The sequence below is a fragment of the Oryzomonas japonica genome (genome assembly GCF_008802365.1).
GTDB classification, from domain to species: Bacteria; Desulfobacterota; Desulfuromonadia; order Geobacterales; family Pseudopelobacteraceae; genus Oryzomonas; species Oryzomonas japonica.
This window is the reverse complement of the sequence record NZ_VZQZ01000001.1, coordinates 573,632-685,152: the sequence shown is the minus strand read 5'-3', so window position 1 is coordinate 685,152 and position 111,521 is coordinate 573,632. Positions and strand designations below refer to the sequence as shown.

Annotated in this window: 119 protein-coding genes, 1 tRNA gene, 1 pseudogene and 2 riboswitches (2 of these 123 running past the window's edge); of the genes and pseudogenes, 45 read left to right on the top strand and 76 right to left on the bottom strand. The window is 58.3% G+C overall.

Going from position 1 to position 111,521, the window contains the following annotated elements; genetic code table 11:
- The 11 genes from F6V25_RS03185 to F6V25_RS03135 all read left to right on the top strand — a co-directional run.
- A protein-coding gene (locus F6V25_RS03185; RefSeq protein ID WP_151127145.1) for an Mrp/NBP35 family ATP-binding protein crosses the window boundary here: on the top strand, positions 1–185 show its final stretch. Its footprint begins 742 nt before the window's first position; the window shows 185 of its 927 coding nt (coding positions 743–927); the start codon falls outside the window, past its left edge; it ends in the stop codon at positions 183–185.
- A gap of 33 nt (positions 186–218) precedes the next feature.
- A complete protein-coding gene (locus tag F6V25_RS03180; RefSeq protein WP_151127143.1) occupies positions 219–800 on the top strand; it encodes a 4Fe-4S dicluster domain-containing protein in 582 nt (193 codons plus the stop codon).
- A gap of 65 nt (positions 801–865) precedes the next feature.
- The gene (locus tag F6V25_RS03175; RefSeq protein WP_191966049.1) at positions 866–1,342 is read left to right on the top strand and encodes a heterodisulfide reductase-related iron-sulfur binding cluster; all 477 of its coding nucleotides are present in this window, start codon (positions 866–868) and stop codon (positions 1,340–1,342) included.
- 117 nt (positions 1,343–1,459) lie between these two features.
- On the top strand, positions 1,460–2,413 hold the full coding sequence (locus tag F6V25_RS03170; RefSeq protein WP_151127139.1) for an ABC transporter substrate-binding protein: 954 nt from the start codon (positions 1,460–1,462) through the stop codon (positions 2,411–2,413).
- Positions 2,414–2,445: 32 nt separating this feature from the next.
- Positions 2,446–3,219, top strand: coding sequence for an ABC transporter permease (locus F6V25_RS03165; protein ID WP_151127137.1), 774 nt, complete (start codon positions 2,446–2,448; stop codon positions 3,217–3,219).
- 3 nt (positions 3,220–3,222) lie between these two features.
- Positions 3,223–4,002, top strand: a complete 780-nt coding sequence (locus F6V25_RS03160; protein WP_151127135.1) for an ABC transporter ATP-binding protein — start codon at positions 3,223–3,225, stop codon at positions 4,000–4,002.
- Between the two features lie 210 nt (positions 4,003–4,212).
- On the top strand, positions 4,213–4,803 hold the full coding sequence (locus F6V25_RS03155; protein ID WP_151127133.1) for a TetR/AcrR family transcriptional regulator: 591 nt from the start codon (positions 4,213–4,215) through the stop codon (positions 4,801–4,803).
- A 66-nt stretch (positions 4,804–4,869) separates the two neighbouring features.
- Positions 4,870–6,129 carry a TolC family protein gene (locus F6V25_RS03150; RefSeq protein WP_151127131.1) on the top strand — a complete coding sequence of 420 codons (1,260 nt, stop codon included), beginning with the start codon at positions 4,870–4,872 and terminating at the stop codon, positions 6,127–6,129.
- Between the two features lie 24 nt (positions 6,130–6,153).
- Entirely contained in the window at positions 6,154–7,326 is a 1,173-nt protein-coding gene (locus F6V25_RS03145; protein ID WP_151127129.1) for an efflux RND transporter periplasmic adaptor subunit, read from the top strand.
- Positions 7,323–8,525, top strand: coding sequence for an ABC transporter permease (locus F6V25_RS03140; protein ID WP_151127127.1), 1,203 nt, complete (start codon positions 7,323–7,325; stop codon positions 8,523–8,525). The genes F6V25_RS03145 and F6V25_RS03140 overlap by 4 nt, the downstream gene beginning before the upstream one ends.
- A gap of 4 nt (positions 8,526–8,529) precedes the next feature.
- Positions 8,530–9,222: an ABC transporter ATP-binding protein gene (locus tag F6V25_RS03135; RefSeq protein ID WP_151127125.1), complete on the top strand. Its 693-nt coding sequence runs from the start codon at positions 8,530–8,532 to the stop codon at positions 9,220–9,222.
- Between the two features lie 104 nt (positions 9,223–9,326).
- Here F6V25_RS03135 and F6V25_RS03130 read toward each other — a convergent pair whose 3' ends face one another.
- From F6V25_RS03130 to F6V25_RS03110, 5 genes are all read right to left on the bottom strand, one after another.
- A complete protein-coding gene (locus tag F6V25_RS03130; RefSeq protein ID WP_151127123.1) occupies positions 9,327–10,106 on the bottom strand; it encodes a metallophosphoesterase family protein in 780 nt (259 codons plus the stop codon).
- Positions 10,107–10,125: 19 nt separating this feature from the next.
- Entirely contained in the window at positions 10,126–10,572 is a 447-nt protein-coding gene (locus F6V25_RS03125; RefSeq protein WP_151127121.1) for a sigma-70 RNA polymerase sigma factor region 4 domain-containing protein, read from the bottom strand.
- Between the two features lie 52 nt (positions 10,573–10,624).
- Positions 10,625–11,446 carry a metallophosphoesterase gene (locus F6V25_RS03120; protein WP_151127119.1) on the bottom strand — a complete coding sequence of 274 codons (822 nt, stop codon included), beginning with the start codon at positions 11,444–11,446 and terminating at the stop codon, positions 10,625–10,627.
- Positions 11,447–11,695: 249 nt separating this feature from the next.
- Entirely contained in the window at positions 11,696–12,499 is an 804-nt protein-coding gene (locus F6V25_RS03115) for a metallophosphoesterase family protein (RefSeq protein WP_151127117.1), read from the bottom strand.
- A gap of 164 nt (positions 12,500–12,663) precedes the next feature.
- Positions 12,664–13,044 (bottom strand): hypothetical protein, encoded by a 381-nt coding sequence (locus F6V25_RS03110; RefSeq protein ID WP_151127115.1) that lies wholly within the window; start codon positions 13,042–13,044, stop codon positions 12,664–12,666.
- Between the two features lie 133 nt (positions 13,045–13,177).
- Here F6V25_RS03110 and F6V25_RS03105 point away from each other — a divergent pair, with 133 nt between their 5' ends.
- Positions 13,178–13,516, top strand: a complete 339-nt coding sequence (locus F6V25_RS03105; protein WP_151127113.1) for a helix-turn-helix domain-containing protein — start codon at positions 13,178–13,180, stop codon at positions 13,514–13,516.
- A 338-nt stretch (positions 13,517–13,854) separates the two neighbouring features.
- Here the strand turns inward: F6V25_RS03105 and F6V25_RS03100 are convergent.
- From F6V25_RS03100 to F6V25_RS03090, 3 genes and pseudogenes are all read right to left on the bottom strand, one after another.
- Positions 13,855–14,025: pseudogene (locus tag F6V25_RS03100) on the bottom strand (stress response kinase A); the annotation flags it as partial.
- A 95-nt stretch (positions 14,026–14,120) separates the two neighbouring features.
- Positions 14,121–14,798 carry a lytic transglycosylase domain-containing protein gene (locus F6V25_RS03095; RefSeq protein ID WP_151127111.1) on the bottom strand — a complete coding sequence of 226 codons (678 nt, stop codon included), beginning with the start codon at positions 14,796–14,798 and terminating at the stop codon, positions 14,121–14,123.
- Positions 14,799–14,848: 50 nt separating this feature from the next.
- Positions 14,849–15,694 (bottom strand): HDOD domain-containing protein, encoded by an 846-nt coding sequence (locus tag F6V25_RS03090; RefSeq protein ID WP_151127109.1) that lies wholly within the window; start codon positions 15,692–15,694, stop codon positions 14,849–14,851.
- Positions 15,695–16,105: 411 nt separating this feature from the next.
- Between F6V25_RS03090 and F6V25_RS03085 the strand changes: the two genes are divergently transcribed.
- The gene (locus F6V25_RS03085) at positions 16,106–16,768 is read left to right on the top strand and encodes an FKBP-type peptidyl-prolyl cis-trans isomerase (protein WP_151127107.1); all 663 of its coding nucleotides are present in this window, start codon (positions 16,106–16,108) and stop codon (positions 16,766–16,768) included.
- A gap of 95 nt (positions 16,769–16,863) precedes the next feature.
- On the opposite strand, the gene F6V25_RS03080 is transcribed toward F6V25_RS03085, so the two are convergent.
- The gene (locus F6V25_RS03080; RefSeq protein WP_151127105.1) at positions 16,864–17,100 is read right to left on the bottom strand and encodes a hypothetical protein; all 237 of its coding nucleotides are present in this window, start codon (positions 17,098–17,100) and stop codon (positions 16,864–16,866) included.
- A 211-nt stretch (positions 17,101–17,311) separates the two neighbouring features.
- Here F6V25_RS03080 and F6V25_RS03075 point away from each other — a divergent pair, with 211 nt between their 5' ends.
- Positions 17,312–18,100, top strand: a complete 789-nt coding sequence (locus F6V25_RS03075; RefSeq protein WP_151127103.1) for an SDR family NAD(P)-dependent oxidoreductase — start codon at positions 17,312–17,314, stop codon at positions 18,098–18,100.
- 100 nt (positions 18,101–18,200) lie between these two features.
- Here the strand turns inward: F6V25_RS03075 and F6V25_RS03070 are convergent, their stop codons facing one another.
- The 4 genes from F6V25_RS03070 to F6V25_RS03055 form a co-directional block, all read right to left on the bottom strand.
- Positions 18,201–18,482 carry a PilZ domain-containing protein gene (locus F6V25_RS03070; protein ID WP_151127101.1) on the bottom strand — a complete coding sequence of 94 codons (282 nt, stop codon included), beginning with the start codon at positions 18,480–18,482 and terminating at the stop codon, positions 18,201–18,203.
- A gap of 143 nt (positions 18,483–18,625) precedes the next feature.
- Positions 18,626–19,420 (bottom strand): ABC transporter ATP-binding protein, encoded by a 795-nt coding sequence (locus F6V25_RS03065; RefSeq protein ID WP_151127099.1) that lies wholly within the window; start codon positions 19,418–19,420, stop codon positions 18,626–18,628.
- Positions 19,417–20,325, bottom strand: a complete 909-nt coding sequence (locus tag F6V25_RS03060; RefSeq protein ID WP_151127097.1) for an ABC transporter permease — start codon at positions 20,323–20,325, stop codon at positions 19,417–19,419. Before F6V25_RS03060 ends, F6V25_RS03065 begins: the two co-directional genes overlap by 4 nt.
- A 71-nt stretch (positions 20,326–20,396) precedes the next feature.
- Positions 20,397–21,392 carry an ABC transporter substrate-binding protein gene (locus F6V25_RS03055; protein ID WP_151127095.1) on the bottom strand — a complete coding sequence of 332 codons (996 nt, stop codon included), beginning with the start codon at positions 21,390–21,392 and terminating at the stop codon, positions 20,397–20,399.
- Positions 21,393–21,725: 333 nt separating this feature from the next.
- Between F6V25_RS03055 and F6V25_RS03050 the strand changes: the two genes are divergently transcribed.
- From F6V25_RS03050 to F6V25_RS03040, 3 genes are all read left to right on the top strand, one after another.
- Positions 21,726–22,208, top strand: a complete 483-nt coding sequence (locus tag F6V25_RS03050; RefSeq protein WP_151127092.1) for a YchJ family protein — start codon at positions 21,726–21,728, stop codon at positions 22,206–22,208.
- A gap of 161 nt (positions 22,209–22,369) precedes the next feature.
- The gene (locus tag F6V25_RS03045; protein ID WP_151127090.1) at positions 22,370–22,858 is read left to right on the top strand and encodes a PaaI family thioesterase; all 489 of its coding nucleotides are present in this window, start codon (positions 22,370–22,372) and stop codon (positions 22,856–22,858) included.
- Between the two features lie 138 nt (positions 22,859–22,996).
- A riboswitch (cyclic di-GMP riboswitch) is annotated at positions 22,997–23,073 on the top strand.
- 90 nt (positions 23,074–23,163) lie between these two features.
- Positions 23,164–23,445, top strand: coding sequence for a hypothetical protein (locus F6V25_RS03040; protein ID WP_151127083.1), 282 nt, complete (start codon positions 23,164–23,166; stop codon positions 23,443–23,445).
- 88 nt (positions 23,446–23,533) lie between these two features.
- Here F6V25_RS03040 and F6V25_RS03035 read toward each other — a convergent pair whose 3' ends face one another.
- The 3 genes from F6V25_RS03035 to F6V25_RS03025 form a co-directional block, all read right to left on the bottom strand.
- The gene (locus F6V25_RS03035) at positions 23,534–24,766 is read right to left on the bottom strand and encodes a bifunctional alpha/beta hydrolase/OsmC family protein (RefSeq protein WP_151127081.1); all 1,233 of its coding nucleotides are present in this window, start codon (positions 24,764–24,766) and stop codon (positions 23,534–23,536) included.
- Positions 24,767–24,794: 28 nt separating this feature from the next.
- Complete coding sequence (locus F6V25_RS03030; protein WP_151127079.1) at positions 24,795–25,901, bottom strand: ADP-ribosylglycohydrolase family protein; 1,107 nt, start codon at positions 25,899–25,901, stop codon at positions 24,795–24,797.
- Between the two features lie 217 nt (positions 25,902–26,118).
- Positions 26,119–26,307, bottom strand: a complete 189-nt coding sequence (locus F6V25_RS03025; protein WP_338045578.1) for a DUF3553 domain-containing protein — start codon at positions 26,305–26,307, stop codon at positions 26,119–26,121.
- Positions 26,308–26,777: 470 nt separating this feature from the next.
- Here F6V25_RS03025 and F6V25_RS03020 point away from each other — a divergent pair, with 470 nt between their 5' ends.
- Both F6V25_RS03020 and F6V25_RS16920 read left to right on the top strand, forming a co-directional pair.
- The gene (locus F6V25_RS03020; RefSeq protein WP_149306815.1) at positions 26,778–26,978 is read left to right on the top strand and encodes a cold-shock protein; all 201 of its coding nucleotides are present in this window, start codon (positions 26,778–26,780) and stop codon (positions 26,976–26,978) included.
- A gap of 83 nt (positions 26,979–27,061) precedes the next feature.
- A complete protein-coding gene (locus F6V25_RS16920; protein ID WP_191966048.1) occupies positions 27,062–27,217 on the top strand; it encodes a hypothetical protein in 156 nt (51 codons plus the stop codon).
- A 345-nt stretch (positions 27,218–27,562) separates the two neighbouring features.
- On the opposite strand, the gene F6V25_RS03015 is transcribed toward F6V25_RS16920, so the two are convergent.
- Together F6V25_RS03015 and F6V25_RS03010 are read right to left on the bottom strand one after the other, a co-directional pair.
- Positions 27,563–27,856 (bottom strand): putative quinol monooxygenase, encoded by a 294-nt coding sequence (locus tag F6V25_RS03015; protein WP_151127077.1) that lies wholly within the window; start codon positions 27,854–27,856, stop codon positions 27,563–27,565.
- 63 nt (positions 27,857–27,919) lie between these two features.
- Positions 27,920–28,555, bottom strand: a complete 636-nt coding sequence (locus F6V25_RS03010) for a flavodoxin family protein (protein ID WP_151127075.1) — start codon at positions 28,553–28,555, stop codon at positions 27,920–27,922.
- 155 nt (positions 28,556–28,710) lie between these two features.
- Between F6V25_RS03010 and F6V25_RS03005 the strand changes: the two genes are divergently transcribed.
- Complete coding sequence (locus F6V25_RS03005; RefSeq protein WP_151127073.1) at positions 28,711–29,058, top strand: winged helix-turn-helix transcriptional regulator; 348 nt, start codon at positions 28,711–28,713, stop codon at positions 29,056–29,058.
- Between the two features lie 26 nt (positions 29,059–29,084).
- On the opposite strand, the gene F6V25_RS03000 is transcribed toward F6V25_RS03005, so the two are convergent.
- The 5 genes from F6V25_RS03000 to F6V25_RS02980 form a co-directional block, all read right to left on the bottom strand.
- Entirely contained in the window at positions 29,085–30,215 is a 1,131-nt protein-coding gene (locus tag F6V25_RS03000; protein WP_151127071.1) for a M20 family metallopeptidase, read from the bottom strand.
- Positions 30,212–30,724: a GNAT family N-acetyltransferase gene (locus tag F6V25_RS02995; protein WP_151127069.1), complete on the bottom strand. Its 513-nt coding sequence runs from the start codon at positions 30,722–30,724 to the stop codon at positions 30,212–30,214. The genes F6V25_RS03000 and F6V25_RS02995 overlap by 4 nt, the downstream gene beginning before the upstream one ends.
- Before the next feature lie 98 nt (positions 30,725–30,822).
- Positions 30,823–31,305 carry a GreA/GreB family elongation factor gene (locus tag F6V25_RS02990; protein ID WP_151127067.1) on the bottom strand — a complete coding sequence of 161 codons (483 nt, stop codon included), beginning with the start codon at positions 31,303–31,305 and terminating at the stop codon, positions 30,823–30,825.
- 110 nt (positions 31,306–31,415) lie between these two features.
- Positions 31,416–31,889: a YehS family protein gene (locus tag F6V25_RS02985; RefSeq protein WP_151127065.1), complete on the bottom strand. Its 474-nt coding sequence runs from the start codon at positions 31,887–31,889 to the stop codon at positions 31,416–31,418.
- Positions 31,890–31,968: 79 nt separating this feature from the next.
- Positions 31,969–32,511 (bottom strand): YaeQ family protein, encoded by a 543-nt coding sequence (locus F6V25_RS02980; RefSeq protein ID WP_151127063.1) that lies wholly within the window; start codon positions 32,509–32,511, stop codon positions 31,969–31,971.
- 316 nt (positions 32,512–32,827) lie between these two features.
- On the opposite strand from F6V25_RS02980, the gene F6V25_RS02975 reads away from it, so the two are divergent.
- Positions 32,828–33,298: a VOC family protein gene (locus F6V25_RS02975; protein ID WP_151127061.1), complete on the top strand. Its 471-nt coding sequence runs from the start codon at positions 32,828–32,830 to the stop codon at positions 33,296–33,298.
- A 34-nt stretch (positions 33,299–33,332) separates the two neighbouring features.
- A complete protein-coding gene (locus tag F6V25_RS02970; protein ID WP_151127059.1) occupies positions 33,333–33,737 on the top strand; it encodes a DoxX family protein in 405 nt (134 codons plus the stop codon).
- Positions 33,738–33,749: 12 nt separating this feature from the next.
- Here F6V25_RS02970 and F6V25_RS02965 read toward each other — a convergent pair whose 3' ends face one another.
- From F6V25_RS02965 to F6V25_RS02950, 4 genes are all read right to left on the bottom strand, one after another.
- The gene (locus tag F6V25_RS02965) at positions 33,750–34,244 is read right to left on the bottom strand and encodes a tRNA-uridine aminocarboxypropyltransferase (protein ID WP_151127057.1); all 495 of its coding nucleotides are present in this window, start codon (positions 34,242–34,244) and stop codon (positions 33,750–33,752) included.
- A 63-nt stretch (positions 34,245–34,307) separates the two neighbouring features.
- Complete coding sequence (locus tag F6V25_RS02960; protein ID WP_151127055.1) at positions 34,308–35,321, bottom strand: aldo/keto reductase; 1,014 nt, start codon at positions 35,319–35,321, stop codon at positions 34,308–34,310.
- 25 nt (positions 35,322–35,346) lie between these two features.
- On the bottom strand, positions 35,347–36,210 hold the full coding sequence (locus F6V25_RS02955; protein ID WP_151127053.1) for an NAD(P)-dependent oxidoreductase: 864 nt from the start codon (positions 36,208–36,210) through the stop codon (positions 35,347–35,349).
- A gap of 132 nt (positions 36,211–36,342) precedes the next feature.
- Positions 36,343–38,343, bottom strand: a complete 2,001-nt coding sequence (locus F6V25_RS02950; RefSeq protein ID WP_151127051.1) for a transglycosylase domain-containing protein — start codon at positions 38,341–38,343, stop codon at positions 36,343–36,345.
- A 441-nt stretch (positions 38,344–38,784) separates the two neighbouring features.
- Positions 38,785–38,861: riboswitch (cyclic di-GMP riboswitch) on the top strand.
- Between the two features lie 325 nt (positions 38,862–39,186).
- Between F6V25_RS02950 and F6V25_RS02945 the strand changes: the two genes are divergently transcribed.
- Positions 39,187–40,029 carry a PA4780 family RIO1-like protein kinase gene (locus F6V25_RS02945; protein WP_151127049.1) on the top strand — a complete coding sequence of 281 codons (843 nt, stop codon included), beginning with the start codon at positions 39,187–39,189 and terminating at the stop codon, positions 40,027–40,029.
- An 86-nt stretch (positions 40,030–40,115) separates the two neighbouring features.
- Here F6V25_RS02945 and F6V25_RS02940 read toward each other — a convergent pair whose 3' ends face one another.
- The 6 genes from F6V25_RS02940 to rsgA form a co-directional block, all read right to left on the bottom strand.
- Positions 40,116–41,456 (bottom strand): serine hydrolase domain-containing protein, encoded by a 1,341-nt coding sequence (locus tag F6V25_RS02940; RefSeq protein WP_246166934.1) that lies wholly within the window; start codon positions 41,454–41,456, stop codon positions 40,116–40,118.
- A gap of 567 nt (positions 41,457–42,023) precedes the next feature.
- Complete coding sequence (gene dbpA, locus F6V25_RS02935; protein WP_151127045.1) at positions 42,024–43,415, bottom strand: ATP-dependent RNA helicase DbpA; 1,392 nt, start codon at positions 43,413–43,415, stop codon at positions 42,024–42,026.
- 102 nt (positions 43,416–43,517) lie between these two features.
- Positions 43,518–44,420 (bottom strand): pseudouridine synthase, encoded by a 903-nt coding sequence (locus F6V25_RS02930; RefSeq protein ID WP_151127043.1) that lies wholly within the window; start codon positions 44,418–44,420, stop codon positions 43,518–43,520.
- A gap of 98 nt (positions 44,421–44,518) precedes the next feature.
- Entirely contained in the window at positions 44,519–44,698 is a 180-nt protein-coding gene (locus tag F6V25_RS02925; RefSeq protein ID WP_151127041.1) for a hypothetical protein, read from the bottom strand.
- Between the two features lie 170 nt (positions 44,699–44,868).
- On the bottom strand, positions 44,869–45,084 hold the full coding sequence (locus F6V25_RS02920) for a hypothetical protein (RefSeq protein ID WP_151127039.1): 216 nt from the start codon (positions 45,082–45,084) through the stop codon (positions 44,869–44,871).
- Positions 45,085–45,270: 186 nt separating this feature from the next.
- Positions 45,271–46,227: a ribosome small subunit-dependent GTPase A gene (rsgA, locus tag F6V25_RS02915; RefSeq protein ID WP_151127037.1), complete on the bottom strand. Its 957-nt coding sequence runs from the start codon at positions 46,225–46,227 to the stop codon at positions 45,271–45,273.
- Between the two features lie 246 nt (positions 46,228–46,473).
- Between rsgA and F6V25_RS02910 the strand changes: the two genes are divergently transcribed.
- Positions 46,474–47,322, top strand: coding sequence for a mechanosensitive ion channel family protein (locus tag F6V25_RS02910; protein WP_151127035.1), 849 nt, complete (start codon positions 46,474–46,476; stop codon positions 47,320–47,322).
- A 25-nt stretch (positions 47,323–47,347) separates the two neighbouring features.
- On the opposite strand, the gene F6V25_RS02905 is transcribed toward F6V25_RS02910, so the two are convergent.
- From F6V25_RS02905 to lysA, 10 genes are all read right to left on the bottom strand, one after another.
- On the bottom strand, positions 47,348–47,869 hold the full coding sequence (locus tag F6V25_RS02905; RefSeq protein WP_151127033.1) for a GNAT family N-acetyltransferase: 522 nt from the start codon (positions 47,867–47,869) through the stop codon (positions 47,348–47,350).
- A 36-nt stretch (positions 47,870–47,905) separates the two neighbouring features.
- Positions 47,906–49,174 carry a DUF445 domain-containing protein gene (locus tag F6V25_RS02900; protein ID WP_338045581.1) on the bottom strand — a complete coding sequence of 423 codons (1,269 nt, stop codon included), beginning with the start codon at positions 49,172–49,174 and terminating at the stop codon, positions 47,906–47,908.
- A gap of 186 nt (positions 49,175–49,360) precedes the next feature.
- Complete coding sequence (locus F6V25_RS02895; RefSeq protein ID WP_151127030.1) at positions 49,361–51,322, bottom strand: hypothetical protein; 1,962 nt, start codon at positions 51,320–51,322, stop codon at positions 49,361–49,363.
- A 1-nt stretch (position 51,323) separates the two neighbouring features.
- Positions 51,324–53,216, bottom strand: a complete 1,893-nt coding sequence (locus tag F6V25_RS02890) for an AAA family ATPase (RefSeq protein ID WP_151127028.1) — start codon at positions 53,214–53,216, stop codon at positions 51,324–51,326.
- Between the two features lie 178 nt (positions 53,217–53,394).
- The gene (locus F6V25_RS02880) at positions 53,395–53,721 is read right to left on the bottom strand and encodes a nucleotidyltransferase domain-containing protein (protein ID WP_151127026.1); all 327 of its coding nucleotides are present in this window, start codon (positions 53,719–53,721) and stop codon (positions 53,395–53,397) included.
- Between the two features lie 65 nt (positions 53,722–53,786).
- Positions 53,787–55,019, bottom strand: a complete 1,233-nt coding sequence (locus F6V25_RS02875) for an LL-diaminopimelate aminotransferase (RefSeq protein ID WP_151127024.1) — start codon at positions 55,017–55,019, stop codon at positions 53,787–53,789.
- Between the two features lie 273 nt (positions 55,020–55,292).
- Complete coding sequence (locus tag F6V25_RS02870; protein ID WP_151127022.1) at positions 55,293–56,885, bottom strand: sensor domain-containing diguanylate cyclase; 1,593 nt, start codon at positions 56,883–56,885, stop codon at positions 55,293–55,295.
- Between the two features lie 52 nt (positions 56,886–56,937).
- Entirely contained in the window at positions 56,938–57,741 is an 804-nt protein-coding gene (gene dapB, locus F6V25_RS02865) for a 4-hydroxy-tetrahydrodipicolinate reductase (RefSeq protein WP_151127020.1), read from the bottom strand.
- Between the two features lie 154 nt (positions 57,742–57,895).
- On the bottom strand, positions 57,896–58,768 hold the full coding sequence (gene dapA, locus F6V25_RS02860) for a 4-hydroxy-tetrahydrodipicolinate synthase (RefSeq protein ID WP_151127018.1): 873 nt from the start codon (positions 58,766–58,768) through the stop codon (positions 57,896–57,898).
- Positions 58,769–58,955: 187 nt separating this feature from the next.
- The gene (lysA, locus tag F6V25_RS02855) at positions 58,956–60,209 is read right to left on the bottom strand and encodes a diaminopimelate decarboxylase (protein ID WP_151127016.1); all 1,254 of its coding nucleotides are present in this window, start codon (positions 60,207–60,209) and stop codon (positions 58,956–58,958) included.
- 214 nt (positions 60,210–60,423) lie between these two features.
- Here lysA and F6V25_RS02850 point away from each other — a divergent pair, with 214 nt between their 5' ends.
- Both F6V25_RS02850 and tpx read left to right on the top strand, forming a co-directional pair.
- Positions 60,424–61,002 carry an NUDIX hydrolase gene (locus F6V25_RS02850; RefSeq protein WP_149306852.1) on the top strand — a complete coding sequence of 193 codons (579 nt, stop codon included), beginning with the start codon at positions 60,424–60,426 and terminating at the stop codon, positions 61,000–61,002.
- Positions 61,003–61,081: 79 nt separating this feature from the next.
- Positions 61,082–61,597 carry a thiol peroxidase gene (gene tpx, locus F6V25_RS02845; RefSeq protein WP_151127014.1) on the top strand — a complete coding sequence of 172 codons (516 nt, stop codon included), beginning with the start codon at positions 61,082–61,084 and terminating at the stop codon, positions 61,595–61,597.
- 43 nt (positions 61,598–61,640) lie between these two features.
- Here the strand turns inward: tpx and F6V25_RS02840 are convergent, their stop codons facing one another.
- The 5 genes from F6V25_RS02840 to F6V25_RS02820 form a co-directional block, all read right to left on the bottom strand.
- A complete protein-coding gene (locus tag F6V25_RS02840) occupies positions 61,641–61,796 on the bottom strand; it encodes an NAD(P)H-dependent oxidoreductase (RefSeq protein WP_151127012.1) in 156 nt (51 codons plus the stop codon).
- 20 nt (positions 61,797–61,816) lie between these two features.
- Positions 61,817–62,095 carry a hypothetical protein gene (locus F6V25_RS02835; RefSeq protein ID WP_151127010.1) on the bottom strand — a complete coding sequence of 93 codons (279 nt, stop codon included), beginning with the start codon at positions 62,093–62,095 and terminating at the stop codon, positions 61,817–61,819.
- Positions 62,096–62,120: 25 nt separating this feature from the next.
- On the bottom strand, positions 62,121–64,508 hold the full coding sequence (locus tag F6V25_RS02830; RefSeq protein WP_151127008.1) for a heavy metal translocating P-type ATPase: 2,388 nt from the start codon (positions 64,506–64,508) through the stop codon (positions 62,121–62,123).
- 76 nt (positions 64,509–64,584) lie between these two features.
- Positions 64,585–65,646, bottom strand: coding sequence for an AI-2E family transporter (locus tag F6V25_RS02825; RefSeq protein ID WP_151127006.1), 1,062 nt, complete (start codon positions 65,644–65,646; stop codon positions 64,585–64,587).
- A gap of 11 nt (positions 65,647–65,657) precedes the next feature.
- Positions 65,658–66,113, bottom strand: a complete 456-nt coding sequence (locus F6V25_RS02820) for a UPF0158 family protein (protein WP_149306857.1) — start codon at positions 66,111–66,113, stop codon at positions 65,658–65,660.
- 58 nt (positions 66,114–66,171) lie between these two features.
- Between F6V25_RS02820 and F6V25_RS02815 the strand changes: the two genes are divergently transcribed.
- The gene (locus tag F6V25_RS02815) at positions 66,172–66,894 is read left to right on the top strand and encodes a UDP-2,3-diacylglucosamine diphosphatase (protein ID WP_151127004.1); all 723 of its coding nucleotides are present in this window, start codon (positions 66,172–66,174) and stop codon (positions 66,892–66,894) included.
- A gap of 125 nt (positions 66,895–67,019) precedes the next feature.
- Here the strand turns inward: F6V25_RS02815 and F6V25_RS02810 are convergent, their stop codons facing one another.
- Entirely contained in the window at positions 67,020–68,408 is a 1,389-nt protein-coding gene (locus F6V25_RS02810) for a penicillin-binding transpeptidase domain-containing protein (protein WP_151127002.1), read from the bottom strand.
- A gap of 101 nt (positions 68,409–68,509) precedes the next feature.
- Positions 68,510–69,538 carry an LOG family protein gene (locus tag F6V25_RS02805; RefSeq protein WP_151127000.1) on the bottom strand — a complete coding sequence of 343 codons (1,029 nt, stop codon included), beginning with the start codon at positions 69,536–69,538 and terminating at the stop codon, positions 68,510–68,512.
- A 216-nt stretch (positions 69,539–69,754) separates the two neighbouring features.
- Between F6V25_RS02805 and F6V25_RS02800 the strand changes: the two genes are divergently transcribed.
- The 3 genes from F6V25_RS02800 to F6V25_RS02790 all read left to right on the top strand — a co-directional run bounded on the left by F6V25_RS02800 (position 69,755) and on the right by F6V25_RS02790 (position 72,568).
- Positions 69,755–71,341 carry a peptidylprolyl isomerase gene (locus F6V25_RS02800; protein WP_151126998.1) on the top strand — a complete coding sequence of 529 codons (1,587 nt, stop codon included), beginning with the start codon at positions 69,755–69,757 and terminating at the stop codon, positions 71,339–71,341.
- A 10-nt stretch (positions 71,342–71,351) separates the two neighbouring features.
- Positions 71,352–72,242: a phosphoribosylaminoimidazolesuccinocarboxamide synthase gene (locus tag F6V25_RS02795; RefSeq protein ID WP_151126996.1), complete on the top strand. Its 891-nt coding sequence runs from the start codon at positions 71,352–71,354 to the stop codon at positions 72,240–72,242.
- 146 nt (positions 72,243–72,388) lie between these two features.
- A complete protein-coding gene (locus tag F6V25_RS02790) occupies positions 72,389–72,568 on the top strand; it encodes an SAP domain-containing protein (protein WP_151126994.1) in 180 nt (59 codons plus the stop codon).
- Between the two features lie 59 nt (positions 72,569–72,627).
- Here the strand turns inward: F6V25_RS02790 and F6V25_RS02785 are convergent, their stop codons facing one another.
- The 6 genes from F6V25_RS02785 to F6V25_RS02760 form a co-directional block, all read right to left on the bottom strand.
- Entirely contained in the window at positions 72,628–73,038 is a 411-nt protein-coding gene (locus F6V25_RS02785) for a bacteriohemerythrin (RefSeq protein WP_151126992.1), read from the bottom strand.
- Positions 73,039–73,088: 50 nt separating this feature from the next.
- Positions 73,089–75,506: a Lon protease family protein gene (locus F6V25_RS02780; protein WP_151126990.1), complete on the bottom strand. Its 2,418-nt coding sequence runs from the start codon at positions 75,504–75,506 to the stop codon at positions 73,089–73,091.
- Between the two features lie 54 nt (positions 75,507–75,560).
- Positions 75,561–76,844 carry a dihydrolipoamide acetyltransferase family protein gene (locus tag F6V25_RS02775; RefSeq protein ID WP_151126988.1) on the bottom strand — a complete coding sequence of 428 codons (1,284 nt, stop codon included), beginning with the start codon at positions 76,842–76,844 and terminating at the stop codon, positions 75,561–75,563.
- A 46-nt stretch (positions 76,845–76,890) separates the two neighbouring features.
- Positions 76,891–77,877, bottom strand: a complete 987-nt coding sequence (locus F6V25_RS02770) for a pyruvate dehydrogenase complex E1 component subunit beta (protein ID WP_151126987.1) — start codon at positions 77,875–77,877, stop codon at positions 76,891–76,893.
- Between the two features lie 322 nt (positions 77,878–78,199).
- Positions 78,200–79,177, bottom strand: a complete 978-nt coding sequence (pdhA, locus tag F6V25_RS02765) for a pyruvate dehydrogenase (acetyl-transferring) E1 component subunit alpha (RefSeq protein WP_151126985.1) — start codon at positions 79,175–79,177, stop codon at positions 78,200–78,202.
- 17 nt (positions 79,178–79,194) lie between these two features.
- Positions 79,195–79,992, bottom strand: coding sequence for an HD domain-containing protein (locus tag F6V25_RS02760; protein ID WP_151126983.1), 798 nt, complete (start codon positions 79,990–79,992; stop codon positions 79,195–79,197).
- Positions 79,993–80,088: 96 nt separating this feature from the next.
- Between F6V25_RS02760 and ligA the strand changes: the two genes are divergently transcribed.
- The 5 genes from ligA (at position 80,089) to F6V25_RS02735 (ending at position 85,012) form a co-directional block, all read left to right on the top strand.
- Entirely contained in the window at positions 80,089–82,128 is a 2,040-nt protein-coding gene (ligA, locus tag F6V25_RS02755; protein ID WP_191966053.1) for an NAD-dependent DNA ligase LigA, read from the top strand.
- Positions 82,129–82,339: 211 nt separating this feature from the next.
- Entirely contained in the window at positions 82,340–83,242 is a 903-nt protein-coding gene (locus F6V25_RS02750) for an HDOD domain-containing protein (RefSeq protein WP_191966047.1), read from the top strand.
- A gap of 10 nt (positions 83,243–83,252) precedes the next feature.
- Positions 83,253–83,789 carry a metalloprotease family protein gene (locus F6V25_RS02745; protein ID WP_151126977.1) on the top strand — a complete coding sequence of 179 codons (537 nt, stop codon included), beginning with the start codon at positions 83,253–83,255 and terminating at the stop codon, positions 83,787–83,789.
- Positions 83,790–83,831: 42 nt separating this feature from the next.
- Positions 83,832–84,548 (top strand): DUF1847 domain-containing protein, encoded by a 717-nt coding sequence (locus tag F6V25_RS02740; protein WP_151126975.1) that lies wholly within the window; start codon positions 83,832–83,834, stop codon positions 84,546–84,548.
- An 83-nt stretch (positions 84,549–84,631) separates the two neighbouring features.
- A complete protein-coding gene (locus F6V25_RS02735) occupies positions 84,632–85,012 on the top strand; it encodes a molybdenum cofactor biosynthesis protein MoaE (RefSeq protein WP_151126973.1) in 381 nt (126 codons plus the stop codon).
- A 57-nt stretch (positions 85,013–85,069) separates the two neighbouring features.
- Here F6V25_RS02735 and F6V25_RS02730 read toward each other — a convergent pair whose 3' ends face one another.
- The 6 genes from F6V25_RS02730 to F6V25_RS02705 form a co-directional block, all read right to left on the bottom strand.
- Positions 85,070–85,960, bottom strand: a complete 891-nt coding sequence (locus F6V25_RS02730; protein WP_151126971.1) for a DUF6599 family protein — start codon at positions 85,958–85,960, stop codon at positions 85,070–85,072.
- Positions 85,957–87,135 carry an aldo/keto reductase gene (locus F6V25_RS02725; RefSeq protein ID WP_151126969.1) on the bottom strand — a complete coding sequence of 393 codons (1,179 nt, stop codon included), beginning with the start codon at positions 87,133–87,135 and terminating at the stop codon, positions 85,957–85,959. The genes F6V25_RS02730 and F6V25_RS02725 overlap by 4 nt, the downstream gene beginning before the upstream one ends.
- A gap of 164 nt (positions 87,136–87,299) precedes the next feature.
- Positions 87,300–87,566, bottom strand: coding sequence for a hypothetical protein (locus F6V25_RS02720; protein WP_151126967.1), 267 nt, complete (start codon positions 87,564–87,566; stop codon positions 87,300–87,302).
- Positions 87,567–87,598: 32 nt separating this feature from the next.
- Entirely contained in the window at positions 87,599–88,198 is a 600-nt protein-coding gene (locus F6V25_RS02715) for a transglutaminase-like domain-containing protein (protein WP_151126965.1), read from the bottom strand.
- 92 nt (positions 88,199–88,290) lie between these two features.
- Complete coding sequence (locus tag F6V25_RS02710) at positions 88,291–89,073, bottom strand: enoyl-CoA hydratase/isomerase family protein (RefSeq protein ID WP_151126963.1); 783 nt, start codon at positions 89,071–89,073, stop codon at positions 88,291–88,293.
- Between the two features lie 222 nt (positions 89,074–89,295).
- Positions 89,296–89,505: a hypothetical protein gene (locus F6V25_RS02705; RefSeq protein ID WP_151126961.1), complete on the bottom strand. Its 210-nt coding sequence runs from the start codon at positions 89,503–89,505 to the stop codon at positions 89,296–89,298.
- A 180-nt stretch (positions 89,506–89,685) separates the two neighbouring features.
- On the opposite strand from F6V25_RS02705, the gene F6V25_RS02700 reads away from it, so the two are divergent.
- Entirely contained in the window at positions 89,686–90,132 is a 447-nt protein-coding gene (locus F6V25_RS02700) for an Hsp20/alpha crystallin family protein (RefSeq protein WP_151126959.1), read from the top strand.
- An 83-nt stretch (positions 90,133–90,215) separates the two neighbouring features.
- Here the strand turns inward: F6V25_RS02700 and F6V25_RS17210 are convergent, their stop codons facing one another.
- On the bottom strand, positions 90,216–90,542 hold the full coding sequence (locus F6V25_RS17210; RefSeq protein ID WP_151126957.1) for a TatA/E family twin arginine-targeting protein translocase: 327 nt from the start codon (positions 90,540–90,542) through the stop codon (positions 90,216–90,218).
- A gap of 203 nt (positions 90,543–90,745) precedes the next feature.
- Here F6V25_RS17210 and dusB point away from each other — a divergent pair, with 203 nt between their 5' ends.
- From dusB to F6V25_RS02665, 6 genes are all read left to right on the top strand, one after another.
- Positions 90,746–91,735, top strand: coding sequence for a tRNA dihydrouridine synthase DusB (gene dusB / locus F6V25_RS02690; RefSeq protein WP_151126955.1), 990 nt, complete (start codon positions 90,746–90,748; stop codon positions 91,733–91,735).
- Positions 91,722–92,831 (top strand): two-component system sensor histidine kinase NtrB, encoded by a 1,110-nt coding sequence (locus F6V25_RS02685; protein WP_151126953.1) that lies wholly within the window; start codon positions 91,722–91,724, stop codon positions 92,829–92,831. The genes dusB and F6V25_RS02685 overlap by 14 nt, the downstream gene beginning before the upstream one ends.
- Positions 92,832–92,961: 130 nt before the next feature.
- Positions 92,962–94,404, top strand: coding sequence for a sigma-54-dependent transcriptional regulator (locus F6V25_RS02680; RefSeq protein WP_151126951.1), 1,443 nt, complete (start codon positions 92,962–92,964; stop codon positions 94,402–94,404).
- 158 nt (positions 94,405–94,562) lie between these two features.
- Positions 94,563–95,129, top strand: a complete 567-nt coding sequence (locus F6V25_RS02675) for a hydrolase (RefSeq protein WP_151126949.1) — start codon at positions 94,563–94,565, stop codon at positions 95,127–95,129.
- Between the two features lie 332 nt (positions 95,130–95,461).
- Positions 95,462–98,734 carry an efflux RND transporter permease subunit gene (locus F6V25_RS02670; RefSeq protein WP_151126947.1) on the top strand — a complete coding sequence of 1,091 codons (3,273 nt, stop codon included), beginning with the start codon at positions 95,462–95,464 and terminating at the stop codon, positions 98,732–98,734.
- The gene (locus tag F6V25_RS02665) at positions 98,727–99,848 is read left to right on the top strand and encodes an efflux RND transporter periplasmic adaptor subunit (protein WP_191966046.1); all 1,122 of its coding nucleotides are present in this window, start codon (positions 98,727–98,729) and stop codon (positions 99,846–99,848) included. The genes F6V25_RS02670 and F6V25_RS02665 overlap by 8 nt, the downstream gene beginning before the upstream one ends.
- 42 nt (positions 99,849–99,890) lie before the next feature.
- Here the strand turns inward: F6V25_RS02665 and F6V25_RS02660 are convergent, their stop codons facing one another.
- From F6V25_RS02660 to F6V25_RS02645, 4 genes are read right to left on the bottom strand one after another with little or no spacing between them, the layout of a single operon-like run.
- Complete coding sequence (locus F6V25_RS02660; protein WP_151126944.1) at positions 99,891–100,220, bottom strand: DMT family transporter; 330 nt, start codon at positions 100,218–100,220, stop codon at positions 99,891–99,893.
- A gap of 48 nt (positions 100,221–100,268) precedes the next feature.
- On the bottom strand, positions 100,269–101,039 hold the full coding sequence (locus tag F6V25_RS02655; protein ID WP_191966045.1) for a CDP-diacylglycerol diphosphatase: 771 nt from the start codon (positions 101,037–101,039) through the stop codon (positions 100,269–100,271).
- A complete protein-coding gene (locus F6V25_RS02650) occupies positions 101,036–101,617 on the bottom strand; it encodes a DJ-1/PfpI family protein (protein WP_151126940.1) in 582 nt (193 codons plus the stop codon). The genes F6V25_RS02655 and F6V25_RS02650 overlap by 4 nt, the downstream gene beginning before the upstream one ends.
- A gap of 48 nt (positions 101,618–101,665) precedes the next feature.
- Positions 101,666–102,907 carry an MFS transporter gene (locus F6V25_RS02645; protein ID WP_151126938.1) on the bottom strand — a complete coding sequence of 414 codons (1,242 nt, stop codon included), beginning with the start codon at positions 102,905–102,907 and terminating at the stop codon, positions 101,666–101,668.
- Between the two features lie 108 nt (positions 102,908–103,015).
- On the opposite strand from F6V25_RS02645, the gene F6V25_RS02640 reads away from it, so the two are divergent.
- Positions 103,016–103,933, top strand: a complete 918-nt coding sequence (locus tag F6V25_RS02640; protein ID WP_151126936.1) for a LysR family transcriptional regulator — start codon at positions 103,016–103,018, stop codon at positions 103,931–103,933.
- Here F6V25_RS02640 and F6V25_RS02635 read toward each other — a convergent pair.
- From F6V25_RS02635 to F6V25_RS02610, 6 genes are all read right to left on the bottom strand, one after another.
- Entirely contained in the window at positions 103,930–104,583 is a 654-nt protein-coding gene (locus F6V25_RS02635) for an HAD family hydrolase (RefSeq protein WP_151126934.1), read from the bottom strand. The genes F6V25_RS02640 and F6V25_RS02635 overlap by 4 nt on opposite strands.
- On the bottom strand, positions 104,584–104,886 hold the full coding sequence (locus F6V25_RS02630) for an HNH endonuclease (RefSeq protein WP_149306897.1): 303 nt from the start codon (positions 104,884–104,886) through the stop codon (positions 104,584–104,586).
- Positions 104,887–105,059: 173 nt separating this feature from the next.
- A complete protein-coding gene (locus F6V25_RS02625) occupies positions 105,060–107,441 on the bottom strand; it encodes an endonuclease MutS2 (RefSeq protein WP_151126932.1) in 2,382 nt (793 codons plus the stop codon).
- A complete protein-coding gene (locus tag F6V25_RS02620) occupies positions 107,438–107,794 on the bottom strand; it encodes a peptide chain release factor family protein (RefSeq protein ID WP_151126930.1) in 357 nt (118 codons plus the stop codon). Before F6V25_RS02620 ends, F6V25_RS02625 begins: the two co-directional genes overlap by 4 nt.
- 2 nt (positions 107,795–107,796) lie before the next feature.
- Positions 107,797–109,026 (bottom strand): EAL and HDOD domain-containing protein, encoded by a 1,230-nt coding sequence (locus F6V25_RS02615; RefSeq protein WP_151126928.1) that lies wholly within the window; start codon positions 109,024–109,026, stop codon positions 107,797–107,799.
- Positions 109,005–109,538 carry an NUDIX hydrolase gene (locus tag F6V25_RS02610; protein ID WP_151126926.1) on the bottom strand — a complete coding sequence of 178 codons (534 nt, stop codon included), beginning with the start codon at positions 109,536–109,538 and terminating at the stop codon, positions 109,005–109,007. Before F6V25_RS02610 ends, F6V25_RS02615 begins: the two co-directional genes overlap by 22 nt.
- Before the next feature lie 148 nt (positions 109,539–109,686).
- On the opposite strand from F6V25_RS02610, the gene F6V25_RS02605 reads away from it, so the two are divergent.
- Entirely contained in the window at positions 109,687–110,340 is a 654-nt protein-coding gene (locus F6V25_RS02605; RefSeq protein WP_151126924.1) for a lysophospholipid acyltransferase family protein, read from the top strand.
- Positions 110,324–110,794: a ribonuclease HI gene (gene rnhA / locus F6V25_RS02600; RefSeq protein WP_151126922.1), complete on the top strand. Its 471-nt coding sequence runs from the start codon at positions 110,324–110,326 to the stop codon at positions 110,792–110,794. The genes F6V25_RS02605 and rnhA overlap by 17 nt, the downstream gene beginning before the upstream one ends.
- Positions 110,795–110,824: 30 nt before the next feature.
- Here rnhA and F6V25_RS02595 read toward each other — a convergent pair whose 3' ends face one another.
- The 3 genes from F6V25_RS02595 to F6V25_RS02585 all read right to left on the bottom strand — a co-directional run.
- Positions 110,825–111,259 carry a DUF2155 domain-containing protein gene (locus F6V25_RS02595; RefSeq protein ID WP_246166933.1) on the bottom strand — a complete coding sequence of 145 codons (435 nt, stop codon included), beginning with the start codon at positions 111,257–111,259 and terminating at the stop codon, positions 110,825–110,827.
- A gap of 91 nt (positions 111,260–111,350) precedes the next feature.
- Positions 111,351–111,443, bottom strand: a tRNA-Ser gene (locus F6V25_RS02590).
- A 73-nt stretch (positions 111,444–111,516) separates the two neighbouring features.
- On the bottom strand, positions 111,517–111,521 hold the 3' portion of the coding sequence (locus F6V25_RS02585; RefSeq protein WP_149306903.1) for a hypothetical protein. It continues 337 nt past the right edge of the window; the window shows 5 of its 342 coding nt (coding positions 338–342); its start codon lies off the right edge, out of view; its stop codon occupies positions 111,517–111,519.

Below are 111,521 nucleotides of genomic sequence, written 5' to 3'. Positions count from 1 at the left end.
ACGAAGAGCGTCCCTACCTGAGTTCATTTCCCAAAACCGAGACTGCTGCCAGATTCGGAGAAATTGTCGAGCGCCTGAAATCGAGTTACCTGGAGTTGCAGAACACTTCGGAAACAGACTCCTGTTGCGACGGCAGCAAAGCACAGGAATGTGCCGGACCTGGGAGTTGTTGCTCAGGTCATTAGTTTGAACAGACAAAAGACACGACCACTATACACATGTCTTTGCAAGGGCCCCCTATGGACAACGCCAAGTTAGTAAACATAACGGACAACTGTACAGAGTGCGGCTTGTGCGCGGATAGCTGCCGGCTTCTGACCGAATCGGAGGAGTCTCCTGCGGCAATGGTCAAACGCGGGGTGACCTTGAGCGAAGCTCTTAGTTGCTCCTTCTGCGGCGCCTGTGAGGCGGTCTGTCCGCAGGGGGTGAGCCCCATGGCGATGTTTGCCGCCAAGCGAAGAGAGGCGGTTGACAGCGGCGAGTTTGCCGTGGAGGAATTCCGCTACCTCTATCCGGACCGGGAAAACAACGTCATGAGCATGTACCGTAAACAGTGCGGCATTGACTACCGTGACCTGGAAGCAAGCGGTGAAGCCACGACCTGTTTCTTTCCGGGATGCACCTTGATGACCTATTCTCCCGGGCTGACGCGGGAAGTGTTCAAGCGTCTGAAAGACGGTGGCGTTTGCCAGGCTATCTGGACGGATTGCTGCGGTAAATTGCTGGAACAGTTGGGATTGCAGCAACGGCTGGAAAACGCGCAGGAACGCCTGAAAAAATTGTGCGTGAACATAAGATAGAACGGCTGATAGTGGCCTGTCCGGGGTGTTACTATGACTTGGGAAAAATACTCCGAGGCAGTGGCGTGATCATCCAGACTGTCTATGAAGTTTTGGATTTCGGCAACGGAAAACGAAATGACGGTAGGCGCTGCGCAGTCCATGACTCCTGCCCGGATCGTGTTGCCGGGCTATTCGGCAGTCAAGTGCGTACGTTGCTGGAACAGTCCGGCTTTACTACCGTTGAAATGCTTCACTCAAAGGCGAATACTATCTGCTGCGGCAGCGGCGGGCAATTATCCCATTTCCGCCCTGATTTGGTTGATGAGTTGGTAGAACAGCGACACGCCGAATTTCAGCAGACGGACGCTGACATCTTAGCGGGGTACTGCATGAGTTGCGTTCTGAAATACGACGCCATGCTCCCGAGCATCCCGGTTACCCATGCTTTAAATCTACTCCTTGAATTGGAGCCCGATTATAGTGGGGTCAAGGAACGGGCACGGAGGATGTTTGAAAGACCTGATGGTGAGAAGTTGTGGGAGGAAGTCATGGCTGACTGAAAACCAGCCAGCCTCAGCTGTTGTTCGAAAAGGGCATTCGATACGTGAAAAAGTAAGTAACGGTACCGTTATCAAGCCGTTGTTGCATGAAATGATTGAATATTCATGAGGACCATAATGAGAATTCTGAAAGCCAGCTCATTCCTGGCAGCCGTCTGTTTGTTTGCCGGGACGGCTTTTTCTTGGGCAGAAACGGTTCGAGTCGGGACCTGGAAAACGCAACAGACCATCCAGCCGTTCGTCTATAAGCAGTTCCTCGCTCAGGGGCAACCTGTTGAGGTACGCTCCTTCACTAATCCAGGCGATATGAAGAACGCTTTACTTGCGGGTAGCCTCGATGTTACCGGGACCACCATTGTCCAGGCGATTATCTCGGCATCCAAGGGCGAACCGGTGGTGATTGTCGCTTCCATGGCCAGCAAGTGTTCGGCCCTCGTTGTGCGTAAAGAGTCCCGGATTACCAAAGCGTCGGATCTAAAGGGGAAGAAAATCGGCTATGTCCCCGGGACCATGCACCAGGTTCTCTTGTTGGAAGTTCTTGCCAAAGCTGGGCTCACTCCAAAGGATGTCAAACTCATTCGAGTTGATTTTTTTGACATGCTTACAGCCCTCTCCCGCAAACAAATCGATGCTTTCCTTAGTGGTGAACCTTACCCGACAATAGCGCAACTAAATGGAGTGGGGCGGGTTCTTTCTTATCCCTATTTTGGCGATTCAGTCGGTACGATTAATTCCGCCATGCTGACAACTAGGGATGAAATCAGCAGACATCCGGGAAGGATTCAGGAAGTGGTGACAGCACACGTGAAAGCAACAGCGTTCCTGAAAAAGAATAATGATGCCTGGATACGGGAAGCGGCCCAATTCGGTTTCGACCCCAAAATTCTTAAGGCGGCAGCCAATAACATCGATCTTTCGTGGGATATTGACAAAAACTATATCAGGCACACAAAGAGCCTTGCCGAAAGAATGAAAGCTCTTGGCATGATCGAACGCATGCCAAACATCGAGAGTCTTTTCGACACCAGATTCGTCGCCGCTGCAAAAAAAACGCTTAAAGCCACAAAATGAGGACGCGACTCACAGACCATATTGCTTGCCGCATGGCAATTCTTCCGCTGTTGATCCTGGCGGTATGGCAGATACTAACAGCGGCGCAGTTTTTACCGGCTTATCTGCTGCCCCCGCCTCTTGATGTGCTGAAATCATTATATGATTTCATTTTTGGTTCTGGTGCTGCAGGACAATATTCCGGGACGTTTATGGAACACTCGGCAGCATCTATTGTACGCGTAGGGATTGGTTTTTCATTGGCGGCACTTATCGGCGTTCCCGCCGGCATCATCTCTGGGCGTTCAAATCAAGTTGCCACATTGATCGACCCCTTTATACAGTTGATCCGCTCGGTACCCGGTATCTCTTGGCTCCCACTTGCGATAGTTTGGTTCGGAATCGGTACCGTCACTACTATCTTTCTCATCGTTATCGCCGCTTTTTTCCCCGTCTACGTCAGTTCCTTTCATGGCGCCCGCACTATTCCGCTTCGTTGGGTTCAAGCCGCTCGCATGCTTGGCGCAAGCCGTAGCTACGTTCTTTTTCGTGTCATCGTGCCAGGCGCCATGCCTTCCATTGAAGCTGGACTGCGTCTCGCAATGGGGATCTCTTGGGCGTATGTGGTGTTGGGTGAATTGACCGGCGTCAACGAGGGCTTGGGGGCGATGATCATGGATGCCCGGTTGCTGGGAGATGTCCGGCTGATCATTGTGGGAATTATCTGTATTGCGGTGCTGGGCAGGATATGCGATTTACTGTTGCTTGCGATGCTGCGTTTTGTCCCCGCCACAGCTTGGCCCGTCAATAATAAGCGAATGGCATAACGAATGAAAATAGATCCCTACATAGATTTCCAATCGGTTACCAAGTCATTCCAAGGCAGTAATAATCGCGACGACGGTGCAGCCAGCCTGCAGGCTATCGAAAAATTCTCTATTCAGGTTTCACGTGGTGAATTCGTCGTGATTCTCGGCCCGAGCGGATGTGGAAAAAGTACGATCCTGAATCTCCTGGCCGGATTTGACCGCCCCTCTTCGGGAAAGGTGCTGTGTTCTGGACAACAGATTTCCGGCCCATCACATGAACGGGGAGTAGTCTTCCAGGAGGACACCCTGTTCCCTTGGCTTACGGTGCGGCAAAATATTCTTTTTGGGCCCCGTTGCCGGAATTCGCAACAGCTTCCCAATATGGATGAAACACTTGGGCTTATTGGCCTTCAAGGTTTTGAAAATTCCTTTCCGCGGGAACTTTCCGGTGGTATGAAACAGCGGGTTGCTCTTGCCAGAGTTTTGGTAAATGAACCAGAGGTTCTGCTAATGGACGAGCCGTTTGGCGCTCTGGATGCACAAACGCGCGAAGAAGTGCAGGATCTGCTGGCGACCGTGCATGCACGGCTCAAGCCGACCATCGTATTTATAACCCATGATGTGGAAGAAGCCGTCTATCTGGCTGACAGGGTTTTGGTCTTATCCGAACGTCCAGGGCGCTTAATCGCCGACATTCCGATACAGCTTGATCGACCGCGAAGTCAATCAGATCGGGAAGCCATGATATTTACCCAGCTTAAGGCTGGCCTGAGGCGGCTTCTGAGAAATAATGACAAATAGTAGCAGGGGGGGACTGCTGAGATGGTGCAGCCTTATGAACCCAATCAACTTACCCGCAATCGGAATTATCGCCCAAACAAAGGTGCCGGTTGTTTTTGCCCTTGGAAAGACGGGGTAGTGGTCCCAACCATGGCTACAGATCAGAAGAATTGTCTTGACCATGCGCTGACTTGTACTTAATATGTGAATATATGCTCACATGAGGAACCAATGTTAGAAAAAAAGAGCACGCGTATTCGCAAGGAGGAAATCGTTCGGGCCACCCTAGAGGTTATCGGCAAGGGAGGGGTGCGGGCGCTGACCATTGCCGCCATCGCTGACTCGGCCGGGATGAGTGAGGCAAATATTTACCGCCATTTTGGCGGCAAGGACGAAATTTTTTTCGCCTTGGCGGATTTTATCGGGACATCAGTCATGGGGAAGGCTGCCACAATTGCTGCCGGGAGCAAGAAGCCGCTGGAAAAGCTCGAGATCATTTTTTTCTCCCACATTTCTATTGTAGCCACGTATCCGGGGATACCGCGCTTTATGTTCTCCGAGGACACCCATCTTGGCAACCCTGACTTGGCAAAGAAGCTCGCGATGCGTATCGGGAACTATGTTGAGACCCTTTCGGGGGTCATTGCCGCGGGGATTGATGAAGGCGAATTGAAGCAGGGACTTTCCCCAAGGGAAACGGCCCTGACGTTTCTCGGCATGATCCAGTTCACTGCGCTGCGTTGGACTATCAACGGCACATCATTTGACATCAGGGGTGAGGCGCAGAAGCTCTGGGGTAATTTTTTGCATCTGGCGCGGTGATTTTTTTGCCCTTTATGTGAGTAAATAGTCACATAGTATATTACTTGTTGCATGTAGGTGCCGATCATGAATTTTCTTATCCGTAGTCTGTTCGTACTCATGCTTTCTGCCCAGTCGCTTTACGCCGCCACGCCACTGACACTTGAAGAGGCGCTGGCCACGGCTTTGAAAAGCCACCCCCTGCTGGTCGAAGCCAAGGAAAATCTCCAAGGCGCCGAAGCCAGAAGCGGACAAGCGCTGGCCAATTATTACCCGCAGATCAGTATTGCCGCCGACTGGACCAAAGGACGAACCTTCCTGACTCCCACGGAAAGCATAAAGGCTACGGAAGCCCACACCGATGCGCTGTATCTCAAGCAGACCATCTACGATTTCGGCCGCACCTCGGGGGCGGTCGAGGCGGCTCGGTACAATCGCGACGCACTGGACAAAACGCTCACCCTGACCAGGCAGGATCTGGCGTTGCGCGTCAGGAACGCCTTCTACCTGCTGCTGGCCGCGGAAAAACAGGTCGTTGCCGTCGGGGAAACTGTGCAGGCGCGGACGGCAGTCTATCAACAGTCGCAGGAATTCTTCAACCAGGGGATCAGGGCAAAGGTCGACGTTGCCAGGGCCGAAGCCAATCTTTACTCCGCAAGGACCGCTTTGATCCGCGCGGAGAACAACCGGGAGATCGCGCGGGTTGAGCTTGCCAACGCCATGGGGATACCTGCCTTGGGAGAACGTCCCTTGGCCGAACCTGCTCCTGCTTCGCTCGCCGAACCGGAACGGGGGCTGGCTCTGCAAGAAGCCGTGCGCAACCGAGCCGAACTGCACCAATTGACGGCCCTGAGATCTGCCGCGTCCGCCAATCTCAAGACCGCCAAGAGCAGTTATCTGCCGATCCTCTCCGGGACGGCCAGCATTGGTTATGCCGACCGCGACTTCCCACCGGCCGGCAATGTCTGGGGGGTGGGGCTTAATCTGACCATACCGCTTTTCTCCGGCTTCATGTCGGTCGAACAGGTGCGGGAAGCTAACGCAAACATCAATGCCATAGAGGCCAGAAACAACAATCTCAAACTGCAAATCACCAAAGAGGTTGAATCTGCCTGGCTCAGCGTGAGAGAGGCATCAGCCCGCATGGCCTCGACGGAGAAGGAAGTCGAGGCGACCAAAGAGAATCAGACCCTGGCAGAAGGCCGCTATCATGAAGGTGTCGGCACCATTATCGAAGTCACCGACGCTCAATCCCTGGCACTTGATGCGCAGACAGCCCAGATCCAGGCTATGTATGATTACTTCACCGCGATGGCGCAGCTTGACCGGGCAATGGGCAAAGAGTGAGAAGAAGCCGTTGAGGAGTGACGAATGGAACTGCTGAAAACCATCTCAAGAAGAAAAAAATATCTTATCTGGCTCGTGGTCCTGATAGCCATTGGCGTCGTGCTCAGGATGACGGTCCTTGCCCCACAGCCGGTCAAGATCGTAAAGGCCGAGAAGCGGGACCTCACCGCCCAAGTCTATGGCAACGGCACGGTCGAGGCCAAGGTGGTGGTTGGTGTCTCCAGCAAGATCACCGGCAGGATCGTTGAACTCTATGCCGACCAGGGTGATCGGGTGAAACGGGGTCAACTCCTTGCCAGGCTGGAGAACGACGATTTTCTCCACCAGGAACGGCAGTCTGCAGCTGGACTTAACAAGTCAGCCGCTAACCTGAACGTGGAACTGGCCACTCTCCAAAAGGCCAAAGCGAACCTGGTCCTGGCTGAAAAAAACGCCCAGCGGTTCAAGGTGCTGGCGGAGAAAAACCTTGTTGCCAAGCTGGAGGCCGAACAGTATGACACCGCCAGCCAAGTTGCCAGGGAAGAGGTTGCCAGGTGTCAGGCGGCACTCGGCGCGGCTCGGATGGAACAGCGGGCCAACCGTGCCAACCTTGGCTTTGCCAAGAGCAAGGTCGTCGAAACCCTCATCTACGCCCCCCAGGGTGGGGTTATTATCACCCGAGATCTGGAAAAGGGTGCCACGGTCACACCGGGGCTGTCGGTCTTTACCCTTGCCGATCCCGCAACCATATGGGTCAAGGCCAACGTGGACGAATCGCAACTCAAAGGGGTTGCCGTTGGCAAGAAAGCCCTTATCACCCTGCGCTCCTCGGCCAATGAACCGTTCCTCGGCCAGGTCGCCCGTCTGGGGCACCAGAGCGACCGGGTTACCGAAGAACTGGAGGTGGACGTAGCCTTCACCCCACCACTCAAAAACTTCCGCTTGGGAGAACAGTCCGACGTTTACATCGTCACCGGAATGAAGAAGGATGTCCTGGCCCTCCCTTCCTCAGCTCTTGCCTCCAGGGACAAGAAACGCGGCGTCTGGGTGGTTGCCAACGGGAAGCTCGCATTCAGGGAAGTGACTATTGGCATAGAGGATCGGCGCAATTTCACCGAAATCGTAACGGGGCTCGATGGCAGCGAACGTATTGCCGTTGCGCCACCCTCTGAGATGGCAAAATTCAAGAGCGGCATGAAGGTCCGCGTGAAGAAATGAATCTCGCCATTCGGGACATACGCTATCACCGGGGCAGGTTCATTCTGACTTCCATCGGCCTGGGGCTTCTCCTCGGAGTGGTCATGAGCATGGGCGGCATCTACCGGGGGCTTTTTGCCGACGCCCTTGCCGTTCTTGAATTCACCAAAGCCGATATCTGGGTGGTGCAGCAGGACACCAACGGACCGTTTGCCGAGAACTCCCGTATCCCGGAGGACATCAAGTACCGTATCAAGGCGGTGCCGGGCGTGGCGGAAGCCTCCCCGCTCTCCTTCCAGACCATCCAGATCGAGCGCCTGGGCAAACCATTCCGCTTCTTCCTGATCGGCTACGACCTGAACGGTTTCGGCGGCCCGCCACTGATCGTTGCCGGACGGAACATCCGACAGAAACGCTATGAGATGGTGGTTGCCAAGGCGATGAAGATGGAGATCGGCGAGAAGATACACTTGGGGCTCCACGACTACACGGTCGTAGGGATCACCGGCAAGGTGGTTTCGTCCGGCGGCGACCCGGCGGCGTATGTGAGTCTTGCAGACGCCCAGGATATCCAGTTCAAAAAGGACAACGACGCCATCAGGAACGACCGGGAGCGGATCGGAGCGAACCTGGCAGGAGTCCAATCCCTTTCCCCGGCGCAGGCAAAATTTCTGAAGCAGAACATAGCCGGTATCACGGAATCGACACATACCGTGAACACTGTCGTTGCCCGGCTGGCGCCGGGAGCGGACATCAAGGCCGTGCAGGAACGCATCAGGCGCTGGAACCATTTTCGGCCAATTTCGGTGGAAGAACAGACCAAAATCCTGACCAAGGGGATGATCGAGAAGGCCAGGATGCAGTTGGGGCTGTTCCGTATCATCCTGCTCGTCATCTCGGCGGTCATCATCTCGCTGATTATCTATACCTCGACCCTCGACAAGATCAAGGTCATCGCCACCCTCAAGCTGATCGGCTCCCAGAACCGGGTGATAATCGGCATGATCCTCCAGCAGTCGCTCCTGATGGGGGCCATCGCATATGGCATCGGCTATGCCTTGATCCTCTTGACCTATGAAAATTTTCCCCGCCGGATTGTCCTGGAGTCATTCGACCTGCAAGCCCTCTTTGTCATCGTCATGGCAATCTGTATGATATCGAGTTTTGTCGGCATTCGGAAGGCGCTCAAGGTAGAGCCGGCGGAAGCATTGGGTGGTTAAGCACATGTACGCTATTGAAGTGGACAAATTGACGAAGATCTACGGCAAAGGCGAGACGGCGGTAACCGCCATCGCAGATGCCACATTTCAGGTCAGCCCAGGGGAACTGGTCGCCATTCTCGGTCCTTCCGGCTCTGGGAAAACTACCCTGCTGACCTCTATCGGCTTGATCAATGAGCCGACCCATGGCAAGGTGGTCATTGACGGTGCGACCGTCGCTGATGAGGGGTGGCTGCCGGGCATTGACCTGAAACGGCTGCGTCGGGAAAAACTGGGTTTCATCTTCCAGGCCCACAACCTGATCCCCTTTCTCACTGCCGTGGAAAACGTTATGATAGCCTTGGAGATCAACCACCTTCCGAAGACTGAAGCCAAAAAACGTGCTGCCGAACTCCTCGACTCGCTCAATCTCGGGCACCGGCTTGGCAACTATCCCACAGCCCTTTCCGGTGGCGAGGCGCAACGGGTCGCCATAGCCCGGGCTTTGGCCAACAGGCCCAAGGTGATTCTGGCCGACGAGCCGACTGCTGCTCTGGATACCGAGAATGGGAAAAATGTCATGACCCTATTGAAAAAACTGGCAGTGGAAAATCACTCTGCCATTTTGGTCGTTACCCATGATCATCGCATGGTGGAGGGGTTCGATCGCATTTTCCATGTCAATGACGGTCGGATTACCGGAGAAAAAAGCAACTAAGATTTAGGAATGCAGCGTATAATTAGTAAAATACCCCCCGCCTTAGAGTTTTTCCCGTTGGGTGAAGTAACTTCCTCTTCAAATTAGTTAGTTGTTCAATAAAATTAGGTGCTACAGATAACATACCCAAACGGCTGCACTTGGTTATAATGGCATACAAAGTTATCCACTCGTTTCTCAAAGTGAAAGTGTCCGAAATGCCAGGAGCCGAACTCCAGCCGCTCATATATCTCCTGTAGGATTATTCCAGTCGGATCTGACGGCAGCGAACCATGCAAAAAATGAGCAAGTCTACTCTGTGGGCAGGTGTGGCTGATCACGTAGTCCACCTTCCAGCCGATGCGATCCAGGTTTCGGCAGGCGTTCTCGAAGTCCTCCCGGCTGGGAATCTCTTCCGGCCACCAGTCTATGCCCTCGGTCCTGCCCGGGTTCCATTCCTTGCCGCTCCCCCAGGCGCCCATAGAGTTCGGGGGATAGATCCACCCAGGCTCCTTATCGTGGCTCATGGCCCCGCCGAAGGCGAGTAAGGTTGCACCTTCGATGGTGTACACCTCGCCCCGCTTCAGATAATAGACGTGGTCCCTGATCCGGTAGGCTTTGCCGCCGAAGATATCCACCAAGGGGAATTCGCCGCCGAAGAGGCGGGCGAAGTTCTCGTGGTTGCCGTCCACGGCCAGCCAGAGAAAGCGTTGGCGTAGTTGGGACTCAAGGAAGAAATCTTCTCGGCGATGGTGTTTTTCGTTGGTGTGATAGTCATGATACCAGACGCCACCCAGGTCCCCCAGGGAGATGACTATGTCGCCCCGGTTCCCTTCCTTGAAGCGGGAAGACGAGATGTGCCAAGCGGTCTCGCCGCCGTGAAGGTCACCAGTTATCCAGATCATTTGTCAACCTCTCAGGAGCTTACAAAAACCATTGCGAGAGGGCATCCATGGCCCTTTGTAGCCGCTCCTTTTCCTCCTTGGTAATCTCTTGGGCGTCTGGATCATCGGCCACGTCCTCAAGAGACTCGGTGGCCTGATTTGAAAGTTGGTCTGGGTCCACAACATGACTATTCGTAATTTTATTCCGCAGGCACCAGTAATACCACGTGTGCAATCCATCAGGGCTACCATCCCCCTGGCATCCATCAAGTCTGTAAACTCGGCCGCTTCGCGTCACCCCAATCATCTTTTCAGCATCGAATTCCATAATAGCGGATGACACTCTTCCCTCGCGGCCATAAACGTTATAGCCCACAAAATGACGGGTTTTCTGAGGCCACAGTGCTGATGAAACCTCAAAAATCGTCCAATCGGTAAGTGTAACTTCGGGGTCGGCACTAATAGGTTTTACTCGCCAGATTAGCATTCCTAGACTCCTCTCATGTTGTGGCTGCGAATTAAGCCAAGCCATCGCAGTGCTATTTCACTCCCAATCTCGCAAATTCCTCGCTCTCAGTGTTGAAAACCCACCAACCGTCCTCAATATGTATGTTGATGTGATTAACCTTCCTCATTGGCCCCTCGGTCTTCGTATGGCCGAAGATCTGCTTTATTCTCGAGTCAGGAGGGCGCTGTGGTTCCCATTGGGGGTCATACCAAAATATTCCGCCGTAGGTATCAGAACCGCCCCTAGTCCAGTCGGTGAAGAACAACGGCCCCACTCCATACAACCCAACTGGGCGCTCACTGAAGCGTCTCCGAGGTATGGCAAACTCCTTCGCGAATTCAGCATTCAGCCACGAAGAGATCGCCACGGGGTCACTGGTCTCCCAAGGGCAATCGGGCATATCTGCGGCAAGAGCGGTAGACGCTCCGGCATGGGTGCAGAGCCAGCCATCGGCGGCGTACGCGGCCGTGATTTGTTTTTTCTCGCGGGCGATATGATAGCGGGACTCAAAAATGTCTCGGCAATAGAGCGCTCCGTTTTCGTTGTACACTCGAGTGAGGTAATCATTGCCGTCTGTCCAGCGCGGGATTTCCGGGGCATTGATGAAGCCATGCCGCGTAAAACATCCCCAGGGACGCTCAGGCGTGTACGCCAGGTCGTGGTTCCCCCACAATAGAACCGCATCGGAGTTGATCAACAACTCCAGGCATGCCAGTTCATCTTCAAACGTGACCTTTGGATCCCGAGAATCGACAAAATCTCCAAGCGCTACGTGCTCCACATTCCGCTTGTAGTCCAGGAAAGCCCGGGCCATGGCGAGGTCCCCATGTATGTCTCCGATTATGATGGCCATCACGGCATCCCCATGACATGCAGAAATAGCGTTAACGCACCAACTGACCGTGCAAAGGCAAACCAGTACACAGCTGATTTCACCAACTCTTCCGGGTCATGTTTTTTCCGCACGGCCGCTGCCAGACAGAAAATCACCACACCGATCCCGGCAGAAATACCAGCAGTCCAGTATAAAGACTGTCCTCAGATAGGGTCCCAGCATGAGAATCGGGATACTGATTGTAAAACCTCGACCAGGCATAACCCCTCAATCAAAACACAGGATGCGCTCAATCCGCGGCTGACCATACTCTGCCCCGGCGGTGTGCACTTTTAGGTTTGGCAGTATTTCGGCGTACCCAGGGCTATGAGTATGGCCGCAGTAAACTACGAAATCAACAGCAGGGAAGTTTTGCGCGTACTCCCGCAGCACCTCTCCCGTGGCCTTGCAACCGAAGTGCGGGAGGAAATTGGCGTCCGAAAGATTTCCCTCGTGCCAGCACGCCTCGGCGAATGGGGGCACATGCAGGGCAACAATGACACTTTTATACTGCCGAACTCCGACGGCTTCCCGAAGTTGTTCCTTTAAATACGCAGCCGCCTCGTCCCCCAGTTTGTGCTGAACTTCCAACCGGAGTTCCTTCGATGGCTGCCGCAATTCCTCTATCTGGTAATAATCATTAAGCATCACATCAGAATCGTTTGGATTTCCAAGGCGACCATCAGCCAGTCCTTCGTGGCCAATCAGGCAGATATCGGGAGTGAGTTCGACCACGCCGGAACGCGACAGCCAAAAGAGGTTCTCTCTCGCTTTTACGCCCCCACCCACCTCAAAATTTACCTGATGAATCGAGGACCCGTAGTAGTCGTGGTTCCCAAGGATGAAATAAATCGGCATCTTGAGACCATCCGCCAAGTAATCCAGGTATTGGTAGAGGTGCTTTGAGGACGCTAGATCACCTGTTATCATTACTGCGTCGACGCCGGACAAGCGGATAGCGTTGCAAAGTTCCTCGACAGCACTTCTACCGACAAAATTCAAATGCACGTCTGTAAGCCAGGCTAATTTCATTGGCTAACCATCTTTCGCAAAAGCGTTACTGAACTCAAGATTTGAAATGTTGATACGACGAAAAGTGGTAAGGAATGGACAAGGGAAGACAAATACCAAGGAGAAGGGGAAATAAGTAAGAACGGCCTCTGATGAGAAAATCCATTTATCATCTCTCGATGCCCCTATGAAGTTTTCCAGCACTCAACGGTTCTATTTGTAAAGATATTAGCAAGCGTGGCGGGATTATAATTTATTTCAGTCCGGCGGCAGACAATCTCCAAGCCAATCTCAATTCGATATTCGGCCATTCTGATATACAGCTCATCAAATGTCATTGACAAGCTTTCCTGAGCATGTTTTTCAAACAGAATACTTAAAACTGCTGCAAGAGAACACGCAGGGCTTTCCTCTTCAGCATCATCATCACTCCCATAATCAAGGGCGCTCAACTCTCCATCAAGGTACTCAATCCAGCCATCGGGAAGATTGGCTGGAAGGCACGCATCAGCCCCCATGTCTAACACTTCTCTTTTAAAGGCTTTGAGAGCTGAATTTCTATCCATAAACCTTCTCGCGATAATTAGCTGATCGGCCAAATATCTTCATACAGATTTATTCAAAAGAATATAATTAGTCAATATAATTTAGCCTATCGACTGTGTTGCAATACAAATATTTTGCTTATGTTGCAACACCATGGATCAAAAAGAATTTCAGATGGTGGTGGGTCGTCAAGTCCGACTGCATCGGAAGTCGCAAGGTCTCTCGCAAGAAAGGCTTGCAGAACTCGCTGACGTTCACCACACATATATCAGCAATATCGAGCGAGGCAAGGTGACGGCATCCGCCTATAGCTTCTACAAAATTGCCCAGGCGCTTGGGATAAAGTTCGTTGATTTGTTTGGTTTGCTTGATAGTGCAGAAGATCTTGATTTTGAAATTGAGTTAGTAGAGATCATGGGAAAAATACGACAGATGGATGATGTGCAGCGTGGCCTCTACCTGGCAGCCATAAAAGGTATGCTCCCAAAGTAAAGAAAGCCCTGAGCGCCATTAAACTACGCTGACATTCTCATTGAGCCCTTCTCGCCTAACAACACCTCTCTTCTCAAATGAGAATAGCTACACAAAACCCGCACGTCATATACACTAAAATGTTAGAAAATGCACGATTGAGGTAAAAATAGTTACATTTAATTACATCAATGATTTTGTCGACGGGTGGACAAAAAGTGGGCTTATTTTTTGTCAAAAACTGAATCACTTCTAGTTTTGTCATTTTATTACATAGAGGATCTGTATGGAGACTTAGAGTTCAATAATATCAGCTAAATTGAAATTTTTCTGCGCCCTACCCTGACGATATATGATGAGTAAAGTTTAGCGATCAGGGGGTGCCCCTCCTCGATGCCGACCTGGTAAACGCGGTTCTCGTAACTATTCAGGGCAAGGGTGCGGCAATCGCAGCGAAACCCCTGGCTCTCAACAGCATCCATGATGAAGCCGGGGATAAGGGTCTGGAAAGGATGGGGGCATTCAGGCATCGTGAGTGGTTCTCCATGGCGATTCGGATTGCAGGAAAGGGATCGGAATCACCATACCATCAATCACGGCTACAACCAAGGGGAAGCACGCAACACTAGTTGGCTGCGGGAGAAGGTGGGAGCTTCGGCAGGTCATTGCCGGAGATCGGCTGCGGCGCTACCGCCTCCCGGGAAGGAAGGGGTGGCGGTTTGCGCAGGGTCTGGCGGGATACGCGCACATAGGGGACGAACTTGACGACCTTTTTCTCCCCTCTGCCCTGCTGTGCGGATTCGACCAGACCGTTTATCTGGTCCAGCATAACCGCTTTCATCTTGTTGTCCACCGGTTGGGACTCTTTATGATGTTCCAGTTGCTTTAAATGGCTGAATACCTTCTTGGCATAAACTTCGCTTTTTTCCGGCGTCTGGCTGTTGTAGCAACCGATGGCCTTCCAGTTATAGCCGTACTTGTTTATGCAGCTGGCCAGTATCCATGCGCCTGTCTTCGTATTGTAGCAGGCATCCCCGAGATAGTTCCATCGCGCCTCGCCGAGTACCGGTTTCCAGATGGTGTTGATCTGCATCAACCCGATGTCAAAGGTGCCGTTACTGTTTTTGTTGATCGTTTCAGGCACGAAATTCGACTCAACCTTGGCAATGGCCCTCAGGACCAGGGGGTTGATGCCATACATCTCTCCGGCCTCATCGAAGCAGAACGGGTAGGCTTCCCGCCATGTAACGCAGACAACAACAAGCGCCAGAAGGCACGCCGTTTTCAGATTTTTCGTCGTCATGGCACCATACTCCGAAAGAACGGGAAATCGCTGATGCATCTACCGGCGCATCATGCCGGAGCAGGCAGGAAAGAAACACTGCGGGACGCTTCCAGCACCCTCCCAAGCTCTGTGAACTGCTGTTCGCCCATGCCGAGCCGGGCCGCCTCGGGGAATTCCACAAGCGGCCGGTCCGGTCCGACGCTCAGGCTTAAGCCGCAGGTTCTGGTAGCCGCGTTCACAAGCCGGACAATAACAAGAACCATATCATCGGGATCAAAATGCTCGCCGGAATGTTTATCAACGGCAGCACGGTAGACGGCGGGCATGCTCCAATGCTCCATCAGGCGGGTCCCCTGTTCCACATGCAATTCGCCGAAAATTTCCAACAACAGCTCCCGTTCCAGCGCGGCTAGGGCAACCCCTGTGTTGGTTATCCGCTCCAGGGCCTTGATCAGATACAACTTGCCCACATCGTGGAGCAAACCCGCCAGATAGGCCTGCTCCGCCAAACCGCGGTGGCCGGTGTTCATGGCCACCCAGCGGCAGCCGACGGCGCAGCCGTGGGAGTGGAGCCACAACTCCTGCATGATGGCATTGACCGTACCGTTGTGCGAGGCATGGAGCGCCGCCTGGGAGGCCGCCATGGCCAGGTTGGAAACGTGATGCGCCCCCAGCCGGATAAGGGCATCCTTGATCGTTTCCACCTTGACCCGCCCACTGTAACTGGACGAATTCGCCATATTCAGGATCTGGCCGGCAAGGGCCTGGTCGTCGTTGGCGGTGCTCGCCAATTCATCGATGGTGAAATTGCAATCGGAGAGCAGATGGATCAGTTTGAGGGCTATGGGATGGAAGACCGGCAGATCAATAGGTTGTATCGACAGAAGCCGCCGGATCGTCAGCGAAATAGGCATTCATCAATCCTTGGGAGCAGACCGGCCAAAGCCGGCCATGCGTATCATGCAATTTCCGCAACCGCTACATCACATATGATTCCGTGTGCCGACCGGCAGCGCCCGGCTCCTTATGGGCAGCCTTATCGGCAGACATCCGCAGACCCGCTTCCTGAAAGAGGTTATCGATTCCGGTGGCGCGGTTGTGGCGCCGCCGAGGGGGAGGTACGCCTTCGCTCCGCATGCGCAGCTGGGAATCATATAGTCGACAGCCGAAAAAAGCAAGAAAGGTGAACACCCCTGCCATGGTTACATTCCATGGGAATTACGGTTTTGCCCAAGAGCACGCCGGAGTGCATCTATTTGTTGTCTCAGCCATCAATTCTGCTAGAATACAATCTTTTCAAATCCATGAGCGTCGAAAGGAAAACCATGCGCAGATTATTCTTGGCCATGCTTGTCACCCTGATTGCCATCCCGGCTTTTGCTGCCGAAGCTCCGCAAACTGAAGATCAAAAGACCCTGTATGCCATTGGCCTCATCGTCGCCCGCCAATTGTCCGTATTCAATCTCACCCCGGCAGAACTCGATCTGGTGAAGCAAGGGCTGGTGGACGGTACAACGGGGGCAAAACCTCTCGTGGATGTGGATGCCTATCAGAAGAAGACCCAGGAACTGGCCACCGCACGCCGCAACGCCCGGGGAGAGAAGCAGGCCGCCGCAGCTCAGGAGTTCCTCGCCAAGGCGGCCAAGGAAAAGGGAGCCGTCACGACCAAGACCGGCATAGTCTACCAGCCCTTGCGGGAAGGTAATGGCGCTTCCCCGGCGGCCAGCGACAAGGTCAAGGTGCATTATCGCGGTACGCTGATCGACGGGACGGAGTTCGACAGTTCCTACAAACGCGGCGAGCCCGCCGAGTTCCCCCTCAGCGGGGTGATCGCCTGCTGGACCGAAGGGGTGCAGATGATGAAAACGGGCGGCAAGGCCAAACTGGTCTGCCCGGCGGCAACCGCCTACGGTGAACGGGGCGCCGGCCCCATTCCGGCCAACGCAGCGTTGGTCTTCGAGATAGAACTGCTCGGCGTGACGAAGTAAGCCGCCTTCAACCGAAAACGGATGCGGACGGCCGTGTTCCGCACGCAGTCCGCATCCGTCGTTTGTCCTGCCTTTTTATGGGGTTTTGAGGAGGATCATGGGTTTTCTTCCCCCTCATGATCGTCGTTGATAAAATCCGCAAAGTCGATCGCATCCCTCACCTTGGCCAGGAGCCTCTTCGGCCACCTGTCAATCGGGATTCTGGTCAGTATCTTGGCCTCCTCAAACGTCAAATCCACATCACCGGGCAGCTTGTCGGCAAGTTCCGCCGCCCAGCGTGTCTCCTCCGCTGTCAATGCTGCTACCAGCAGTGCCTTATCGGCCTTTGTCATAGGGTCCTCTCGGGGTGTTATTCTGATTTCACCGCAAGCCTACAAGGAAATTTCCGGGGATACAACCCCTATTTCCCGACGCCTTTCCGTATCCGAAAAATGTACCCCAGGAGCCGATTGATTTTTCCATCATCGTGATAAACTTCTTTCAAAGGCCATCCGGTCTCTCAACTCACATTGCACGACAACCACATCAGTAAAAGGAGATATCATGGACTTGCAACTTAACGGTAAAAAGGCGCTCGTCTCCGGCTCGACCAAGGGGATCGGCCTCGCCATAGCCACGGCACTGGCGCGGGAAGGAGCCCGCGTGGTCATCAACGGGCGTGACGACGACTCCCTGGCGGCGGCACAGGAACGGATCAAAAGCGCCCTGCCGAATGCGTCGGTGGAAGGTTTTAACGGTGACCTCTCCCAAGCCGGAGAGGTTGACAGGCTGCGCCAGCGGGTGCCCTCGTTGGATATCCTGGTGAACAACCTGGGAATCTACGAACCAAAGCCTTTCGAGGAGATTTCCGACGAAGAGTGGCGGCGCTTTTTCGAGGTCAACGTATTGAGCGGTATCCGTCTCGCCAGGGCGTATCTCCCGGGCATGAAGGAACAGAATTGGGGACGCATCCTCTTCATCAGCAGCGAGAGCGGCATCCAAATCCCCGCCGAGATGATCCATTACGGAATGACCAAGACCGCACAGCTGGCGGTTTCGCGCGGTCTTGCCGAGACATGTGCCGGCACGCGGGTTACGGTCAATGCGATCCTGCCGGGCCCGACCCACACGGCAGGCGTGGATGGTTTCGTAGCAAAACTGAGCGGCGGGAAATCCTTTGCCGATTTCGAAAAGGAGTTTTTCCAAACCGTGCGCCCGGCCTCGCTCCTCAAGCGCTTCGCTACCCCGGAAGAGGTTGCCAATCTGGCCGTCTACGTGTGCAGCACCCTCTCGTCCGCCACCAATGGCGCGGCCCTGCGGGTTGATGGCGGCGTGGTTCGGGCATGCTTCTAAGAGTCTGCTAGCCGATGAAGCGGGCCCCGAAAGTGGAGCAGATACAAAAAGGCCGGCACCCCACCCGGGGTGCCGGCCTTTCGCTTTTGCAGCATGCCGATCATGCCCCCCCTCCCCTTTCCAGAAAGTGGAGGCCGACCCTGGGGAAATTCAAACGGGCAACCGTACTGTTATATTCGCCGGGGGACATGACCGGATCTCCGCACAACACCAGGCTACAGCGGTCCCCCTCATGCAGCCGCCCCAGCAGGGAGCGGCTCATCTTGATCAGGGCGCCGGAGAACGAGAGATTTTCGAGGATACATCCGTACGTTGCCCCATCGTGGTACAGAGAGCATTTTGTGAAGCACCCCACCCTATGGCTGTTCCTCTTTTCCCCCATGATATCCGCCCCCTCTTGCTACATAGCCAGTGGGAATACCAAGCATACTTAACTGTTTTTAATGCTACCGCGTAATTTCAGGAGCGCAACCGTTGGAGGAAAAAGAATTGTGGCCGCAGCTAAAAAACCGTTGGCCTGTTCATTCACGGGGAGAGAAGCGCCTTATCGTCCCCAAAGGAGGCATGGCGGATCTCGTGGAACTTCTCGATCAGCTTCTCCACCGTCAGCTCCCGTTTCGCATCACCCTCCACATCGAAGATAATCTCTCCCTTGTCCATCATCAGCAAACGGTTACCGAACTCGATGGCATGGCTCATGTTGTGGGTGATCATCATCGAGGTGAGATTGTATTCCCTGATGAACTTGTTGGTCAATTCCAGGACGATCTCGGCATTTTTGGGATCGAGCGCCGCGGTATGTTCATCCAGCAGGATAAGTTCCGGCTTGGAGAGGACCATCATCAGCAGGGTCAGGGCCTGCCGCTGCCCGCCGGAAAACATGGCGAGATTTTCCTTCATCCGGTCCTCCAGCCCCATCTCCAACTGGACCAGTTCCGCCCGGAAGAACTCTCTCATCTTGTTGTTCAGGCTCCGCTTCAGCCACTTGAACCCCTTCCGGTAGGTGATCATCATGTTATCCTCCAGACTCATGTTGGAGGCCGTGCCGAGAAGCGGGTTCTGGAATATCCTGCCGATGTACCGGGCACGCCGGTACTCCGGCTCCCGCGTGATATCCCTGTCGTTTGCCAGGATGGTGCCCTGGCTCGGGATGATGGTGCCGGCTACGAGGTTGAAGAGCGTGGACTTCCCGGCGCCGTTACTGCCGATAACGGTGATGAAGTCACCCTCCTTGACCTTCAGGTTGATAGTGCTGATGGCCAGGTTTTCGTTCACCGTGCCGGGATTAAAGAGCATGGACACATTCTTGAGCTCGATCATTTTTCCACCACCGCCTTGATGGCAACCTTCTTCAGTTTTTTGGCCTGGGTCAGGATCAGCAGTATGATGATCAGGATGCCCTTGATCAGATTCAGGTCATTGGGCGTCATATGGATGACATAGCCGTAATACCTGCCCAGATACAGCACCGCGTGGAAAAGTATCGAACCCAGGATTGCACAGAGGGTCAGAACGCCGATGCGGTTGCTCTTCATGACCAGAAACTCGCCGATCATGACCGAAGCCAAACCCGAGACAATGATCCCCTGCCCCAAGCCCACATCGGCAAACCCGAGGTACTGGGCCGCAAAGGCGCCGGATAGGGCCACCAGGCCGTTGGACAGCCCCACGCCGATGGTTTTCAGGGTTTTGGGATCCACCCCCTGGGAGATGACCATCTGCTCATTGTTGCCCATGGCACCCAGGGTCATGCCCAGGTCGGTGCGGAAGAACAGGTCGATCAGTATCTTGATCACGATGGCGACCACGATGAAAAACAGGAGCAGGATGTACTCATCCGGGATAATGCCCGAAAAGCGCTCGGAAACCTTTGTCAGAATGGTTTCATGCTCCAGGACCGGCACATTGGCCCGGTTGCCCAGGATGCGGATATTAACGGAGTACAGCATGGTCATGGTCAGGATGCCGGCCAGGAGGTTGGGCACCCGGAGGTGGTTGTGGATCAGCGCCGTGACCATGCCCGCCAGCATCCCGCCGATAAATGCGACCAGCAGCGCCAACCAGAGGTTCACGTCGAGCAGGATGCACTGCACCATCAGGGCCGCTCCCAGGGGGAACGAGCCGTCCACCGTCAAGTCGGGGAAATCCAGGACCCTGAAGGTGATGAATACCCCCAGGACCATAATTCCGTAAATCAGGCCTTCTACCAGAATACCTTCGATCATAGCAATGCCGTGTACCCTTCGCGATAAAATAACGCCGGGCGGCCTCGGCCGCCCGGCGGGTAAAACAAATTCTACTTTTTGGTCAGCTTGCCGTTTTCCACGACCCTATTGGCGCTCTTGACGATATCCTTCGGCACGGTCAGACCGAGTTTCCTGGCCACATCAAGATTGACCAGGAGGTCGACATCCGAGGTCTTGGTCATAAAACGCGTCGGCATCTGCTCCGGCTTCTTGCCCTTGAGGATCTCGACGATCATCTTGCCGGTGGCGCGCCCAACCTTGTAATAGTCGAACCCCCAGGCGGCCAGGACGGCATATTTTTCAGCCGAACTCGGGTCAGCCGACATGATCGGCACTTTGTTCTTCACGGCCACGTCGGCGACGGCACTCATGGCCGATACGACCGTGTTGTCGGTGCTGATGTACAGCGCATCCACCCTGCGGATGATCGCCTGGGTAGCCTCTTTTACCTCGGACGACTTGGACACCGTCGTCTCCACGTATTCGATCCCCAACTCCTTGCAGGCCTGCTTTACGACACCGGCCAGCACCACGGCATTTTCCTCGGAACTGGTGTAGATATGGCCAAGACGTTTGATCTTCTTGATCTTGAGCAGCAGTTGAATCTGCTGTTTCACCGGGGTCATATCCGAAACGCCGGTAACCATCTTGCCACCCTTTTTCAGAGAGGCCACCAGGCCGGCCTTCACCGGGTCGGTTACCGCCGAGAAGACAACCGGGGTCCCCTTCAGGGTATTCACCAGCGACTGGGCCGTGGGCGTGGCGATCCCCACCGCCAGGGTCACCTTTTCCGACTTGAACTTGTTGGAGATGGACGACGCGGTGCCGATATCGCCATTGGCATTCTGTTGGTCGTATTCCGCGGCGATCTTCGAAGCGGCAAGCTCGTCCTTGATACCTTTTTCAACGGCATCGAGGGCGGGATGGGCCACGATCTTGGATATCCCGATGAGGACCTTTTTCGGCGGGTTTGCCGCAAAGAGCGGAGCCGCCACCACAAGAGAGACCGCAAGGAACACCAGCAACGCACCTAGTTTCTTTTCCACCGAACACCTCCTGATCTGGATAGTCGAACCGAAACGTATCACGACACACGACAACAGCTATTCCACAATAATCGGGTGGCGAGAATATCACTCCCAAATATCAGTCGTCAACGTGATACTGGTCTTTTCAGGCTCTTTTTTGCCAAGTTAGGTCCACGGTATCGCGCTGAATCGGCAAAAGGCGCTACCATCATGGTTTACAAGGCGCAGGCCCCGGAAACCTGATGCCGGCAATGGCGCAAAGGTGGCTACTGCAGTTACCATTTGACAAATGGGCCGATTTTATGGCACCGAAGGAGGTCAACGAATTACAATCATCAAGGAGAACCAGACATGAACAGCTGTCCTTGCGGAAGCGGCGTTGCCTATTCCGATTGTTGCGAACCGATCATCAACGGAGTGCGTCCTGCCGAAACGGCGGAACAACTCATGAGAGCCCGCTATTCGGCCTATGTCGGCGTGCAGATGGATTTCATCTTCGAGAGTACCCATCCCGACCATCGCCAGGGCTACGACCATGCCGGAACCAAGGAATGGGCACAGAATTCCGAATGGCTGGGGCTTGACATCATCGCCACCGATAAGGGGGGCCAGGAGGACAGCATCGGCCAGGTGGAATTCGTGGCACGATTCAAGGACAAGGGCGTTGCCCGCGAACATCACGAGTGCGGCCAGTTCAAGCGTAAAAGCGGAAAGTGGTACTTCACCGAGGGGGCCATGGTGAAGCCGAAGCCGATCACCGTCGTCAAGATCGGCCGCAACGACCCCTGCCCCTGCGGCAGCGGCCTCAAATACAAAAAATGTTGCGGGAAGTGATATTTTTCCCAACAGCCCCAACACCTGAAGGCGGCCCGATCGGCCGCTTTTTTTACCGCCGGCACCGCCCCAAAGCCCTTTATTGCCCCGCCGGAGTCTGTTAGTATGCCGCATCATCCTGCCGCTACCGCCTGGCGGCGCTCTTTTGGAGGAAAACATCCGTGACAAAAACTACTGCAAAAAAAGTTTGTACAACCCTTTGCCCACCCGTGGACCTGAGCGGTGAAGCCGGCTGGACCGATTTCGATGCCCCTGCGCTGGTGGGGGAATCCCTGCGTTTCGTCTCCGGCGAACCGGACGGCAACCGCTTCCGGGTGCGCTATTACCGTGACGGAGAACAGCAATTGAAGGCCCGCATCTGGTTCGGCCCCGAGACCGAAGGCCCTCCGGGACATGCCCACGGCGGTTCCATGGCCGCGGTGTTCGACGAGGTACTGGGGCTGGCCGCCTGGGCGGCAGGGTATTCGATCGTGGTCGGCAACCTGAACGTTAGTTTCCGCAATCTGCTGCCACTGCAACAGGTCGTCACGCTCGAAAGCCGGGTCATCTCCGCCCAAGGGCGCAAGGTAATGGTGCATGGCCGCATCTACAGCGGAGAAACGGTCTATGCCGAAGGGGAGTGCCTCTGCATCACCATCGTGAAAAAATGATCCGGCACCCCAACCGCACCGGTCTCGTCGCCCGGTAGCGAACCACCAGCGACTGTCCATGGGCCGTGACACCCCGAGGATTGACGCAGGAAGATTTGTCCTCTATAATAACGCCCGTTTCAACATCAGGCAGCAGATACGCGACAAGACTAAACCACCCGCGAGGGTGGGGCGGAAAGCCCATAGGGTCTCACCGAGACAGCCGGGATGCCGAACTATCACCATATTCGGCGTCCCGGCTTTTTTCGTGCCAGGATTCTGGAGACACACATAAGATCCAATCAGGAAAGGGGAAGGAAACAAACATGAACAGGTATCGGATGAAAGCAATTATCGGAACAGTGGTCGCAGCGATGGGTATTGCAGGCATGGCCGGTGCGGCCGGTGCGGCCGACGTGGCAGTCGGCGTCGATGTCAACAGCCCCAACGTGCGGGTGCGGGTCGGCACGCCGCCTCCCCCGCCGCCCCAAACAATCGTAGTGGAAAGGGAGCGCGTGATCACCCACGAGAGGGGAGAACGACACGACCGGGGCAAGCACAAAGGGCACTACAAAAAATATCGCAAAGACAAGCACCACAGGGATTAGCGGACAATAAAAGGGCCAGACTACCAGGAAAACGGCAGTCTGGCCCTTTTGTAGCAACGGCTGGCTGCGAATCCTCGCGGCCGGCCCCTCACACCGGCCGCAGGGTGGTTACGATCCGTACCCCGGCTGTCAAGGTGCGGTGCACCGGGCACCGCCCGGCGATCTCCAGCAAGCGCTGCCGCTGCGCCTCGTCCAGCCCCCCACGCAGTTCCACCTCCCGCTCGAACGTATCCATCCGGCGTTCCTTCTCGTCACAATCACGGCAATCTTCGGCGTGGACCTTGCGGTGCGAGAGCCGCACCACAACCTCTTCCAGCGGCCATCCCTTGCTGCGGGCATACACCTGAAGCGTCATCCCGGTACAGGCGCCGAGGGCGACCAGCAGGTAATCGTACGGGGAGGGGCCCTCGTTGCCACCGCCATCCTCCACCGGCTCGTCGGCCACCAGGGGAAAACCGTTGGCAAACAGCTCGGTGCGAAATCCCTCCGCCCCGGTGCGGGCCGTCACCCGTTTGTCGATCACCTCCGGTGGGATGCGGGAGGGAACCGGAGGCTCGGCTTCCCCCAGGTAGCGGCCGGCCCAGGCGGCGATGACCCCGCCGGCGTAGCGGGAGTCCCGGCTATCGGACAGCAGGTGGTCGGCCGAATCGAGGGAGACGAAGCTCTTGGGATGGGGGGCTGCCCGATAGATGTCGGTGGCGTTGTCGATTCCCACCACTTGGTCCCGGGGAGAGTGCATCACCAGTAACGCCGCATTGAGCCGGCGCAACGTATCCTCCGGCCGATGGGCATCCAGGTCGTCCAGCAGGCTCTTGCGGATGGTGAACGTACGGCCGGCGATGGTGACGGTTCCCTGCCCGGTTTCCTTGATCCGGTCCGCCGCCTCTCCCAGCAGGTCCCTTACCTGGACGGGACGAAACGGTGCGGCGATGGCGACCACAGCCGCGGTGCTGGGAATCTCCGCTGCCGCCGCCAGCACGGCCGCCCCTCCAAGGGAATGACCGATGAGCAGGCGGGGAGCTTCATACTCCTGTTCCAGGAAACGGGCGGCCGCCACCAGATCGCTCACCTCGGAGGAGAAGGTTGTGGCGGCGAACTCCCCCTCGCTCTCCCCCAGGCCGGTGAAGTCGAAACGCAACACGGCGATGTGCCGGCTGCTCAGGGCGCGAGCGATATGCACCGCCGCCGAGAGATCCTTGGAGCAGGTGAAGCAGTGGGCAAACAGGGCGTAGGCCAGGGGCCGTTCGTCCTCGGGGAGCTCCAGCCGGGCGGCGAGCAGCTCCCCCCGGCTATTGGGAAAGGCAATCCTCTTGGTGTTCATCACTATCACCTCATGTTTTCCTGTGGTGTTACGGTTTACCAACACCCGCAGCCAGATCGGCGGCCAACCGGCAGAGGGTGGCGGAGTCATCGAGACCGTCCAGGAAGCGCTGCGGTATCCGGGAAAGGCCGACCTGGGCACCCACCAGGGCCCCGGTCAGGATGGCCCGAGCCTGATTCTGCCCTCCCCCGTTGACGGCATGCAGCAGGGCGGATTCGAAATCGTCGTGGAAACGGGCAGCCAGATAGTAGGCCGCGGGCAATTGGTGGTAGATCGCACAGGGCATGCCGTAGACGATGGACACCTTCCAGGCGGGTTCGATACGGATATCCGGGTCCACGGCCGCGCTCGCCATAGAGGACGGGGTCAGCAGGGCGTCAGGGGAGGCGAACCTCCCGGCCCGGGGCGGGTCGGGATCGCCGGGCCGGGGCGGGTCGGGATCGCCGGGCCGGGGAGGTTGCAGATTGTCGCCGGTAACGGCGTGGAAGGGGAGTGCCCCGCCATGCACCAGCCTCATCAACCTGCCCGACAGCCGGGCGTCCAGGGGGTACCCCTGCACCAGCTGCCCCAGCACCGCACCGTAGGCCACGGTCATGGACACCACCGTATCGTCCGACTGGGTCAGGACGGCATTGCCGGTGATGGCGCCGGCCAGCCGGGCGGGGTCCAGGGCATAGCGAACCCCCAGGGCCAGGGTGCGTTCGATGGCTTCCGTTGTGTCGGCGTGCCCGCCGGTCTCGCCCCAGGGCAGTTTCTGCTCCACGCGCCGCCGCCACAATTCGCGGATCGACTGGCTGGTGTAGCCCCCCGGACCACTGATGGGGGTGCCATCCAGGAGCGGCAGCAACTCCTCATCCATACGGCGGCAGAAATCGGCCTCGTCGTACCCACCCCGTTCCACCAGCGATGTGACCAGCAGCCTGAGGATGAAACCCGCCTGGGAGAGTTGGCCCGCCTTGCACCCGGCGTGGTAGCGGCCGGGCCGGGGGTCGGTATAGCCGTTGATCCATTCGCCGTAGTCGCGGCGCAGTTCGGCAAGGTCGTAATACCAGTGCGGCCCCAGCCCCAGTGCATCGCCAATAAAGGCGCCCATGATGGCGCCCGCCCCACGGTCCTGAATGTTTGCGTCTGACATGGTGACCTCCTGCGGATGCGCCTCAGCGCCCCGACTGCGAGCCTTCCTGGGTTGCATCACATCGTTTATCTGATTATATCCTGTTATTTTGAAGTGCCAAGGCTTGTTTCCGGAAGCGGAAATGTGGTACGGCGGAGTATGTTCGCACTATGAAACGGCAACGGGCACCTTATCGATGATAAGGTGCCCGTTGCCGTTGTAGGTTTTTCTGGTGGCTTTACAGTTTCTTTTTGGCTGCCTTGGGCACCCTGGCGACCCGGGCAGCCTTCATCACGACAGGTACTTCGGGTGGGGGTAAAAAGGAGCCCGGAGCGGCCGGTTGCAGGGTGGTAAAGTGGGATACGGCGATTTTTCTGTTTTTGCCATCGCTGAACTGGATCATCGCCGAGGAGGATGTGATTTCCATAACCTTGCCGGCGCCCCATTCAAGCGCGCCTGTGTGGCTTACAATGTTGCCGACTTTGATTACCATAGTGTCATATCACTTTCTTTTTAGAAATGAGTGGAATTACCATTTCCGGCCCGCCCCCATCACGACTATCGTCCATTCAAATAAAATTATATTGGTATAGTTTACGTCACAAACCGTATATTAGCAATGATTATTTGCAATATTTAGTAGTAATTGTATGCTGCAAATTCAGTATAATTATGGCTAAACACTGTATGTAACTCAATCCATACATAATATTCACAACATGACATTATGATTGTATTTATTTTTTCAAGGCACTCATTCCAATAGTTATATTATCCCCCCCATCCCATGTCCTGATTATTTAGCTTGACTTGCGCCATTCAAAGCTGATAGGGTTACACTACGTCCGGAATATTTCCAGACGAAATTTAAAAGCAGTATCAGGAGAAAGTAAGAAAATGGTAAACGGAACAGTAAAATGGTTTAATGACAGCAAGGGGTTTGGTTTTATTGAGCAGGAAAATGGCGAAGATGTTTTTTGTCATTTTTCCGCAATCGAAGGCAACGGTTTCAAATCCCTTGCTGAAGGCGATAGCGTAACGTTTGAAATCACCAAGGGTCCGAAAGGGCTTCAGGCCGCGAACGTAAACAGAGCCTGAGAAACGCCGTAATTGGCCTCAAAAGCCCCGGGGGATACTCGGGGCTTTTTTTATTGAAAATCAATTAGTTCGGGAGTGATACAATGGCCAAGCCTAATTTTCAGTTTCAGAAAAAACAGAAGGAACTGGAGCGGAAGAAAAAGAACGAGGAAAAGCTGCAACGCAAGCTGGCGGCAAAGAACAGCGTCCCAACCGACGAAAACGGCGAAGAAGCCCCTGTCGAGGAAGAAACAGCTTAAATCCGAACGCAAGGATCGATGCCGGGCGGTGCAAGCCATCAGCGGTCGAGCCATTGCCGAAGAATTCAACACAGACCCGCACCTTTGCTGCCGATTCGGTCAGACGCAGCGGATAGCCGCTGCTATGTGCCCCCCCTCCCATAATCTACACGCCAGCGAAACACAACATATCTATCACCTCGCGGTACGAATAGTCCCCCTGACCACACTCCCCTGTGCCGTTTCAGGTCAAAGCGTTTATAAACACAAAAGGCGACCGATTGGCCGCCTTTTGTGTTCTTGTGTTCTTGTGTTCTGCCCCCAATTATCGGCAGAGGAGCAGGTCCCCTAACCGACGACGTACCATCACGCCTCAATCATGGTCAACTTGTTCACGGACCGTTCCCGGATCATGCCCTCTATGGCGCCGAAGCTGTTCCGGTAATGGACCGTCTCCTTATGTTTCCCCAGGCAGGCATCGCTCTCCCACGTCTCGTAGAAGAAGAACAGCGCCGGGTCGTCATTATCCTGGTGCAGCCGGTATTCGACGCACCCCTCTTCGTTTCTGGTCGGTGCAAGCAGCTTGAGGAGCTCGGTCTTGACGGTATCGGCCGCCTCTCTCTTTGCCAACAGCCTGGCAACAACGGTTACTCTCGACATATGGGGTCCTTTCTCTTCTCGTTTTTCATGCAATCACAGGAAAGTCTTTGCCTGTTTCAAAATTCACCGGATAAAATTCATAAATGTTTTGGCTTCCGCCTCAGGCTCCGCAACAACTCCCTTGCCGTGTTCCACCAATTTCATCAGCCATGCCATGTTTTTGCCCAACATGCGCATGATCTGCAACCCCTCTTCATCCTGCGCCACCTCTCCCGGCAGGCGGCCGTGGATAACGTTCCAGTAATTGGAGCTGGGCACCAGCATCTCGGCATAGTGCAGAAAATTGTTCAGTTGATCGAATGTGGGCACGCCGCCGGAGCGCCGCACCGCGACCACTGCTGCGCCGACCTTGTGCCGCAGCATCCCGTCATTGGAGCCGGCGACATAAAAGGCCCGGTCCAGAAACGACTTCATGGTGCCCCCGATGGCGGCGTAATGGACGGGAGTCCCCAGGATGATCCCATCCGCCTGCTTCATCTTCTGGAGGGCGTTATTGACCTCGTCGCCAGGCAAGACGCAGCGCTCGTTCCTATTCTTGGCACACTGGCCGCAGGCGATGCACCCTTGAATCACCTTGTTGCCAATGTGGACGATCTCGGTTTCTATGCCTTCTTTTTCAAGCTCGGCGGCAACCATCCTGATGGCATGATAGGTGTTGCCTTCTTTCTTGGGACTGCCGTTAATGGCGACTACTTTCATCGATCCGTCCTCCTGTTTTCGCGTTGGGTTTTACATTCGCGCTTCAATTTTTCAAACATGTGCGCTATATTCTGCCATAGGTATTCATTCGTCAATAACGGACTATTTAGGTACGTAGTACCTTTTTTGTAACATAAGAGATTTTAGGAGCCCTCATGCAAGAAAACCGGGAGAAAGAGGATCGGATGGTGTATCGGGAAAAGGAATACAAATGCGGCATAGATGCCACGTTGGCCGTGGTCGGCGGTAAATGGAAGGCCTCCATACTCTGGCACCTGTCGCAACGGACCATGCGCTTCTCCGATTTGCAGCGGCAATTCTCCGGGACCACGAGAAAGATGCTCACCCAGCAGTTGCGGGAGTTGGAGACCGACGGCCTGGTGCACCGGGAGGTATACCCCCAGGTGCCGCCCAAGGTGGAGTACTCCCTCACGGCAAAGGGCACGACCATTATCCCCATCCTCGATCAGATGTGCGCCTGGGCCAAAGAATACCTGCAGTGACCATGCATCTGCCGGCAGGTTTCGGATCAGCCCATACCCAGACCTAGGGCGGCATAGATGCGGGCGGCCTCCGCCACCTCGTCGAAGAGGACTTGTTCATCGGGCGTATGGGCGTTTTCCAGGAAGCCGGGCCCCAGGATGATGGGGCAGGTACCGGCCGCATGGAACAGGTTGCCGTCCGAGTGGGAGCGGAAAGCGCTCAAGTCGGGGGTGCGCCCCAAACGGGCATATATTTCCTCGACCAACCGGACCGGCCGGCTGTCGTTGCCCAAGTCGTAGCCGGGCGAGGAAAAGTCGAAGCTCAACTCCATATTTAGCTCCGGGATGAAGCGGCCCGCATCGGTGGCGATGCTGCGGATCGACTCCTGCAGGACGGCCGGGTCCATATCGGGCGGCAGGTGCAGATCGATCCACGCCTCGCAGCGGTCCGGGACGACAAAACCGGCCCGGGACGAACTCAACTCACGGATCGAGTAGACGATCTCCCCCCGCTCCCGGTCGAAGAGCGGAGCCTTGCCCAGGTGCAGCAACAGGCGCAGCATGGACTCCACCGCGTTGTTCCCCAGTTCGGGCAGCGATGAATGGCTCCGCAGGCCGCGGGTGACGAACCCCGCTTCCAGGTAGCCGTAATGGGCAAAGCAGGCCGCAAGCCCGGTCGGCTCGCCGATCACCACCCAGGGCGGACGGCGCTGTTCCAGAAAGACGGCGCTGCCGTCACCATTCTCTTCCTCCCCCACCACCAGCAGCAAGCCCAGGGACGGCCGCTCCTCCGGTTTCAGGGCGTCGGCCAGGGCCAGCCACGCCTCCACCATCGCGGCGCACCCCCCTTTCATATCGGCACTCCCCAGACCGCGGATGAGGTTTCCCTCTTCATGCGCCTCGAATTCCTCCAGATCCCAGGCCGGGACCGTATCCACATGCCCGACCAGATAGAGTTCCGGTTCGCCGCTCCCCATGGTGACCCGCAGGTTATACCGCTCATGCTCCACCTCCTGGCGTTCCACGCGGAATCCGGAACGGGAGAGGATTTCCTCCAGATAAAGCTGGATATCCTCTTCCTTGCCGGAGGGGGAGTAGATATTAAGCATATCGAGCAGAGTCCTGCGCAGCCGCACCGGATCAATGGCCCTCCAGACCTCATCCAGGCGGGCGATCATGATTTTTTTACCGATTTTTTCCTGCTCTTGCGCGTCAGGTTGAGGGACATGTAGACGTGTTCCTGGATATCTCCGAAGCCCTGTTTCTTGAAGAAATCGATGGCTGCCAGGTTATCCGCCGAGGTATCGATAATGATCATCCGCACCCCCTGCTCCACCATGCGGCGCCTGATCTCATGGAACAGGCGGCTCCCCACGCTCCCCTTCTGGATGTCCCGCCGGACCCCAAGCCAGACCAGGTAACCGTACTTCCAAGGGGAGTTATGCTTCTTGACCGTGGTCCCCAGGGCAAAACCGGCGATGCGGCCTCCCATTTCGGCCACCAGGCAGAGTTCGTTGTCCAGGTTGAAGTGTGTGGTAATTTCGAATTCGTCCCAGGTGCGGTAGAGGCTCTGGGAGTATTCGACGGTGAATACCTCCTCGCCGATATGGAATACCTCGGGGAAATCGTCGATCTCCATCTCGCGGATACGGGGGGTATCCTCGCTGGTTATAGATGCTTCAGTCATGGCGTCACCTCGTGCATTTTTTTAGTATACCAGAAAATCCCGATCCGGCAGTTCCGGCGGACACTACCGGGCGGGACCGCACGCTGGCACGGGCCGCATCAACAGACTTCAACAACGGTGAAGGACTGGGCCGCGGCAGCCTCTCCCACCTGCACCTCATCGCCGGTTTTCAGCCCCACCAGGGAGCGCCCCAGGGGGGACCGGGGGGTGATGACCACGATCTCCCCGTCACGATCCGCCACCTTCATGCCTCCGGCCTGGGGGCCGAGGAAAAGGCGCCGCACATCCCCCTGCGCACTTTCCAGGGTAACCAGGGCCGTCAGCCGGATCGGCGTATCGTCGTCGAAACCATGCAGCGTCAGGGTCCGGTAGCTTTCCAGGGCGATCCTGATCTCCTGGGCACGGTTGGCCTGCCCCTGGGCGATGTAGGACGCCTCCAGGGCGGTGGTATCGTACTTGTTGTCGGGAAGGCACTCCACGTGGGTGGCCGCCTCATGGGCCGCCCGCGCGGCGGTGGAGAGCACCGCAAGATCGGCGGAGAGTCGCGCGATTATCTCCTGAATCATCTGTTCCTTCGTCATAGGGCCATAACTCTCCTCTGGTTTCGATAAAAACAGGCACAAAAAAAAAGAGGGCGGCCGCATTCCATGAAGCGGACCGTCCCCTCAAAATTTCGGGCAAACGCCGCTTCCTACTCTGTGTTCCCCCCGCCAAGCGTCAATCCCCGAATGAAGTTGCGGAGAAACTGGTCGCCGCAGACCTTGTAGTTTCTATGCCCTTTTGCCCGAAACATGGCGGACAATTCGGACTTCGAGAGCTGGACCCCGGCCTTTGCCAGGACCGCGAGCATCCCCTCCTCGTTCAACTCCAACGCGATCCTGAGCTTGCGCAGGATGAGGTTATTGTTCAACGCCGTATCCGGCGCCTTGGGCAAACCGGGTTTCGACTCCTGCGCGCCTCGCCGGGAGACGATCAGGCCGTCCAGAAAGGCCCCCATCACCGCGTCGTCGCAGGCCGCAAAGCCGGTTTCTTCTTCCTTTTTCAGCAGTTTCAACACATCTATGGGCTTGATGTCATGCCCACCCACCGCACACAATTCGGCGATGGTTTCGCCATTCAATTTCAGGGCGTAGCGCAGGCTGCGGAGAAGATCGTTATTGGTCATGGTGTTCCCTTCGTGACTGTAATCGTGGGTGTGGCTACCGCATGTGAGGAGGGAACACGGTTGGTCCCGCCCGCAGGGCTCAGCGGCTGCCCATCTTTACCAGGAGAGGGCTTTCCAGCGTTTCTTCGCCGCAGGTCAGATAGAGCGTGCCTTCGGTGATGGTGACCGACCAGGTGATAGAGCGTTCCAACTGCGATGCCAACTTGGTAATGATTGCAGGAGCGATACTGATGACGATGAGGTTGGCGACCTTCTCCAACTTGGGCAACTGCTGTTGATTCCACGTGTCGAGTTGCCTGCCGTAGGCCAGCAGGGCGACCCGTTCCGAGTGGCGGCTCGCCTTGATGATGCGGTCCGGCTCCGGCAGGCCGACCTCGACCCAGAGACTGACCCTGTCGTCGGCCCGTTTCACCCAAAGGTCCGGTTCGTCGGTGGCGCTGATCCCCTTGGTGAACGTCAACTCCGGTTCGTGGAAGATCGCGTAGGCCAGCAACCGGGCCACAAGCCGCTCCGCGGTTTCAGAGGGATGCTGAGCGACCGTCGCCTGCAAGGTTTCATAGACGCCATGGTCGACATCCGAGAGCTGGAGGAACGCTTTATAAACTTTGGACGGCAGTGCCATGTCGGGGGATATCCTTATTTTTTCCCGGTCAAGGGATTTGTGCGCTATGCGAAGTCTGGAGTATGGGTTATGAACCCCAAAATTACAACCGTCATCATGCGGTCGTGAGCGTCAGGATACCAAGTTGATCGGCAATGTTCCAGGGGCAAAGCCGGTTGTGGTCCGTTTTTCTTGCTTGCCCCGGCTGGTTGACACGCCATAAAGCGGCGTATTGCCTTTTTCCGTCAAGAGACTAAAATAGTCTTATAAACGGCCAACACTCCATGGTGGAGAAATCCCCCTGTTCGAGTTACGCCACAGAAGGGAGGAAAATATCATGAGCATCACGACAAAACCGATCCCGGACGGCTATCACACGGCTACCCCCTATCTGATTATCACCGATGCCGCCAAGGCCATAGAATTCTATAAAGAAGCATTCGGCGCCACGGAGTGCATGCGCCTGCCAACCCCGGACGGCAAATTAATGCATGCCGAAATCATGATTGGCGATTCGCCGATCATGCTGTGCGATGAATGTCCCGAGTGGAATGCCCTCAGCCCACAGACCATCGGGGGCACCGCCACATCCATCGTACTCTATGTGACAGATGTGGACGCCGTCGTGAACCGTGCGGTTGCGGCCGGCGCCACGCTGCTGATGCCGGTTGCGGACCAGTTCTGGGGGGACCGCATGGGCACGGTCGCCGATCCGTTCGGGCACAAATGGTCCGTTGCCACGCATACGGAAGACGTGACGCCGGAAGAGATCGGCGCGCGTGCCAAGGCCCTCTTTGCCGCGAAATGAACCGACACGGTCACAAGCCACGGGAGGTGGTACCATGAAACCATTCATGTCGACCTACAATTCCCAGGGGTATGCCCTGATGCGGATCGTCGTCGGATTTCTCTTTCTCTGGCACGGCGTCCAGAAGCTGTTCGGCATCCCGATCCCAATGCCGCCAGGGGTTCCCGCATTCATCACCTACGTTGCCGGCCCGATCGAGCTGATTGGGGGTATTCTGGTCATGATTGGGCTCTTCACCCGCTGGGCGGCCTTCGTCACCAGCGGCCAGATGGCCGTGGCATACTGGATGGCGCACGGGACAAAGGCGCTGCTGCCGATTCAGAACAACGGCGAACTGGCGGTGATCTATTGCTTTGTGTTCCTGTTCATCGCCACCCAAGGGGGCGGAATCTGGAGCGTCGATGCCTTCAGAGGCGGGGAGGGGCGGCCGCGGAAGTGACGTTTCTCCGCCTCAGTGCCCCGGCACCGCCCCCCGCATGACGCCGGGGGGCCTGATGAATGCCAGGAAACGTTCCCGCAGGCGCTCCGCCTCCTCGGTCCTCCCCGTGCTGCGCAGAATCTCCATCACGCACTCTGCGGTACAGAGGCAGGCCTCTTTCTGGTTCTTCCTGAGGTTGTAGAGGGACTTCCCGGTCGGTTTGAGACAGACCCGGCGGAGCTTCAGGAGATAGGGGCTACGCTGGTGGATTTTGCGGGCCTCGTGCCAGGTGCCGTCGATAAGGACGAAGTGGTCGATACCGGTTAAATCGTCGTCATTCTCGTCCGGTGCGCCGGGATAGACCAGTGCCACACCACCCGCCTCGATCTCCTCCACGAGTCCGGCGGGCGGGTTCAGCCGGTCCCAGCGGACCTGCTCGGCCGCGTCTCCCAGGACCTCCAGCACCAATTTGCCGGTATTGGAGGGTTTCTCGAACTCCTTGAAATGGGTCAGGAGGGTGAATTTCATCTCGTGCCCCCATGAAGAGGGATCATGGAGGCACGTGTGGATGCACCGAGGCGGTTCTTCGTCTTAAGGTACATCCTGCCTCCGTGGAGGCGGGGCCATGAATTCAGGGCCGACCGGGTCCGGTATGATATCGTGGATCGCCGTATCGATATCCATGAGATCCTGAGGGGTCAAGGACCACCCGAAGACCTGGCCGACCGGGTCCAGTTGACCGGGATGTCGGGCTCCCCAGAGGGCAATCGCCCCCTGATCCAGTACCCAACGCAGCGCCAGTTCCAGAACCCGACGGCCATGCCGTTTTGCTGCCAGTGCGTCCAAGGCCGAGACGGCCTTGAGGTAGTGGGAAAAGCGGGGGGCTCGGAATTTGGGATCGTGCAGGCGCAGGTCGTCCCCTTGGAACTGCGTCCCCTCATTCATCTTTCCCGAAAGCAGCCCGCGGCAGATGGCACCATAGGCCAGGACGGCAAGCCCACGTTTTTTCGCGTACGGCAGCACGTCCTGTTCGATCTGGCGCTCGAACAGGTTATAAGGGGGCTGGACCGTATGCAACGGCGCCACCTTCCTGAATGCGTCCATCTGCTCCGGCGTATAGTTGCTGCCCCCCACCGCCCGGATTTTTCCCGCTTTCAGGAGGTCGGCCATGACCTGAGCGGTCTCCTCCATGGGGGTGAGGGGGTCGGGCCAGTGGACCTGATAGAGGTCAATGTACTCCGCCTGCAGCCTGCGCAGTGAATCATCCACCTCTTTAAGGATTCTCCGGCGGGTCGAGTTTCTCGCCACCCACCCCTTGTCGTCCCATTCAAGGCCCACCTTGGTTGCAATAACCACACGATCCCGTTCCCGGTATCCCTTGACGGCCTTGCCGACGATCTCCTCTGATCGGCCGAACCCGTACACCGGCGCGGTATCGATGAAGGTAACCCCCCTGTCGAGAGCCGACCGGATGGTACGGATCGACTCAGCCTCCTCGGAGCCGCCCCACATCCCCCCCCCGATGGCCCACGTGCCCAGACAGACCTTGCTCACGGTAATGCCGCTATCGCCCAGTTGGGCGTACTCGATGGTATCGCTGTTCATGACCTCCCCCCTGTTCCTGATCGCCCTACTGCTTGATGACTTGGAAGACCGCGGCAAGATCCTCGTCGGCGTGACCTGCCATACGGGCCCGTTTGAAGGTCTCGTTAACCGCGGCGATGCAGTGGAGCGGCTGCCCCAGCTCATCCCCCAGGGCGACGGCGAGGCGCAGATCCTTCTGCATGTGTTTGAGCGGAAAACTGGTGGGGTATTCACCCTGCAACAACATCGGCCCCTTGCCCCTGAAGAGCGGGTTGGCGAGCGCACCGGCATCGAGGGCTTCCAGAATCTCGGCACCGTCGAGCCCCCCCTTCTGGCCAAGGGCCACCCCCTCGCAGAGGGCCGCCATCATCCCGCCCATGATCGCGTTTACCACCAGCTTCATGCGCGCCCCCTGGCCGACGGTCCCCAGGTACATACGTTTTTTCCCCATCGTGTCCAGGGCCGGGGCGGCCTCGTCGTACAGCGCCCGGGCGCCCGCGGCCAGGATGATCAGGGTCCCGTCTTCGGCCGGTTTCTTCGTGCCGGAAACCGGGGCCTCGAGGAAACGCCCACCCCGTTCGGCCACCGCCTCGGCGATGGTGCGGGCGGTCACATCGTCCACGGTGGACATGTCGATGTAGCCGCGCCCGCCGCCGATCCCTTCCAACACCCCCTCCGGGCCGAAACAGACCTCCGAGGCGGCGGCGGGATCGGCGAGCATGGCAAAGGTGATGTCGCAGGCAGCGGCCACCTCCCGGGGGCTCCCTCCCTGGCGCGCGCCCAGGGCCACCAGGGGGGCGCATTTGGCCGGGTTGCGATTCCAGACCACGACCTGGAAACCGGCCCGCACCAAGTTGGCCGCCATGGGGTTACCCATGATACCGAGACCGAGAAAACCATACTGAGTCATATTCCTTCTCCTTTTTACCGCGGTGATGAATGTGCGGGAATCTTGCGGTGCGCCGAGGCCACAGGCTCCGTGCCGGTTGCTCCGCGCATCCCCGCGTTACCCACCCGCCTCGGGTAAAGCATGTGGGATGAATTATAACATACCATCCTTTGCCGCCGGCGATGGCGGTGGCGGTGGCGTGACCGGTGGAGGTACGGCCTCACCTCCACCATGCTTGGGGCAGTATTGGGTGGGCTCGGTCCCGGCGATATAGAATTCGTCGCGCTTCTTCGGGCACTCCGCCGTTGCCAGATAGCCCGTGGTGGGGTCTATGGTAACGGAAACCACTGCATCCGGCTTGGGAAAATCCACGGCAGGCTTCGCTGCCACGGCCCGGCGCATGAACCGCTCCCAGATGGGGGCCGCGACAGCGCCGCCGGTAAAGCCCTTCCCACCCGGCCGGGGCTTGTCATAACCGACCCAGACGCCGGTTATCACCTGGGGGGTATAGCCGACGAACCAGGCATCCCGGTAGTCGTCGGTGGTCCCGGTCTTCCCGGCGGCCGGGTGTTGTTGGCTGAACCTCCTGAGCGACTTTGCGGTGCCATAAGTCATGACGTCCTTCAGCATCTGGGTGGTGACAAAAGCGGTGGCAGGCGCCAGGACCGGAGTGACTATCGGAGGATTTTCCGTCCAGGCACGGCGCCTGTGGTCATAGATCCTGATAATGGTTCGCCCTTCGGAACGCATCCCCCCGCTAGCCAGAGGCGTGTACGCCTGGACCAGGTCGTTCAGAGTGACTTCATCCGTTCCCAGGGCCAGGGAGAGACCGTTCTGCGCCCGTAACGGCAGCCCCATCTTTCCGGCGAAATCGGTAAAATACGGGACCCCGATGGCCTCAAGCACCTTTATCGTGATGACATTGTTGGAATATGCCAGGGCACGCCTCAGGGAAAGATCACCATACCGCTCCCTCCCATAGTTCTGCGGTTTCCAGACTTGATTATTGCCCCGGTCGTAGGCCACCGGCGTGTCGTTCCAGATGCTGCCGGCGGTAATCCCCTTTTCCAGGGCTGCGGCATAGATCAGCGGCTTGATGGACGACCCTGGCTGGCGCTTGGCGGAAAAGGCGCGGTTATAGGACCCCTTGGTAACGCCCACGCCCCCCACAGCGGCCAGCACATCGCCCGTGGTGGGATCAAGGCACACCAGAGCCCCCTGCATGTGGGGAGAAATACGTTTTACCCCCTCGGCCAGCGCCAACTCCGCCTGTTTCTGCAGGTTCAGATCCAGAGCCGCGGTCACCTCCAGCCCCCCCTGCTCAATGATCTCCGCACCGTACCGTTCGATCAGCTTGGCCCGGACATGGGCCACATACTGTAAGGCCTGTCCGGAGCGCATGAAGGTGACCCGCTGGGTCCTCAGCCGTTGTTGCTGCCGGGGGCTGATGATGCTCAACTCCACCATCCGTTTGAGAACAACGTCCCGCCGCCGCGTGACGTTGGCCGCTTTCCCCAGCGGATTGTAACGCCCCGGGTTCTTCGGCACACCGGCCAAGAGGGCGCACTCGGCATCGGTCAATTCCTCCGGGTTTTTGTCGAAATAGATGCGGGCAGCCTGGACAATTCCCCAGGCCCCGTTCCCGTAATAGATCTCGTTGAAATACATCTCCAGAATCTGTTTTTTGGTATATTTCTTTTCAAAATCAATGGCCATGCGGGCTTCATCGAGCTTGCGCTCGATGGTCTTTGCACCGGAGAGGTATTTATTCTTGATCAACTGTTGGGTGATGGTCGAGCCCCCCTCGACCATCTTTCCCTTGACCACGTCCTTCACCAGGGCCCGGGCGATGCCGCGGATATCGATCCCCCCATGTTCATAAAAGCGGGCGTCTTCAACGGCCACCACCGCCTTTTGCAAAAAGGAAGGGATGCGGTCGATGGAGGCCCAGTACCGCTTCTCCGGCAGGAGTCGGCCGACATACCTCCCCTGGTTGTCAAAGATCTTGATGGACGTATAGTCGGGTAGCAGCGGGGGATAGTCGGCAAAATTGCCCTGGGCAGACGCCGGGGCGACCGGGGTCAGGACCAGGGAAAGTGCCAGGAGTACGGGATACAGCAGCCATTTACCACAAGTGTATCTGAGGATATTCAAGGTATTCAGTCCTAATGCGTAATCGCAAGACAATCCATCGATTTTTATTCTGCCGTTGCCCTCACCAAGCCTGCCCGGTATTCCTACATATTTCGGTGGACGTCAAGGGAAAACTGACACTCGCGCCCCCCAGTATGTCATTCTGCCCGCCCCTCTGAACCTTCCGCCCCGGAAGCGCAACCGGGCAGGAGTATCGTACCCCGCATCGGCGAGGGACCGCCCAAGGCCGGCGCGTATGAAATGCCCTGGTGTTTCCTGTTCTGGGAATAGCACAAAAGGGAGGGCACTGCAATGGGCGCATTTTGATGTCATCACAAGCCCTTCCTGTCACGCGGGGTGCGCGGCCCGGAGGGGTCTGGCGCGCGGGCCGAAGCCCCCCCGCCTTGACAGGCGTCTGCCCATAGGGTAAGGTTATGCCACTTCAGACAGGACAGATTCAGATAGCGATACTACTAAACCATCCGCGAGGATGGGACGGAAAGCCCACAGGGTCTCCCTGAGACAGCCGGGTCGCCGAACTATCAGTATGACGATAGCTGCGGCGACCCGGCTTTTTTATTGCCGGCCCCGGCTGTCGCTGGTCGTCATCGACCGATACTACCGGAAAGCCAAACATATATGGCGGGCGGCCCCTGGAAATACTCTATCCTTTAGGCGGGATTTAGGCTATAATTACAACTTGACCTACTTCCTGAAAATATCTTCTCAGGTGTCCTTCGATCCGACCGCCTCTCTTCCCTCCTCGGGAACAGCCCGCCCCCCCGTCATGCGAACCGCCCCAGCCGAAACGAACAGGAAATACGGAAAACGCTTCCGTGCGTCCAGGATAGGATATAATGCCCCATGAGAATGCCGAAGAAGTTTGAGTTACTGGTCCATAACGGCCTCGTCGATGAGGTGGTCTCCCAGCTTATGAGCGGCAAGGAGGCCGAGGTCTATATTGTCCGGTCCATGGGAGAGTTGCGCTGCGCCAAGGTGTACAAGGATGCCGAGCACCGGAGCTTCAGTTCCCAGGCCCGCTATCAGGAGGGGCGCAAGGTGAGGAACAGCCGGCAGGCACGCGCCATGGGAAAAAGTACGAAGTTTGGCCGAAAGGAGCAGGAGGGTGCCTGGCAGAACGCCGAGGTGAACGCCCTGCAACGCCTTGCCGACGCCGGGGTGCGCGTACCGAAGATTTTCAGCTACGCCGGGGGAATACTGCTGATGGAGCTGGTGACCGACCACGACGGCAACACCGCGTCGCGGCTGAACGATGTCAGGCTGACGGCGGAACAGGCCCGAAAATATCATAGCACGATGATCGCGCAGATCGTTCTCATGCTCTGCGCCGGCGTCGTTCACGGCGACCTGTCCGAGTACAACGTACTGGTCGGTAACGGCGAGTTGGTCATCATCGACCTCCCCCAGGCCATCGACGCCGCGGGGAACAACAATGCCGCCGACATGCTCAAACGGGATGTCGCCAACATGACCGCCTACTTCAGCCGATTTGCTCCAGAACTGCTGGCCACCGACTACGGCAGGGAGATCTGGAAGCTTTACGCCAGGGGCGAGCTCAGACCGGATGCCGTCCTGACCGGACGCTTTGAGCAGAGCAGCACCCCAGCCGACGTGCATGGCGTCATGCGGGATGTGGAATCGGCGCGGCGCTGGCATGAACTTAACAGCTCGCGCACCGCTGAATAGACAAAGGGCGGCCGATTGGCCGCCCTTTGTCTATTCAGGTATCAACCGATCTCCCTATGAAGCGTGGAAATCGGCCCTTCGGTGATTCACGCCCGGCGGGTCCGGCCATAGGATTTGTGACGATGATTCTTGCCGCCCTTTTTGGCGTACTGACGATACGCCTTGGTGTGTTTGGAGGATACCGCCGCTACCAGTCTGATGCGGTGTGAAACGACCGGAGCCTTCCGGGCCGCCACATTCTGGTGCAGGTCCGAGGAGATTCGTGCAAGCTCCGCCGGGGCTACCGTCGGTCCCCGCTCATCGCCCGACGTGCGGAACTCCGCCGCGGCAACGGTGGAGATATCGCTGCGCAGTTTGTTGAACAGTCTGATGTGCCGGTAATCCAGGCGGTTTGTCAGGAAAACCACGAACAGATCCTGTTTCGGGTCGATCCAGATGGAAGAACCGCTGTAACCGGTATGGCCGAAGGAGGCATCTGAAAACAATTTCCCCTTTGGCGCCGAAAAGGGAGAATTCATGTCCCAGCCCAAGCCGCGCACCACCGTGCCGTTGCGGCAGGAAAACGGGGTGGTCATCTGCTTCACCGCCTGTTCGGACAGGATGCGCTTGCCGTCAAGCGCCCCCCCGGCCAGCATCAGGCGGGCAAACCGGGCGAGATCCTGGGCGGAGCTGAACAGGCCGGCATGGCCCGCAACACTGCCGAGGCGCCGCGCATTTCGGTCCTGCACGGTGCCACCGTCACCGCCCAGCGTGGGGGCGATCCGGTTCGCGAGATTCGGTGTGGGCAAAAACATGGTCTCGGGGACGGCAAGCGGCGTGTAGATCTCTTCGCGGCAGAAGGCGTCCAATGTCCTGCCTGAAACCCGGTGGACGAGCTCCCCCAGCAGAATGAAATTGATATCGGCATAATGGAAACTGCTGCCCGGCCGGGGCCGGTTTTTCTCCGCCGCCGCCCTGATGACGGCTGTTTTCATGGCCTCATCCGTGCTCATATCGAAATCCGCGAGTCCCGAAGTATGGGTCAGCAGATGGATGATTGCGACGTTTTCAAGTTCAGAGCCCTTGAATTCGGGAAACCAGAGGGTCAGGGGGTCCAGCAGGGAGATGCGCCCCTCATCCAGCAGTTTCATCACCGCCGGCGCGGTTGCGATTACCTTGGTCAGGGAGGCAAGATCGAAGATGGTCTGCCCGTCGAGCAACGGCGCATCAGGGCGGGCGTTCAGCCGTCCGCGGGCGGTACTGGAGAGGATACCATTGTGGTTGCCGATCACCACGACGCCGCCGGCGATGAGGTTACTGGAAATGGCCCGTTCCATGAGAAGATCGATGGTGGCGATACGGCCGTAATCCAGGATCTCATCCGATGCGAACAGGGGCGATGCAGAAAAAAACAGGCAGCATGAAATGAGGCAACAAAAAAGACGCACGGTAGACCTTTGCAGGGTGCAGGCTGTTGATCGCAGGGTCCGGACAATTATCCGGGCTGTGTGCGGCACTCCAGTGATTACCATAACATGGGAACAGATGCAAATGTTGTGATGTCCATCACGCGAATCGCGGCAATCCGCAAGGGGGCGCACTCGACATTTCACACCGCAGCCTTCTGCAAAAACCATTTGTGTTCCATGCTGGTGAAGGGCGGGAGCGCTTCCAGGGTTCGGCATCTCCCCCAGAAGCACCAAAGGCGGCCGATTGGCCGCCTTTGGTGCTTCTGCTTTCCATCCCTGGGAGTCTCCCCCCACTCCTATTTGTTCTTCTCAGCCTTTTTGATCTTCTTTTCAGCCTTCTTTTCCTTCGGGGTTTTAGCCGGTTCTTTTTTCGTTTCCTTCTTACTGTCCACACCTTTGCTCATGGCTGTTTCTCCTTATCGCGTATGGTTATGGCGCCTCTCCGACAGAGCGGTTAGGCACACTATACCACTCATTGAAGGCAGAGGCATTTTTTTATTACCGTCATAGAGCCAATCGGCTCACCCCACGGCCCTGCGGTGGATTTCAGAAAGGGAGGCACAATTTTCGGGCCTTGAAGAAGCGCCCCTTGATCCTGTTGCCCCCCAGGCAGGCAACGGCCCGATCGACGCTGTGCCGCATGATCGCCACATAGGTGTGTAAGTCCAGGACATCGATCCTGCCGACCTCGCTCCCGGCAATCCCCCCCTCGCCGGTCAGGGCACCCAGGACATCGCCGGGGCGCAACTTGTTCTTGCGGCCACCGTCGATGCAGAGCGTCACCATGGGGGGTCCCGGCGGCCTGCCCGACGCCTGGGCCAGGGCGGCAAGGTCGCCACGGGTAATCGCGCTGCCCAGCGTCTCTTCGATGGCGGCGACCAGCCGGCTTTCCCGGGGGGTGGCCAGGCTTATTGCCAGCCCCTGTTCTCCGGCGCGACCGGTGCGGCCGATACGGTGGGTATGGATCTCCGGGTTGCGGGACAGTTCGTAATTGATCACCGCCGGCAACTCCTTGATATCCAGCCCGCGGGCGGCCACATCGGTAGCCACCAGCACCGAGGCGCTCCGGTTGGCAAAACAGATCAGCACCTGATCCCGCTCCCGCTGTTCCAAGTCGCCGTGGATAGCCAGGGCCGCAAAGCCTCGGCTGATCAGGACATCGGCCAGTTCCTGGCACTCCACCTTGGTATTGCAGAAGATCAGGGCCGACTCCGGCCGGTAATGGCCGAGAATGCGCGCCACCGCCTCGGTCCGCTGCTCGTGGTCCACCTCGTAGAAGACCTGTTCGATAGCCCCCTCGTCATGGGCCTCGTCCACACTGACCTCCACCGGCTCGTGCTGGATCGCCCCGCTCATGGCGGCAATGGACTCCGGGTAGGTGGCGGAAAAGAGCAGGGTCTGCCGCTTGGGCGGGGCGGCGGCGATCAGGGCGCTGATGTCCTCCTGAAACCCCATGTCGAGCATGCGGTCCGCCTCATCCAGCACCAGGGTATGCAGGGCGGAGAGATCGAGACTGCCCCGGCGCAGATGGTCCAGCAGACGGCCGGGGGTGCCGACCACCACGTGGGCTCCATGTTCCAGGGAGGTGAGTTGGGGACCGAAGGGAACGCCGCCGCACACCGTGAGGATCTTGATGTTGTCGGTAAAACGGGCGATGCGCCGCAGCTCTTTGCCGACTTGGTCGGCAAGTTCGCGGGTCGGGCAGAGCACCAACGCCTGCACCCGGAAGGATGCAGCGTCCAGACGGGTCAACAGCCCGATGCCGAAGGCCGCGGTCTTGCCGCTGCCGGTCTTGGCCTTGGCGATCACGTCCTTGCCGGCCAGGATGAGCGGCAGGCTATGGGCCTGAACCGGCGTCATCTCGGCATAGCCGAGGGAGACCAGGTTCTTGAGCAGAGGGGCTTTCAGGTGGAGGGATGAAAATGCTGTGGGGTTCATGGCGCTACGCTCCCGTTCCGCGTCCACAAAAAAACCACAGGTGGATTGTCCCTGTGGTTCAGACGCGCTCTAACTATACCATGGTACCGCTTCCTGAGCAAATCATTCGCCAGGCACGCCGGGCTGCCACAACAGCGTACGTTCGGAGACGAACTCCCGGTCCCGGCCGCTAAGGGGGTCCGTGAAGCGCAGCCTTTGGGCGACAAGCTGGAGCGGGGTTGCGAAGTTATCCTCGCGCTCGGCCTGCAACCCGGGGTAGTACCGGTCGTTCAGTATCCCGAAGCCGAGACCGCTCATATGGAGCCGCAATTGGTGAGTCTTGCCGGTGTGGGGGTGCAGGACAAAACGGGCTAGCGCTCCCCTGACCTCCACCAGATGGATGATGGATCGGGCATTGGCAACGCCGGGTACGGTCTTCATCCTGAACCACGGCTCTCCCCGCTCGATTCTGTTCGCCACATCCCACGATCCCGGTTCCTGAAGCGGTCGGCACGCCGCGACGGCCTGATAGGTCTTTTCAACACGGCCATTCATGAAGAGCTGACCGTAGAGCCCCCTGCTCCCACGATTGACGGAAAAGAGCACCAAACCGGCTGTTTCCCGGTCTATGCGGTGCAACGGCGCCAACTCCTCGATCCCGGTGCTGGTGCGCAGGCGGTTCAACAGGCATTCATCGACATACCGTCCGCCGGGGGTTACGGGAAGGAAATGGGGTTTGCAGGCGACCAGGATCTGGTCGTCCTGAAACAGGATCTTTTCGCTAAAGGGGATGGACGGTTCGGCGCCGACCTCGCGAAAGTAGAAGATGCGCCGCAAGGGGGCGTATTCCGTGTCCAGGGTTATGCACTGTCCCCCCTCGTCAAGGACCTTGCCCTCCCTAATCCTCTCTTCCCAAATTTCCCGGGGGATAGAGGGAAATCTCCCACTCAGGAAAGAGAGGATGGAGGGGTACGGCCTCTCGGCCTTCGGCATGGTCACGACGGAAGGGTGTTTCGAAATCCCCATAAGGTTTCCTCGATCACCACGGGACGGTGTGCAGGGGTTTCAGGTCAGCATATTGCAGGTTCCGCGGAGGGCGCCATCAGAAGCGGCACAGGCGTCTGCTATTTCCTGTTGGAAAATTCGAGGCGATCCAGATGGTTGCAGATGTAACTTCCCCCCATGCGGAGGGAATGCTCGCAGAATTCGGGGTCGGGCCGTTTCACCTTGCACTCGAAAAAGTCCTTGCTGATCATCCGGGTGCGGCAAACTTTCACGGGATTCCACAGTTTGAATATACTCATAGTTTCACCTTCAGTCGGTATTTTTTTAAGCTTGTTTGATCATCTTTGCCGGGGGTGCGCTCTTCACCCGTGGCATGCGCCTGGTCGGCCCGTGCCACCGAAAGAAACGGAAGGCGGCCGATGGGCCGCCTCTGTCGTCGGGTCTGCTCTGTTGTGAGGTGCACGAGCGGCTAACGGGGCGGTTCCTCCAACAGCGGCAGGAGGAATCTTTCGAACGTGGCCTTTTGCTTGGCGGTCAGCAGGTCGATATCCCCTTCGTTATCGAGCAGAAAGGTGCCGACGCCCATGACGGTCTTTACCAGATAGCCGGTGCCGGCAACACTTTTTTCGATTTCATCCCCCCGCTTGCTCAGCAGGTTTTTCATCACGTCCAGGTCCACTTTCATCCGTTGCACTCCAGCAGGATTAATATGCGCGTCTCCAGTCAGACGATGTCCCGCGCGGAATCTATATTGTCAGTATGCACTATCGCACGCAGAACTTCCACCATCAATCGCCATGCAGCACGTATTCACCACGTGGCATCTTCGGAATCCTTCCGCACCGTTTTCCCAATGAGAGGCTATAATGCGTCAGTTTTTCCAGCCTTTGCTGCGGGCCTCGCTCTGATCAGCCTCGACCTCGCCCAGCAGTTTCAAATAGACGGCGTAACGGTCGGCCGGGATGTGCCCCGACTCCACCAGCCTGATGATAGCACAACCCGGTTCGGTCCTGTGCCGGCAGTTGCGGAAGCGACAACTCACCTCGCCATGTTCTTCAAAGCCGGGGAAGTGGATGGCCAGCTCCTCCGCCAGGATATCCACCAGGCCGAAATCTCTGAAACCGGGGGTATCGACCAGTTCGCCACCTCCGGACAGGGGGTGCAGGGTGGAGACGGTGGTGGTGTGCCGTCCCAGGCCATTGTGGTCGCTGACCTTCCCCACCTTGAGATTGATCTCCGGGCAGAGGGCATTCAACAGCGAACTTTTGCCGACGCCGCTTGAACCGACAAACACCCCCCGATGCCCCTGATTCAGAAACGCCTGCAAAGGCGCCAGACCGGTCCGATCCATGGCGCTGATGGCAAACACCGGAAGCGAATCGGCATAGATTCGGTGCAGGTCGGCGAGCAGGGCGGCGGTGTCGTCCAGATCACACTTGTTGACCACCACGAAGGGTTGCAACTGAGCTACCCGGGCTGCAACAATGGCCCGGTCGATGAAGCCCGGCGACGAGTTGAGCGCCACCACGATCCCGAGTACATCCAGGTTTGCCGCCACCAGGTGGATACCGCCGCCGCCATCGCGCCGGCGCAACTCCGTCCGGCGGGGCAACCGCCGCAACATCTCGCCTGCGACCTCCACATCGTCGCCGACCACATGGCCGGAACTCCGCTTGACCCGTACCATACGGCGCTTACCGGTGGTGAAGACGACCTCGACCTCAACGCCGTGGTGGGCCGTTATCAACCCGCAGCATGCCGGGTCAGTGCATGCGACCCCCGACGGAGGGGATTTCAGACGGTGTGATGAAGATGTTCCATGATTCATGGTGTGACGCTCTCATTCCGCGTACATAAAAAAAACCACGGGGAGGTGTCCCAGTGGTTCAGACGCTGAATCATTATAGCATAGTATGGCTCGCGGAACAATTTATTCGCCGCGCCGGCATTCTCTGCCCGGCCCGGAAGACCTCAGATGCTACCGGTGGTGATTGGGGACGTCGCGGGAAATTGCCGCTGCCGATTATCATGGGGCATCCTTGCGCACCGCCCCATCCCATGATACCCTTTTTACATGGCAGACAGCGCACTGGTAAAAAAGGCAGCCGCGGCAACCTCACCGGAACTGACCGAAAAGGTAATCTTCTATTTTGTCGATCACGGGATGCAGATCCTCACCGCCATCGTCCTCATGGGCATCGGTGTGTTTATCGCCCGCTGGGTCGGCAACCTCATCCATCGCTGGCTGAAGTCAAGGGCGTATGACGAGCCGGTGAGCAATCTCATCGTCAAGGTCGTGAAGCTCCTGATCATAGCACTCATAGGGATCATGTCCCTTGGCCAGATGGGGGTGCAGATCACGCCGCTCATAGCCGGGATCGGCGTGGCCGGGGTCGGCGTCAGCCTGGCCATGCAGGGGCTCCTCGGGAACCTGGTGGCCGGACTGACGATCATCTTTTCGAAACCATTCACCATCGGCGATTATATTGAACTCCTCGGGGTCTACGGCCAGGTAACCGACATAGCCCTGTTCTCCACCACACTGCTGCATACGGACAACTCCCTCGTCATCGTCCCCAACCGGAAGATCGTGGGGGAGATCCTCCACAACTACGGCACGATCCGCCAGCTCGATCTGACGGCGGCCGTAGGGTACGGTGCGGACATTGCCCTGGCGCTCTCACAGGTGAACACCATCCTGCAGCAAAATATCTGTGTCTTACGGGAGCCTGCGCCCGTTGTCGGCATAGCCGCCCTCAATGAATCGTCCATCGCCCTGGCTATCAAGCCGTGGGTGAAGGTTGAAGATTTTGTTCCCACCCAGGCAGCGATCTACCAAGCCGTAATAGAAACATTCCGGGATAAGAAGATCGAGTCCCCGGTTCCCCGCCGCGATGTTCGCCTCCTGAATCCCCTCCCCTGATCCCCGGGAGCCTATCTCCCGCTATTTACCTTGCCCGGCGCTTCTTTCCCTGGGGACGGGGCGGTGTGGCAGCCGGCTTGAACTCAGGTTCGTACCCCACCACAAAGCTGTCGGCGGTACTGTTCCGCATGCCCAGGAAATGGGCGTTGTCGGTATCGAACGGACAGATGGGCATGCTGCACGGCTCGAAGCCGAACCGGCTGTAATAGCCAGGTTCGCCCAGGACAAACAGGGGCTGGCTTTTGATCGCCTCCTGGCGCAGGGCAAACCGGAGCAGTTCCGAACCCACCCCCTGCCTTTGAAAATCGGGGGCCACGGCCATGGGTGCCAAGTGCAGGCCGCAGACCTCATTGCCGTGATAGGCGTTGGAAAAGGCGATGTAGGCGATAACCTTGTTGGTATGGATGCAGACCCACTCGTGCAGGGTCCTACCATTTCCGTGGAGTTTTTCTACCAGTCCGGCTTCATAGTCGCTGCCGGGAAAGGCGCGGTGCAACAGGGCATAGACCTTGGGCCGGGTTTCCAGCGTCACTGTTTGTATCTTCATAGTGCCCCCGTGGTAATGGCTGAAATAGGGAGAGTTCTACCCGAGCAGCAGGGAGACGGCATGCAGCAGCAGGCCGATCATGCCGCCCACCAGGGTGCCGTTCATCCTGATAAACTGCAGGTCGGAACCGATGCTCAATTCGATTTCGTTGGTATAGTCATCGATTTCCCATTGTTGCATGGTGCCGGAGATATGCCCGGCGACCGCGGTCCGCAGCCTGTCGCCGTGGTGCAGCAGCAACCGTTCCAGGTATGCGTTCAACGACTCCTGCAACTCCCGATTGTAGGACAGGGTCGTGCCGATGCCCGCAACCGCCGCCCCGATCTTCTCCTGCACCTTGGACTCGGGCTGCTGCAGGTCGTTGCTCAGCCAACTCTTCAGATCGTTGCCGAGGCTCTGGGCGTAATCGGCTATGGCCTGGTTATGGACGACCTCACCCTTGATCGTTTCAACCTTGGCGCGCAGTGCCGGGTCGGATTTCAGCCGGGCGATGAATTCGGTCACGGTGGTATCGAACCGGTACCGGACCTCATGGCACGGATCGGCATTAACCTCCTGGATAAAGGCGTTGATCCGGTGTGCAACCTTTTCCCCCACCCCTTTGGCGAACTGGTCCCGATTGGGGATGAAGGCGCTCAAGAGCGGATATTCTTTCGTACACAGGGTATCGATGGCGTTGGCCAACCCGGCCTGCGCCTCGGCGGTCGCCAGCCACGCTGCACAGCGGCGCAACAGGTCATCGAGCACGATCTGATGGCGGTTGTCCTTTCTAAGGGCATCGAGCATTGCCCCGGCGGACGTGGAGAGGTCGAAGCTTTCCAGCCGGTTGCCCAGGGCGGCCCGCAACAACCGCTGCACCCGCTCGTCATGGATAAAATCCAGGGAGTCGGCGAGCACGCGGGTCACTACTTTGGCCAGACCGGCGGCATTATCCTTGGACATCAGGTACACGGCAAGATGCTCGGCCGGGTTGTACTCCCGCAGCCGGGCGATCAGGGTGCCGGTGGCCAGGAACTTGTCGCGGATAAACTCTGCCAGGTTCCCGGCAATGACGTCCTTTTTGTTCTTGATAATGGCCGTATGGGGTATGGGCACCCCCAGGGGGTGGCGGAACAGCGCCACCACGGCAAACCAGTCCGCCAATGCGCCGACCATGGCCGCCTCGGCAAAGGCGGCGGCCCACTCCCAGGCCCCCTGCCCCTTGTGCAGGCGGGCCACCACAAACAGCAGGGCCGCGCCGATCATCAATCCCGTGGCTATTGTCTTGTTTCTGATCAGTAGTCGTTTTCTGTTATCCACACACATCTCCAGGTTTATTTCTGCGTTCATGCGCTGACAAACAAAAGCCGCTTCATCGGGTGAAAGCGGCTTTCAATTGCGCGGGCTATTTTATGGCATAGCGGTGGTGTTTTTGTCAATGCTTGGTCTTAAAGACAGCCGAAATGGCACCTTTTGAATTTAGTATGGATACCCCCGCAATTCTCTCTAAAATTACCAATTAGAGATTGCCGGTGTAAGTACATTAATTATGGATTTTACTAGACTGGTTTGTGGCCCATTCATTGCTAAGTACTGCCAAGCTACAAGATATTTTGCGGCCAAATAATCTTCTTTTCCACCGCCGTATGATTCACAAGCTTTTATAGCATGGTCCCTTGCTGCGACAACCCCTCGTATTACTATTTTATTAATTTTAATAGATATCATTTTATAGTATTTTCTTTCTATATCCTCTTTATTTAATAAATTTATGGAAATATCTTGTTGAAAATCTACACAATTTGATTCTAATTCAGCCATTTTAAAGTAATTGCAATATAATGACAGCTCTAGCCTTGTGAGGTCTATTGCCGGATGACCTGGTCCACTGCCAGCATAATCTATGAGGTGCATATCAAGATCATTTTTTACTAAAATGTTTCGCAAGTGAATATCACCATGGATAGATGCATGCATTGCATATTGTGCAAATCTAATTTCCGCAAGGTTACGGGCACTAATCGCATCTGAGGGAAGTCCCCAGTCAATGCCAAGCATTTCGATATTTGTAAGATGTGTTATCGAAGGATTTCCAACACTGGAAAGTCCCGAATGAGCAGGCCGCCTAATGTTAAGTTCTGATATAGACTTAGCAAGCTTTTCTATAGCATCACAAAAATTATCAATTTTTCTTTCATACTCCGCTTCAGTGCTTTTATTAAAAAGCTGCGTATGCCAGATATCTTCTAGGCAATGTTGGAGCATCGGAGCTGGTAATTCTTTTGAAGCAAAATCTGAAACCAAGTCAAACAAAATAACTGCTGAATTTTTATGAAAATACAACTTCGGATTTAACTGATTATCCCATGGTTTTATAATCTCTAAAAATCTTTTCATTTCATTTAATACTGCAGATTTATCACTAATTTTTGCAACTATGTATTTACCATCTCTATTAATACGTATTAAGGCGATACGGGCAGGTGAATATCCGCCTTGCAGGAATCTTGTTTCTAACGATATTACGTTTATACTCGCTTCATATCTTATTTGCTGTAAGTGATCTGTTGCTGCTGAAATTAGTGTGAGAATCTCTTCATCATTAATTTCGGCGGGAATGAACCGTGTGCTGTCTTCTGCTCGAAGCAAATCTCTTACACGCGAAAGCTCGGATAGCTCTTGTTCTCGTAATACCCCATTTGGCTGATAGGAAATATCTCTTATTTCAACATATAATTTACATCTTGATTTCTTAAAAACACTATTTATTTCCTCATGACTAATCTTAAGGCCAGTATCATCTATACGAACCCATATAAATGTCGAGTATCCAGATATAGTTTCAAAAAACAATATCTGTTCTTGTGACGACATGTCGTGTATAAATGATGAATCTATTATAACGGCACAAATATCTGAATTATTGTTAATATCAACATAAAACGTATCTACATCATTAAATATAATAGGTGAAAACTTATTTTCATTTAACAATTTTTTATTTGCATCTTGGTTTTGCATTTTTGAAAGCAATATAACAGTTGCACCTTTATCATATTTATCAATTCTATTTTCAACTACTCTTACTGATATGCTGCTTTGAGGTGAAGTTAAAGCTGTAGGTATTTGTATTGATTCAAAAGATAATTTTTTTATTGGCTTAATTAAATTATGCTTTTGGGTCGGCGACAAATGTTTAGCTATTGCATTGGTGAGATGAGGTGGTAATTGATTAGCGAGAAGTGAAAGTGAATCTATTGCATCGTCATCAATATTTAATAATTTCAGTACAGCCTCTAGACGCTCTGACTGCTCTTTTATAGATAAAGCTGTGGTATTTGATAGCGTCATTGAGATTGTCATTACCAAATCCGATCCATCCTTACCTCGAACGATATTTCGTGGAAGATCCGATAATGATGTTAGGTATTCACTAATTTCTTTACTTGATATTTTTTCTAAAAAAGATTTCATCTTAATTCTCATTCAAAATATCATGATACCTTGATTCTCTTTCCTTAAATGCCTCTGCTCCTCCTTCTAGCAAATTTAAAATATCATACTTTCTTTCTTCGACTGATCCAAATTTTGGAACATCAGCTCTACTAGGGTCACTCATACTCATTACAACAACTCTGTCAGCATCGCCCAATACTGGTATATTAGCGTTATGCGTAACAAAAATAAGCTGGCGCTTATGCTTGAGCTCTTTTACAGATTTCACCAATGATGAATATATAAAGCTATTGTCCAAATCATCTTCAGGCTGATCAATAAGTAATGGATATGGTAAGGGCCTTAAAATTAGAGGTAAAAGAGCTGTCGCTTTTTGTCCCTTTGATAATGTCTCAACAGGTTTTGGTATTCCTTCTTGAAACATTGTAATTTCTAATTTAGCACCAGGCTCGTGAGTTTCTAATGAGTACAAGTCTGGATGGTCGGCAAGATGAGCGACAACTCGGTTCATTTGTCCTAGGTCTCGGTTGAGTACATTTGACAATATTTGACTATTTCCGCTTTCAATTATATCTATGAGCATTGATGGAGAAAACGCTTTAATTATAATTGCGGCCACTTCTTCTTGTGTTCTGATACGTGAGCCTGTCAACATATCGCATAATCTACTATAATAACTAGTTGTCCCACTCTCAATATCCAATGTTAAATAAACAGTATCACCAAATTCTTTATTTATAATGTCTATTTCATTTATTCTTAATTCGTATATTGTATTATCTATATTATTAAGCTTTGCTCTAATTTCTTGTCTTTTATTTATGTTGCTTCGCTCACTGGCTTGTAATAGATCTTGTTCCTTTTCCAGCTTAGCCATGTGCTCCAATTGTTTTTTTAATAATTGCTGCCGTTTAAGCGATTCATTAACTTCTTGTTGCTCTTGCCTTAATTTATAAAAATCGTCATTTTTTTCTTCAAACACTTGTTTCATGTCAGCTATATGTTTATCAACATCATATGATCGTAGAGCTTTACCTGATTTTATTATCTTAGACAGCTCAGTTAAAATGCTCGTTGCAAACACCAAAGATTCAGGTGACTCCTCTATGTTTTCATTTATTTTATTTGCAAAATAATTCAATTGGCTCTCAAGAGGATTTAGACTATCAATAGTTGTCATGATATTATTTTTTATTGAGTTCAACTCAACTAATGATTCAATAATTGATATTCTTTTTTCATATAACAGTCTGTGTTTTTCTAACTCAGGAGATAAAGTCGGACATGTTTGTGTTGCAATTTTAAGTTCTTCTTTAAGCGCCGCTGCCGGCTGAAGTTGTTGTTTTATTGATGTAATTTCATTTTTTATGTTTCTTAATTGCGTGCCAACATCAAACAACTGGTTTGCAAGCTCAATCCGATCCTGCTTGAGCTTATTTATTTTTATAAAATTAGGCCTATCAATTAGTGATATACGTAGTGACTCGTCGCTATCTTCAGCTATACGTTGCAAATCACCTTGCGAAAAAATTTCTATTTTATGTAACATATCAAAATTAGAATGTTCTCTAACACCATCTTGATAAATTCTAGTATCGGAACCTATTTCTCTCTCAAGATACAATGATGTAACATCTTCAGCATTGTTCTCAAATATTTCACATCTTAAACTTCCAGCACCTAATGTTGTTTGCAGCAAACCAAAACTTGGCTCTCCTTTTGCGTCACTTTTACCAAGGAGGTTATCAATTTTATTTGTATTTGAATTGAATACATAGCGAATGCTTTCTATTAAGGTAGATTTGCATGTTCCTCTAGCACCAATTATGCAATTCAACCCTTTGTCCAGTTCCACAGTGCAATTTTCAAGAAACCCTGCCGTTGCAGAAATGGATTTGATATGTATATTCATATAGGACCTTTCGATTACACCTTATTCAAATTTCAAGATTGAACAAACCTGGGATAGTTCACTCGTTTTTTCAGCAACTTGCTAGGCATGAAAACAAGCTGCATCATAGTTGGGTGCCGTACGAGCACGCAACTCGCGTCCGGCAGTTGCCAGATCCCCCTCCGCCTTCTGAATCCACTCAGTGGTGAGGGGCTGCATAGAGTTCTTTTCCCGTGGTCATAATCTCGCGCAGGAAGAAATCGTTCAAGGCTAGTCTCTCCTTGATCTGGCGGGAAGAACGGACCATAATCTCAACAGGCAGCATCGGCTTCAAGCGCGTGATGATGTCGGCAGCAATCCGCACACCCGAAACATCCCCAGGCATGACCACCAGCAGGTCTACATCCGATTCCTCCCTGGCGCGGCCGGTTGCATACGAGCCGAACAGGATCACCTTTTCAGGTAAAAACTCACGCGCCACATCGGCCGCAAATTTTTGTATGTCCGCAAACGCTACTATACCCATTTTGATTCCCCTGATAGTGTCATACCATAAAAAAATGGGCGCTGCAATCAGCGCCCATTTCGAAGTTATTTCAGGTTTTTCTTGATCCTCTCCACCGCCTCGATCACATTCTCCCGATTCCCGAACGCCGACAACCGGAAGAACCCTTCCCCGCTGGGGCCGAAACCGGAGCCGGGCGTCCCGACCACGTTGGCCTCGTGCAGGAGCTTGTCGAAGAAGTCCCAACTGGTCATGCCGGCCGGCACCTTGAGCCAGATGTAGGGGGCGTTGACCCCGCCGTAGACCGTGAGCCCCGCTTCCGCCAGCCCTTCGCGGATGATGCGGGCGTTCTCCATATAGTAGTTGATGGTCTCCCGGATCTGGGGCCATCCCTCGTCGCTGTAGACCGCCGCCGCGGCCCGCTGCACCGGGTAGGAGGCGCCGTTGAACTTGGTGGTGGTACGACGCAGCCAGAGTTTGTTGAAACTGTACCGCTCACCGGAGGGAGTAGTGCCCATGACCTCTTCCGGCACCACCACCAGGCCGCAGCGCACGCCGGTGAACCCGGCGGTCTTGGAGAAGGAGCGGAACTCGATGGCGCATTTCTTGGCCCCTTCGATCTCGTAGATGGAATGGGGGATGGCGGGATCGGTGATAAAGGCCTCGTAGGCGGCGTCGTAGAAGATCACCGCGTCGTTGGCCAGGGCGTAATCGACCCACTTCTTCAGCTCGGCCCTGGACGCCACCACGCCGGTCGGGTTGTTGGGAAAGCAGAGGTAGATGATGTCCACCTTCCGGTCCGGCAGGGCCGGGATGAAGCCGTTGGCCTCGTTGCACGGCAGGTAGACGATGTTCTTGTAGTACCCCTTGTCGTCGGCCTCGCCGGTGCGGCCGATCATGACGTTGGTGTCGTTGTACACCGGGTAGACCGGGTCGCCGATGGCCACCACGTTGTCCAGGGCAAAGATATCCAGGATGTTGGCGCAGTCGCACTTGGAGCCGTCGGAGATGAACATCTCATCCGTCTTGAGGCTGACCCCCAACGGCTTGTAGGATTTTTCGATGATGGCGTTGATCAGCCAATCGTACCCCTGTTCCGGGCCGTAGCCGGCAAATTTGTCGATAGTCGCCAGGTCGTCCACGGCGTCGTGGAAGGCCTTGATCACGGCCGGGGCCAGGGGGCGGGTAACGTCGCCGATGCCCAGACGGATGATCCTGGCGCTCGGGTTGGCCTCGCCAAAGGCGCGCACGCGGCGGCCGATCTCCGGGAACAGGTAGCCTGCTTTGAGTTTCAGGTAGTTGTCGTTGATTTTTGCCATTGGTGCTTCAATCCTCCTTGAAGATAGGGTTATAACGTAATGGTAAGCTACTAACTGACTGTTGAAAACGGAGGTTGTTCAAAAATAGTCAGATCGTCGCACCCGCAGAAGGCCCTGAGGAGGCGTAGCAGCGCTACGCCGCACGAAAGGGCGTTCGAGGATGACGGCGTATAATTATGCGTGAGCATAATTATCGGTGACGGAGCGATAGCGTAGTCATCCCGTTTAGCGGGACGCCGATAGGCGCTAAGATGACTGTTTTTCAACAACCTCCTAAAGTTCCGATTCCTTTTCCACCAGCTTGCGGCTCACCTTATCCAGGTACATCTGCTGGTCGGCCAGTTGCAGGGCCTCATCCAGCTTGGCCGGGTTCTCCACCGTGGCGCGCCCCAGGGAGATGGTCAAGGTGAGGCCGTTTGCCTGGGCGGCATACTTGTCGGCCACGCTTCGGACCCGTTTCAGGGCGATTTCCGCATGGACGGCATCCACGCCCGGCAGCAGGATGGCAAATTCGTCGCCGCCGATGCGGGCAACCACGTCTTCGGCCCGGAACGATTCCAGCAGGATCATGGCGACGGTAGTGATCAGCACGTCTCCGGCCGAATGGCCGTGACTGTCGTTAAAAACCTTGAGGTCGTCGATGTCCGCCATCACCACGGAGATCGGTGCGATGCGGCCGGCGGAGAGGCGGTCCATCTGGTCGTCGAAATAGGCGCGGTTGTAGAGCCCCGAAAGTGCGTCGTGGGTACTGATGTAGAACAGTTCCTCGTTCTTCTTGTCCTGGTCCTCGACCATGGCGTTGAAGGTCCGCACGACAAACCCAACCTCGTCTTTACTCTCGAGCTTGAACAGCCGGTCCGCGCCGCTCTTTGATGAGATCTGCCCGACGTGCTCGGCAAAGCGCACCAGGGCGCTGGTGTAGCTGCCCATGATCAGCCTGATGATCAGGATGATCAGCAAAGCGCTGACCACCACCGCCACGGCAAAATATCTCTCCAGCCGGTAGACCGATTGGTAGGCTTCGTTCAGCGGATACTCCCCCCCCACGACCCAGTCGGTGGCTTGGAGACGTTTGAAGGACGACAGGACGTGCACACCGCGGGAGGTGGTGTTTTCCGCCACCCCCTCAAAGCCGTCCAGCGCCTTGTCCAGCAGTTTGTTGGCGCCCGGTGCGATCTTGGTGGATATGATCCTCGACCTGTCCGGGTGCATGATGATGGTCCGGTCGCCGGACACCAGGAAGAGATATCCGTTCTTGGCGATGCGGGTATGGGACAGGTCCCCTAAGAAGTTGTCCTGCAGCAGGTTTATGCCGCCCCCTAGGATGGCGATCACGGCGCCGTTCTTATCCCGCACCGGGGCGGTGATGTTGAGCGCCGGGGTCCCGGGGGAGTGGGTCGAGATGAAGGGGGTGGAGATAGTCGGTTTTCCCGTGGCAATGGTCTGCCGGTAGAACTGCCGGAAAGAGATGTCCTTGCCCCGCCGATCGGGGAGAAAAGGCGATTCTGCAATGATCCGCCCATCCTTCGAGAACAGGTAGATGCCGTTGTCGAAGAGGCTCTTGACGCTGTGCAGACTGTTGAGAAACCGTTGCGCCGCATCCGGGTCGGCGACCATGCCGGGTGTGACGTCACGGGACGCCTCGACAACCGTCTTTTGGGCGGACGTCAGTTTTTGGTCGATGCCCTGAGCCACGACGGTCAGCAGGGTCATCTGCTGGTTGGAGATCGTTTCCTTGAGTTCCTGTTTGAAATAGTACAGGGAGGCGACCGCCATAAGCGACGAGAACAGGATGACGAAGGTGCAAACCGCCACGGTCATCCTCACGGTGATGCTGTGCCGCCTGAACGGAACCCCGGCATTCATTGGTCAAAATCTCCCCGTTTTTAATGGCGTGGCCGCAGAGTTCTGCTTGGGGCTACCGCAGCCCCAGGACATCCTGCATATCGTACAGGCCCGGTTTCTGGGATACGACCCACTTGGCGGCGCGGACTGAACCGCGGGAAAACATGTCGCGGGTCATGGCCCGGTGGGACAGTTCGATGCGCTCGCCCATGCCGATGAAGTAGACCGTGTGCTCGCCGATGATGTCGCCGCCGCGGATGGTCTGCATGCCGATCTCTTCCCTGGTGCGCTCGCCGGTGATCCCCTCGCGATGGAAGTTGGCCACCTTGTTGTAATCGCGTCCCAGAGCCTCGGCCACCACCTCGCCCATGCGCACGGCCGTGCCGGAAGGGGCGTCCTTTTTCAGGCGGTGGTGCGCCTCGACGATCTCCACGTCGAAATCGTCTCCCAAGGTTGCGGCGATGTCCTTGAGGATCTTGAAGCAGACATTGACCCCCACCGACATGTTGGGCGCCAGCACCACCGGGGTGGTCTTGGCCAGTTCCGCAGCCAGGGCGCGCTCCTCGGGGGTAAAGCCGGTGGAGCCGATCACAATGGCCTTCTTTTGCAGGCCGCAGGCCTCCAGGTTCTTGAGGGAGACCTTGGGCGCGGTAAAGTCGATCAGCACGTCGCAGGCGGCGATCACGCCGTTCAGGTCATCGGAAACCGCGACTCCCAGCTCGCCGCAACCGGCGATCAGGCCCACATCCTGCCCCACTAGAGGGTGACCCGGGCGCTCCAGCGCGCCGGAGAACCGGACCCCTTCGGTTTCGACAATGGAATTGATGATGCGCTGTCCCATACGTCCGGCAGCGCCGCAAACGGCGATGTTGATCATGGTAGATTCCTTACATCTGCCACAGAGACACTGAGACACAGAGGTTGACAGAGAACGGCAAAAGCAGGAAGCAGAGAGGGGTGAACCTGAATCCCGGATTTATGCTTTTGTTTCTCTCCTGCCTTTCTCTGCGTCTCTGTGGCAGGTTATGAAGTTAAATCAAGTTGTACTCTTTCATGATGGCAGCCAGCTTGGCCTTGTTGGCCTCGCCCATGGGGCAGAGCGGCAGGCGCATCTCGTCGCTGCACTTGCCCATCAGACCCAGGGCGGTCTTCACCGGGATCGGGTTGCTCTCCAGGAACATGGCGTTGTTGATCTTGAGCAGCTTCAGGTGCAGTCGGCGGGCCTCATCCATGTTGCCGGCCTCGAAGGCGTCCACCAGGGCCGCCACCTCCGCGGGCATGATGTTGGCGGTCACCGAGATGATCCCCTTGCCGCCGCAGGCCATCAACGGGAAGGTGATGAAGTCGTCGCCGGAGAGCACATCGATCTGGTCGCCGCACAGGGCCAGGATCTCGGACGCCTGTTGCAGGGAGCCGGTGGCTTCCTTGATGGCCACGATGTTCCTGTGGGGGGCCAGGCGGCCCACGGTCTCGGGCAGCAGGTTCACGCCGGTGCGGCCGGGCACGTTGTAGAGGACCAGCGGGAGTTCGACGGCATCGGCAACGGCCGTGTAGTGGCGATAGAGCCCTTCCTGGGTCGGCTTATTGTAGTAGGGGGTGACCAGCAGGGCGCCGTCGGCGCCGAGCTTCTTGGCATGGGCCGTCATCTCGATCGCTTCGCGGGTCGAATTGGAGCCGGTGCCGGCGATGACCGGGACCCGCTTGTTGACCTGCTGCACGACGATCTCGATCACCCGGTCGTGTTCTTCGTAATCCAGGGTGGACGACTCACCGGTAGTGCCGCAGGGCACGATGGCATCGGTGCCGCCCGCAATTTGGAATTCCACCAGTTCACGCAATTTTTCTTCGTCAACCGCACCGTTTTTGAATGGCGTCACGATGGCGACAATGCTGCCTCTAAACATACCCTTTTCCTCCTTGCGGGTGGAATATTGTTATTTCAACTACCAGGCTGTTGAAAAACTCAGGTTGTTCAAAAATAGTCAGATCGTCGCACCCGCTAGACAAGCCCTTTTGTGCGGCGTAGCAGCGCTACGCCGCACAAAAGGGCTTTCGAGGACGGCGGCGAGATGACTGTTTTTCAACAACCTCCTACAGGAACGTGGCGACCTTCTCGCCCTTGACCAAGTCTTCGATCGTCTCGCGCTCGCGGATAATCTCGAATGCGCCCCCCTTGACCATCACCTCGGCCACCCGGGGACGGCTGTTGTAGGAACTGCTCATGGCAAAACCGTAGGCGCCGGCCGACATGAAGGCCATCAGGTCGCCCTGCTTGAACATCGGCACCTCCCGGTCCTTGACCAGGAAGTCTCCCGACTCGCAGATCGGCCCGACGATGTCGGCGGTGATCAGGCCGTCCTGATCCTTTTTCAGCGCCTGCACGCTATGGAAGGAGCCGTACAGGGCCGGGCGCGCCAAGTCGTTCATGCCGGCGTCGATCATGATGAAGTTTTTCTCGCCCCGCGCCTTGGTGTAGAGGCAGCGGGCAACCAGGATACCGGCATTACCGACGATATTGCGGCCCGGCTCGAACACCAGGTGCAGGCCCAGATCCTTCGTGGCAGCGATAATCTCCTTGCCGTAATCGGCCGGCAGGGGCGGTTCCTCGTTGTTGTACTGGATACCCAGGCCGCCGCCGCAGTCGAAGTACTGCAGGTTGATGCCCATCTCCTTCAGCTTGCCGATCATGACCTTCAGCTTCTCGATGGAATCAACGAAGGGGTTGACCTTGGTCAACTGGGAGCCGATGTGCATATCGATGCCGATCACCTCGATGCCCGGCAGACCGGCGGCGCGTTTATACTCCTCCATGGCCCGGTCGATGGTGATGCCGAATTTGGCGTTTTTCAGGCCGGTGGTGATGTAGGGATGGGTGCCGGGGTCCACGTCCGGGTTGACCCGGATGGCGATGCCGGCCTTTTTCCCCAGGCGGGAGGCGATCTCGCTGATCCTGGTCAACTCCTGCTCCGATTCCACGTTGAACATCAGGATGCCGGTATTCAGGGCGTATTCGATCTCCTCGTCCTTCTTGCCCACACCGGAGTATACCACCTTTTTCGGATCGACGCCGGCCTTGAGCGCCCGGTACAGTTCGCCGCCGGAGACGATATCCACCCCGCCGCCGAGGTTGATGAAGGTTTTGAGCACCGACTGGGTGGAGTTGGCCTTGACCGAGTAGCAGACGGTGTGGGGCACCGAGGCGAAAGCACCGTCAAAGGCCTTGAAGTGCCGTTCCAAGGTGGCGTGAGAATAGACGTAGACCGGCGAGCCGACCTTGGCGACGATATCCGCGAGCCGCACGTCTTCCGCATAGAGTTCGTTGGCTTTGTACTGAAAGTGGTTCATTGCATGCCTCCCTGTATGAACTATATAATGATTTCGTAAATATTCAGACAATAATTTGAGGGAAAAGTGGATATTTATAACATGGGGGACATGAAAAGTCAAAAAGTATGGGATTACTTTGGTCCCCTATTCCGGCCCACGGGAAAATGGCTTTGACTTCCCTCCCCATTGGCGTTTACAGTTCCGTAAAACAGAACGCGTGGCAGGTTCCTGTATGACCCTCACCTTTGATACCATCTGCGCAACCATTTCCCGGTTGCAGCACGACGAGGCGCCCGACGACGGGCGCAGCCCCGCAGCAGTGGCCATGGTTCTGGTCGAACAGTCCGCCGGTCTCCATCTGCTGTTCCTGGAGCGGGCAACCGACGAACGCGACCCCTGGTCCGGCAACCTGGCATTTCCCGGGGGACGGGTCGAGCCGGGGGAGACACTGCGCCAGGCCGCCGAACGGGAAACCCGCGAAGAGGCGGCCATCGAGTTGGCTGCTGCCCGTCATTTGGGCAGACTGGGCGATATCGTCGGCGCGCACCTGCCGGTCAGGATCGCCTGTTTCGCCTACGGTTTCAGCGGCGCCCTTCCGGCAGTCACCATCAACCACGAATCGCGGGACGCATTTTGGGTCAATCTGGCCGACCTTGCCGACCAGCGGCGACACATCACCACTCAGGTCCATTTTCGCGGCCGACCGGTGGAGACCCCGGCCATTCGCCTGCCGCAGCCGGACAAGCCGGTGCTATGGGGCATTACCTATCGGCTGGTGATGCAGTTTCTAAAGATGCACGGCTTGTTTTGACGGGGGAGGATTGCATTTTTCCGGTTACGGAGTAAAATTGTCCAAAAAGATAGGCAGCTAATTTCAGGAGGACACGTCCATGAGCGAACGCAAAGGCATCATCACCTTCAAGGGGAACCCCATGACCCTGGTCGGTCCGGAGGTTAAGGTCGGCGACAAGGCGCCCGATTTTACCGTGGTGGATAACGGCCTGGCGGCAACCACCCTGGCGACCTACGCCGGCAAGATAAAGATCATCAGCGCCGTGCCGTCCCTGGACACGCCGGTGTGCGACACGGAAACCCGCCGCTTCAATCAGGAGGCCGCCGGCCTGCCGGGCAACGTGGTGGTGCTGACCGTCAGCCAGGACCTCCCCTTTGCCCAGAAACGCTGGTGCGGCGCAGCGGGCATTGACCGGGTGGTCACCCTGTCCGACTACCGCAACCGCTCCTTCGGCAAGAACTACGGCGTCCTGATCGAAGAGCTGGTATTGCTTGCCCGGGCGGTCTTCGTGGTGGATGCCAACGATATCGTCCGCTACGTCCAGATCGTTCCCGAGGTGACCAGCGAGCCGGACTACGCCGCCGCGATCGCTGCGGCCAAGGCGCTCTTGTAGGCTGTTTCAGGTTCTGGCGGGGCGATTCGTGAATCGCCCCGCATCACACCCCGATCTTCTTCATCAGCCACGCCATGTTTACCCCCAGGTCGCGCATCGTCTCGATCCCCCCACGGTTCAATTCCGTGAAGGCATGCTTGATGAGCAGCGAGGCATTATTCCCTTTGCGGGGGCTGCCGTTGAATACGGCGACCTTCAAGAATGAATCTCCACCGGGGCTCAGAAAAGCGCTTTCTTCCCTGCTTCCGTACAATACCACCACACCTCTTCCGGGTCATGGTCGGCAGGACGGGTAAGCTGCTTGAACGCTCTCGTCTCTGTTTCGTAAAGATAGGCTTTCACCAGCCCCCGCCCACAGTGTGCCAGCAGCACCCCGAACACCTCCCGGTCGGTGGCCTGGCTGCCAAGAGCGGAAGAGACCTCGCCGACGATGGCAGGCGCCCGCTCATAGTCGAGGCACACCCATTCGAGGACGATCTCTTCCAGTTTGGTCAACACCGCTCCACCTCCGGGGCCGGCCCCCTCACAGGCTCCGCTCCACCCGTTTCAACAGGATGGAATTGAGCACCACCGAGACCGAGGAAAAGGCCATGGCCAGGCCGGCGTACTCCGGCTTGAGGGTTATGCCGTAGCGGGAGAGCAGGCCTGCCGCCACCGGGATGCCGAGGATGTTGTAGAATAGCGCCCAGAACAGGTTCTGCTTGACCTTGGCCAGGGTGGCCCGACCGATGGCGATGGCCCGCACCACGTCCGTCAGGTCGTTGCGCATCAGAACGATATCGCCGGTTTCCTTGGCCACGTCCGTGCCACCGCCGATGGCGATGCCGATATCCGCCCGGGCCAGGGCCGGAGCGTCGTTAATGCCGTCCCCCACCATACCGGTGATCATGCCGCGTTGCTGGTATTCCCTGACCACCTCCTGCTTGCGGTCCGGCAATACCTCGGCCTCGAAGCTGTCCACACCGGCCTGCCCGGCCACAATCGCGGCCACATCGGCGTGGTCGCCGGTAATCATGCAGGTCTGGATGCCCATGCGTTTGAATTCAGCCACCGCCTTGGCGGAACCGGGTTTCAGCGTGTCGGCGAAGGCGGCTACCCCCACCAGGGTCGTGCCGGCGGCCACGTATATCAGCGATTTGCCCGTCCCGGCCAGTTCCTTGGCCTTGTCGGCCAACCCCTTGAGACTGATCCCCTCTTCCTCCATCAGCCGTTCATTGCCCACCGCCAGGCGGAACCCTTCATGGGTGCAGGTGATGCCGAAACCTCCCCGCTCCTCGAAGTCCGTTGCCGCCCCCGGCTTGATGCCCGCCTCCTCGGCCGCCCGCACCGCAGCCTGGGCCAGCGGGTGGGTCGAGTGGATCTCGGCCGTTATCAGGCACTCCAAAAGACGCGCCGGATCAACCCCCGCCACGGCCGCCAGGTCGGTCATGGTCGGCGTTCCGATGGTCAGCGTTCCGGTTTTGTCCAGCAGCAGCACCTGCATGCGGGAGATGGCCTCCAGGGCCGAGCCCTTCTTGATGAGGATGCCCCGGGCCAGGGCCACGCCGCTCCCCACCATGATGGCGGTCGGCGTGGCAAGCCCCATGGCGCAGGGGCAGGCGATCACCACCACGGCGATGGCAAAACGGAAGGCCGCCAGGAAACCGGCGTGGAGGGTATAGAACCAGATGGAAAATGTCGCAAGAGAGAGGATGAGCACCACCGGCACAAACCAGCCGGAAACGGCGTCGGCGAACCGCTGGATGGGAGCCTTGTCCCCCTGGGCCTCCCGGACCATGCGGACGATCTGGGAGAGGAGGGTGGCCTCACCGACCCGGGTGGCCCGGACCCGCAGGACGCCGTTTCTATTGATGGTGGCCCCAGTCACCGTGTCGCCGACCTTCTTTTCCACCGGCAGGGATTCTCCGGTCACCATGGACTCGTCCACGGCGCCGTTCCCCTCGATGACCTCGCCGTCCACCGGGATCGCCTGGCCTGGCCGCACCAGTACCACGTCGCCCACACGGATCAGGGATGCCGGCACCTCCCGCTCCCCCTCCTCCGTAACCAGGCGGGCCTTATCGGCCTGGAGGTGGAGCAGCTTCTTCAGCGCCTCGCCGGCCTTGCCCCGTGCCCGGGCCTCCAGGTACTTGCCCAGGCGGATGAAGGCAATAAGCATGGCCGAGGTTTCGAAGAACACCTCCCGATGGGGCCCCAACAGGCCGGCATAAGCCAGGAGCGAGTAGAAATAGGCTGCCGAGGTCCCCAGGGCCACCAGTACATCCATGTTGGCGCTGCGATTTTTCAAGGCGCTCCAGGCGCCGCGGTAAAAGGTCAGGCCGGCCGAGAACTGGACCGCCGTGGCCAGAAGCAGGTTGAGCTGCATCACGGCCCGGTTGGCATGGACGCCCATGGTAAGCATGATCGGCAGCGAGGCGGCCAGGGAGAAGAGGAACCAGTTGCGTTGCAGGCGGAGCGCATCGTCGGCCGAGGCCTCGGCGCCATGCAGCTCAACCGGGGTGTAGCCGGCCTCGTGAACCATGGCAAAGATATCCGCCATGCCGACTTGATGCGGATCGAAACGCACAAACCCGGTTTCAGCGGCCAGGTTGACGATGGCGGCGCTGACGGCCGGGTTTTCCAGCAACTTCTTTTCCAGCCGGTTGACGCAGGAGGCGCAGTGCAGGCCCTGGACACCGAAGGTCAACTCATCGGCCGGTTCGGGGCGGATCGCGCCGTACCCGAGCTTCTCGACGCGGCCGGCGATCTCCTCCAGCGAAACAACAGCTTCATCGAAGCCGACGACCAACTCTTCCATGGCAAAGTTGACGGTTGCCGTGGAGACGCCGGGCTGTTTTCCGATCTCCTTCTCGATCCGGGCGGCGCAATTGGCACAGGACATGCCGGTGATTTTCATGCTGATCGTAGTCATAGGCCGACTTTCCAGAGGTCCGGTTCCCCATCCTTGATCAGGGCGAATGGGTGGGGGCAGGAACGTCTCGTAAGAATTAATCCCTGAAATCGCCGTTATGCAGGTGCCCCCACGTTATCTTTATGGCGGCGGCGATGGGCAGGGCCAGCAGGATACCCCAGAAACCGAGCAGTTCGCCCAGGGCCATGACCATGATAATGGTCACCAGCGGATTAAGGTTCATGGAACCTCTGAACACCAGCGGCTTGATCACGTACCCTTCCAGGAAGTAGATAACCCCGAAGGCGGCGGCGGTCTGGGCCAGGCTGGCCATGGTCTGGTATTTGAACCAGGCGAAGAACAGTGCCGGCAATGCGGCGATAAACACCCCGATAAAGGGGAGCACCGAAGCGGCCCCGGCAAAGATGCCGCTGATGATGGGGTGCGGGATATCCAGTATGAAAAGCGCCGTCAGGGACAGGAACGCCACGATGATGGAAACAATGGCCTGCCCCCGCAGATATCCGCCGATGCTGGTATTGACCTCGCGGCCGATATTGAGGAACATCTCGCGGCGCTGTTCCGGGACCCAGGAGGAGGCGGTGTCGATGATGGTCTGTTTGTAGTAGAGCATGAAAAAAACCAGGATCGGGGAGAGAACGATATTGAAGAGGTTGAAGAATATCCGGGTGCCGAAAACGTAGACCCAGGCGCCGGCCTTCTCAGCCGCCGTATCCGCATTTGCCGAGACTTTGTCCAGAATCCACTGGATCTCTTCGGAGCCGTAGCGGTCGGGAAGCCGTGACTTCCATTCCAGGGCGTCCAGCTTGATCCTCTGGATATAGGTGGGCAGTTCAGCGAGGATGCCGTTCCAGCTGATGGTGAGCTTGGGGAGCATGAAGGCAAAGAAGAAAACGATCAGGATACCGAGGGCGACGTAGAGCAGCCCCAGGGCGAAAAGCCGTTTCATGCCGCGCCGTTCTGCCTGTACGAGCACCGGGTCGAGGAGATAGGCGATTATCCAGGAGAGCAGAAAACAGGAGATGGTGTGCTGAAGGGCGTATCCGGCGGCGGCCAGCAGGCAGAGCAGCATAATGATGGCGATCAGCCGCCCATAATCGCTTCGGCGAACACTCTGGTGTTCGGTATGGTGTTCCATGGCCGCCTTCCTTACATACGCGATGAAAGCAGCGTCTCCGAATCAACCGTGAACAGATTGTTTTCGTCGAGCCAGGTTTTGACCCTGCTGGCAAGGAAATCGTCTTTCATTGCCCCGAGCCGTTCCTCCTCTTCGGGGAAGAAGGAGAGGATTTCCTTGATGTTGCCATAGGGTTTTCTACCGGCCAGGGAGCCGTTGAGTATGCTGCGCAGGCTCGGATCCTGGATGGCTCCGATGAAGCCGGACATGAGCTGTCGTTCGACGCCGTAATCGAAGCGGGGAATCTCCAGAAAGCGATCCCGGCCGGTATCCATCTGCTGCCAGACGTCCTCGTCCTCCAACGTGGTCGGAATGAAGAAAACCTCGCCGGTATAGCGGTCGAGAAAGTATACCCGGTCGCTCTGCCCGCTGGTGAAGGCGTCCATTAGTTCATCCCAGACAATTTCCACATTATGTATAATAGCCATGACGCCCGTTCCTCTTATCCTGTTGACATATCATGCAAGTGACAGCACAATCCCCGGCATGCGAACCATCTTCCTGGCCGATGCCCACCTGAAAGCGCCGACGGACCCGAATTACCGTTTGCTGCTCCGTTTTCTCGATTCCCTGAAGGGGAACACGGAAACCCTTTTCATCATGGGCGACCTGTTTGACTTCTGGGTTGGCTTCCCCTCCCACCCATTCCGCCAGTACGACGCCGTGCTGGAGGCCCTTCTGGACCTGACCCGCAACGGTTGCCGCATCGTATACTTCGAAGGCAACCACGACTTCCACCTGGGCACGATCTTCAGCAAGCACCTGAAGACCGAAATCCACTCTGGCCCGGCCACCGTGATGGTGCAGGGGAAGCGGCTCCTGCTCTGCCATGGCGACCAGATCAACCGGGAAGACCGAGGCTACCGCCTGCTACGTTTCTTGTTGCACAATCGCCTGGTTGCCTCCGCCGTCCGGCATTTTCCGCCATCCCTGGCGCTGAAGGTCAAGGAACGTCTGCAACGCACCAGTCAATCCGGCTACCAAGCTAAACGGAAGCGCTGGAACTACCGGGAGATCATCCTCACCTTCGCCCGCTCAGCGCAACAACAGGGGTACGACGGACTTGTTACCGGCCATTTTCATCTGGCGTTTCGTCAGGAACTGGCCTCCCCGTCCTTTACCGTCCTCTCCCTGGGGGACTGGATGGAACAGTTCACCTACGGCGAGATGCGGAACGGGGAGCTGCACCTGTGTACCTACCGACCGTAAATCAAGCCAAGAGCCTGGAGCCTCTTTCCTGAAAAAACTCAGGCTGTTCAAAAACAGTCAGATCGTCGCCCCCGCACAAAGGGGATTTCGAGGAGGCGGCGAGATGGCTGTTTTTCAGCAGCCAGTCAGTGCCTGAAAAACTCCTCCAGTGCCTGTTCCCCCACCTGGGCAGACTTGATCTTCCACCGGTCCTGGTTAATGACCAGCGCCACCAGGGCTATGCGCGGTTCATGGGCCGGTGCGTACGCAGCAAACCAGGAATAATGCCCCTTGGGTGAGATCCCGTCGATGGAACCGGTCTTGGCGGCGATATCGATCCCCGCCAGCATCGGCCGGCCCTGGCGATCATGGAAGGCGCGCCGGGAGGTGCCACGGGTAACGGTATTGGAGAGCATCTGGGTGAGGGACGCCGCCGTTTCGGGCGACACGAGCCGACGGAGCTCCCGGGGCTTATGCCCATCCTTTTCCGTCCCCGCGGCGCTGACGACCTTGTCGGTCAGGGTCGGGACCATCATCCGTCCCTGATTGGCGATGGCCCCCATGATCACCGCCGCGTGCAGGGGCGATATCTTGACCTCGTGGTCGAGGCCTGCGCCCATCAACATCAAGGCATGGCCCGGCTGGGGGTCGCTGGTCTTGCTTGCCTTGACCGGGACGCCCGGGAAAAGCGCCTGGTTGAAGCCGAATTTATGTACGTACTCCATGACCGACGCCTTGCCGACGATATTGTTGGCGACCCGGCCGTAGACCGGGTTGATGGACTTGCCCATGGCATAGCCCACATCCATGCGGTTGTTGTTGCCCCTGGGGCTGATGTCCCAGTAACGGGGGTTCTCCGAATAGGGGGCGCCCCGAAACTCGACCACCGTTTGGGGGGTGATCTTCTTGTTTTCCAGGGCGGCGGAAGCGATGATGATCTTGAACAGCGACGCCATGGGATAGAGATCGAAGAACGCGGATTGCGCCCACTGGGGATCGACGGCAGAATAGGACGTCATGGCCAGGATTCGACCGGTTGACGGTTCGATGGCCACAAATACCCCGAACGGCACCTGCTTTTGGGCCATGAAATCGTGAACCCGCTTCTGCAAATCGTCCTTAATGGTGTAGTGCAGGGTGTCGCCACCCGCGCTGCGGGCCGTGAGCTGTCCATCGTTCACGACCGCCGTGTCGAACAGGCGCACGGCAGACTCAAAACTGCCGCTGGCCGGGGGCTTGGCCGCTTCGGCCGCTTTGATGTCGGGAGTGGAGTGGGAATGGAGCCAGAGCGTCACCGTCCGCACCACGTGGGGTGACTTCTGGTACACAAGGGCGCAAATCGGCGTCAGCGCCAGCACAATGGCCAGAAACAGGAGGATATGCTTCAGCTGTTCGCGACGCTTGCCTACCGGGATGGGTAGCCGCAAGACCGTGCGTTCGCCAGAATCCTTGATTTTCCTGTTGCTGCGATAGAAGCCGAAAAAACGGAAGGCGGAAAAGTGTTTTTTTCTGGATAGATGTTTAAGGTCCTGCATGGCGTTCCGGGAATAGAGAGTCCGAGTAAGATAATGAGACTATACCGCCAATCGGCGACCTTTGTCAACGAATGCCGGGCGCGTCCATGAGAGCGTTTGCCTCAGAAGGTGTTTATCCGGTGAATAAAGGCCAACAGCAGGCCGTAGTGGTGGTGGTTGAACTTCATGGTTATACGCGGCAGGGCGATCAGGTCGGGCTGATCGGCCTCTTCGGGCATTGCCCCGCAGCAGACGATATGTTCGCCGTCCTGGAGCAATTCGGGGAACTCTTCCTCGAGGGTGCGGATCTGTTCCGGGGCCAGCACCTTGTTCAACCGGATGACAAGGCGGTGGTCGATGAAACGCATGGAGTGATAGATGCGGTAAAAGGTTTCGATGGCCTCTGCCGCTTCCTGTTCGTCCTTGGTGATGGTGAACAGGGAAAAATCCTCCCCGGAAATAAAGCCTTTCACCAGCAGGCTCCGTTTGACAAAGGCGAAGAACTGCTCCCAGTAGCCCCCCTCGTCGTCCACCAGGATGAGCGGTTTGGGCGAGGTCTTGCCGGTTTGGATCAGGGTGAATACCTCCATGGCCTCGTCCAGGGTGCCGAAACCGCCGGGGAAAACGGCGATGGCGTCGGCCTCCTTGACGAAGGCCACCTTGCGGTTGAAGAAGTATTTATAGGTGATCAGACGCGGGTTGCGGTACATGACCGGGTTTGGCTGCTGTTCGAAGGGGAGCCGGATATTGACGGCGAAAGAATTCTCGCTGCCCGCCCCCTCGTTGCCGGCCTGCATGATACCGGGGCCGCCCCCGGTGATGATCATGTAGCCGTTATCCGCCAGGATGCGGCTGAAGCGAACGCATTTCCGGTACATCTCCTCATCCCGCCCGGTGCGGGCCGAACCGAAGATGGTGACCTTCTTGCGGCCGCGATACGGACCAAAAACCCGGGCCGTGAACCGCATCTCGCGCAACGTGCGGTTGATCAGCTTGAGATCAGCCGGATAATCGACCTCCTGCCCGATCTTGAGGGTCGACAGGATCATCTCGCGGGTGATCTCAGCGTGGTGAATGCCGCCGGCCACCTCGACCAGCCGGTTGATCAACTGATCGATTTCGGCGTTGGGCCGTGAAAAACTGAGTTCCATTACCACATCCCTGTGCTGGATTCGGAATTTGATCGTTCACCCTACCACAGGTCAGGGCGCAAATCAAACACCGCAAATAAGGCTCATCCGCCCGACCGCCAGGCCAAACAAGCATCTTGCATTCGGGTGGGACGTATAGTAGTATTTGTTTTCTTTTTCTTCCGCCACTAGGGCACTTATCCACGAAAACCAATCTATTCAAGGAGTATTTCGGCCATGCTGGACTTCATCCGCAAGAAGAAGGAATCCTTCATCATCAAGATCGTGTTCGTCGTCATCGTGCTTTCCTTTATCGGTACCATGTTCCTGGTATGGGGCAAGGGGAGCGAGGGTGTCAGCGGGCGCGGGGGGTACGCGGCCAAGGTCAACGGCACCAAAATCCCCCTGGAAGAATACCAGAACGCCTATCAGCGCATCCGCACCATCTACCAGCAGATCTACGGCCAATCCATCACCCCCGACATGGAAAAGGCCCTGGGGCTGAAAAAGGTGGCCCTGGACAGCCTGATCGACAACTTTTTGATCGCCAAGGAAGCCAAGTCCATGGGGATCAAGGTATCCAAGGAAGAGGTGGCCAACTCCATTGAAGCCCTGCCGACCTTCCAGAAAGACGGAAAGTTCAATTTTGAGCTGTATCAGCAGCTGTTGCGGAGCAACCGCCTGACCCCCAAGGACTTCGAGGAGGGACAGAAGCAGGACCTACTGCTTTCCAAGACCCGCCAGGCCATCAAAGACAAGGCCACGGTCAGTGACGACGAGGCCTTGACCCAATACAAAAAGGAAAACGACAAGATCGAACTGGAGTACGTGTCCTATGCGCCGAATGAGGTGATCTCTGAGGTGAAGCCGACCGATGCGGAACTCAACGACTATCTGCAGAGAAACCAGAGCGAGTTCAAGACACCTGAAAAAACGGCTCTTTCCTACATCCTGCTCGATCCGGCCGCCCAGGCCGCAAAGCTGACGGTCTCCGAAGAGGAGATTCAGACCTTCTACCAGAAGAACATCGACCGCTGGCAGGGCAAAGACGGTATCCTGCCCCTCAAAGAGGTAAAGGAGAAGGTCAAGGCCGACGCCCTCCGGCAGAAGGCCACCAAGCAGGCCTTTGAACTGGCGGCCGATACCCTTTACAAACATGCCAAGTCGAACGATTTGAAACAGATCGCCGGGCAACTGAACCTCAAGGTACAGGAAACGCCGCTGTTCGACGCCAATGCCCCGGCGGCCGCCCTGGCCGGTGAGACGGCCGTTATCAAAAAGGCCTTTGAACTCAAGGCGGGCGAATTGGGCGGCCCGGTCGAAACCCCCAAGGGTATCTACATCATCAAGGCCAAGGAACGCAAGGCCTCGGTCGTCCCGCCGCTCAGCGAGATCAGGGCGACTTTGGAAGTAAAGGTCAAGGCCGCCAAGGCGGTGGAACTGGCCAAGAAAAAGGCTGCCGACGCGGCCCGGCAGCTTGCCGCCAAAGGGACGCTCAAGACCCAGACCACCGGCACGTTCGGCTTCTCGGACAAAGGCAACATCCCCGTGATCGGCAACGCCCCCGACCTGATGGAGGCGGCCTTCAAGCTGACCGCGGCAGCGCCGGTGACCAAGGAACCTTTCAAGGTGGGCAACCGTTGGTATGCGGCACGCCTCAAGCAACGCATCGAAGCCCCGAAAGCGGACTTCGACAAGACCAAGCAGCAGCTCAAACTGAAGATGCTGCCCAAGAAACAGGAAGAAGCGCTGGCCGCCTGGGTAAAGGGCCTCAGAAACAAGGCCAAGATCGAGATCAACCAGACGCTTATTGCTGAAAAATAGGAGAGAGATCATGTCACAACCAGTTTTACAGACCAATTTTCCCGGCCTGAATCTCATCGCCCGGGGCAAGGTGCGCGACATCTATGACCTGGGGGACACCCTGTTGTTGGTCACATCGGACCGTATCTCGGCCTTTGACGTAATCATGAACGAACCGATCCCGGACAAGGGTTTCGTGCTGACCCAGATATCCGCCTTCTGGTTCCGCCAGATGGAGGACATCGTCAAGAACCACATCATCTCCACCGATGTGGCCGATTACCCGGCGGCGTGCCGGCCCTATGCCGATGTTCTCGCGGGGCGTTCCATGCTGGTGAAAAAGGCCAAACCGTTGCCTGCGGAGTGTATCGTGCGCGGTTATGTTTCCGGTTCCGGCTGGAAAGCCTATAAGGATACCGGCTCTATCTGCGGCATCAAGCTTCCGGCCGGGCTCAAGGAATCGGACCAGTTGCCTGAACCGATCTTCACCCCTTCCACCAAGGCAGAACTGGGCACCCATGACGAAAACATCTCCTTCGAAAAGATGGCTGAAATCTGCGGCCGAGAACTGGCAGAACAGGCTCGCGACTATACCATCAGTATCTATACCCGGGCTCGTGACTTGGCCGCCCAGAAGGGCATCATCATTGCCGACACCAAATTCGAATTCGGCGTGTATGAGGGCGAACTGATCATCATCGACGAGTGCATGACCCCGGACTCCAGTCGTTTCTGGCCCAAGGATCTCTATAAGCCGGGCGGCCAGCAGCCCAGCTTTGACAAACAATTCCTGCGGGACTATCTGGAAACCCTCGATTGGGGCAAAACAGCCCCTGCCCCGCCCCTGCCGGCGGAGATCATCGAAAAGACCGCCGAAAAATACCGCGAGGCGCTCTTCCGCATCGCCGGCATCCGCGCATAACCAGCGCTTTCAAACCATGCAAAAAGGGCGGGCCATTGGCCCGCCCTTTTTGTTTACGATTTTTTTACGCAACCGTTGTGGAGATTTTACCAAGCTGCGTTATTATCTTACGAGATGTCATCACCAAGATGATGGGAGAACACGGCATGAAGCTTGATCAAATCAAGGAACGGGCGAAACAGCTCAACATCAAGACAGGCAAGATGAAAAAGGCTGAGTTGGTACGCGCCATTCAGCTGGCCGAGGGGAACGAACAGTGCTTCGATTCCGGCAAAGCCGTCACGTGCGGCCAGGACAACTGCCTCTGGCGGGAGGATTGCGACTGACAACGGGGAACGGGCACGGAGCCATCCCTACCGCCCTGTGAGCAATCGCCCCGTCCGCATTATTGCGCCCGGTTGGCCCGCAGGTACTTACCCAACTCCGCATCAACCTTGGAGATGTGGTTGATCAGCCATTTAAGCAGCATGTTGTTGGTTTCCGTCACATGATGGACGGCCACCCCTTCTGACTTTATCTCGTCCTTGACCGCCTTTACCCGGGCGATGAATCCGTCATGCTCTTTTTTATGGGCGGCATAGGCGGGATAATTGCTGCTTCTCTGGATGCCCTCTTCGTCGCTGAAGTGGCTGATCACATAGTCATCGAGAAACCCCAAAAGCCTCCGCAATTCATCCATCCCCTTGCCCGCCTCGCAGGCCTTGAGCAGGCTGTCGAAACGTGCAAGCAACTCCTTATGCTGATTGTCGATCTCCGGTACGCCGATTGCCAGCGACTCTCTCCACGCGATTCCCATACCCAATACCCCTCTTTGACCGTCTTAAATCGCAGGTCAGTCAACCCGACTCATTTTCTTGGTTTTCTTTTACCCTTTTCTTCCTGTTTTTGCAACAGCTCCGCCATGCGCCGCAGACGGGCATCCACCAGATGGTACAGCGTCCCTTTGGGAAAGGCGCCGTTCTTGGCCCGCGCTCCGGCGGGCATGCCGGTCAGGATCTCGATCCCCTGTTCGATGGTCTCCACGCTCCAGATGTGGAATTGGCCCGCTGCAACGGCGGCCACCACGTCATCATGCAACATCAGGTTCCGTTCATTGGCCTTGGGGATCAGGACCCCCTGCCGCCCGGTCAGCCCTTTGGACTTGCAGACCGCAAAGAAGCCCTCGATCTTGTAGTTGGCCCCGCCGATGGGCTGGATGACACCCCGCTGGTTGACGCTGCCGGTCACCGCTATTCCCTGCTTGATGGGCACATCGGACAAGGCGGACAGCAGGGCGTACAACTCGGTGGAGGAGGCGCTGTCCCCCTCGACGCCGTCGTAGGACTGTTCGAAACAGATGGAAGCGGAGAGGGACAAGGGATACTTGGCGGCAAAGGTTCCTCCCAGATACCCGGTCAGGATCAGGACCCCCTTGTCGTGGATCGGGCCGGAGAGCTTGACCTCCCGCTCCACGTTGACCATGCCGGCCTGCCCGGTGTAGACCCGGGCGGTGATGCGCGAGGGACGGCCAAAGGTGTGGTCGCCGAGGGACATCACCGACAGGCCATTGATCTGGCCGGCCACCTCCCCGTCTGTATCCACCATGATGGTGCCGTCGTCGTACAGCTCCTGCAGGCGTTCTTCGATGCGGTTCACCCGGTAGAGCTTTTCATCGGCGGCGCGCTGCACATCGGCGCTGTTCACGATGGCATGGCCGTCTTTCTGAGCCCAGAAAGCAGCCTCACGGATAAAATCGGCGATTTCCATGAACTGGGAGGAGAGTTTTTCCTGGTCTTCTACCATGCGGGCGGTGTACTCCAGCAGGCGGGCGACGCCGCTCCGGTCGAAATGCAGCAGTTTTTCGCACCGGCAGTGGGTGGCCACGAACAGGGCATAATCCCGCATGATCTCCGGCGTGCGGGCGACCCGGCTGTCGAACTCGGCCTTGACCTTGAAGAATTTGCGGTAATCCGGGTCCAGGTGGAACAGCAGGTAGTAGATCCAAGGGGTACCGACCAGGATGATCTTGGTCTGGAGCGGCACCGGCTCCGGTTTCAGGGATACCATGGTCATGAAGCGGTACTGTTCCAGCACGTCCTCGATCCTGATCTCGCCGGTCCGGATGCAGCGTTTGAGCGAGTCCCACACAAAGGGGTTGATCAGCACCTCACGGGCGTCGATCACCAGATAGCCGCCATTGGCCCGGTGGAGCGCCCCGGACCTGATCATGGTGAAATCGGTCACCGCCACCCCGCCGTACTGCATGACGTGCTCGATACGGCCAAAGAGATTGTTGTAGGTGGGATTCGACTCGAAGATAACCGGCGCGCCCTTGGCCTCCCGATTGTCCACCAGCACGTTGACCTCGTAGCGTTCAAAGGTCGGCTCCTGGTGCGGCATCTTCAACCCCGGGATCTGGGACTGGGGCGTCTGGGGCTTGAAATCCTCAAGATTATTGAGAATATCCTCCTGTACCGCCTCAAGATAGGCCAACACCTTGGGAAACTCGCCATACTTCTGGCGCAGCGGGTCGAGACGATGCCCCAGGCACGACATGCCCAATTCGCGGTCGGCCTGGGAGAGCGCGTCCTTGGTCGCCTTTTCGCTTTCCCGTACCTGACGCAGCACCTCGTTCAACCGTTCCGTCAGTTCCTTGCCGTCCTTTTCCAGCTTTTCGCGCTTTTTCTGGGGCAGCCCCTCATACTCCTCCTGGGTGTAGTTGCGCCCCTCCTTCTGGGGGACGACCACCAGCCCGGAGACCGTTCGCTGCAGGGTGAAACCGCGCTTCCCGCACTCCTTTTCAAGCACCTGAAACAGTTCGCTATTGGTGGCCTGATAGGTTTCCAGAATCTCGGTGCGACGGTTCTCGTACTCCCTGCTTTCCAATGCCTTGGGGATATCCTCCTTGAAGGCCTCGATCAACTCCTTCATGTCCGCGGCCAGTTCGCTGCCCATGCCGGCCGGCAGCGACAGGGATACCGCCGCATCGTGGTCCTTGAAATTATGGACATACAGCCAGTCGCAGGGTTGGGGCTCGCTTGCGGTCCGTTTCCTGAGGATGTTGCGAATGGTCGAGGCCCTGCCGGTGCCGGTCTCGCCTGAGATGTAGAGATTGAAGCCGGTGCCCTGCATACCGAGCCCAAACTCGATCGAGCGCAGGGCTCGCTCCTGGCCGATGGCGTCTTCCAGGTCGGGAAGATCTTCGGTGGTCTCGAAATCGAAGGTATGGGGGTCGCACGTCCAACGGAGCTTTTCAGCAGGTATGAGCAGTTTGGTGGATGACATGGGGGTCTCCTGCACAAGGGAAATGGGAATCATGCTCCATAGCCGGCGGTTATGTCACGGCGAACCATGGGCGGCCAGCAACAAAACCGGGTGTTCCAGAACATGGCGCAATTCGGCCAGGAACCTGGCGGCATAGGCGCCGTCCACCACGCGGTGGTCGCTCGACAGGGTGACCCGCATGGTGGGGGCCACACAAAGCTGACCGTTTCTGACCACGGCCCGCTCGGTCACTGCGCCCACCGCCAGGATGGCGACCTGCCCCGGCACGATCAGGGCATCGAATTCGTCCACACCGTACATGCCCAGATTGGAGAGGGAAAAGCCGCCACCCGACATCTCTTCGGAGGTGAGCCGTCCGCTTCTGGCCTTGTCCGCCAGGCGGGCGGCCTCGCGCTCGATCTCCGCAGCCCCCAGGCGCGAGCAATCCCTGACTACCGGCATCAAAAGGCCATCGGGCAACGCCACGGCAAAGCTGATGTTGACCGGCCCGTCGGCACTACCGGCCGAGAGCCGCGGAAAACCTTGCAGGGCAACGCCGCAGGCCTTGAGCAGCAGGGCATGGTAGCCGACCTGACCGTCGCTCCCCTTCAGCTCGCTCACCACCTCGCGGCAGGCCTCCATCCCCACCTCCACCGTAGCGGTGAAATAGGGAATCTCCCGCCAGGAGCGGCTGACCGTGGCGGCGATGGCCTGGCGCATGGCGCTCGAAGCCGGCAGGCCGGCAGGCGAGGCGGCCTCCGGCGGGCCGGGGGGAACAGAAGCCGAATCAGTGGCCGGAATAGGGGCTGCCTGCGGTTTAGGGGCTTGTGCCAGTTGTGCCGCCGGTGCCGCCAGATCTTCCTGAAGGATTCTTCCCTCGGGGCCACTGCCGTGCACCAGGGAGAGATCGAGGCCCATCTCCCGCGCCATGCGGCGCACCAGGGGCGACGCCTTGTCGTGATCGTCCTTGTCGTGGCCCGTCGGCGCGGGGGAGGCCGGCGCCGCGGGCTGCGGCGGGAGTGCGGTATCCTGGGGCGGTGGGACCGGCTGATTCGCGGGGGCAGGTGCAACAACTGCCGCGGCCGTCGGGGAAGGCGCTTCCGTCTCGGCCGCCAGTTCACCCAGTTCGCCGATCAACCCGAGCACCGTGCCGACCGGGACATTTTCGCCCTCGTTAGCCATGGTTTTGAGCAGGACACCCGAGGCAAACGCCTCCAGTTCCATGACCGCCTTGTCGGTTTCCACCTCGGCGATCACCTCACCGCGCTCGACCCGCTCGCCCACCTTCTTGCGCCAACCGATAAAACTCCCCTCGGTCATGGTATCCGACAGTTTGGGCATGGTGATTTCAGTTGCCATAGTGCATTGTCCCCTTGTTTCCCAGTTGAGTGGGAGAGTGCTACCTTCAATAATGGCCGTTCACGACGTCCTTCACGGCCTGGACGATGGTTTCCGCCTGGGGGATGCAGAGTTTCTCGATCTTGCGCGAGTAGGGCATGGGTACGTCCAGTCCCGAAACGCGCCTGACCGGCGCCTGCAGGAGATCGAAACAGTTCTCGAAGATCCGGCTGGCGATCTCGGCCCCCAGGCCGCAGGTGCGCCAGCACTCCTCCACCACCACCGCCCGGCCGGTCTTTTTCACCGAGGCCATGATGGTATCGTCGTCCAGAGGCGCCAGGCTGCGCAGGTCCACCACCTCGCAGGAAATCCCTTCCTTGGCCAACTCCTCGGCCGCCTGCAGGGCCAGCACGGTCATGCGGGCATAGGCCACGATGGTGACCTGTTCCCCCGGCCGCTTGACGGCGGCCTTGCCGATGGGGACCAGAAACTCGGAATCTTCCGGCACCTCCCCCTTGCTGTTGTAGAGCAACTCGTGTTCCAGGAAGATGACCGGGTTGTTGTCCCGGATAGCGCTCTTCAGAAGCCCCTTGGCATCGGCCGGCGTGGCGGGATAGAGCACCCGCATCCCGGGGCAGTGCATGAAAAAGGTCTCCAGGCTCTGGGAATGCTGGGCGCCCAGTTGGCTCCCCCCTCCGCCCGGCATGCGGATCGTCATGGGCACCGTTGCCTGACCGCCGAACATGTAATGGATCTTGGCCATGTGGTTGACGATTTGATCCATGGCCAGGAGGGCGAAGTTGACCGTCATCAGCTCGGCCACCGGGCGCAAGCCCCCCATGGCGGCCCCCACGGCCACACCGATGATGGTATTCTCCGAGATGGGCGTATCTTTGACCCGCTCCTCGCCGAATTCGGACAAAAGCCCGCGGGTCACCTTGAAGGAACCCTCGTAGAGCGCCACATCCTCGCCCAGGACCACCACGGACGGGTCGCGGCGCATCTCTTCCTTGAGAGCCAGGTTGATTGCATCACGATAGGTCATTTCCGCCATAAAAACCTCCAAAAGCTATACATCTGCCACAGAGACACGGAGACACAGAGGTACACAGAGAAAAGGTTAGTGACTGCGGCATCCCTTGAAATTACATCCTGATTTAGGACCTTGTTTAGGCCGCGCACAACCAAAATAGAGTTCATGAGTTTTCCGGGATCTTCTTGCAACGACCACCTCAAAACCACAGTTAGGACAGGGACCTGTAGCTTCTGGCCAAAAGTCGGGACGTTCCATCGGATCTTTTTTCATCGTTTTCCCTGTTTTTCTCTGTGAACCTCTGTGTCTCCGTGTCTCTGTGGCGGACGTCTAAGTTTAAAAATCAGACATAAATGTCGCTGTAAACCTCGCTATCCTCCGGCCAGGGCGACTCTTCGGCAAAGGTGACCGCTTCCTCCACCTTTGCCTTGCAGCGCGCCTCGACGGCGTCCAGGGTCTGGCGGGTGGCGATCCCCTCCTCCAGCAAGCGCTTGGCAAAGCTGGGCAGGGGATCGCGGGATTTCCATAGTTCATGTTCGGCCGCCGAACGGTATTTCCCCGGATCGGACATGGAATGCCCCCGGAAACGGTAGGTGGTCGCCTCGATGAAGTAAGGCCGACCGGTTTCCCGCACCTTCTCGGCGGCGTACTTCACCGCCTTGTAGACCGCTATCACGTCCATGCCGTCGACCTTTTCGGAGGGGATGTCATAGCCGCAGGTGCGGCGGTGGATGGAGGCCAGGGCCGAGGAGCGGTGCACCTCGGTGCCGATCCCGTAGAAGTTGTTCTCGCAGATGAAGAGTACCGGCAACTCCCACAACTGGGCCCAGTTGAGGGATTCGTGGAAGGTCCCCTGGTTGACCGCGCCGTCGCCGAAGAAGCAGGCGGTGATGCGGTCCTCGTTCCGGTACTTGGCGCTGAAGGCCAGCCCGACCGAGATGGGGAACTGGCCGCCGACGATGGCATAGCCTCCCATGAAATTCAGGGAGGGATCGAAGAGGTGCATGGAGCCCCCCTTCCCCTTGCAGAGGCCGGTGGCCTTGCCGAACAGTTCGGCCATGACCCGCTTCGGGTCGGCGCCCCGTACGATGGCCTGGGCGTGCTCACGGTAGGCCGAGAGGATATAGTCCTCTTTGTGCAGGCCGGCCGTCGCCCCGACCGCCACGGCCTCCTGGCCGCTGTACAGGTGCAGGAAACCGGTGATATTGCCCTTGGTATACTGTTCGGCGCAATGTTCCTCGAATTCCCGCGAAAGAAACATCTGCTCGTAGAGCCTCAGCAACTCCTGATCCGGCAAAACCATGCGTAGTTTGGTTTCCATCATCGCCTCCGCGTTGGTCACTGGGTTTGAAAATTTTCCACCCGCCGGGCGGCCTCCTGCCCAATATATTCGATGGCTGCCCCGATATCCAGTTTACCATTGATGGTGCCTGCCAGGCGAGTGATATAGTCGCGCTCCAGCAGCAGGCGATAGGACGAGGCAAAACCAAGGTCCAGTGCCCAGGAAATCTGCAAGAGTTTGAAGTCGTTGAGGACCCGGCACAGGTCCAGTCTGACGACCTGGTGGGCCAGAAAGGCGTCCCGGCAGGCGGGCGTGCACCCCGGCAGATCGGGTAAATCCAGGGTGGCGGCGGAGGCCCGCCGCTCTTCCGGCAGCGTGAAGAGTTCGAGAAATACGCGCCAGATATCCAGCTTGTCCGCATCCCGGATCAGTCGCATGAACAGCCGGGTCGGCGAACTGACCCGTTGGGGCAGTTCCAGGAGGTTGTGAAAACGCACCGCCTCCTCGATCAGCAGGCGCTCGGCGGGATCAAGGCCGTCCAGCAGGTGGTGTTCCCGCAGGACCTCCACCGAGAGCCGGGCATGGTTGTCGGACTGGCTGTCGCGAAAGGTGCGCCAGCGCCGGTACTGGGGAAAACGGCCCACGTCGTGCAGCAGGGCGATGGCCCCTGCAATGCGGGCCTCGTTTGCCGAAAGCCTTTCGCCAGTCGCCAGGATGTCGCTGACCGCACATACCTTGCGGGTGTGTTCGATCTTGAGCTGAATATTTACAAGCCCTTCCGGGTCGGTATCGAGAAAGGTGCGGGTATAGTCGTCGAACCATCGACTGATGCCCGCAAGCTGTTGTTGTTCCATGAATCGTCCGGTTCTTGCCTGCGGCGTTGAAATTGCTGAAATAATACTGTAATCTGCGGTGAAGTCAAATACCATCTCCCGGAGCCGCCCATGCAAATGCCCTTGTTGCCTGACATACACGATCCTCAGGAGAGTGCTCGGGCCAGGGCCGAGGAACTTCGCCGCCTGCTCGAACACCATAACCGGATGTACTATGTGCTGGACGCACCAGAGGTCACCGACGCCGACTACGACGCCCTGTTCCGTGAACTCCAGGCCATTGAGGAGCAGCACCCCGGCTTGGTGACGCCCGAATCACCTACCCAGCGGGTCGGGGGTTCGGCGCTGGACAAATTCGCCCCCCTGCCCCACCGCCTCCCCATGCTGTCGCTGGAAAACGCCACCAATGAAGAAGAGATCAGGGAGTTTGACCAGCGGGTCAAGAAGATCCTGGCGCTGCCGGCCGAGGCGGAGGTGGGCTACGTCTGCGAGCCGAAGATGGACGGCTTGGCCGTGGAACTGGTGTATGAGAACGGCGTACTGGCGGTTGCCTCCACCCGGGGCGACGGCCTGACCGGTGAGGACGTGACCGCGAATATCCGCACGATCCGCTCACTCCCCCTGCGGCTCTCCGGCAAAGCCGCCCCGCACCTGCTGGAGGTACGGGGCGAGGTATATCTCTCCCTGGAGGCCTTTCAGCACATCAACCGGGAAAAAGAGGAAAACGGCGAGCCACCCTTTGCCAACCCGCGCAACGCGGCTGCCGGTTCACTGCGCCAGTTGGACCCGCGCATCACGGCGCGGCGGCCGCTCTCCGTATTCTGTTATGCCCCCGGCGTCGGTGAAGGGACGTCATTTGATTCGCAGCAGGAGTTCTTTGCCTTCATCGGTGCCAAGGGGCTGCCGGTCAACCCGCTGGTGCGGCAGGTAACCGGGATCGAGGCGGCGGTGGCATATTACCGCGAGATGCAGGAGCGCCGAGAGTCGCTCCCCTACGAGATCGACGGCACGGTCATCAAGGTGGACTCCTATGCCCTCCAGCGGGAGTTGGGGGAGAAGAGCCGTTCGCCCCGCTGGGCCATTGCCTGCAAATTCCCCCCGCGTCAGGCGGAAACCGTGGTGGAGGACATCGTCCCGTCGGTCGGCCGCACCGGGGTCATCACGCCCGTGGCGCACCTGCGGCCGGTGGTGGTCTCCGGGGTCACGGTGGCCCGCGCCACACTGCACAATTGGGACGAGATCGCCGCCAAGGACATCCGCATCGGCGACGCCGTGCTGGTGGAACGGGCCGGCGACGTCATACCGGCAGTGGTAAGGGTGCTGACGGAAAAGCGCACCGGCCGGGAGCTGCCGCTGCCGCCGCCCCAGACCTGTCCGGAATGCGGCTCGGAGGTGGTCCGCATCGCCGACGAGGTGGCGGTGCGCTGCATGGGGCTCTCCTGCCCGCCCCAGATCCGCGAGTCGATCATCCACTTTGCCTCGCGCAACGCCATGGACATCGAAGGGTTGGGGGAGAAGTTCATCGAACAACTGCTCTCCCTGGGGCTGGTGCACAACGTGGCCGACATCTACCGCCTGACCCGTGACGATTTCATGCGGTTCGAACGCATGGGGGACAAACTGGCCGGCAACCTTTTGGCAGCCATCGATAACAGCAAACAGCGGGAACTAGGCAGGTTCATCTTCGCCCTCGGCATCCGCCACGTGGGCGAACGCACGGCCAAGACCCTGGCCCAGTCCTACGGCAGCCTGGAAAATCTGGAGCAGGCGACCATCGAGGAACTGACCGGCATTCGCGACATCGGCGCCACCGTTGCCCAAAGTATCCGCACCTTCTTCGACAACCGGGACAACGTGGCCGTCGTCCGGCGCCTCCAGGAAGCGGGCGTGGCCCCGACCGCCGAAGAGAAACGGGTCGGTGGCAGACTCAGCGGCAAAAGTTTCGTATTCACCGGCGGACTTGCCCGGTTTACCCGCGATCAGGCCCGCAGGATCGTTGAAGACGAGGGGGGGCATGTGGTCGGTTCCGTCTCCCGGAAGACCGACTACGTCGTCGCCGGAGAAGAGCCGGGCAGCAAGCTCGACAAGGCCAGGGAACTGGGCGTTGCCGTGCTCTCGGAGGCCCAGTTTTCCGAGCTTGTGCAGAAGACGGACTGATGTTCTGAATCCGTGATGCTGGAATGCCGCAGCGTCCGGAAGAGCCGGGGCCCGCACGCCGCCGTGCCGTAACAGCCCACTCACCAGGCTGGTCCTCCGCCTGATTGTCGCAAACTTTGCAAACGCAAAGGCAGAGGTCTTCCGGACCGGCGGCATGGAGGCGTCACGGATTCAGGGCATCCCACAACCGGCAGACCGAAAGGAACGACTCTTGGACAAAGCAGCAATGATGATCAAGGCCCGCAAGCTGTTCAAGGATGTGAGCGACCTGCCGACTATCCCGGTGATCGTCTCACGGGTCATCAGGCTCCTGGACGATCACGAGTCCAACCCGGACGAGGTCGCGGACCTGATCCTTTCCGACCAGGTCCTGGCGGCGAGGGTCATCCGGGTGGTGAACTCGCCGCTCTACATGCCGGGGAGCAAGATCACCTCGGTGAAACGCGCCCTGCTCTACCTCGGTTTCAGGAGCGTGCGCGAGATGATTCTGACCAGTTATTTCGTGGACGGCTTCAAGGCGCCGGAGCAGCCCTTCGACATGAACATCTTCTGGATGCATTCCTTCAGCGTCGGCTCCATGTCCCGCCGCATTGCCGCCATGGTGGGGTACAACGACACCGAGTTGGCCTATATGGTCGGCATCATTCACGACATCGGCAAGGTTTTTTTCGGCCATTACCTCAGGGAAGAATACGGCGAGATGCTCGCCCACATCAACTACACCCGCTCCACGACCTACGACGCCGAGCTGGAGTATTTCGGCACCACCCATAGCGAGGTAGGACTCTGCCTGGCACAGCGCTGGAACTTCCCGCCGGTGTACAGTGATGTCATTTCCCACCACCACACCTCCGAACTGGCCATAGAGGACCCGCTGCTGACCGCCATCGTCGCGCTGGCCGACTTCTTCTGCCTGGCCTACACCATCTCGGACAGCGTGGCCCAGGCCACCAAACCGGACCGATCCGAAGAATACGCCTGGAACCTGCTCAAGCAGCATTCGCGCCATCCCCTTCCCGATAACCTGGGAGACTTTTTCTTCATGTTGTCCGATGAGTACGTGGAGGTCTTCCGCGAGGTGAACCAACTCTTCAACACCATGACCACGGCGTGAAGCACCCCCTATGACCGCCCGCCTGATCGTCTCCCTGCTTACCTTTCCGGGTGTGATGGTCCACGAGTTCGCCCATGCTTGGGCCTGCCGCAGACTCGGAATCCGTGTCGTCAAGGTCTGCTACCTGCGCCTGGGCAACCCCTTGGGGTACGTGCTCCACGAACAGCCTGCATACGCTTTTCAGCATATCATGGTGGCGGTCGCTCCGTTCTTCGTCTCCACCGTGGCCGCCCTGGCGGTCAGCCTGCTGACATCCCTCCTCGTCACGAGCCCGGCGGCGGCTGAATTCAAGGACCTTGCCGTGATTGCCGGGGCCTGGCTCAGCTTTTCCATGGCCCTGCACGCCTTTCCCAGCAGCGGTGACGGGGATGCGCTCTGGCAGGATGTTACCAGCAACCACGTAGGCTTCCGGGGAAAACTGCTGCTCATACCGGCGGTGGGACTGATCCGCCTGTGCCAGGCCGGAGCCGCCATCTGGCTTGACGCCCTGTTCGCCATGGGCGTGGTGGCACTGCCGCCGCTCATGCTGGTGGCACTCATGGGATGACCCGCTGCCGAAACCATACAGTATTGATTCGGGAGGTTTATCATGTCAGACGAAACACCGGTCTCATGTTCCAAGTGCAGTGCCGTATGGCAAAAGTGCGGTACCACCAACTGCTGGAGCGGCGACCCGGCAACTGCGCCGCCCAAACCGGGCAACTGCCCGTCCGGCACCTATGACGATGTGGTGAAGGAGGCGTTCGAGGAATACCGGGGGGACAGCGAGGAGGCCCGCATCGCCCTGGTGGCGGCGCGTGTGGAAGGGCTCTGCTACCAGCGGTCGGAGGGCAGCGATGCGATCATGCCGCGCTGGACCCGCGTGGAGGACACCATCGCCTTTGCCAAACTGATGGGATACACGAAGATCGGCATTGCCACCTGCATCGGCCTCCTGGACGAAGCCGACCGCCTCGTGGCCATCCTGAAGGCCCAGGGGCTTGAACCGCTGAGCGTCTGCTGCAAGGCGGGGAGCATCGACAAGCGGGAACTGGGGCTGGAGGAAGGGGACAAGGTCAGACCCGGCACCTTTGAGCCGGCCTGCAACCCCATTGCCCAGGCCGAGATCTGCAACCGGCTCAAGACCGACATGAACATCATCCTCGGCCTGTGCGTCGGCCATGACATGCTCTTCAACAAGCGTTCGGAGGCACCGGTCACAACCCTGGTGGTCAAGGACCGGGTCACCGGCCACAACCCCATCGCCGTGTTGTACGGGCAGAATTTTTATTACAAACGGCTCCAAAATCAAAAGATGGAGCTATGAGCCGTCAGTGCTGCCATCAGGAACTACGTTAAAAGACACGGACGATCCACCATCCGTATGACATCACAAACATGGAGACACGAATGGTTAGAATCACACCCGACCCTATTGATCCTGCACAGATTTACGACCTGATAACAACGAAGAAGGCCGGGTCGGTCGTTATCCATTATGCCGTGGTAAAACCCATGGCGGGTGTTGGCGGGACCACAAGCTACATCGACTATGCCACAAACGGTGATACCGAGACGGAACTGCGCGACATGGCCGGCAAACTGGCCGCGGAATTCGCCCTGGAAGATATCCTCCTGATCCGACGCACCGGCCGGCTCCGCGTCGGCGACATTATCTCGCTTGCCGCCGTCAGTTCCCCCAACAGCGGCGATGCCTTCGAAGCCTGCAAACAGGCCATAGGCCGGCTGAAGAAGATGAAGACCATCGTCAAAGCCGAGGTTTGCGGCTAAAACCGGGCTGTAGCGGCGGGGGTGCACAATCCCGCCTTACCCGGCAACGTCACGTCATCACCGGCAGATACGCTCCAGCAGGGCGCGGACGCCATCCTTCGCGCCGAACTTGAGGGCGCCGGCGAGGCAGCCCCCCTTCCGCAGAATCACGACCGGTCCGTAGAGGGGATCGACACCCTCCACAAGCGCCGCATCATTTCCCCCCGATTCAATCTTCCCCTGGGCCAACAGGGAACGGTAACGGCCGAATGCGGCGGATGCGGATTCGGCCGTTTGCCCCAGGAGCAGGAATATCTGCAGGTTCGTCCCCCCAACCACGGCATCGGCCATGATCCCCCTGTTCAGAAAATCATACCCCAAGAGGCTCTGGGGCAGGTAGCGCTCGGTTCCCTTGACCACCTCGGACCGTTCCAGGGCCGAAAGCTCGGGCGGCCTGCTTTGCGTACCCGGCAGCCGCGCCGCCACCGTCCTCCCGCATTCGGCCAGGACGGTCGTGGCGGCATCACTGGTGCCGGTCATCTGGATGTGGATGAAGAAACGCCCTTGGTAGCTGAAGAGCTGCGAGGGGGAGAGATTGGACTCGGCGCCCACGGCAATGGTGCTCCCCTCCTTCTGGCGGTAGTTGGCATACATGCCGAAGGCGTCCAGCAGCGACCCCATGCGGTAGATCTCCACGTCGATGCCAGCTTCGGGGGTTTTCTTCGCGGCATAGCGGGCGGCGGCCATGCGCTCGAAGCCGTAGGGGAAGTACAGTTCGGCCTCGCCGTCGATCCGGTCGGACAGGGTATCCCGGTTGTAGAAGAGCGGCTTACCCTCCATCTGCCACCCGGCACCGCAGGAGACCGGCGGCAGGAGCTCCTCCATATCGCCCGCCGCCCACGCGCCGGGTAGGAGGCCGAGAAGCAGGAACAGGGCCGGGAGCAGCCACGCCAGACGCTTGGCGCTCATGCCAACACCGTCCGGGCGCGTTCCATCTTGGCGGCGATATCCAGCCCGTTGACGCACTGGGCGCTGCACCCTTCGCAGTCGCTACAGGCCGCCGCCGTCGCCTGTCGTGGCAGTTCGGCGTAGGTGGCGCGGGCCAGGGAGAGATCCCGGTACCCCCCCTCGGCGTACATAAGGGCCCGGTTGACGGTGGAGATCTCCACACCCCGGGGGCATCCCGCCTCGCACGAACCGCAGAAGCCGCAGTAGAAGGGGGCGATGGCCTCGGCGTAGCGGTCGAGGCGCCGTACGTCGGCATAGGTAAAGGACATGCCCATGACGGCCATATCCTCCTTGAGTTGCGTCAGGTTCTTCATGCCCGGTATGGCCGCGGTCACTTTGGGATTTTGGAGCACCCACTTGAGGGCGGCCTGGTGGGCGCTGATCCTGCCCAGGCCCGTAGTGTCATACCCCCCCGCTTGGGTTTTCATGGCGATGATGCCGATGCCGGCCGAGGCGGCCCGGTCGATGGCGACCGAGACCTCCCTGCCCGACGTGAAGTTGTACTTGACGAGGCAGGTGTCGAAGAACCGGTCCGGGTCGTCCACCAGGGCGTTCAGCACCTCGGCCTCGTTCTTGTGGGTGGTCACCCCGCAGAAGCGCACCTTCCCCTGTTTTTTCAGCTGCGCCAGCGCCTCCCGCGTCTCGGCGTTGAAAATCCGCTGTCTGCCGGTGACGTTGTGGAGTTGGATCACGTCGATGTGGTCGGTCCCCAACGCCTTCAGGCTGGCCTCCACGTCACGGATGATCTCGGCCCTTGTGTGGGACTCCGGCTGGGTCTTGGTGGCGATGAAGAGCTTGTCCCGCACCCCTTTTACCGCCTTGGCGACGATCTCCTCATTCTTGCCCCCCATGTACTTGCGGGCCGTGTCGATGTAGTTCACCCCCCGGTCGATGGCGACCCGGATCACCTCCGGCTCGGGGGTCAGCATGGCCCCGAAGCTGACCACGGTGATCTTCAGGCCGGTACGACCCAAGGTGCGATAGACCGGTTTCGGAAAGGCGGAGTGTTCCGGTCCGGCCATCTGCTGCAGGGCCTCCGCAAACGCGGGCGGGGCGATCAGGGCGGTTGCGGCACCCGCCATGCCGGCCTTGATGAAGGTCCTGCGGTTCATCCCCTTCGGTTTAGTGGGTTCCATGGCGTGGGCTCCTTTCGTTCAACAGCGACTCTGTCTGACCGCAGCCAGATCCTGCTACCGCCGGGAAGTGATCTCTTCCGCATGCCGTGCTTCACTAAAGTACAACGTTTATCGGCAATTTCAAGATGTTAAAAAAGTCTACTTGACGCACGTTCTCCCATCAATCAGGCAATCCGCACCCCGTTTTTCCTCACATACGCAATGAATGACCGCACAAACTCGGGGGACATGTCCTCAAGATTTCCGCTGATGCGTCCCCGGTCCGCAAAGGATACGGAAAACGGGGTTCTTTCGGCGCCTTCGATGGCCCACAGGCTGATGACCCCTTCGGGGTCGCGTATGATCCGGTACGAACCGCGTTGCCGATACAGACGGACCAGCAGCATCAGCGCATTTTTGCCCTGGTTATAGAGGTTCACATCCCTGTCCATTGTGCATCCACGTTCTTATGTCGTTCTTTCAATTACAGGGATTGGGGCAGATCGTCCCACAATTCGCTTTTGGTCTTGTACATTTTCAGCCGGTTGACCACGCTCTCCACCGGTGCCGCAAAGATCGCTTCGTAGATGAACTCGTCGGCCTCCGGGTCCATGGCAAAGGCGAGTTGCTCGTTCCCGGTGCTGAATTGGGCGTTGATCCCCTTGGCATTGCCCCGCGCATCGACCCGAATCCACTTTTGGAGGGTCGCCAGGTAGATGCCGTTAAAGCCGTGCAGAACCGGCTCGTTATCCACAGGCGGGTCCAGCCGCAAGACCTGGTAGCAGAAACCGGCCGGGATACCTACCGCCCGGAGCAGGGCGGCCAGGAGATGGCTTTTGGCAAAGCAGATCCCGGTACCGTGATGGAGCACCTCGCTGGCCGTGCAGGTCACAATGTCCAGTCCGGCGTCAGCGGAATGGGGGATGGTGTCCCTGACCCATTCGAACAGACAGCGGGCCTTGGCAACCTCATCCGGTAATGTTTGCGTAAGTTCCAGGGCCTTCTGCCGGACAGCCGGAGTTTGCCAATCAATAATGGTATCGGAAACCAGATAGTCGTTCAGATCATCCGACTCAGGGTACATAGAGTCCTCGTTTAATAGTTGTATTTGTGGGCGGCGGGACGAGAATGAGGTCATGTGCGCTTAGCGTTCCCGCCGGACGGATGAAACCGCTGCTATTTCCCCTTAAACGCCGCCTGGCGTTTCTCCACAAACGCCCCCATGCCTTCCCGCTGATCCTCGGTGGCGAAGAGCACGCCGAACAGGGCCGCCTCGTAGCGGAAACCGTCCTCCTTGCCCATGTTCAGGCCATTGGCGATGGCATCCTTGGCGCTGCTTACCCCCAACGGGGCCACCTGGGCAATGGCCTGGGCTGTTTCCCGGGCCTTGGCCAAAAGTTCCTCCGGCGGAAAGACCTCGTTGACGATCCCCCAGGCGCACGCCTTGTCGGCGTCCAGCATCCTGCCGGTAAAGACCATCTCGTTGGCCCGGTTGGGACCGATCAGGCGAGCCAGGTTCTGGGTGCCGCCAAAGCCGGGCATGATCCCCAGGGTTACCTCGGGGAAACCGAGCCGGGGCGTGGTGGCGGCATAGATGAAATCGCAGGCCAGGGCCAACTCCAGCCCGCCCCCCAGGGCATAGCCGTTGACCGCCGCGATGACCGGCTTTTTCATCCTGTTCATAAGCAGCATCACCTGCTGCCCCTTCCGGGCAAAGGCATGCGCCTCAAGGGCGTTCATCGCGGACATCTCCTTGATGTCGGCCCCGGCCACGAAGGCCCGCTCTCCGGCGCCGGTCAGCACCACCGCCCTGACGTCGGCATCAAGGTCCAAGCCATACAGGGCGCATTCCAGCTCTCCCAACACCTCGCTTGTGAGGGAGTTGAGGCTCCTGGGGCGGTTGACGGTCAGGGTGGCCACGTTGTCAACGGTCTCGATCAGCAGATTCTTGAATTCCATAAGCTCTCTCCCGGCGCAGGTCTCCAGCCATTAGAACGTATATGGTGATTTGTGTCGTCATGGGAATGGATGCCGGAAACGGCCAGGGTTGCTACCAGCAGGAACCGCGTTTCACGGTATTCAGTGGCGGGAGCGTTCGGCCGGTTTATCCTGCGCTTTTCAACGCGGTGTGCTTCCGGCCGCTTTCTTGGATGAGTATCAGGCATCGAGCGACGACCGTACTCAGAAGTGTTTTTTACTGAAATCCCGGTAGGACTGGCCCTTTTGGGACGGTGCAGGGGAAGCGGGGGTGGTGTGGTCCCAAATGAACTTGGAAAGCCCGCGCTCGATGGGGGCAAGGAACAGGGCCAGGAGGAACATCATCAAAAACGCCAGAAAAAAGGCTATAAGCATGGTCAGTGCTATGAAGATCGCTTCTACAATCAGTGGCATGGTTCGTCTCCTGCGGCCTGTCGGCCCACTCTGGCTGCCAATCCGTCTTTACTATACACTATCGTAAAAAAATAATACACCCAGTTTAATGAGTTTCGCCTCCCCTTGACTTTGAGAAATTCGACATTATGTTTGTGATAGAAAGGGTTCGCCATTTAAAGAACAAAGGAGGATACGGATATGGCACTTGTCAAATACAATCCGCTCAGGGAGTTGCGCACCATGCAGGAGCAGATGAATCGGCTGTTGAACGTCTCCTGGAACCATGATATTTCCGGTGAGGAGACCCGCGAGGGGATCTGGCAGCCGGCCGTGGACATCTACGAGACGGAAGACGCCATCGTCATCAAGGCCGAGGTGCCTGATGTGGACCAGAGGGACATCGATGTACGCATCGAGGATAATACCCTGACCCTCAGGGGGGAACGCAAACACGAAGACTCGGTCAAGAAGGAAAACTATCACCGCATCGAGCGCTATTTCGGCTCATTCCAACGCAGCTTCAGCCTGCCGGCGACCATTGATCAGGAACATGTGCAGGCCACCTGCGAGAAAGGCATCCTGAACATCGTCCTCCCGAAAAAAGAGGAAACCAAGCCGAAACAGATCAATATCGAGGTCAAATAAGCGCCCTACCGGGCGCACTATAAAAAAAGAGCCGGGGTGCGACCCGGCTCTTTTCGTTTTTGAAGCGTGCGCCATCCGTGGAATCAGGCGTGGGGGGCATCCTTCTTTTCCCCGGCATCATGCTGCTCAGCCGGCGCCGCTGCGGCCACAGGCCCATGCTCTGCCGACGCTGCCGTAGCCACATGCTCGGGCTCGGCGGGCGGCGTCACGGCCTCCTGTTGCGGCTCCAGCTTCTCCTCGCTCTTGCGGGCCTCTTCCTGGATGTTGCGCTGGAAGTCCTCGGAGGCTCTCTTGAACTCCGCCAAACCTTTGCCCAGGGACTTGGCGAGTTCCGGCAATTTGTGCGGTCCGATAACGATCAGGGCGATGACCATGATAATGATAAGTTCCGGCATCCCGATTCCAAACATATTCAACTCCTTGATTGCGCTGGCCTGTCACCCAATGCGTGCGTTATAGTTAGAGTAATATTAAAACCGTAAACAACCATCTTGGCAACAACTATTTTCTGAATTTTCCCTTTGCCATTTTAAATGGCTGTGATACTATGCCCAAAATTTAGGCATCACTCAACTATTTATTCTCCTTCCGCTAGCCATTACCCGTGTGCATCATGCTGAAACCATTGAAAATCGGTAGACTATCCCTGGCGCACAACGTTGTGCTTGCCCCCTTGGCCGGAATCACCAACCTGCCGTTCCGTCTCCTCTGCCGTCGCAATGGTGCCGCTCTTGCCTTCACCGAGATGGTAAGCGTCAACGGTTTGGTCCGCGAAGGCATAAAAACCCTGGCCCTGTTGAAGAGTTGCCCGGAAGACCGGCCGCTGGGCATCCAACTCTTCGGGGATTCGCCCGAGAGCCTGGCGGAAGCCGCCCGCATGGTAGCAGAATACGGGGAACTGCTCGATATCAACATGGGGTGCCCGGTTCGCAAGGTGGTCGGTACCGGCGCAGGCAGCGCCCTCTTGCGCGATCCGGCCGGCATTGCCGCCATCGTCAAGGCCGTGCGGGCTGCCACCGCCCTGCCCCTGACGATCAAGATCCGTTCCGGCTGGCATTGCGGGGACGATACTTATCTTGAAATCGGCAGGATCGCCGAGGCCGAGGGGTGCGACGCCGTTACCCTGCACCCCCGCAGCCGCTCCCAGATGTTCTCGGGACATGCCGACTGGAGCCAGATCGCCCGACTCAAGGAGTGCCTGACCATCCCGGTCATCGGTAGCGGGGATATCTTCAGCGCCGACGATTGCCGGGCCATGATGGCCGAAACCGGGTGCGACGGGGTGATGATCGCCCGGGGCTCCCTCGGCAATCCGTGGATATTTCGGCAGGTTTTGGAACTGGAAGAACGGGGGACCGTGACGCCGGCCGACGCAGCCGAGCGGGCCGGCGCCATACGCCAGCACCTGGAGCTGTTCGTGCAGGAGAGCGGCGAGGCTGTGGCCGCCCGTGAAATGAAAAAGCACATCGGTTGGTATGCGCGCGGCTTTGCCGGCGCCGCCGACATTCGGCGCGAAGCCAACTCCGTCCGCACCGTCGATGATCTGTTCACCCTGATCGAAAGGATAACCGGCACACCGGATGACCACCATGCCCACCCCTGACAACATCGCCGAACAAGGCAGCTATCCGGGCGATTACTACGCCACCGTGCTCGACAGCGTCGGCGACGGCGTGATCGTCGTGGACCGAAACGGCGTGATCACCCTGTGCAACCCGGCCGCCGAGGAAATCACCGGATTTTCCCGGCGCCAGGCCATGGGCGCCAGCTTTGACAAGCTCTTTGCCCTGGAAAAGACCCTGGTGGAGATGGTCCAGAAAGCGACCCAGACCGGCATTACCATCTCGGACCATGAGAACGTGGTGGTCCGCTCCACCGGCAAGGTCAAGCCGGTTGCCGCCACCTGTTACCCGCTCATGCTGGGGACCGGCGAAAACATCGGCACCATCCTGTCCCTCAAGGACATCACCTACATCCGCGAGTTGGAGGCGGCGGTCCGTCAAGCCGATCGGCTCTCCACCATGGGGGCACTGGCAGCCGGGCTGGCCCACGAGGTGAAAAACCCCCTGGGGGGCATCAAGGGGGCGGCCCAACTCCTGGAGCGGGAGTTGGACGCCGAAAGCGAACTGCTGGATTACACCCGGGTGATGATCCGCGAAACGGAGCGCATCGACCACATCATCCGCGAACTGCTGGAACTGGCCTCGCCGCGAGGGCTCAAGCTGGGGCCGGTCAACCTGCACAAGGTGCTGGGCGACATCCTCCTGCTGCAAAAGCAGGCCGTAACCGGTCGCGACATCACCTTCAACAAACACTTCGATCCCAGCATACCGCCCATCATGGCCGACGAGGAGATGCTGACCCGGCTGTTCCTCAACCTGATCTGCAACGCCATCGACGCCTTGCAGGATACCGGGCAGCTGACGGTGGCGAGCCGGGTGCTGTCCGATTACCGCATGGCCCAGAATGATCGCCGCTCCCGTATGGTTGCCGTGGAGATCGCCGACGACGGCCCCGGTATCCCGGCCGAGGACCTGGAAAACATCTGGACGCCGTTTTTCAGCACCAAGTCATCGGGCACCGGCCTGGGGCTGGCCATCTGCCACAAGATCGTGGCGGAACATCGCGGCATGATCAAGGTGGAATCCGATGCCGTCCATGGGACCAAGTTCACGGTACTCTTGCCGTTGGTGCAATGACCCATCGGCTCGGACCATGAACGACTGAACCAAACATATCTGTCAAGGGTACGTTCCAGGCTTGCCGCCTGGGAGCGTCCATGATGTTTTGCAATGTAATTTTATTCGTGATGAACAGGGGACAACAACAATGCCGTTAAACAGAATCCTGGTGGCCGATGACGAAGAGAGTATGCGCTGGGTCCTTTCCAAGGCCCTGAAACGGAAAGGGTTCACGGTGGACCTGGCCCACGACGGACGTCAGGCGCTGTCGCTGGTCCAGGACAACAGCTACGATCTGGCTATTCTCGACATCAAGATGCCGGGTATCAGCGGTCTTGACCTGCTGGACAAGATCCGCGAACTGAAAAGCGACCTGCTGGTGGTCATCATGACGGCCGAGGCCAGCATGAAGAACGCGGTGGAGGCCATGAAACGCGGGGCCTACGATTATATCACCAAGCCGTTCGACCTGGACGTGATCGACGCCATCATCGAAAAGGTCGGGCGCGCCCGGGAGATCGCCGGCCAAGTCACCATGCTCAAGCAGGAACTCAAGGAGCGCTACCAGGTCGAAAAGAATATCATCGGCAACTCGCCCGCCATGCGCGAGGTCTACAAGACCATCGGCAAGGTGGCCGCCAGCGATGTCACCATCCTGGTCCAGGGGGAGTCGGGGACCGGCAAGGAGTTGGTGGCGCGGGCCGTCCATTTCAATTCGCGCCGGCTGGGCAAGCCGTTCGTCGCCATCAACTGCGCCGCCATCCCCAAGGAGCTCTTGGAAAGCGAGCTGTTCGGCTTTGAGAAGGGGGCCTTTACCGGCGCCGCGGAACGCAAGCTGGGCAAGTTCGAGCAGGCCAATCAGGGAACGCTCTTTCTGGACGAGATCGGCGACATGCCCCTGGACCTGCAGGCCAAGATCCTGCGCGTCCTCCAGGAACGGGAGATCACCCGCACCGGCGGCAACCAGAGCATCCCGGTGGATGTACGCATCGTGGCCGCCACGAACCAGGAACTGATCGAAAAGGTCCGCCAGAAGGAATTCCGCGAGGATCTTTTCTACCGGCTGAACGTGGTTCCCATCAACCTGGTTCCCCTGCGGGAGCGCCGGGAGGACATCCCCCAGCTCGTGCAGTACTTTCTGGGCCGGGCCAGCGCCGAGATGGACATCAGCGACAAGCAGTGCACCGACGAGGCGATGGCCGTATTGACCGCCCACTCCTGGCCCGGCAACGTGCGGGAGTTGGAAAACACCATCAAGCGCGCCGTCATCCTCTCCAGCGACCCGTTGCTGACCCCCCGGGACTTCGAAGGGCTCGAGCCGCTCTCCGGAGGGCAGGCAGCCGTATCCCCCGACGCCTCCCTGGAGTCGATCGTGGACCTGAAGTTGCGTTCCTGCATGAACGGCATCGAGAAGCTGGAAAAAGGGGATATCCACGCCATGGTGCTGGAACAGGTGGAACGCCCCCTGATCCGCTTCATCCTTGAGAAAACCCGCTGGAACCAGGTCAAGGCGGCGGATATCCTCGGCATCAACCGCAACACGCTGCGCAAGAAGATCAACGATCTGGGAATAGAGTTGAAGCGGGATTGACGGGCTGTTGAAAAACTCAGGTTGTTCAAAAATAGTCAGATCGTCGCACCCGCAGAAGGCTCTGAGGAGGCGTAGCAGCGCTACGCCGCACGAAAGAGGCTTCGAGGATGGCGGCGAGATGGCTGTTTTTCAACAACCTCTTAGAAAGGAGATCAACCATGTCGGTCAAGGACAGATTCTTTCTGGAGCGTGACAAGGCGGTGTTGGTGGTGATCGATGTCCAGGAGAAACTCTGCTTGGCCATGGACGACAAGATCCTCAACAAACTGACCAGGAATATCGCCATTCTGCTGGAAACCGCCCAGGAGTTGGGGATTCCGGCACTCATCACCGAACAGTACGTCAAGGGTTTGGGTGCCACCCTGCCGGAGCTGAAGGAGAAGGCCGGGGATGCCGGCTATTTTGAGAAGATGGCCTTCAGTTGCTGCGGCAGCACCGATTTCATGAAGAGGCTCACGAGTACCGGTCGCACCCAGGTCATCATCACCGGCATGGAAACCCACGTCTGCGTGCTGCAAACCGTCATCGAGCTGCGCGACGCCGGCTTCGAGGTCCACGTGGTCAGGGACGCCGTCATGAGCCGGAGCAAACGCAACTGGCAGATCGCCGCCGAAGCCATGACCCTGACCGGCGCGGTCCCCACCTCCACCGAATCGGTTCTGTTTCAGCTCCTGAAGGTCGCGGGAACGGAAGAATTTAAGAAGCTGTCCAAACTGGTGCGGTAACGCCTCACCCAGGAAATCGACCGGCCAAGTGGGGCTGGATCGCGAGATCCTGCTCCACTTGGTTTTGCACCTGCCGTATGATCGACCTCTTCCCCCCTCCCCGCATTGTTTTCCTCCCCCATGCCGTAATCGGATTTGCAGATTAGAATGTTTGATGTACAATACCACCTATAAAGATATACAGGGTCTTATTGGTAATCAATCACAGAAGAGGTTCTACCATGACAGAATAGAGAAGCATACCGTTTCCCGCCCCTGCCGACCATGCGGCCCCATCCCAAATCGGTCCGGCGGCAAGAGAGGAAACCTTGCGACCTCTGGCGAGGTTCGTCATGTGGCTAGTCAGATTGGCGCTGCGGCGCCCTTACAGCGTTGCGGTGATGGCACTGTTGATCCTGGTGCTGGGCGCCCTTTCCCTCACCAGGATGATCGTCGATATCTTCCCGGTGATCGACATCCCGGTGGTCGTGGTGGTCTGGAACTACCCCGGCCTCTCCCCGGAGGACATGGAGCGGCGCATCGTCCTGATCAGCGAACGGGCCTACTCCACCACCGTCAACGGCATCTCCCGCATCGAGTCCCAATCCATCCCCGGCACCGGGGTCCTCAAGGTCTACTTTCAGCCCGGCACCGAGATCGGCGCCGCCATCTCCCAGATTTCCTCCGTCTCCAGCACCCTGCTCAGGATCGCGCCGCCCGGCACCCAGCCGCCGGCCATCGTCCAGTTCAACGCCTCCAACGTGCCGGTGGCCCAGTTGACCCTGTCGAGTAAAAATCTTCCGGAAGAAAAGATCTTCGATTACGGCCTCAACTTCATCCGGGTCAAGCTGTTCACCATCCCAGGGCTCTCCACACCGGCACCCTTCGGCGGCAAGAGCCGCCAGATCATGATCGACATCAATCCCACAGCCCTGGCGGCGCGGGGGCTCTCGCCGGCCGATGTGGTGAGCGCTCTCCAGGCCTCCAACGTGATCATCCCGGCCGGCACCGCCCGCATCGGCGGGCAGGAGTACAACGTGTTGCTCAACTCCAGCCCGCGGGTCATCGACCAGTTCAGCGCCATCCCGGTCAAGGTGGTGGGCAACGCCCCGGTCTATCTGGGTGATGTGGCCCGAATCTCGGACAGCTATGCCGAACAGAACAACATCGTGCACGTCAATGGCCGGCGGGCCACCTATCTGTCCATCCTCAAACACGCCGACGCGTCCACCCTGGCGGTGGTGGACGCCGCCCGCGAGGCCCTGCCCGCCATCAGGGAGGTGGCGCCCCAAGGGCTGGAACTGAAGATCGACTTCGACCAGTCGCTCTTCGTGCGGGCGGCGGTGGAGGGGGTGGTGCGCGAGGCGGTCATCGGCACGATCCTGGTCTCACTCATGATCCTGGTCTTCCTCGGCAGCCTGCGCAGCATGATCGTGGTCTCCACCTCCATCCCCCTGGCTATTTTCAGCGCCGTGATCGCCATGAACCTGGCCGGCCAGAGCATCAATATCATGACCCTGGGCGGCTTGGCCCTGGCCATCGGCATGCTGGTGGACGACGCCACGGTGGAGGTGGAGAACATCCACCGCAACCGCGCCCTGGGCAAGCCGCTCACCATGGCGGTCATGGACAGCGCCCGCCAGGTGGCGATGCCGGCCATCGTGGCGACCATGGCCATCTGCGTGGTCTTCTTTCCGGTAGTGTTGCTGGTCGGGCCGGCCAAGCACCTCTTCACCCCACTGGCGTTCGCTGTGGTGACCGCCATGCTGGCCTCCTACCTGCTCTCCCGCACCCTGGTTCCGGTGCTGTCGCGGATGCTGCTGGGAGGGGAGCACCACCAGAGGGGAGCATCTCCATCACCCGGGAGGATGGCCGCCCTCTTCCGGTTGCTGAATCAACGCCGCGAGGACGGCTTCGAACGGTTCCGTGAGCGCTACGGCCGGCTGCTGGCAACGGCCCTGCACCACCGCGCCTTCACGTTGGCGGTGGCGGCCCTGGTGGGGCTGGCCAGTCTGGGGCTGGTCTTCATCATCGGCACCGATTTCTTCCCCTCGGTGGACGTGGGGTTGATGAAGCTGCATGTGCGCGCCCCGGCCGGAACCCGCATCGAGGATACCGAGCGATTGCTGGCCCGGGTGGAAGAGCAGATTCGCGGGATCATCCCGGCCGGGGAGATCGACACCATCAACGATATGATCGGGGTGCCCACATTCTATAACCTGGCCTTTGTGCAGACCGAGAACATCAGCGGCATGGACGCCGAGATCCTCATCTCCCTCAAGAAGGGGCACCGGCCAACGGCCCTGTACCGGCACCGGATCCGGGAGGTGCTTCCTCGGCAGTTCCCCGGCTCATCCTTCTATTTCCAGTCTGCCGACATCGTCACCCAGGTGCTCAACTTCGGCCTGACCTCACCCATCGATATCCAGATCGAAGGGCCGGACTTCAGCAAATCCTACCCGTACGCCCTCAAGATCAGGGATGCCCTGCTCACCATCCCCGGTGCCGCCGACGTGCACATCAATCAGGTACTTGACTACCCGACCCTGCAGGTGGACGTGGACCGGGTCCGGGCGGCCCGGCTCGGCATGAGCGAACGGGACGTGGCCACCAGCGCCCTGATCGCCCTCTCCTCCAGTATCCTGATCGCCCCCTCGTTTTTCCTCAACCCGGCCAACAACGTCAACTACACCGTGGCGGTGCAGATCCCGCGCCGGTACCAGACCACCCTGTCGGATTTGGCAGCCATGCCGGTCACCCCCCCGTCGGCCGGTGCGTTGCTTCAGCCGCCATTCCAGCCGGCACCGGCGGATACGCCCCAGATTCCGGCCCAGACCCTGGGCAACCTGGCGCTCATCTCCCACCGGGTGAGCTTTGAGAACATCACCCACTACACAGTACAAAGGGTGCTTGATGTGGATGCCGGCGTGGAGGGGCGCGACCTGGGCTCCGTGATCCGGGATATCGACAAGAGCATCGCAGCACTCGGAAAACTCCCCCCGGGCATGCGCATCACGGTGCGCGGCCAGAACGAGGTCATGAACCAGTCCTTCCGCAGCCTGGGATTGGGGCTGATCCTGGCCACCCTCCTGGTCTATTTCCTGATGGTGGTGCTGTTCCAGTCGTGGATCGACCCGTTCATCATCATGATGGCCGTGCCGGGCGCCCTGATGGGGATACTCTGGATGCTGGCGCTGACCGGCACCACCATCAACGTGGAATCGCTCATGGGGTCGATCATGGCCATCGGCATCGCCACCTCCAACTCGATCCTGCTGGTGAGCTTTGCCAACGACATCAGGGTGGAAAAGGTGGTCACACCGGCGGAAGCGGCCCTGGAGGCTGCCAGGACACGGCTGAGGCCAGTGTTGATGACCGCCCTGGCCATGATCATCGGCATGGTGCCCATGGCCTTTGCCATGGGCGAAGCGGGCGAGCAGAACGCCCCCCTGGGCCGGGCCGTGATCGGCGGGCTGCTGGTGGCGACGATCCTGACCCTGTTCGTGGTCCCGGTAATCTACTCGTTACTGCGCACCAAGATGCCGGTCAAGCATCTCCTTGACGATCGGTTCCTGGCTGCGGAGCGGGGCGAGGATGAGGGAGAGAGGGGAAATCCCAATGAATGAAAGTGCTTTGACATCACGAAGACGACTCTTCCTGGCCGGCGGCCTGCTGGTGGCGCTGGCAGTGGTCCTTGTGGCCCTGCTGCTCGGCAGTCGCCGCAGTCAGGTACAGGCGGAACTCCAGGTTCGCCAGGCCGCCCTCACGGCCGGACCTCGCGTGACGATTGCCGTTGCCGGCCGCTCCCCCGCGCAGCGGAGCGTGGTACTATCGGGCGAGGCACGTCCCTTTGCCGAGGTTACCCTATACGCCAAGGTAAGCGGCTATCTGCGCGAAATCCGCGTGGACAAGGGGGACCGGGTCGACCGCGGCCAGGTACTGGCGCTGATCGAATCCCCCGAACTGGACCGCCAGTACGATGCGGCCGCGGCCGATGCCCGTACCAAGAGGCTGTTTGCCGACCGCGAGCGTCTCCTGATCAAGGACGGGGTGGTTGCCCGGCAGGACTACGACAACGCCGAGGCCGCAGCCAGGAGCGCCGAAGCTACCGCCGAGGGGCTGAAGAGCCAGAAGGGGTACGAGACGGTGCGCGCTCCGTTCAGCGGTACGGTGACGGCCCGCTTCGTCGACCCCGGGGCGCTCTTGCAGAGCGCCACCACCAACCAGACCGCGGCGCAACCGGTCGCGACCATCTCCAAAACCGACCGGCTGCGGGTCTATGTCTACCTGGATCAAAAAAACGCCGCCTTCGTCAGAAAAGGTGACCGTGCAGTGATCGCCGACGCCGCGCGCCCCGAGGTGAAACTTCCGGCCAGCGTGACCCGCATCAGCGGCGAACTGGACCTCAAGAGCCGTACGCTCCTGGTGGAACTTGACCTGGATAACCGGGAAGGAGCAATTCTGGCCGGAGGGTTCGTGCAGGTCAGTCTGGCGCTGACGGCCCCGCCCCATGTCCAGGTACCGGCAGAGGCGTTGCTGGTGAAGGGGGAACAGTCCTACGTGGGGGTGGTGGGGAGCGACAACCGGGTGAGGTTCCGCGAGGTGTCGGTGGCCGACAGCGACGGCAAGATGGTGCGGAGTGGCGCGGGGCTGAAAGAGGGGGAACGGGTCGTGCTCAATCCGGGCAGCGGCATCAGCGAGGGGCAGATGGTGCAACCGGCCGAGGCGGGGAGGAAGTAGCGGTCATATTCCTTGTTGATTGGTAGTGCAGACTATCTTTTCTCAGGGACTCACCGACTTGGAAAACAGGTTTATGACGGCAACCCCGGCGATAATCAGCGCCATGCCGAGAATGGCAGGCAGGTCAAGCGCCTGCTTGAAGAAAACGGCGCCGACCACGGAAATGAGGACAATGCCCAATCCGGACCAGATGGCATAGCTCACCCCGACCGGGATGCTTTTCAGCACCTGGCTCAGACAGTAAAATGCGATCCCGTACCCCAGCACGACGAGCACGCTCGGGAATAGGCGGGAAAATCCCTCCGACGCCTTCAATGCGCTCGTCCCCATCACTTCGGCAACGATTGCCACCAACAGATACACGTAGGCCATGCTTCTTTCTCACATCCCGATTATTCCGACAAGCCCCTGCCCCTGATTTCAGCGGCAGCGCCAATCGGTGTACAGTTTTTCCGGGCTATCCTGTGCGACCAGCACCATGAATCCCCCCTCACGGTGGGCGACAACCAGCACGCCGTAATCCGTCAGCCCCTCGGCGGCAGCCCTCCGGGCGGCGACCTTCCAGACGTGGTCCAGGCTCTGCACGCGGTCTTTTGCGCGTTGGGCGATGAGCCGACCGGCATCGCCATGCAGCCGGAGGAGGTGGACGTGGAGCTGGTCCTGGCCACGCTGGGCCAGCGGATTGACGGCAAGGGCGATGGCCGGGTCGTCACCCATGCGCTTGCGGGCCGCTGCCCAGGCAAACGCCCAGATGCCATCGGGACGCCGCGGGTCTTCAACGCCGGTCACCCGGGCGCGGGGGATCGCCAGTCCGTGCACAAAGCCCTCCGGGCAGCCGCACATCTTGGAGTCACGCAGCACAACAAAATCCGCCGACTCGGCCCAGACCTCCGTCGCGCCGTTGCTGGCGCTCCTATGGGAGCAGGCGCTGTCAACCCGCGGCCAGCGGCACACCGTACAATAATCCGCGCCGGAAGCATCCAGGCAGTTTGTGACGATATTCCAGAGGACCGTACGATCGCCCGCCGCGCCTGCCGGCAAAGGGGTCGAGACACCGATGGCCAGCAGCAGGGCGGCGAACAGCGCCCGGAGGCGGACCATACGCGAAAAGATCCCCCTCACCGGCTGCCGCACGGCGCTGGAGAGGGCAAAGGTATGTGGTCCTGCAACAACGGGACAGCTCCTGATCACAGGGTGATCTCCGTCCCCAGAACCTTCAGGAATTTCGCCAGCCATTCGGGATGGGCCGGCCATGCCGGGGCCGTGACCAGGTTTCCGTCCACATGGGCCTTGTCCACGGGGATGTCCACGTAGGTCCCGCCGGACAGGGTCACCTCCGGCCCGACGGCCGGGTATGCGGAACACCCCTTCCCCTTCAGCACCCCGGCGGCGGCCAGCAGCTGCGCTCCATGGCAGATGGCCGCAATGGGCTTGTGGGCGGTGTCGAAGTGCCGTACGATCTCCAGCACCGCCTGATCCAGGCGGATATACTCGGGCGCCCTGCCGCCGGGGACCACGAGGGCGTCGTAATCCTGGGCGCGGACCTCGGCAAAAGTGGCATTCAGGGCAAAGTTGTGCCCCGGTTTCTCGCTATAGGTCTGGTCCCCCTCGAAGTCGTGCACCGCCGTACGCACCGTGTCGCCGGCCTTCTTGCCGCTGCAGACCGCGTGTACCGTATGCCCCACCATCTGCAGGGCCTGGAACGGCACCATGACTTCGTAGTCCTCAACATAATCGCCCACCAGCATCAGAATCTTTTTTGCCGCCATAACGTCCTCCTCTTTCCAGCGTGGGTGAAAGAAATCAGCCGGACCCCCTCAAATCTTCCCAACTATACCACCCGAGGCATGTTCTGTCGACAGGCGCGTGGACAAGGCGATGACCACAAACGCGGTCGCGAGCAACAGACCGATCAATCCCGCCACGCCGTCCCATCCCCCGTGGGTCCAGCAGAAACCGCCTGCGGTCCCGGAGATGCTCGATCCCAGGTAGTAGAAGAAGAGGTAGAGTGAGGAGGCCTGGGCCTTTCCGGTTTTCGCGTGACGCCCCACCCAACTGGAGGCAACGGAGTGCGCGCCGAAAAAACCGCAGGTGAATACGGCCACCCCGACGATGATCCAGGTGAGCGGCGCGGCCAGGGTGATGGCCGTGCCGACGGCCATGGCGCCGAGGCCGACGCAGATCATGGCGCGGCGGCCGAAACGGTTCACCATCCGTCCCATGGAGCTGGAACTGTAGGAGCCTAAGAAGTAGACCAGGAAGATCAGGCTGACCAGGGTTTGGGTCAGGTCGTAGGGATGCCCCAGGAGCCGGAAGGTGATGTAGTTGTAGAGGGTCACGAAACTCCCCATGATCAGGAAACCGAGACCGTAGAGGCAGAGGAGCGCCGGGTCCCGCATCTGCCGGTAGAGCGAGGTGAAGAGGTACCCCACCTCGAAGGGGTGCCGCCGGAAATGGGCGGAAGGCGGGAGGTGGCGGACAAAGTAGACGCTCAATCCCAGGCAGGCGACCCCGATGAGCGCCAAGGCCGTACGCCACGAGGAAAGGTCGGTGACGGTGGCCGTAAAGATCCGCCCCGACATGCCGCCGATGGCGTTACCGCTGATATAGAGCCCCATGGCGGCACCGATGGACGGGGGGTCGATCTCCTCGCTCAGATAGGCCATAGCCACCGAGGGCAGCCCCGCCAGCACCACCCCCTGCAGGAGCCTGACGACGATCAGCGAGGAGAGGGTGTGGCTGAAAGCGGTCGTGAATGCCAAAAGCGAGGTCAAAAAGAGTGAAAACACCATGACCGGCTTGCGGCCAAGGGTCTCCGACACGGTTCCCACCAGCAGCATGGCTATGGCCAGGGTACAGGTGGTAACCGAAAGGGGCAGGCTGGCAAGGGCGGCCGGAACCCCGAATTCCCGGGCAAACTCCGGCAGGAGCGGCTGGACGTCGTACAGGGTGATGAAGGTGACAAAACCGGCGGCAAAAAATGCCAGGTTGGTCTGGCGGAAGGTGGTGCTGCCGCTGCGGATGAACTCTGCTTCCGTAGTAATGGTCAATTCGCTCATGGTTCGCTTTCCTGTTTCGAATATGATTGTAGCGTACCATTTGCATTACGATAACAAAAATATATAATATCTATCATATCGATAATAATTTTATATGGAGAATGCGGAATGGACCTGCGTCAACTGAAATATTTTGCGGAGATTGCCCGGTTCAGCAACTTTACCAGGGCGGCTGAAGAGTTGCATGTGGCGCAGCCCGCCGTCAGCACGGCCATCCGCAAGCTGGAAGAGGAATTGGAGTTGATCCTGTTCAACCGGCAGGACCGCAAGGTATCCCTGACGGCCGAGGGGGAGATACTGCTGGGGCACGCCCGGCGCATCCTGGGGGACTTGAAGGCCGCCGGCCAGGAAATGGCCGACCTGCGCGGTCTCGGCAAGGGCGAGGTGCGGGTCGGCGTCCCCCCCATGATGAGCGCCTACTTTTTCCCGACCATCATCTGCGCTTTTGCCAAGCGCTATCCGTACCTCCACCTCGCGGTTTCCGGCGAAGGGGCCGCCAGCATCCTGAAGATGATCATCCAGGGGGAGTTGGACATGGGGGTCATTGCCGGAGGTCATGTCCCCGACAACCTGGAGGTACGGCCCATACTGCGGGAAGAGGTGGTGGTCTGCGTCCCCCCCGGCCACCCCTTCACCGCCCGTTCCGCCCTGTCCATGGAGGAGTTTGCGCGACAGCCGCTCATCATGTTCAAGGAGGGGTACTACCAGCGGGAGATGCTCTTCGAGGAGATGAAGGAAGGCGGCATGACGCCCGAGGTGGTCTTCGAGACCAACCTGTACACCATGGTCAAGTCGCTGGTGAAAAAAGGACTCGGCATCTCGACCCTGCTGCGCATGGTGGTGGAGGACGACGCCGATCTGCGGGCCGTGTCCTTTGACCCGCCGCTTCATCTGGACCTGATGCTGGCCTGGAAGAAAGGGGCCTACCTGTCGCGAGCCAACCGGGCCTTTGTCGATTTTCTGATGGAGCAGGTCCGCGGCTACGGCGCGGCGCCCGATGGCGGAGAGGGGATAAACACGGATTAAATGTCTTCCGGCGCCCCGAAGAGATGCGCCATGATCTCGGCGTGGTGCTCGATGCGGGGCTGGTCCGGCAGATGGGTCTTGTAGGCCACAAACGGCACCCCCGCGCCGCGGGCCGAGAGCATGTCAACCTCCCCATCCCCCACGAACAGCGCCTCGTGCGGTTCGATGCCGAAATGGTCCAGCACCTTGAGGAGCGGTTCGGGGTGCGGCTTGGGATTCGTCACCTGGGATGCGGTCATGACACACTCGAAGTAGCCGTTCAGCCCGAAGTCATCGATGATCATGTCCATGGAAACCGCCCGGTTGGTGCAGATAGCCAGGGAGACCCGCCCCTTGAGCCGGTCGAGGGTCTCGATCAGCCCCGCCTCCATACGCATGTAGGGGGCAAGGTCCCGGTAATGGATGGTCTTGGCAAAGCGCAGGGCCTCCTCGTGGCACTGGTCGCCGGCAAAGAAATACGCCATCACATCGTTGAACGAATAGGTGTGCAGCACCTTCCGGGCATGCTCGTCCCCCCGGTCCAGGGGGGGGCGGTTCAGGTGTTCCAGAACCCGATTATAGAAGATGTAGTTGGATTCCAGGGAGTCGAACAGGACCCCGTCGCAATCGTAGATGACCAGTTTGTAGCGGCACGTCACGGCATTCGTCATTCACTGCTCCTGCTTTTCGAACTGTCTGACATAATCATCCCACTCCATGGGAAGCAGGTACTTCTTTCGGCTGTTGCACTCCTTGCAAGCCGGCACCACATTGTTGCGGGAGCCCTTGCCCCCCCGGGCCAAAGGAATGATATGGTCCATGGTCAGTTCATCGGGGGGAAACGCGCCGCCGCACCAGTGGCAACGCCCCAGGGCGAGCCGGTTTTGCCACCAGCGACTCCTGCGCAACTCCCGGGACTTGTCCCGTTCCCGCTTGACGTCCTGTTCGCTGACTTCGATAATGAAGTTGTCCAGAGTGTGCCTCCCCGATAACTGTGACTTTGCGGTCACTGCCGTAACAGACTGTTGAAAAGCTGAGGTTGTTCAAAAATAGTCAGATCGTCGCACCCGCAGAATGCCCTAAGGAGGCGTAGCAGCGCTACGCCGCACGAAAGGGCTTTCGAGGACGAAGGCCTGATGGCTGTTTTTCAACAACCTCTTAAAAGCGCCACCGTGGCGCCGTCTCTCCCCTCATGGGGGCCGCCGGAGCGGAACTCCGCCACCAGCGGATGGCGGGTCAGGTGGTCGCGGACGGCATCGCGCAGCCGCCCCGTGCCGACACCGTGAATGATGCGGACCTCCGTCAGGCCGTTCAGGGAGGCATGATTGAGGAACGGCTCCAGCAGGTCCAGGGCCTCGTCAACCCGCAGGCCGATCAGCTTCAGTTCCCGCTCCTCGCTCTCCGCCGTCTCCACAGTTTCTGCCTTCCAGGCTCCCGGAGCCGGACGCCGCGCCTTTTCTTTCCCCTGCCTGCGAGGGGCCGCCAGGTCGCCGACGGCCACGTCCACCTCCATGCTGCCGCTCCTGACCCGCGCCTTCTCCTGCCGGAGGTCCACGGAAACAACAACGCCGTCGTGCCCCAGGGAGCGGATATGTACCGCATCCCCCGCCGTGACCTCCTTCAGGGGGCGCAGCTCAAGCCCTTCGGAGGTGCGGGGCTTGAGCTGTTCGGTCAGGTCCGTCTCGCTTTGACGCAGCCGTTCGATGATCTCGGCGCGCTTTTCCCGCTTGTACTCCTCCAGCAGTTCGTTCATCTGCCGCCGGGTCGCGGAGATCAGGTCCCGGGCCTCGACCCAGGCCTTGTCCGAGGCCTCCCGTCGCGCCACGTCGATGGCGCCGGCGCGCGCCTCCACCTCCTGCTGCCTTCTGCGCACGGCATCCTTTTGCCGGTCCAACTCCCGCTGCGCCTCCGCTAGTTCATCCCGCTTGCGGTGCAGGTCGGCCAGGAGCGCCGTGAATTCAGCCCCACCGCTGCCCACCATCTCCCGGGCAAAGGCGATCACCCGTTCGGGCATGCCGTAACGCCGGGCGATCTCGACGGCGTGGGAATGCCCCGGCTCGCCGCTGATCAGGCGGTAGAGCGGGGTATAGGTCGCGGCATCGTACTCCATGCCGGCGTTGATCATGCCCGTGGTACGGTGAACGAACCCGATGATCTCCGAGAGGTGGGTGGTGGCGATCACCGTGGCGCCCCGCTCCTGCAGGTCCCGCAGCACGCCGCAGGCGATGGCCGCCCCCTGTTGCGGCTCGGTGCCGGCGCCCAACTCGTCCAGCAACACCAGGGAGCGCGGGCCGGCCTGCCCCAGGATGGCCACAATGCGGGCCACGTGGGCCGAGAAGGTGGACAAACTCTGTTCGATGGATTGCTCGTCACCGATGTCCACCAGTAGGGTATCCAGAAGCGGAAAGGTGGAGCGGGCGCCGTCGCACGGCACCGGTATGGCACTCAGGGCCATCAGGGTCAGAATCCCGGCGGTCTTCAGGGCAATGGTCTTGCCGCCGGCATTGGGGCCGGTGATGACCATGACCCTGCCGTCGTCTCCCATCTCCAGATTCAGCGGCTGCACCCGGGGGATGGCCCCCTGGCGCTGGAGCATCATGAGCAGCGGGTGGCGGGCCTGGACCAGGCGCAAGGCCCCCTCACCGTTCAGCGTGGGCGTTTCCAGGCCGTGGCGTTCGGCAAAACGGGCCAGGCAGTTGAGCACGTCCAGGGTCACCAGCGTGGCGAAGCACCCTTCCAGGGCCGGAGCATCCTCGCGGAGCCATGCCGAGAGTTGCCGCAGGATGCGGATCTCCTCGGCTTTTTCCTCGGCGCTCACGTTTTCCAGTTCGTTGACAAAAGGGATGATCTCCAGCGGTTCCATGAAGGCGGTCTCGCCCGAGGCCGAGACGTCATGCACCACGCCGCGCACCATCCCCTTCGAGTCCATGCGTACCGGGATCACCCACCGCCCCGAACGCTGGGTGATGAAGTCGTCCTGGAGAAAGATCTCGATTGCGTTGTCCCGGACGATCTCCTCGATCTTCTTGCGAATGCGGGCCGCAAGGGTGCGTTTGGCCCGGCGGATATCCCGGAGCTGCACCGAGGCGCTGTCCATGATGCTGCCGTCGTGATCGATGGAGGCGACCAGCGGCTCCAGAATGTCGGGAAAGGGGCGCAACGGCGGGGCCAACGATGCAAGGCGGGGACAATCGCTCCGCGGGGCGAGTTGGCGCGAGATGTCGCCGAAGGCGCTCAACACCGGGATGAACAGCAACAGATCCTGGGGCGTCAGAAAGGCCCCCGCCGGACGAACGGCCTCCAGCAACGGGCGAATATCCTGGAAGGCGTCAAGCCGCAGGGCGATGCCGAGGCTGATCAGCTTTCGGACCTCAGCAATCCTTCCCGTCATCAGCCGGATCTGTTCCGGATTGTCCAGCGGCGCGGTGGCCATGACCCGTTCGTAGGTCGCGTCGCTGTGGGCCTGGGTGGCGATCTCAGTCAGGATTTTGTCGTATTCCAACCGTTTCAGGGTTTCGGGGGTGATCATGATACAACCTTCGTGGCGGTCCGTCTGCGGCGCCTGTCTTTCTGTTTGCGTAGTTTTTCGACCCGTTTCATCTCGGCCGTCCGCCCGCCGTTCCGGGCTTCGAGGCGCTCCAGCAATTCGCGCCGCGCCAGAAAACGGTTTACCGACTGGCTGCGCTCCCGGGAAGCGCTTACGATGATGCCACTGGGCTTGTGGCGCAACTGGACGCAGGTTGAGGTTTTGTTGACATGCTGGCCCCCGTTGCCCGACGACCGGACAAAGGTCTCCTCCAGGTCCTCCTCCGTCACCCCCAACTCGGCCATCTTACGGATGAGCCAGCGGTTCTTTTCCTCGCTTACGGCATAGGCACTCATGATCAGGACATCCCGTTGCGCCAGCCATAGGCCTTTACCTGCGCCTCCAACACGTCTTCCTGGGAGAGGCCGATCTTTTCGAGGCAGCCTTCCTCCAGCCTGGAATCCAGTTGTTCCAGTTGCTCCGCAAACGTCAGGAGTTGGCCCAACGCTCCACCGTGGTTTGTCAAAGCCTCCCTGACGTCCTCGGAGAGGCTGAGATTGGCAAGGATTTCATCCAGGGAGACATCGTAGAGCCCCCCCAGAAGGGAGAGGATACCGGTCAGAAAGGCCTGCTCGCCGGCATCCCGGTCCCCCTTCAAGGCAGGATGCCGGTGCGCCAACTGCTCCATGAATGCGGCCCGTACCGCGGCTAGCTCCACCAACGGGTTCTCCGGGCCGTTGGTGGTATCCGAGACGAACAGGGCCAGTTGCACCCAACGTTTGATCTGCTGGCGCCCCAGAATCGCCACGGCATGGCGGATGTTCTGGATTTTGCCCCGCAGCCCCAGGGAAACGGAGTTGACCAGCAGGAGCAACTTGTAGGTCAGGCCCGGGCTTTCACGGAAGGCCTGTTCGATCACCATCAACTCCACGTCCTTCATCAGCAGGTCCATCAGTTTCAGGAGCGTGACGCCGGATTCGTCCATGCGTTTTTTCTCCATCACCGACGGTTTGGCGAAGTAGAATCCCTGGAAGTATTCGAAGCCAAGGTCGCGGCACAGGCGGTATTCGTCACGCGTCTCGACCTTTTCGGCCAGCAGTTTGACGGGATAGGGGCGGAACTTCTCAACCATCCCGGCCAAACGCGAGGGGGGGGTCTGCAGGAGATCGACCTTGACGATATCCACGATATCATACAACTCCGCATAGGCCGGGGCGTACTCGTGGTCGTCCAGGGCCAACTGGAACCCCTCCTTTTTCAGCGCCCGGCACCGTTCCACCAATTCGGGAGTGACCGCAAGCGTTTCCAGGAGCTCCAGCACCACCCGGTCCCTGGGCAGGATGCCAAGGGAGTCGCTCAATAACAGGTCCAACTCCATATTGATGAACCCCTTATGGTTCCCCAATATCCTTTCCAGACCGAATCCGGACAGGGCATTGATGATCACGCTGGCAGTGGCATGGGTGGCGTTGGCGACGGTTGCCGTGTTGTGCGATACCGCCGAACGGAACAGCAGTTCGTAGGCGATGACCTCTTCATTCCGGTCAAGGATCGGTTGTCTGCCGATCAGGTAGTTTGCATCTTGCATCTCTGGTCCCATCTGAAAAGGGTAACTATGGTTTTGGCATCGCTGATGCGCCCTTCGGCAGCCATGGCGAGGGCTTCGGCAAACGGCATGCGGACGACCTCGATCTCCTCGTCATCCTCCGGTTCCGCCTCCCCCTGGGAGATGCCGGTGGCCGCATAGAGGTGAACGATCTCATCGAAAACACCGGGCGACGAATGAATCATACCGAGCGGAACCAACCGCCCGGCCCGCATCCCCGTTTCTTCCCGCAGTTCGCGGCCGGCGCAGTGGAGTGGCAACTCCCCGGGGCCGAGACGACCGGCCGGAATCTCCAGGAGAACGGCGTCGACCGCCGGGCGCAGTTGCCGGATCAGCGATACGCTCCCATCTGCGTGTACCGGCAGCACCCCGGCGCCGCCGGGGTGGCGGATAATCTGGAAGGTATGGCTGCCGTGGGAGCCGATTTCCACCAGCATCTGCTCAATATCGTATACCAGGCCATTGAAGACGATCTCTCGGTTGTCCGCGTTCATGACTGAACTATAGCAGCAATCCTGGGCAATTCCAACGCAGAACAATCCGCCCCGGTCGAGGTTGCCGAATTGTGCCGGACATGGTATAAGCGGGGAGCTTGCAGGGCCATTTCTGCCGCACAGCGGCATTATGAAGGAAGTAGACGGGATGAACGTGTCGTTTGTACGACGTAGTTGGGTAACATTTTCCTGCTGGGTGATCGGCTCCTATGCCTCGGCACTGAACCGCTTCACCTCCAAGGGGGGCGGGCAGATACCGAACAGCGGAGGCGTTCTGTTTACCTCCAACCACATTTCCGCCTACGACACGATTTTTCTCCCCTGGGCCATTGTCCGGCACCATCCCTTGCAAATGGTATGGGCACCGGCCAAGGAGGAGCTATTCCAGAAGCTCATCCCACGTCTTTTGTACTCTTCGTGGGGGGCCTTTCCCGTCAGGCGCGGACGCGACGTCAAGGCCAACAGGGTTATCAACCAATTGCTTGCGGACCAGAAGGTCATGCTCTTCCCGGAAGGAACGCGTCATAAGGACGGACGCTTGGGAAAAGGCAACCGGGGCGTCGGCAAGATCATCTTCGACACCCGCCCCACGGTCATCCCGACAGCACTGATCGGCCTGAACCACTGGAAATTCCCCGGATTCGGCCAGTCCGCCTCCGTTATCTTCGGTGCCCCCCTCGACTTCAGCGACCTGTATTGCCTGGAAGACACCCGGGAGACCCACCAACTCATCGTCGAACGCGTCATGAACGCCATTGCCGACCTGCTGAAGAAGGAGGGGGCCTATGCCGGCGAAGCGTGAAACCAAACAGGATCAGTCGGGTGAGGTGGTGGAGATCTTTTGCGACGGGGCCTGCAGCGGCAACCCGGGTCCCGGCGGCTACGGCGCGATCCTGCGCTGCCAGGGGCGCACAAAAGAGATCTCCGGGGGAGAAACGCCCACAACCAATAACCGCATGGAGTTGACCGCCGCCATTGAGGCATTGCGCCAGCTGACCCGTCCCTGTCGCGTGATTCTGACGACCGATTCCCAGTACCTGGTAAAGGGTATGACCGAATGGATCACGGGGTGGCAACGGAAGGGGTGGCAGAACAGCAAGAAGGAACCGGTCGTCAACCGCGACCTGTGGGAGACGCTTTTGGAGCTTGCCCAGCGCCACGCCATAGAATGGAGGTGGGTCCGCGGCCACAACGGCCATAGCGAGAACGAGCGCTGCGACACGCTGGCCCGGGAGGCGATTGGCACCCAGGGATGAATTCAGTGAGGCGAAAGCGTTCAGGGACCGCTATTTGGCAGGGACCGCATCGACCAGGGTGAATCCATAGTTCGGATGCATGAATGTGTTCGTCGGAAACCGTGCAAAGAGCCACCCTTTGAAGATGATGTTCCCTTTTTCGGTTATCGTGACTTTTGCACCGGGATTTTTCAGATCGTTTGAGGAGGTGGTCATGACGGCCCCCTCCATGATAAAGGCGGGGAGGAATGCCTCAACGGCGATATCCAAGGAGAATGCGGGGATGGAAACGGAACTGCCGATGGGGATGGTATAGACGGTTTCTTTGATGTTCGCCTTGTCTATGACGGCGATCCGAACCGCCTTCCACGACTTCTTTACGGCATCAGGGACAACAACCGTCGCTTCCTTCTTTGTTACGTGCGACCCGGCGGCATCTATCTTCGGCTGCGGTTTCTGTTCTTGTCCCTTTGGCTGACATCCCAAAAGGAACGCCGGCAGAAAAAGCAAAACAATAATCAGAACCTTTTGCACGCGAGCAACTATAGTCAAAAAAACACCCATTATCACGACGCAATGGCGGAGAGAGAGGGATTCGAACCCTCGATACCGGTTTCCCAGTATACTCGCTTAGCAGGCGAGCGCCTTCGACCTACTCGGCCATCTCTCCAAATATCGCCACCCTGATTCAGCAGGGCTTTCTAATTACCATGCAGGTTCGAAAAAATCAAGCCGAAAGAAAGCTACA

Bases quoted from the DNA above. Each gene is read 5' to 3' on its own strand.
- F6V25_RS03035 (WP_151127081.1), bottom strand. From the start codon at position 24,766: ATGAACACCAAGAGGATTGCCTTTCCCAATAGCCGGGGGGAGCTGCTC.
- F6V25_RS16920 (WP_191966048.1), top strand. From the start codon at position 27,062: ATGGCCAAGCCTAATTTTCAGTTTCAGAAAAAACAGAAGGAACTGGAG.
- F6V25_RS02925 (WP_151127041.1), bottom strand. From the start codon at position 44,698: ATGAGTATATTCAAACTGTGGAATCCCGTGAAAGTTTGCCGCACCCGG.
- F6V25_RS02635 (WP_151126934.1), bottom strand. From the start codon at position 104,583: ATGACGAATGCCGTGACGTGCCGCTACAAACTGGTCATCTACGATTGC.
- tpx (WP_151127014.1), top strand. From the start codon at position 61,082: ATGAGCGAACGCAAAGGCATCATCACCTTCAAGGGGAACCCCATGACC.
- lysA (WP_151127016.1), bottom strand. From the start codon at position 60,209: ATGAACCACTTTCAGTACAAAGCCAACGAACTCTATGCGGAAGACGTG.
- F6V25_RS03075 (WP_151127103.1), top strand. From the start codon at position 17,312: ATGGACTTGCAACTTAACGGTAAAAAGGCGCTCGTCTCCGGCTCGACC.
- F6V25_RS02930 (WP_151127043.1), bottom strand. From the start codon at position 44,420: ATGGGGATTTCGAAACACCCTTCCGTCGTGACCATGCCGAAGGCCGAG.
- F6V25_RS02970 (WP_151127059.1), top strand. From the start codon at position 33,333: ATGAAACCATTCATGTCGACCTACAATTCCCAGGGGTATGCCCTGATG.
- F6V25_RS02920 (WP_151127039.1), bottom strand. From the start codon at position 45,084: ATGAAAGTGGACCTGGACGTGATGAAAAACCTGCTGAGCAAGCGGGGG.
- F6V25_RS02775 (WP_151126988.1), bottom strand. From the start codon at position 76,844: ATGGCAACTGAAATCACCATGCCCAAACTGTCGGATACCATGACCGAG.
- F6V25_RS02660 (WP_151126944.1), bottom strand. From the start codon at position 100,220: ATGGCCTACGTGTATCTGTTGGTGGCAATCGTTGCCGAAGTGATGGGG.
- F6V25_RS02985 (WP_151127065.1), bottom strand. From the start codon at position 31,889: ATGACCAATAACGATCTTCTCCGCAGCCTGCGCTACGCCCTGAAATTG.
- F6V25_RS03060 (WP_151127097.1), bottom strand. From the start codon at position 20,325: ATGATCGAAGGTATTCTGGTAGAAGGCCTGATTTACGGAATTATGGTC.
- F6V25_RS03110 (WP_151127115.1), bottom strand. From the start codon at position 13,044: ATGGATAGAAATTCAGCTCTCAAAGCCTTTAAAAGAGAAGTGTTAGAC.
- F6V25_RS03070 (WP_151127101.1), bottom strand. From the start codon at position 18,482: ATGGGGGAAAAGAGGAACAGCCATAGGGTGGGGTGCTTCACAAAATGC.
- F6V25_RS02670 (WP_151126947.1), top strand. From the start codon at position 95,462: ATGTGGCTAGTCAGATTGGCGCTGCGGCGCCCTTACAGCGTTGCGGTG.
- dusB (WP_151126955.1), top strand. From the start codon at position 90,746: ATGCTGAAACCATTGAAAATCGGTAGACTATCCCTGGCGCACAACGTT.
- F6V25_RS03015 (WP_151127077.1), bottom strand. From the start codon at position 27,856: ATGTCGAGAGTAACCGTTGTTGCCAGGCTGTTGGCAAAGAGAGAGGCG.
- F6V25_RS02720 (WP_151126967.1), bottom strand. From the start codon at position 87,566: ATGGACAGGGATGTGAACCTCTATAACCAGGGCAAAAATGCGCTGATG.
- F6V25_RS02800 (WP_151126998.1), top strand. From the start codon at position 69,755: ATGCTGGACTTCATCCGCAAGAAGAAGGAATCCTTCATCATCAAGATC.
- F6V25_RS03020 (WP_149306815.1), top strand. From the start codon at position 26,778: ATGGTAAACGGAACAGTAAAATGGTTTAATGACAGCAAGGGGTTTGGT.
- F6V25_RS02870 (WP_151127022.1), bottom strand. From the start codon at position 56,885: ATGAATGCCGGGGTTCCGTTCAGGCGGCACAGCATCACCGTGAGGATG.
- F6V25_RS03170 (WP_151127139.1), top strand. From the start codon at position 1,460: ATGAGAATTCTGAAAGCCAGCTCATTCCTGGCAGCCGTCTGTTTGTTT.
- F6V25_RS03160 (WP_151127135.1), top strand. From the start codon at position 3,223: ATGAAAATAGATCCCTACATAGATTTCCAATCGGTTACCAAGTCATTC.
- pdhA (WP_151126985.1), bottom strand. From the start codon at position 79,177: ATGGAAACCAAACTACGCATGGTTTTGCCGGATCAGGAGTTGCTGAGG.
- dapB (WP_151127020.1), bottom strand. From the start codon at position 57,741: ATGATCAACATCGCCGTTTGCGGCGCTGCCGGACGTATGGGACAGCGC.
- F6V25_RS02965 (WP_151127057.1), bottom strand. From the start codon at position 34,244: ATGAAATTCACCCTCCTGACCCATTTCAAGGAGTTCGAGAAACCCTCC.
- F6V25_RS02875 (WP_151127024.1), bottom strand. From the start codon at position 55,019: ATGGCAAAAATCAACGACAACTACCTGAAACTCAAAGCAGGCTACCTG.
- F6V25_RS02795 (WP_151126996.1), top strand. From the start codon at position 71,352: ATGTCACAACCAGTTTTACAGACCAATTTTCCCGGCCTGAATCTCATC.
- F6V25_RS03125 (WP_151127121.1), bottom strand. From the start codon at position 10,572: ATGCTAATCTGGCGAGTAAAACCTATTAGTGCCGACCCCGAAGTTACA.
- F6V25_RS02625 (WP_151126932.1), bottom strand. From the start codon at position 107,441: ATGATCACCCCCGAAACCCTGAAACGGTTGGAATACGACAAAATCCTG.
- F6V25_RS03165 (WP_151127137.1), top strand. From the start codon at position 2,446: ATGGCAATTCTTCCGCTGTTGATCCTGGCGGTATGGCAGATACTAACA.
- F6V25_RS02905 (WP_151127033.1), bottom strand. From the start codon at position 47,869: ATGAAGATACAAACAGTGACGCTGGAAACCCGGCCCAAGGTCTATGCC.
- F6V25_RS02640 (WP_151126936.1), top strand. From the start codon at position 103,016: ATGGACCTGCGTCAACTGAAATATTTTGCGGAGATTGCCCGGTTCAGC.
- F6V25_RS02705 (WP_151126961.1), bottom strand. From the start codon at position 89,505: ATGCCACTGATTGTAGAAGCGATCTTCATAGCACTGACCATGCTTATA.
- F6V25_RS02995 (WP_151127069.1), bottom strand. From the start codon at position 30,724: ATGACTGAAGCATCTATAACCAGCGAGGATACCCCCCGTATCCGCGAG.
- F6V25_RS03105 (WP_151127113.1), top strand. From the start codon at position 13,178: ATGGATCAAAAAGAATTTCAGATGGTGGTGGGTCGTCAAGTCCGACTG.
- F6V25_RS02975 (WP_151127061.1), top strand. From the start codon at position 32,828: ATGAGCATCACGACAAAACCGATCCCGGACGGCTATCACACGGCTACC.
- F6V25_RS02910 (WP_151127035.1), top strand. From the start codon at position 46,474: ATGGCAGACAGCGCACTGGTAAAAAAGGCAGCCGCGGCAACCTCACCG.
- F6V25_RS03115 (WP_151127117.1), bottom strand. From the start codon at position 12,499: ATGAAATTAGCCTGGCTTACAGACGTGCATTTGAATTTTGTCGGTAGA.
- F6V25_RS02680 (WP_151126951.1), top strand. From the start codon at position 92,962: ATGCCGTTAAACAGAATCCTGGTGGCCGATGACGAAGAGAGTATGCGC.
- F6V25_RS03030 (WP_151127079.1), bottom strand. From the start codon at position 25,901: ATGTCAGACGCAAACATTCAGGACCGTGGGGCGGGCGCCATCATGGGC.
- F6V25_RS03090 (WP_151127109.1), bottom strand. From the start codon at position 15,694: ATGCCTATTTCGCTGACGATCCGGCGGCTTCTGTCGATACAACCTATT.
- F6V25_RS03085 (WP_151127107.1), top strand. From the start codon at position 16,106: ATGCGCAGATTATTCTTGGCCATGCTTGTCACCCTGATTGCCATCCCG.
- F6V25_RS03080 (WP_151127105.1), bottom strand. From the start codon at position 17,100: ATGACAAAGGCCGATAAGGCACTGCTGGTAGCAGCATTGACAGCGGAG.
- F6V25_RS03140 (WP_151127127.1), top strand. From the start codon at position 7,323: ATGAATCTCGCCATTCGGGACATACGCTATCACCGGGGCAGGTTCATT.
- F6V25_RS02900 (WP_338045581.1), bottom strand. From the start codon at position 49,174: ATGTGTGTGGATAACAGAAAACGACTACTGATCAGAAACAAGACAATA.
- F6V25_RS17210 (WP_151126957.1), bottom strand. From the start codon at position 90,542: ATGTTTGGAATCGGGATGCCGGAACTTATCATTATCATGGTCATCGCC.
- F6V25_RS02675 (WP_151126949.1), top strand. From the start codon at position 94,563: ATGTCGGTCAAGGACAGATTCTTTCTGGAGCGTGACAAGGCGGTGTTG.
- dbpA (WP_151127045.1), bottom strand. From the start codon at position 43,415: ATGAACCCCACAGCATTTTCATCCCTCCACCTGAAAGCCCCTCTGCTC.
- dapA (WP_151127018.1), bottom strand. From the start codon at position 58,768: ATGTTTAGAGGCAGCATTGTCGCCATCGTGACGCCATTCAAAAACGGT.
- F6V25_RS02825 (WP_151127006.1), bottom strand. From the start codon at position 65,646: ATGGAACACCATACCGAACACCAGAGTGTTCGCCGAAGCGATTATGGG.
- F6V25_RS02830 (WP_151127008.1), bottom strand. From the start codon at position 64,508: ATGACTACGATCAGCATGAAAATCACCGGCATGTCCTGTGCCAATTGC.
- F6V25_RS02735 (WP_151126973.1), top strand. From the start codon at position 84,632: ATGGTTAGAATCACACCCGACCCTATTGATCCTGCACAGATTTACGAC.
- F6V25_RS03065 (WP_151127099.1), bottom strand. From the start codon at position 19,420: ATGATCGAGCTCAAGAATGTGTCCATGCTCTTTAATCCCGGCACGGTG.
- F6V25_RS02810 (WP_151127002.1), bottom strand. From the start codon at position 68,408: ATGCAGGACCTTAAACATCTATCCAGAAAAAAACACTTTTCCGCCTTC.
- F6V25_RS02615 (WP_151126928.1), bottom strand. From the start codon at position 109,026: ATGCAAGATGCAAACTACCTGATCGGCAGACAACCGATCCTTGACCGG.
- ligA (WP_191966053.1), top strand. From the start codon at position 80,089: ATGCCCTTGTTGCCTGACATACACGATCCTCAGGAGAGTGCTCGGGCC.
- F6V25_RS02890 (WP_151127028.1), bottom strand. From the start codon at position 53,216: ATGAATATACATATCAAATCCATTTCTGCAACGGCAGGGTTTCTTGAA.
- F6V25_RS02955 (WP_151127053.1), bottom strand. From the start codon at position 36,210: ATGACTCAGTATGGTTTTCTCGGTCTCGGTATCATGGGTAACCCCATG.
- F6V25_RS03010 (WP_151127075.1), bottom strand. From the start codon at position 28,555: ATGAAAGTAGTCGCCATTAACGGCAGTCCCAAGAAAGAAGGCAACACC.
- F6V25_RS03050 (WP_151127092.1), top strand. From the start codon at position 21,726: ATGAACAGCTGTCCTTGCGGAAGCGGCGTTGCCTATTCCGATTGTTGC.
- F6V25_RS02790 (WP_151126994.1), top strand. From the start codon at position 72,389: ATGAAGCTTGATCAAATCAAGGAACGGGCGAAACAGCTCAACATCAAG.
- F6V25_RS02620 (WP_151126930.1), bottom strand. From the start codon at position 107,794: ATGAGTGCCTATGCCGTAAGCGAGGAAAAGAACCGCTGGCTCATCCGT.
- F6V25_RS02850 (WP_149306852.1), top strand. From the start codon at position 60,424: ATGACCCTCACCTTTGATACCATCTGCGCAACCATTTCCCGGTTGCAG.
- F6V25_RS02665 (WP_191966046.1), top strand. From the start codon at position 98,727: ATGAATGAAAGTGCTTTGACATCACGAAGACGACTCTTCCTGGCCGGC.
- F6V25_RS03135 (WP_151127125.1), top strand. From the start codon at position 8,530: ATGTACGCTATTGAAGTGGACAAATTGACGAAGATCTACGGCAAAGGC.
- F6V25_RS03150 (WP_151127131.1), top strand. From the start codon at position 4,870: ATGAATTTTCTTATCCGTAGTCTGTTCGTACTCATGCTTTCTGCCCAG.
- F6V25_RS03130 (WP_151127123.1), bottom strand. From the start codon at position 10,106: ATGATCTGGATAACTGGTGACCTTCACGGCGGCGAGACCGCTTGGCAC.
- F6V25_RS02645 (WP_151126938.1), bottom strand. From the start codon at position 102,907: ATGAGCGAATTGACCATTACTACGGAAGCAGAGTTCATCCGCAGCGGC.
- F6V25_RS02960 (WP_151127055.1), bottom strand. From the start codon at position 35,321: ATGAACAGCGATACCATCGAGTACGCCCAACTGGGCGATAGCGGCATT.
- F6V25_RS02740 (WP_151126975.1), top strand. From the start codon at position 83,832: ATGTCAGACGAAACACCGGTCTCATGTTCCAAGTGCAGTGCCGTATGG.
- F6V25_RS02815 (WP_151127004.1), top strand. From the start codon at position 66,172: ATGCGAACCATCTTCCTGGCCGATGCCCACCTGAAAGCGCCGACGGAC.
- F6V25_RS02685 (WP_151126953.1), top strand. From the start codon at position 91,722: ATGCCCACCCCTGACAACATCGCCGAACAAGGCAGCTATCCGGGCGAT.
- F6V25_RS03005 (WP_151127073.1), top strand. From the start codon at position 28,711: ATGCAAGAAAACCGGGAGAAAGAGGATCGGATGGTGTATCGGGAAAAG.
- rnhA (WP_151126922.1), top strand. From the start codon at position 110,324: ATGCCGGCGAAGCGTGAAACCAAACAGGATCAGTCGGGTGAGGTGGTG.
- F6V25_RS02610 (WP_151126926.1), bottom strand. From the start codon at position 109,538: ATGAACGCGGACAACCGAGAGATCGTCTTCAATGGCCTGGTATACGAT.
- F6V25_RS02805 (WP_151127000.1), bottom strand. From the start codon at position 69,538: ATGGAACTCAGTTTTTCACGGCCCAACGCCGAAATCGATCAGTTGATC.
- F6V25_RS03000 (WP_151127071.1), bottom strand. From the start codon at position 30,215: ATGATCGCCCGCCTGGATGAGGTCTGGAGGGCCATTGATCCGGTGCGG.
- F6V25_RS03180 (WP_151127143.1), top strand. From the start codon at position 219: ATGTCTTTGCAAGGGCCCCCTATGGACAACGCCAAGTTAGTAAACATA.
- F6V25_RS03145 (WP_151127129.1), top strand. From the start codon at position 6,154: ATGGAACTGCTGAAAACCATCTCAAGAAGAAAAAAATATCTTATCTGG.
- F6V25_RS02820 (WP_149306857.1), bottom strand. From the start codon at position 66,113: ATGGCTATTATACATAATGTGGAAATTGTCTGGGATGAACTAATGGAC.
- F6V25_RS02760 (WP_151126983.1), bottom strand. From the start codon at position 79,992: ATGGAACAACAACAGCTTGCGGGCATCAGTCGATGGTTCGACGACTAT.
- F6V25_RS02605 (WP_151126924.1), top strand. From the start codon at position 109,687: ATGAACGTGTCGTTTGTACGACGTAGTTGGGTAACATTTTCCTGCTGG.
- F6V25_RS02980 (WP_151127063.1), bottom strand. From the start codon at position 32,511: ATGGCACTGCCGTCCAAAGTTTATAAAGCGTTCCTCCAGCTCTCGGAT.
- F6V25_RS03025 (WP_338045578.1), bottom strand. From the start codon at position 26,307: ATGGAAATCACATCCTCCTCGGCGATGATCCAGTTCAGCGATGGCAAA.
- F6V25_RS02780 (WP_151126990.1), bottom strand. From the start codon at position 75,506: ATGTCATCCACCAAACTGCTCATACCTGCTGAAAAGCTCCGTTGGACG.
- F6V25_RS02895 (WP_151127030.1), bottom strand. From the start codon at position 51,322: ATGAAATCTTTTTTAGAAAAAATATCAAGTAAAGAAATTAGTGAATAC.
- F6V25_RS03095 (WP_151127111.1), bottom strand. From the start codon at position 14,798: ATGACGACGAAAAATCTGAAAACGGCGTGCCTTCTGGCGCTTGTTGTT.
- F6V25_RS03040 (WP_151127083.1), top strand. From the start codon at position 23,164: ATGAACAGGTATCGGATGAAAGCAATTATCGGAACAGTGGTCGCAGCG.
- F6V25_RS02770 (WP_151126987.1), bottom strand. From the start codon at position 77,877: ATGGCGGAAATGACCTATCGTGATGCAATCAACCTGGCTCTCAAGGAA.
- F6V25_RS02650 (WP_151126940.1), bottom strand. From the start codon at position 101,617: ATGGCGGCAAAAAAGATTCTGATGCTGGTGGGCGATTATGTTGAGGAC.
- F6V25_RS02715 (WP_151126965.1), bottom strand. From the start codon at position 88,198: ATGTACCCTGAGTCGGATGATCTGAACGACTATCTGGTTTCCGATACC.
- F6V25_RS02700 (WP_151126959.1), top strand. From the start codon at position 89,686: ATGGCACTTGTCAAATACAATCCGCTCAGGGAGTTGCGCACCATGCAG.
- rsgA (WP_151127037.1), bottom strand. From the start codon at position 46,227: ATGAATCATGGAACATCTTCATCACACCGTCTGAAATCCCCTCCGTCG.
- F6V25_RS02710 (WP_151126963.1), bottom strand. From the start codon at position 89,073: ATGGAATTCAAGAATCTGCTGATCGAGACCGTTGACAACGTGGCCACC.
- F6V25_RS02745 (WP_151126977.1), top strand. From the start codon at position 83,253: ATGACCGCCCGCCTGATCGTCTCCCTGCTTACCTTTCCGGGTGTGATG.
- F6V25_RS03155 (WP_151127133.1), top strand. From the start codon at position 4,213: ATGTTAGAAAAAAAGAGCACGCGTATTCGCAAGGAGGAAATCGTTCGG.
- F6V25_RS02725 (WP_151126969.1), bottom strand. From the start codon at position 87,135: ATGGAACCCACTAAACCGAAGGGGATGAACCGCAGGACCTTCATCAAG.
- F6V25_RS03120 (WP_151127119.1), bottom strand. From the start codon at position 11,446: ATGGCCATCATAATCGGAGACATACATGGGGACCTCGCCATGGCCCGG.
- F6V25_RS02945 (WP_151127049.1), top strand. From the start codon at position 39,187: ATGAGAATGCCGAAGAAGTTTGAGTTACTGGTCCATAACGGCCTCGTC.
- F6V25_RS02880 (WP_151127026.1), bottom strand. From the start codon at position 53,721: ATGGGTATAGTAGCGTTTGCGGACATACAAAAATTTGCGGCCGATGTG.
- F6V25_RS02990 (WP_151127067.1), bottom strand. From the start codon at position 31,305: ATGACGAAGGAACAGATGATTCAGGAGATAATCGCGCGACTCTCCGCC.
- F6V25_RS02785 (WP_151126992.1), bottom strand. From the start codon at position 73,038: ATGGGAATCGCGTGGAGAGAGTCGCTGGCAATCGGCGTACCGGAGATC.
- F6V25_RS02730 (WP_151126971.1), bottom strand. From the start codon at position 85,960: ATGAGCGCCAAGCGTCTGGCGTGGCTGCTCCCGGCCCTGTTCCTGCTT.